The sequence below is a fragment of the Rhodococcus sp. 05-339-2 genome, assembly GCF_002258965.1.
Classification (GTDB): domain Bacteria; phylum Actinomycetota; class Actinomycetes; order Mycobacteriales; family Mycobacteriaceae; genus Rhodococcoides.
Genome location: NZ_NOYW01000014.1, coordinates 57672 through 173014, shown reverse-complemented (window position 1 = coordinate 173014; position 115343 = coordinate 57672). Strand labels below are relative to the sequence as shown.

Annotated in this window: 110 protein-coding genes and 1 pseudogene (1 of these 111 only partly in view); 56 read left to right on the top strand and 55 right to left on the bottom strand. The window is 62.1% G+C overall.

The window, feature by feature from the left end; translation table 11 throughout:
* Window positions 1-136 precede the first annotated feature (136 nt).
* The 11 genes from CH273_RS11645 (at window position 137) to CH273_RS11595 (ending at window position 9696) form a co-directional block, all read left to right on the top strand.
* The gene (locus CH273_RS11645; RefSeq protein WP_032395677.1) at window positions 137-718 is read left to right on the top strand and encodes an amino acid synthesis family protein; all 582 of its coding nucleotides are present in this window, start codon (window positions 137-139) and stop codon (window positions 716-718) included.
* Window positions 718-1917 carry an amidohydrolase family protein gene (locus tag CH273_RS11640; RefSeq protein ID WP_032395676.1) on the top strand — a complete coding sequence of 400 codons (1200 nt, stop codon included), beginning with the start codon at window positions 718-720 and terminating at the stop codon, window positions 1915-1917. The genes CH273_RS11645 and CH273_RS11640 overlap by 1 nt, the downstream gene beginning before the upstream one ends.
* Before the next feature lie 160 nt (window positions 1918-2077).
* On the top strand, window positions 2078-3271 hold the full coding sequence (locus CH273_RS11635) for an NAD(P)/FAD-dependent oxidoreductase (RefSeq protein WP_179275459.1): 1194 nt from the start codon (window positions 2078-2080) through the stop codon (window positions 3269-3271).
* A 51-nt stretch (window positions 3272-3322) separates the two neighbouring features.
* Window positions 3323-4474, top strand: coding sequence for an alpha/beta hydrolase family protein (locus CH273_RS11630; RefSeq protein ID WP_052049590.1), 1152 nt, complete (start codon window positions 3323-3325; stop codon window positions 4472-4474).
* A 119-nt stretch (window positions 4475-4593) separates the two neighbouring features.
* Complete coding sequence (locus tag CH273_RS11625; protein WP_032395675.1) at window positions 4594-4848, top strand: hypothetical protein; 255 nt, start codon at window positions 4594-4596, stop codon at window positions 4846-4848.
* Window positions 4845-5684: a DODA-type extradiol aromatic ring-opening family dioxygenase gene (locus tag CH273_RS11620; protein ID WP_052049588.1), complete on the top strand. Its 840-nt coding sequence runs from the start codon at window positions 4845-4847 to the stop codon at window positions 5682-5684. The genes CH273_RS11625 and CH273_RS11620 overlap by 4 nt, the downstream gene beginning before the upstream one ends.
* A 50-nt stretch (window positions 5685-5734) precedes the next feature.
* Complete coding sequence (locus CH273_RS11615) at window positions 5735-6778, top strand: dihydrodipicolinate synthase family protein (RefSeq protein WP_032395674.1); 1044 nt, start codon at window positions 5735-5737, stop codon at window positions 6776-6778.
* Between the two features lie 4 nt (window positions 6779-6782).
* Window positions 6783-8096 (top strand): aromatic ring-hydroxylating dioxygenase subunit alpha, encoded by a 1314-nt coding sequence (locus tag CH273_RS11610; RefSeq protein WP_094637998.1) that lies wholly within the window; start codon window positions 6783-6785, stop codon window positions 8094-8096.
* A gap of 2 nt (window positions 8097-8098) precedes the next feature.
* Window positions 8099-8620: a 3-phenylpropionate/cinnamic acid dioxygenase subunit beta gene (locus CH273_RS11605; protein WP_032395673.1), complete on the top strand. Its 522-nt coding sequence runs from the start codon at window positions 8099-8101 to the stop codon at window positions 8618-8620.
* 15 nt (window positions 8621-8635) lie between these two features.
* Entirely contained in the window at window positions 8636-8914 is a 279-nt protein-coding gene (locus tag CH273_RS11600) for a hypothetical protein (protein ID WP_052049584.1), read from the top strand.
* Entirely contained in the window at window positions 8911-9696 is a 786-nt protein-coding gene (locus CH273_RS11595; protein ID WP_032395672.1) for an SDR family oxidoreductase, read from the top strand. The genes CH273_RS11600 and CH273_RS11595 overlap by 4 nt, the downstream gene beginning before the upstream one ends.
* A gap of 28 nt (window positions 9697-9724) precedes the next feature.
* On the opposite strand, the gene CH273_RS11590 is transcribed toward CH273_RS11595, so the two are convergent.
* A complete protein-coding gene (locus CH273_RS11590) occupies window positions 9725-10852 on the bottom strand; it encodes a LuxR C-terminal-related transcriptional regulator (protein ID WP_032395671.1) in 1128 nt (375 codons plus the stop codon).
* A 572-nt stretch (window positions 10853-11424) separates the two neighbouring features.
* Window positions 11425-12726, bottom strand: a complete 1302-nt coding sequence (locus CH273_RS11585) for an MFS transporter (protein WP_179275458.1) — start codon at window positions 12724-12726, stop codon at window positions 11425-11427.
* Window positions 12727-13316: 590 nt separating this feature from the next.
* Here CH273_RS11585 and CH273_RS11580 point away from each other — a divergent pair.
* The 5 genes from CH273_RS11580 (at window position 13317) to CH273_RS11560 (ending at window position 19588) form a co-directional block, all read left to right on the top strand.
* Window positions 13317-13724, top strand: coding sequence for a carboxymuconolactone decarboxylase family protein (locus tag CH273_RS11580; RefSeq protein WP_179275469.1), 408 nt, complete (start codon window positions 13317-13319; stop codon window positions 13722-13724).
* Between the two features lie 188 nt (window positions 13725-13912).
* Window positions 13913-16219, top strand: a complete 2307-nt coding sequence (locus CH273_RS11575; RefSeq protein WP_082322501.1) for an ATP-binding protein — start codon at window positions 13913-13915, stop codon at window positions 16217-16219.
* Window positions 16220-16374: 155 nt separating this feature from the next.
* The gene (locus CH273_RS11570) at window positions 16375-17835 is read left to right on the top strand and encodes an aldehyde dehydrogenase family protein (RefSeq protein ID WP_032395668.1); all 1461 of its coding nucleotides are present in this window, start codon (window positions 16375-16377) and stop codon (window positions 17833-17835) included.
* Window positions 17836-17933: 98 nt separating this feature from the next.
* A complete protein-coding gene (locus tag CH273_RS11565; protein ID WP_052049582.1) occupies window positions 17934-18302 on the top strand; it encodes a cupin domain-containing protein in 369 nt (122 codons plus the stop codon).
* Window positions 18299-19588: a flavin monoamine oxidase family protein gene (locus CH273_RS11560; RefSeq protein WP_032395667.1), complete on the top strand. Its 1290-nt coding sequence runs from the start codon at window positions 18299-18301 to the stop codon at window positions 19586-19588. Before CH273_RS11565 ends, CH273_RS11560 begins: the two co-directional genes overlap by 4 nt.
* A gap of 134 nt (window positions 19589-19722) precedes the next feature.
* Here the strand turns inward: CH273_RS11560 and CH273_RS28160 are convergent, their stop codons facing one another.
* Window positions 19723-20052: a hypothetical protein gene (locus CH273_RS28160; RefSeq protein ID WP_230596883.1), complete on the bottom strand. Its 330-nt coding sequence runs from the start codon at window positions 20050-20052 to the stop codon at window positions 19723-19725.
* Here CH273_RS28160 and CH273_RS11555 point away from each other — a divergent pair.
* Window positions 19987-20844 (top strand): LuxR C-terminal-related transcriptional regulator, encoded by an 858-nt coding sequence (locus CH273_RS11555; protein WP_230596867.1) that lies wholly within the window; start codon window positions 19987-19989, stop codon window positions 20842-20844. The genes CH273_RS28160 and CH273_RS11555 overlap by 66 nt on opposite strands.
* Window positions 20845-20972: 128 nt before the next feature.
* Here the strand turns inward: CH273_RS11555 and CH273_RS11550 are convergent, their stop codons facing one another.
* The 5 genes from CH273_RS11550 to CH273_RS27660 all read right to left on the bottom strand — a co-directional run bounded on the left by CH273_RS11550 (window position 20973) and on the right by CH273_RS27660 (window position 24643).
* On the bottom strand, window positions 20973-21206 hold the full coding sequence (locus CH273_RS11550) for a hypothetical protein (RefSeq protein WP_032395665.1): 234 nt from the start codon (window positions 21204-21206) through the stop codon (window positions 20973-20975).
* Window positions 21207-21217: 11 nt separating this feature from the next.
* Entirely contained in the window at window positions 21218-21751 is a 534-nt protein-coding gene (locus tag CH273_RS11545; protein WP_052049580.1) for an aromatic-ring-hydroxylating dioxygenase subunit beta, read from the bottom strand.
* A 39-nt stretch (window positions 21752-21790) separates the two neighbouring features.
* Complete coding sequence (locus CH273_RS11540) at window positions 21791-23101, bottom strand: aromatic ring-hydroxylating oxygenase subunit alpha (protein ID WP_052049578.1); 1311 nt, start codon at window positions 23099-23101, stop codon at window positions 21791-21793.
* 293 nt (window positions 23102-23394) lie between these two features.
* Entirely contained in the window at window positions 23395-23598 is a 204-nt protein-coding gene (locus CH273_RS27665; RefSeq protein ID WP_032395664.1) for a ferredoxin, read from the bottom strand.
* A gap of 247 nt (window positions 23599-23845) precedes the next feature.
* Window positions 23846-24643, bottom strand: coding sequence for a hypothetical protein (locus CH273_RS27660; RefSeq protein ID WP_032395663.1), 798 nt, complete (start codon window positions 24641-24643; stop codon window positions 23846-23848).
* A 258-nt stretch (window positions 24644-24901) separates the two neighbouring features.
* Between CH273_RS27660 and CH273_RS11525 the strand changes: the two genes are divergently transcribed.
* Entirely contained in the window at window positions 24902-26524 is a 1623-nt protein-coding gene (locus CH273_RS11525; protein WP_143546207.1) for an APC family permease, read from the top strand.
* Between the two features lie 85 nt (window positions 26525-26609).
* Here the strand turns inward: CH273_RS11525 and CH273_RS27655 are convergent, their stop codons facing one another.
* Window positions 26610-27254, bottom strand: a complete 645-nt coding sequence (locus CH273_RS27655; RefSeq protein WP_218829573.1) for a TetR/AcrR family transcriptional regulator — start codon at window positions 27252-27254, stop codon at window positions 26610-26612.
* Between the two features lie 173 nt (window positions 27255-27427).
* Between CH273_RS27655 and CH273_RS11515 the strand changes: the two genes are divergently transcribed.
* Both CH273_RS11515 and CH273_RS11510 read left to right on the top strand, forming a co-directional pair.
* Window positions 27428-28231: an NADPH-dependent F420 reductase gene (locus tag CH273_RS11515; protein WP_052049573.1), complete on the top strand. Its 804-nt coding sequence runs from the start codon at window positions 27428-27430 to the stop codon at window positions 28229-28231.
* 372 nt (window positions 28232-28603) lie between these two features.
* On the top strand, window positions 28604-30076 hold the full coding sequence (locus CH273_RS11510; protein WP_032395662.1) for an NAD-dependent succinate-semialdehyde dehydrogenase: 1473 nt from the start codon (window positions 28604-28606) through the stop codon (window positions 30074-30076).
* A 65-nt stretch (window positions 30077-30141) separates the two neighbouring features.
* On the opposite strand, the gene CH273_RS11505 is transcribed toward CH273_RS11510, so the two are convergent.
* The 6 genes from CH273_RS11505 to CH273_RS11480 are packed head-to-tail and all read right to left on the bottom strand — an operon-like array spanning window position 30142 to window position 36946.
* Window positions 30142-31368, bottom strand: coding sequence for an allantoate amidohydrolase (locus CH273_RS11505; RefSeq protein ID WP_032395661.1), 1227 nt, complete (start codon window positions 31366-31368; stop codon window positions 30142-30144).
* 37 nt (window positions 31369-31405) lie between these two features.
* Complete coding sequence (locus CH273_RS11500; protein WP_032395660.1) at window positions 31406-32722, bottom strand: FMN-binding glutamate synthase family protein; 1317 nt, start codon at window positions 32720-32722, stop codon at window positions 31406-31408.
* A 10-nt stretch (window positions 32723-32732) separates the two neighbouring features.
* Window positions 32733-33458: a GltB/FmdC/FwdC-like GXGXG domain-containing protein gene (locus CH273_RS11495; RefSeq protein WP_032395659.1), complete on the bottom strand. Its 726-nt coding sequence runs from the start codon at window positions 33456-33458 to the stop codon at window positions 32733-32735.
* Window positions 33443-34342, bottom strand: coding sequence for a class II glutamine amidotransferase (locus tag CH273_RS11490; protein ID WP_032395658.1), 900 nt, complete (start codon window positions 34340-34342; stop codon window positions 33443-33445). Before CH273_RS11490 ends, CH273_RS11495 begins: the two co-directional genes overlap by 16 nt.
* Window positions 34343-34370: 28 nt before the next feature.
* Complete coding sequence (gene glnT / locus CH273_RS11485) at window positions 34371-35720, bottom strand: type III glutamate--ammonia ligase (protein WP_032396207.1); 1350 nt, start codon at window positions 35718-35720, stop codon at window positions 34371-34373.
* 35 nt (window positions 35721-35755) lie between these two features.
* A complete protein-coding gene (locus tag CH273_RS11480) occupies window positions 35756-36946 on the bottom strand; it encodes an NAD(P)/FAD-dependent oxidoreductase (protein WP_032395657.1) in 1191 nt (396 codons plus the stop codon).
* Window positions 36947-37267: 321 nt separating this feature from the next.
* Here CH273_RS11480 and CH273_RS11475 point away from each other — a divergent pair, with 321 nt between their 5' ends.
* The 4 genes from CH273_RS11475 to CH273_RS11460 are packed head-to-tail and all read left to right on the top strand — an operon-like array spanning window position 37268 to window position 40180.
* Window positions 37268-37648 (top strand): cupin domain-containing protein, encoded by a 381-nt coding sequence (locus CH273_RS11475; protein ID WP_032395656.1) that lies wholly within the window; start codon window positions 37268-37270, stop codon window positions 37646-37648.
* A gap of 18 nt (window positions 37649-37666) precedes the next feature.
* Window positions 37667-38197: a dimethylamine monooxygenase subunit DmmA family protein gene (locus CH273_RS11470; protein ID WP_143546206.1), complete on the top strand. Its 531-nt coding sequence runs from the start codon at window positions 37667-37669 to the stop codon at window positions 38195-38197.
* A complete protein-coding gene (locus CH273_RS11465; RefSeq protein ID WP_032395654.1) occupies window positions 38194-39171 on the top strand; it encodes a PDR/VanB family oxidoreductase in 978 nt (325 codons plus the stop codon). The genes CH273_RS11470 and CH273_RS11465 overlap by 4 nt, the downstream gene beginning before the upstream one ends.
* A 1-nt stretch (window position 39172) precedes the next feature.
* The gene (locus tag CH273_RS11460; protein WP_032395653.1) at window positions 39173-40180 is read left to right on the top strand and encodes a heme-dependent oxidative N-demethylase family protein; all 1008 of its coding nucleotides are present in this window, start codon (window positions 39173-39175) and stop codon (window positions 40178-40180) included.
* Here CH273_RS11460 and CH273_RS11455 read toward each other — a convergent pair.
* The gene (locus tag CH273_RS11455) at window positions 40159-40734 is read right to left on the bottom strand and encodes a HutD/Ves family protein (RefSeq protein ID WP_052049571.1); all 576 of its coding nucleotides are present in this window, start codon (window positions 40732-40734) and stop codon (window positions 40159-40161) included. The two genes, CH273_RS11460 and CH273_RS11455, sit on opposite strands and share 22 nt — an antisense overlap.
* Window positions 40735-40912: 178 nt before the next feature.
* Here CH273_RS11455 and CH273_RS11450 point away from each other — a divergent pair, with 178 nt between their 5' ends.
* Window positions 40913-42268 (top strand): ammonium transporter, encoded by a 1356-nt coding sequence (locus tag CH273_RS11450; RefSeq protein WP_032396205.1) that lies wholly within the window; start codon window positions 40913-40915, stop codon window positions 42266-42268.
* A 33-nt stretch (window positions 42269-42301) separates the two neighbouring features.
* On the opposite strand, the gene CH273_RS11445 is transcribed toward CH273_RS11450, so the two are convergent.
* A complete protein-coding gene (locus CH273_RS11445) occupies window positions 42302-42967 on the bottom strand; it encodes a helix-turn-helix domain-containing protein (protein WP_032395652.1) in 666 nt (221 codons plus the stop codon).
* A gap of 168 nt (window positions 42968-43135) precedes the next feature.
* Here CH273_RS11445 and CH273_RS28155 point away from each other — a divergent pair, with 168 nt between their 5' ends.
* Window positions 43136-43264: a hypothetical protein gene (locus tag CH273_RS28155; protein ID WP_256991304.1), complete on the top strand. Its 129-nt coding sequence runs from the start codon at window positions 43136-43138 to the stop codon at window positions 43262-43264.
* Entirely contained in the window at window positions 43255-43686 is a 432-nt protein-coding gene (locus CH273_RS28150; protein ID WP_306436891.1) for a nitroreductase/quinone reductase family protein, read from the top strand. Before CH273_RS28155 ends, CH273_RS28150 begins: the two co-directional genes overlap by 10 nt.
* On the opposite strand, the gene CH273_RS11435 is transcribed toward CH273_RS28150, so the two are convergent.
* The 3 genes from CH273_RS11435 to CH273_RS11425 form a co-directional block, all read right to left on the bottom strand.
* Window positions 43616-45013, bottom strand: a complete 1398-nt coding sequence (locus CH273_RS11435) for an amidohydrolase family protein (protein ID WP_179275456.1) — start codon at window positions 45011-45013, stop codon at window positions 43616-43618. The two genes, CH273_RS28150 and CH273_RS11435, sit on opposite strands and share 71 nt — an antisense overlap.
* Before the next feature lie 320 nt (window positions 45014-45333).
* On the bottom strand, window positions 45334-46512 hold the full coding sequence (locus CH273_RS11430) for an Nramp family divalent metal transporter (protein ID WP_032396203.1): 1179 nt from the start codon (window positions 46510-46512) through the stop codon (window positions 45334-45336).
* Window positions 46513-46867: 355 nt separating this feature from the next.
* Entirely contained in the window at window positions 46868-47809 is a 942-nt protein-coding gene (locus CH273_RS11425; protein ID WP_027495540.1) for a dihydrodipicolinate synthase family protein, read from the bottom strand.
* Window positions 47810-48053: 244 nt separating this feature from the next.
* Between CH273_RS11425 and CH273_RS11420 the strand changes: the two genes are divergently transcribed.
* The 4 genes from CH273_RS11420 (at window position 48054) to CH273_RS11400 (ending at window position 52455) form a co-directional block, all read left to right on the top strand.
* Entirely contained in the window at window positions 48054-49088 is a 1035-nt protein-coding gene (locus tag CH273_RS11420; RefSeq protein ID WP_032395651.1) for a LacI family DNA-binding transcriptional regulator, read from the top strand.
* Between the two features lie 504 nt (window positions 49089-49592).
* Entirely contained in the window at window positions 49593-50216 is a 624-nt protein-coding gene (locus CH273_RS11410; protein ID WP_094637996.1) for a superoxide dismutase, read from the top strand.
* A gap of 173 nt (window positions 50217-50389) precedes the next feature.
* A complete protein-coding gene (locus tag CH273_RS11405; protein ID WP_032394902.1) occupies window positions 50390-51889 on the top strand; it encodes an MFS transporter in 1500 nt (499 codons plus the stop codon).
* Window positions 51890-51912: 23 nt separating this feature from the next.
* Window positions 51913-52455, top strand: coding sequence for a TetR/AcrR family transcriptional regulator (locus CH273_RS11400; protein ID WP_032394901.1), 543 nt, complete (start codon window positions 51913-51915; stop codon window positions 52453-52455).
* Window positions 52456-52523: 68 nt separating this feature from the next.
* On the opposite strand, the gene CH273_RS11395 is transcribed toward CH273_RS11400, so the two are convergent.
* Window positions 52524-53090, bottom strand: a complete 567-nt coding sequence (locus CH273_RS11395) for a TetR/AcrR family transcriptional regulator (RefSeq protein WP_230596713.1) — start codon at window positions 53088-53090, stop codon at window positions 52524-52526.
* Window positions 53091-53240: 150 nt separating this feature from the next.
* Between CH273_RS11395 and CH273_RS11390 the strand changes: the two genes are divergently transcribed.
* Entirely contained in the window at window positions 53241-53894 is a 654-nt protein-coding gene (locus CH273_RS11390; protein ID WP_094637995.1) for an adenine nucleotide alpha hydrolase family protein, read from the top strand.
* A 577-nt stretch (window positions 53895-54471) separates the two neighbouring features.
* On the opposite strand, the gene CH273_RS11385 is transcribed toward CH273_RS11390, so the two are convergent.
* From CH273_RS11385 to CH273_RS11370, 4 genes are all read right to left on the bottom strand, one after another.
* Window positions 54472-55563: a hypothetical protein gene (locus CH273_RS11385; protein ID WP_032394899.1), complete on the bottom strand. Its 1092-nt coding sequence runs from the start codon at window positions 55561-55563 to the stop codon at window positions 54472-54474.
* Between the two features lie 149 nt (window positions 55564-55712).
* Complete coding sequence (locus tag CH273_RS27360) at window positions 55713-55952, bottom strand: thioesterase family protein (RefSeq protein WP_218829572.1); 240 nt, start codon at window positions 55950-55952, stop codon at window positions 55713-55715.
* 334 nt (window positions 55953-56286) lie between these two features.
* Window positions 56287-57144 (bottom strand): alpha/beta fold hydrolase, encoded by an 858-nt coding sequence (locus CH273_RS11375; protein ID WP_032394898.1) that lies wholly within the window; start codon window positions 57142-57144, stop codon window positions 56287-56289.
* Window positions 57141-58160, bottom strand: coding sequence for an NADP-dependent oxidoreductase (locus CH273_RS11370; RefSeq protein WP_032394897.1), 1020 nt, complete (start codon window positions 58158-58160; stop codon window positions 57141-57143). The genes CH273_RS11375 and CH273_RS11370 overlap by 4 nt, the downstream gene beginning before the upstream one ends.
* A gap of 153 nt (window positions 58161-58313) precedes the next feature.
* On the opposite strand from CH273_RS11370, the gene CH273_RS11365 reads away from it, so the two are divergent.
* Entirely contained in the window at window positions 58314-58916 is a 603-nt protein-coding gene (locus tag CH273_RS11365) for a TetR/AcrR family transcriptional regulator (protein ID WP_032394896.1), read from the top strand.
* A gap of 122 nt (window positions 58917-59038) precedes the next feature.
* The gene (locus tag CH273_RS11360; RefSeq protein ID WP_371828363.1) at window positions 59039-59335 is read left to right on the top strand and encodes a putative quinol monooxygenase; all 297 of its coding nucleotides are present in this window, start codon (window positions 59039-59041) and stop codon (window positions 59333-59335) included.
* A gap of 355 nt (window positions 59336-59690) precedes the next feature.
* Here the strand turns inward: CH273_RS11360 and CH273_RS11355 are convergent, their stop codons facing one another.
* From CH273_RS11355 to CH273_RS11345, 3 genes are all read right to left on the bottom strand, one after another.
* Complete coding sequence (locus CH273_RS11355) at window positions 59691-60731, bottom strand: ABC transporter substrate-binding protein (protein WP_052049395.1); 1041 nt, start codon at window positions 60729-60731, stop codon at window positions 59691-59693.
* A 32-nt stretch (window positions 60732-60763) separates the two neighbouring features.
* Window positions 60764-61654 (bottom strand): siderophore-interacting protein, encoded by an 891-nt coding sequence (locus CH273_RS11350; protein WP_230596710.1) that lies wholly within the window; start codon window positions 61652-61654, stop codon window positions 60764-60766.
* A gap of 376 nt (window positions 61655-62030) precedes the next feature.
* On the bottom strand, window positions 62031-63608 hold the full coding sequence (locus CH273_RS11345) for an MFS transporter (protein ID WP_032394894.1): 1578 nt from the start codon (window positions 63606-63608) through the stop codon (window positions 62031-62033).
* A gap of 78 nt (window positions 63609-63686) precedes the next feature.
* Between CH273_RS11345 and CH273_RS11340 the strand changes: the two genes are divergently transcribed.
* The 3 genes from CH273_RS11340 to CH273_RS11330 all read left to right on the top strand — a co-directional run bounded on the left by CH273_RS11340 (window position 63687) and on the right by CH273_RS11330 (window position 65623).
* Window positions 63687-64403: a TetR/AcrR family transcriptional regulator gene (locus CH273_RS11340; RefSeq protein ID WP_082322425.1), complete on the top strand. Its 717-nt coding sequence runs from the start codon at window positions 63687-63689 to the stop codon at window positions 64401-64403.
* Window positions 64404-64522: 119 nt separating this feature from the next.
* Window positions 64523-65026 (top strand): PaaI family thioesterase, encoded by a 504-nt coding sequence (locus CH273_RS11335; RefSeq protein ID WP_032394893.1) that lies wholly within the window; start codon window positions 64523-64525, stop codon window positions 65024-65026.
* A 27-nt stretch (window positions 65027-65053) separates the two neighbouring features.
* Entirely contained in the window at window positions 65054-65623 is a 570-nt protein-coding gene (locus CH273_RS11330) for a winged helix-turn-helix transcriptional regulator (protein WP_052049393.1), read from the top strand.
* Window positions 65624-65647: 24 nt separating this feature from the next.
* On the opposite strand, the gene CH273_RS11325 is transcribed toward CH273_RS11330, so the two are convergent.
* The 3 genes from CH273_RS11325 to CH273_RS11315 all read right to left on the bottom strand — a co-directional run bounded on the left by CH273_RS11325 (window position 65648) and on the right by CH273_RS11315 (window position 67112).
* Window positions 65648-66154 (bottom strand): TetR/AcrR family transcriptional regulator, encoded by a 507-nt coding sequence (locus CH273_RS11325; RefSeq protein WP_179275454.1) that lies wholly within the window; start codon window positions 66152-66154, stop codon window positions 65648-65650.
* A 23-nt stretch (window positions 66155-66177) separates the two neighbouring features.
* The gene (locus CH273_RS11320; protein ID WP_032394892.1) at window positions 66178-66378 is read right to left on the bottom strand and encodes a hypothetical protein; all 201 of its coding nucleotides are present in this window, start codon (window positions 66376-66378) and stop codon (window positions 66178-66180) included.
* A 245-nt stretch (window positions 66379-66623) separates the two neighbouring features.
* On the bottom strand, window positions 66624-67112 hold the full coding sequence (locus CH273_RS11315) for a hypothetical protein (RefSeq protein ID WP_032394891.1): 489 nt from the start codon (window positions 67110-67112) through the stop codon (window positions 66624-66626).
* Between the two features lie 1030 nt (window positions 67113-68142).
* Here CH273_RS11315 and CH273_RS11310 point away from each other — a divergent pair.
* Genes CH273_RS11310 through CH273_RS11300 form a run of 3 tightly spaced genes read left to right on the top strand, consistent with a single transcriptional unit; the run spans window position 68143 to window position 70938 of the window.
* Window positions 68143-68985, top strand: a complete 843-nt coding sequence (locus CH273_RS11310) for an HpcH/HpaI aldolase/citrate lyase family protein (RefSeq protein WP_032394890.1) — start codon at window positions 68143-68145, stop codon at window positions 68983-68985.
* 30 nt (window positions 68986-69015) lie between these two features.
* Window positions 69016-70134, top strand: a complete 1119-nt coding sequence (locus tag CH273_RS11305; protein WP_032394889.1) for a tartrate dehydrogenase — start codon at window positions 69016-69018, stop codon at window positions 70132-70134.
* A gap of 3 nt (window positions 70135-70137) precedes the next feature.
* Window positions 70138-70938 (top strand): fumarylacetoacetate hydrolase family protein, encoded by an 801-nt coding sequence (locus CH273_RS11300; RefSeq protein WP_032394888.1) that lies wholly within the window; start codon window positions 70138-70140, stop codon window positions 70936-70938.
* A 240-nt stretch (window positions 70939-71178) separates the two neighbouring features.
* Here CH273_RS11300 and CH273_RS11295 read toward each other — a convergent pair.
* The 4 genes and pseudogenes from CH273_RS11295 to CH273_RS11280 all read right to left on the bottom strand — a co-directional run.
* Window positions 71179-71448: pseudogene (locus tag CH273_RS11295) on the bottom strand (WhiB family transcriptional regulator); the annotation flags it as partial.
* A 30-nt stretch (window positions 71449-71478) separates the two neighbouring features.
* Entirely contained in the window at window positions 71479-72450 is a 972-nt protein-coding gene (locus CH273_RS11290; protein ID WP_032394887.1) for a phosphoglycerate dehydrogenase, read from the bottom strand.
* A 122-nt stretch (window positions 72451-72572) separates the two neighbouring features.
* Entirely contained in the window at window positions 72573-73967 is a 1395-nt protein-coding gene (locus CH273_RS11285; RefSeq protein ID WP_082322424.1) for a cation:dicarboxylate symporter family transporter, read from the bottom strand.
* 184 nt (window positions 73968-74151) lie between these two features.
* Window positions 74152-75315, bottom strand: coding sequence for a mandelate racemase/muconate lactonizing enzyme family protein (locus CH273_RS11280; RefSeq protein ID WP_032394886.1), 1164 nt, complete (start codon window positions 75313-75315; stop codon window positions 74152-74154).
* Window positions 75316-75519: 204 nt separating this feature from the next.
* On the opposite strand from CH273_RS11280, the gene CH273_RS11275 reads away from it, so the two are divergent.
* Window positions 75520-76215 carry a GntR family transcriptional regulator gene (locus tag CH273_RS11275; RefSeq protein ID WP_032394885.1) on the top strand — a complete coding sequence of 232 codons (696 nt, stop codon included), beginning with the start codon at window positions 75520-75522 and terminating at the stop codon, window positions 76213-76215.
* Window positions 76216-76647: 432 nt separating this feature from the next.
* On the opposite strand, the gene CH273_RS11270 is transcribed toward CH273_RS11275, so the two are convergent.
* Window positions 76648-78237, bottom strand: a complete 1590-nt coding sequence (locus tag CH273_RS11270) for an alpha/beta hydrolase (protein ID WP_052049391.1) — start codon at window positions 78235-78237, stop codon at window positions 76648-76650.
* A 22-nt stretch (window positions 78238-78259) separates the two neighbouring features.
* On the bottom strand, window positions 78260-78901 hold the full coding sequence (locus tag CH273_RS11265) for a hypothetical protein (protein ID WP_032394884.1): 642 nt from the start codon (window positions 78899-78901) through the stop codon (window positions 78260-78262).
* Window positions 78902-79292: 391 nt separating this feature from the next.
* On the opposite strand from CH273_RS11265, the gene CH273_RS11260 reads away from it, so the two are divergent.
* On the top strand, window positions 79293-79934 hold the full coding sequence (locus CH273_RS11260; RefSeq protein WP_218829571.1) for a TetR/AcrR family transcriptional regulator: 642 nt from the start codon (window positions 79293-79295) through the stop codon (window positions 79932-79934).
* A 43-nt stretch (window positions 79935-79977) separates the two neighbouring features.
* On the opposite strand, the gene CH273_RS11255 is transcribed toward CH273_RS11260, so the two are convergent.
* The 6 genes from CH273_RS11255 to CH273_RS11230 form a co-directional block, all read right to left on the bottom strand.
* Complete coding sequence (locus CH273_RS11255) at window positions 79978-81864, bottom strand: S9 family peptidase (RefSeq protein ID WP_052049390.1); 1887 nt, start codon at window positions 81862-81864, stop codon at window positions 79978-79980.
* Between the two features lie 22 nt (window positions 81865-81886).
* Window positions 81887-83461 carry an alpha/beta hydrolase gene (locus tag CH273_RS11250; protein WP_032394882.1) on the bottom strand — a complete coding sequence of 525 codons (1575 nt, stop codon included), beginning with the start codon at window positions 83459-83461 and terminating at the stop codon, window positions 81887-81889.
* A gap of 39 nt (window positions 83462-83500) precedes the next feature.
* Entirely contained in the window at window positions 83501-84217 is a 717-nt protein-coding gene (locus CH273_RS11245; RefSeq protein WP_032394881.1) for a MerR family transcriptional regulator, read from the bottom strand.
* Between the two features lie 86 nt (window positions 84218-84303).
* Complete coding sequence (locus tag CH273_RS11240) at window positions 84304-84990, bottom strand: DUF3159 domain-containing protein (RefSeq protein ID WP_230596708.1); 687 nt, start codon at window positions 84988-84990, stop codon at window positions 84304-84306.
* A 752-nt stretch (window positions 84991-85742) separates the two neighbouring features.
* Window positions 85743-86924 (bottom strand): lipase family protein, encoded by a 1182-nt coding sequence (locus CH273_RS11235; protein ID WP_032394880.1) that lies wholly within the window; start codon window positions 86922-86924, stop codon window positions 85743-85745.
* 242 nt (window positions 86925-87166) lie between these two features.
* Window positions 87167-88024 carry an alpha/beta fold hydrolase gene (locus CH273_RS11230; RefSeq protein WP_032394879.1) on the bottom strand — a complete coding sequence of 286 codons (858 nt, stop codon included), beginning with the start codon at window positions 88022-88024 and terminating at the stop codon, window positions 87167-87169.
* 296 nt (window positions 88025-88320) lie between these two features.
* On the opposite strand from CH273_RS11230, the gene CH273_RS11225 reads away from it, so the two are divergent.
* Entirely contained in the window at window positions 88321-89814 is a 1494-nt protein-coding gene (locus CH273_RS11225) for an MFS transporter (protein ID WP_082322422.1), read from the top strand.
* 33 nt (window positions 89815-89847) lie between these two features.
* Here CH273_RS11225 and CH273_RS11220 read toward each other — a convergent pair whose 3' ends face one another.
* The 3 genes from CH273_RS11220 to CH273_RS11210 all read right to left on the bottom strand — a co-directional run bounded on the left by CH273_RS11220 (window position 89848) and on the right by CH273_RS11210 (window position 92459).
* Window positions 89848-91032, bottom strand: coding sequence for a PrsW family intramembrane metalloprotease (locus CH273_RS11220; protein WP_032394878.1), 1185 nt, complete (start codon window positions 91030-91032; stop codon window positions 89848-89850).
* On the bottom strand, window positions 91029-91655 hold the full coding sequence (locus tag CH273_RS11215; protein WP_143545343.1) for a hypothetical protein: 627 nt from the start codon (window positions 91653-91655) through the stop codon (window positions 91029-91031). The genes CH273_RS11220 and CH273_RS11215 overlap by 4 nt, the downstream gene beginning before the upstream one ends.
* A 525-nt stretch (window positions 91656-92180) precedes the next feature.
* Window positions 92181-92459: a hypothetical protein gene (locus CH273_RS11210; protein WP_032394877.1), complete on the bottom strand. Its 279-nt coding sequence runs from the start codon at window positions 92457-92459 to the stop codon at window positions 92181-92183.
* Between the two features lie 161 nt (window positions 92460-92620).
* Between CH273_RS11210 and uvrA the strand changes: the two genes are divergently transcribed.
* From uvrA to CH273_RS11195, 3 genes are all read left to right on the top strand, one after another.
* On the top strand, window positions 92621-95053 hold the full coding sequence (gene uvrA, locus CH273_RS11205; protein WP_032394876.1) for an excinuclease ABC subunit UvrA: 2433 nt from the start codon (window positions 92621-92623) through the stop codon (window positions 95051-95053).
* A 305-nt stretch (window positions 95054-95358) separates the two neighbouring features.
* Window positions 95359-95694: a hypothetical protein gene (locus CH273_RS11200; protein WP_143546205.1), complete on the top strand. Its 336-nt coding sequence runs from the start codon at window positions 95359-95361 to the stop codon at window positions 95692-95694.
* Window positions 95695-95921: 227 nt separating this feature from the next.
* A complete protein-coding gene (locus CH273_RS11195; protein ID WP_032394874.1) occupies window positions 95922-96773 on the top strand; it encodes a MerR family transcriptional regulator in 852 nt (283 codons plus the stop codon).
* A 56-nt stretch (window positions 96774-96829) separates the two neighbouring features.
* On the opposite strand, the gene CH273_RS11190 is transcribed toward CH273_RS11195, so the two are convergent.
* Window positions 96830-98002, bottom strand: a complete 1173-nt coding sequence (locus tag CH273_RS11190) for an epoxide hydrolase family protein (protein ID WP_032394918.1) — start codon at window positions 98000-98002, stop codon at window positions 96830-96832.
* Window positions 98003-98179: 177 nt separating this feature from the next.
* Window positions 98180-99490, bottom strand: a complete 1311-nt coding sequence (locus tag CH273_RS11185) for a DUF1214 domain-containing protein (protein ID WP_052049386.1) — start codon at window positions 99488-99490, stop codon at window positions 98180-98182.
* A 158-nt stretch (window positions 99491-99648) separates the two neighbouring features.
* On the opposite strand from CH273_RS11185, the gene CH273_RS11180 reads away from it, so the two are divergent.
* Complete coding sequence (locus CH273_RS11180) at window positions 99649-99978, top strand: YidH family protein (protein WP_230596704.1); 330 nt, start codon at window positions 99649-99651, stop codon at window positions 99976-99978.
* A complete protein-coding gene (locus tag CH273_RS11175) occupies window positions 99978-100349 on the top strand; it encodes a DUF202 domain-containing protein (protein WP_082322420.1) in 372 nt (123 codons plus the stop codon). Before CH273_RS11180 ends, CH273_RS11175 begins: the two co-directional genes overlap by 1 nt.
* 71 nt (window positions 100350-100420) lie before the next feature.
* Here the strand turns inward: CH273_RS11175 and CH273_RS11170 are convergent, their stop codons facing one another.
* Window positions 100421-101467: an ABC transporter substrate-binding protein gene (locus CH273_RS11170; RefSeq protein WP_032394871.1), complete on the bottom strand. Its 1047-nt coding sequence runs from the start codon at window positions 101465-101467 to the stop codon at window positions 100421-100423.
* Between the two features lie 165 nt (window positions 101468-101632).
* Between CH273_RS11170 and CH273_RS11165 the strand changes: the two genes are divergently transcribed.
* A complete protein-coding gene (locus CH273_RS11165; RefSeq protein ID WP_032394870.1) occupies window positions 101633-102997 on the top strand; it encodes a DUF1254 domain-containing protein in 1365 nt (454 codons plus the stop codon).
* Between the two features lie 30 nt (window positions 102998-103027).
* Here CH273_RS11165 and CH273_RS11160 read toward each other — a convergent pair whose 3' ends face one another.
* From CH273_RS11160 to CH273_RS11135, 6 genes are read right to left on the bottom strand one after another with little or no spacing between them, the layout of a single operon-like run.
* Window positions 103028-104047, bottom strand: coding sequence for an MDR family NADP-dependent oxidoreductase (locus CH273_RS11160; RefSeq protein WP_032394869.1), 1020 nt, complete (start codon window positions 104045-104047; stop codon window positions 103028-103030).
* Window positions 104048-104079: 32 nt separating this feature from the next.
* Entirely contained in the window at window positions 104080-105096 is a 1017-nt protein-coding gene (locus tag CH273_RS11155) for an ABC transporter substrate-binding protein (protein WP_032394868.1), read from the bottom strand.
* Window positions 105097-105136: 40 nt separating this feature from the next.
* Complete coding sequence (locus CH273_RS11150; RefSeq protein ID WP_032394916.1) at window positions 105137-107329, bottom strand: 3-hydroxyacyl-CoA dehydrogenase NAD-binding domain-containing protein; 2193 nt, start codon at window positions 107327-107329, stop codon at window positions 105137-105139.
* Between the two features lie 36 nt (window positions 107330-107365).
* Entirely contained in the window at window positions 107366-108577 is a 1212-nt protein-coding gene (locus tag CH273_RS11145; protein WP_032394867.1) for an acetyl-CoA C-acetyltransferase, read from the bottom strand.
* A gap of 39 nt (window positions 108578-108616) precedes the next feature.
* A complete protein-coding gene (locus CH273_RS11140) occupies window positions 108617-108994 on the bottom strand; it encodes a hypothetical protein (protein ID WP_032394866.1) in 378 nt (125 codons plus the stop codon).
* The gene (locus CH273_RS11135) at window positions 108991-109362 is read right to left on the bottom strand and encodes a nuclear transport factor 2 family protein (RefSeq protein WP_032394865.1); all 372 of its coding nucleotides are present in this window, start codon (window positions 109360-109362) and stop codon (window positions 108991-108993) included. Before CH273_RS11135 ends, CH273_RS11140 begins: the two co-directional genes overlap by 4 nt.
* Window positions 109363-109453: 91 nt before the next feature.
* On the opposite strand from CH273_RS11135, the gene CH273_RS11130 reads away from it, so the two are divergent.
* From CH273_RS11130 to CH273_RS11100, 7 genes are all read left to right on the top strand, one after another.
* Window positions 109454-110587, top strand: coding sequence for an acyl-CoA dehydrogenase family protein (locus tag CH273_RS11130; RefSeq protein ID WP_032394864.1), 1134 nt, complete (start codon window positions 109454-109456; stop codon window positions 110585-110587).
* 102 nt (window positions 110588-110689) lie between these two features.
* Window positions 110690-111478 (top strand): enoyl-CoA hydratase/isomerase family protein, encoded by a 789-nt coding sequence (locus CH273_RS11125; protein WP_032394863.1) that lies wholly within the window; start codon window positions 110690-110692, stop codon window positions 111476-111478.
* Window positions 111479-111526: 48 nt separating this feature from the next.
* Window positions 111527-111916: a Zn-ribbon domain-containing OB-fold protein gene (locus tag CH273_RS11120; RefSeq protein WP_032394862.1), complete on the top strand. Its 390-nt coding sequence runs from the start codon at window positions 111527-111529 to the stop codon at window positions 111914-111916.
* Complete coding sequence (locus CH273_RS11115) at window positions 111913-113064, top strand: thiolase family protein (RefSeq protein ID WP_032394861.1); 1152 nt, start codon at window positions 111913-111915, stop codon at window positions 113062-113064. Before CH273_RS11120 ends, CH273_RS11115 begins: the two co-directional genes overlap by 4 nt.
* A 25-nt stretch (window positions 113065-113089) precedes the next feature.
* Window positions 113090-114298 (top strand): acyl-CoA dehydrogenase family protein, encoded by a 1209-nt coding sequence (locus CH273_RS11110; protein WP_230596702.1) that lies wholly within the window; start codon window positions 113090-113092, stop codon window positions 114296-114298.
* Window positions 114295-115254: a phosphotransferase family protein gene (locus CH273_RS11105; protein WP_032394860.1), complete on the top strand. Its 960-nt coding sequence runs from the start codon at window positions 114295-114297 to the stop codon at window positions 115252-115254. Before CH273_RS11110 ends, CH273_RS11105 begins: the two co-directional genes overlap by 4 nt.
* A 30-nt stretch (window positions 115255-115284) precedes the next feature.
* Window positions 115285-115343 carry the 5' end (the start) of an acyl-CoA dehydrogenase family protein gene (locus tag CH273_RS11100; RefSeq protein ID WP_032394859.1) on the top strand. It continues 1144 nt past the right edge of the window, so the window shows 59 of its 1203 coding nt (coding positions 1-59); it begins with the start codon at window positions 115285-115287; the stop codon falls past the right edge of the window.

Below are 115343 nucleotides of genomic sequence, written 5' to 3'. Positions count from 1 at the left end.
ACTCGCGCGCTCGCCTTCGTAGGAGGCCTCGAAAGTTGACCCGTTCGGGTGATGCGCAGTGATGGCCGCCACGCTTAGCGTCGTCGGTAACGCCGGTCATGGTGCTTCGAGAGTGCAGCAGAGTCGAGGAGTTGAAGTGAGTTCCCTTGCTATACGGAAGATTGTTTCTCATATCGAGGAAATCCGGTCGGTCGCTGGACGTTCGGACAGCGACGGCCCGATTCGCAAGGTGGCAGTCTGTGCGGTCGTCAACAATCCTTACGCAGGCCTGGGCTACGTCGAGGATCTGAGCGAGATCACCGACGCCTCGGCCGACATTGCGACCGAGATCGGCAAGCATGCCCTCGAGCTGCTCGGCAGCGAGCCCCAAAGCTATGGAAAAGCCGGACTCGTCGGATCGGCCGGTGAGCAGGAGCACATCAACGCTGCAGTGACGTCGATTTTCGGCAATGCGCTTCGTGCAGCTATCGGCGGCGGCGATGCATGGATCACATCCGTCACCAAGCCGTCAGGTGTGGACGCCGTAATCGACGTCCCATTGGCCTTCAAGGATGAGATCTGGGTTCGAAGCCACTACGACGCGGTCACCGTCCACGTTCCGGACGCGCCTCACGGGGACGAGCTCGTCATCATCGCGGCGGTCGCCAACCGTGGTCGGATCAACGCTCGCGTCGGCGGTATGACACGGGCCGAGGCTCTGAACAGGAGGGACGCGTGATGACTGATCTTGCGATCGTCAATATCGGAACGGTGATTTCCGGAGACTACGAGAACCCGTTGGTCGCCGACGCAGACACCATTCTCGCGTCGGACGGGGTCATCACTGCAGTCGGACGTCGCCAAGACCTCGAAGCGCAGGTCAACGCCGCGGCAGTCACCGTCGACGCAGTGGGTACCACTGTCGCCCCGGGTTTGATCGATTCTCACTGCCACGTCGTCCTCGGGGATTACACGCCCCGGCAGAAGACGGTGGACTTTCTCGCGAGCTACGTCCACGGTGGCATCACGAGTGTCGTCTCGCCGGGTGAAATCCATGCGCAAGGCCGCCCGCACGACGCGGTCGGAGTGAAAGCGCTGGCCATCGCCGCGATGTCGTGCTTCCGGAACTTCCACCCCGGGGGAATGACGGTTCACGCCGGTGCGGTCGTGCTCGAACCGTCGCTGACCGAACAGGATTTCGCCGACTTGCAGTCGGCCGGTGTGAGGTTGGCCAAGTTCGGGTTCGGACTGTACGAAGATCCAGCCGATGGTTATGACCAAGTTCGTTGGGCGAAGGAACACGGCATCAAGGTCATGTGCCATTCGGGTGGGGCCAGCATCCCCGGCAGCAAGCCGATCACGCCCGACCACCTGCTCTACTTGGCTCCGCACGTCTGCGGGCACATCAACGGCGGTCCTACTTCGCTCGACGCTGCAGGTGTGGACAGGATCATCGACGAGACCGAGATGGCGTTGCAGTTGGTGCAGGCCGGAAATCTTCAATCCTCACTGCGGATTCTGCACAAGGCTCACGACGACGGAAAATTCGGCCGAATCGTCATCGGGTCCGATACACCGACGGGGACCGGCGTCATGCCGCTCGGCGTTATCAAGACAGTTGCCGAGTTGTCTTCATTCTCCGGGATCGATCCGGCAATGATCTGGGCAGCAGCAACGGGAAACAATGCTCGCACATGGGATTTGCCGGCAGGATTCGTACGTGAGGGCGCTGCGGCCGATCTGGTGGTCATCGACGCACCATGGGGATCGACCCGCGACGATGCACTGGGTGCATTGAGTATCGGTGATATTCCCGGTATCACGGCGGTCATCACCGGCGGAGTCATCCGTAATCTGACCAGCCGCAACACCCCTCGCGCCGCGCGGTTGCCCGTCATCAGCCCGGAGATGCCGCATCTCGCCTCGGCCGGACACTGACTCGATCGCACCAATCCATTCCAGAAAGGAAGCGTGACATGGGCTTTCGGGTTCAATACAACATGGCCGATAGTCAGGACGGCAGCAGCAGTTCGACGGCGACACCGAGTTCATGGGCCTGCCACGAGCAGGTTCCCCACGCATTCGACGACGTGTCATCGTGAAGAACATTGCGATCGTAGGTGCGTCGTTGGCTGGAGTCAGCGCTATCGAGGCGCTCCGCGATCTCGATTACAGCGGGGCGATTCACCTGATCGGTGCAGAGCCCGAGCTGCCGTACACGCGCCCTCCGTTGTCCAAGGAAGCACTTGCCGACGGTGAGCTCGCCGTGGAAACACTCGCTCTACGGGAACCGGGCTGGTACGCCGAGAAAGGTGTCGATCTACACCTGGGCACCCACATCGCCTCGCTCGACACGTCCGAACGCCTGCTGCACGACGAGCACGGAGCGTCTCACTCGTATGACGGCCTCGTCATCGCAACCGGCAGCGGTGCAAGGCAATTACCGGCCTCGATGATCTCTCCACAGGCACAAGACGATGTCTTCACGTTGCGTACCCTTGCCGACGCTCGACGCATCAACGAGCGACTGGACCGAGGCCGTCGATTGACAGTCATCGGCGGCGGCTTCGTGGGGATGGAGGTCGCGGCGACCGCGGCCAAACTCGGCGTGATAGTCACCGTGGTCGACGTCGCAGCGATGCCGATGAGCAGAGTTTTCGGTCCCACCATCGGAAAGTGGTTCAACGCCATGCACCGCCGGAACGGAGTTGACGTCCGGTGCTCGACCAGCGTCGAACGCATCGAGAAGTCCGGAAGTGACGTCGTTGTCGTGTTGGTCGGTGGCGAACGGCTCACTACGGACACCGTGCTCGTCGGCATCGGCGGTGTGCCGGCCGTCGATTGGCTGGCCGGTTCCGGTGTGGCGGTCGGCAACGGAGTGGAATGCACTCCGGATCTGCAGACGTCGGTTCCTGGTGTCGTCGCCGCGGGCGACGTCGCATCCTGGCGTAACGACACTTTCGGCGAGGTCATGCGAGTCGAGCATTGGACCAATGCCGTCGAACAGGGTCGACACGTTGCCGGCCGACTCCTCGGCGACACCTCGAATTTCGCGTCGGTGCCCTACTTCTGGACCGATCAATTCGACGCAAAACTGCGTTTCTGCGGTCGCGCCAGCGCAGACGACGACATCTTCATCGAATCCCAGAACGAGAAGTCACTGGTTGCGTTGTTCGGTCGAGTCGGCGTCTTACGGGGAGTGGTATGCATCAACGCCCCCCGGAAGCTCGCCCAATACCGAACTGCCATAGGCGATTCGCAGATCTGGAACGACGTAGCGCGCAGCGCTTAGCTTTCTCCATTTTCCCGTCAGTACACCCCTACGAAAGAACGGAAATTGCACATGAGCAATGTCAGTACCGCGACGAATACCGATGCCCTCACGGTCATCGAGCTCTTCCCGCAGGACGAGGACTGGTCGCTGCAGACCATGCGTCTACTTGCCCAGGTTGCTGTCGGCGGCGCAGATCTCTTCGAGTGTGCCCGCACCGCAGCCCGCATCGGCAAGACCACCCAGGACAACGAGATCTGGCAGCGTGAGTGGAACCGGACGGCCGAAGAGGTCGCAGCCCTCGGGCGAGCGGCCCTCGAAGCCGGCGACAAGGTAACCGCACGACGTGCGCTGTTCAGGTCGTGCAGCTACTACCGCCACTCGGAATTCTTCCTGAGTTCCGACGACCCGCGGCGTGAAGAGGCATACCGCGCGGGTACGAGCAACTGGGCACAGGCAGCCGAACTCTCCGACGGACTCATCGAGCGCATCAGCGTTCCGTTCGAGGGCACCACGATGGACGGCTACTTCATCCGGCCGGACAACACTGGCAAAGCCCGCGCCACTGTGCTCTTCCTGGGCGGTGCCGATTCCTGGGCAGAGGAGCTGTACTTCCTCGGCGGTACCGAATTCCCGGCACGCGACATGAACGTCGTTGTCATCGACACTCCCGGCCGCGGCAGCTCGCTTCGCTTCAAGAAGCTCTACAGCCGGCCGGACTACGAAGTTCCCGTATCGGCGATCTTCGACGTACTCGAGAAGCGTGACGACGTCGATGCCGATCGTTTCGGCTTGGCCGGCGTCAGCTTCGGTGGCTACTACGCTCCTCGGGCTGCGGCCTTCGAGCCAAGGGTCAAGGCCGTCGCTGCATGGTGTGGAACCTGGAGCATCCTCACCGACTTCTACGAGTGGTACCCGCCACTCCAAGAGCAGCTGCAGTGGCTGTCGGGCTCGAAGGACGACGCCGAGGCACGCGAGAAGCTTGCCGAGTTCACCTTCGACGGCATCGCCGAGAAGCTTCAGATTCCCGTTTACGTCATGCACGGCACGGACGACATCATCATGGACATCAAGGGAGCTCACCGATTCGTGGACGCTCTGACGAGCAACGACGTCACCTTCGATGTCTACGACGCTGCTGGCTCGCTCCACTGCAGCTACGACTACCTTGCCGTTGCAGCAGCGCGCCTGACGGACTGGTTCGTGCACAAGCTCGGCGTCTAGTCGGAAACCACCCGGGCGGGTGACGGACACCGACTTCTCGCCGATCTACGGTGGAGTCAGTCGGAACGGCTTTCATCGGTCCTCACCTTTTCTCGTAAAACCAACCGACGAGGAGACTTATGTACGGCGTTCACAAATTGCTTTGGGATATTCGCCGAGACGGTGCCATCAAAAACCTCTATACCGATGATCCGGACGCTGCCCTGGACAGTTACGGAATCGAGGGGCCCTTTCGGAAATTGATGGCAGATTTCGATATCAAGGGCCTTTACGAGGCGGGAGTAAACCCGTACCTGCTGTACTTCGGTGCCATTCAGCTCGAGGTCGACAGGGCCGACTACTACGCGAGGATACGAGGGGAGACGACACCATGACCAACGGCCGAATAGTCGGGGCGTTCACGGCTTCGCATTCACCCGGCATCACTGGCTGGCCGGAACGCGCGGACCCAGAAAAGCGCCGTACAGTCGAAAGCGGTTACGGCGAAGCGCGGCAGCGGATTGAGGCGTTGCGGCCCGATGCCGTCATCGCAGTGTCCGTAGAACACTTCACCAATTTCAATCTCGGCAATCTGCCGGCATTTGCGGTTGCGACCGGTGACTCGTATTTGGGTCCGGTGACCGCCGAGATGGCGAAATTTGTCAAGGTCGAGCAGCACCAGTACCCCGGAGCCGCCGATCTGGGCAGGCACATTTACGATTTCGCGCTGCAATCCGAATTCGACCCATCGCTGGTCGAAGGCGGAATGACGTTCGATGAGAACTTCTGTGTCCCGCTGAAGCATCTCGATCCGAAGAGCGAGTTGCCACTCGTTCCGATCATCGTCAATGGGGTGAACCCACCATGGCCTTCGCCGAAACGTTGCTATGACTTCGGCAAGATGTTGGCAAGAGCGGTGGGCGCACAGGAGCAGTACGAGCGAGTCGTCGTGATCGGGACCGGGGGGTTGTCCCACTGGGTCGGCCTGCCGGAGTCCGGCACGGTCAACGAAACTTTCGACCGCGATTTTCTGCAGCGTTTCGACGATGGCGACCCTGAGCGCTTGACGGCGTACACCCAGGAAGACATCGATGCGGCAGGCAATGGTGCGCACGAAATTCGTACCTGGCTCGTCGCCGCCGGTGCGGTCGAGGTCGGGTTCGACATCTTGGCGTACGAACCGGTTCCCGAGTGGCTCACCGGTACAGCAGTTGCCGCAGCCCGAATCTGAACTATCTCCACAAAGTTTCAACCAACTCAACCAAGCAGGAGTAAATCGACATGAGTAAGTTGCCCAAGGTAAGCGGTAAGGACATGCGCGGCGTGATGGCGTATCCCCCCACCCCGGCATTGCCCGGTGCCGAGCGAGTCGATGCGACCAACACGGTCGACCTCGTGGAAACCGAGCGCATGATCCGTTCCTTGATCAGTGACGGTGTAGACGCCATCGCTCTGAACGGAACACTCGGCGAAATGGCCACTCTGACCCTCGAGGAGTGGAAGGCATTCGCAACCTGTGCTGCCGAGACCGCACAGTCGATCGACCCCGATTTCCCGCTGTTCATCGGTGCAACCACCCTGAACACCCGAGACACGATCTCGCGCATGCGCTTCCTCTCGGACCTCGGCGTCACGGGCACCCTGCTGGGTCGTCCGATGTGGGGCGAGATGGTGGTTTCGGTGATGGACAAGTTCTACCGTGACGTTGCCAATGCAGTTCCCGAGATGGCAATCGTGGTGTACGACAACACGGCAGCGTTCCGTGGCATCATTCCTCGCAGCGTGTACAAGACTCTGATCGAGCTGCCGCAGGTGGTGGCCGTCAAGTACGCCGGTGGCGCATCTGTGGGCTTCCGCTACCACAACGACATGGCGCACACGGGTACCAGCTTCCCCCTCATGTCCATCGAGACCGACTGGTTCCCGGCCTGGGAGATGTACGGCGAAGAGCTCGTCGGAATGGCCTGGTCGTCTACGACCGCCATGGGCCCCGGGCCCGTTCTGGAATTGCGCGATGCGCTCCAGCAAGGACGTTACGACGACGCGAAGTGGCTGACCGAGCGTCTGCGTTGGGCACACGAGCCCTTCCTCGTCGGCCAGGACTTCATGGAGTTCGCCAAGTACAACATCCCGCTCGAGAAGATGCGCGTCAACGAAGCCGGCTACATCAACGTCGGCAAGAGCCGCGTGCCGTACACCGAGGATCTGGTTCCCGAGGTGCACGCGCAGACCACGTCGGAGCACGTGAAGCGCTACATGCAGATCCGCACCGAGATCGAAGCCCGTTTCGGCGTTCGCGCATCCAAATTGGCCGACAAGGTCTAATTCGATGACGACTGCTGAACCCTCTGATCTCGCGGATTGGGTACAGCGGACCAGGCAGGGAATCGCCGAAGGGCGATTCCCTGCCAGGGCCTTCAACGACCAGTCCGTCTATGACCTCGAACAGAAGCACCTCTTCTCGCGTGCCTGGTGCTTCCTGGCTCATGAATCCGAAATCCCCTCCGCAGGTGACTATGTCACCCGCTTCATCGGAAACAACAGCATCATCGTCGCCCGCGGCGAGGATGGAACCGTTCACGCCAATTTGAACATGTGCCGGCATCGCGGCAACGTCATGTGCAAGTCCGAGATGGGGAACTCTTCGCACTTCCGATGCTCGTTTCATGGTTGGACGTACAAGAACACCGGCCAATTGATCGGTGTTCCGTACATGAAAGAGGGCTACGAAGGTCGTCTGAGGCGTAAGGACTGGGCCATGGTCCCGGTTCGCATCGACAGTTACGAAGGATTGATCTTCGGCACACTCGATCCCGAATCGGAGTCCTTGGGTGAATTCCTCGGCGACTTCCGCTTCTACCTGGACCTGTACCTGAAGCACGGTGAACAGGGATGTGAAATCCACGGTCCGCCCGACCATTGGTTGGCGAACACCGATTGGAAGATCTGTGCCGAGAATTTTGCGGGCGACGGATACCACACGCCGGTTGCGCATCAGTGGGGCTTCCATCTGGGATACTTTCCGTCATCCGGGTCGACGCACAGTCAAGGTTGGGCAGCCAGTGTTCCCGGGCGCGGCCATGGCGTCGGACTGGGCCACAGCCCCAACTTCCCTCCATTCGGGGGTTTTCCTCCGGAACTCGCGGAAGAGATGAAATCGGTTTTCAGCGCAGAACAGACCGAGGTGTTCTCGAAGGTACGTACCGCCGTCGGAACGGTTTTCCCGAATCTGTCGTTCCTGATGCAGCCCTTCAGCCTGGTGCCGGGTGAGCCGGGCGTGCGCTTTGTGACCATGCGTTTGTATCACCCCGTCGGGCCGGGGCGGATGGAAATGTACTCGTGGTGTCTCGTCCCGAAGGGTGCGTCCAAGGAATACAAGGACGCCGCATACCGGGCTTACACACTCGCTTTCGGTCAAGCCGGCACATTCGAGCAGGACGACTTCGAGAACTGGGCCAAGGTGACAAGGTCGGCAGCATCCACCATGGTTGCCGACGTCGACTTCCCGTACTCCATGGGAATGGACAGCGATCCGGACCCGGACTTTGCCGGTCCCGGTCACGTGGTTACCCCGTACGTGAATGACACGAACTTCCGCAACCTGTGGTCCCGGTGGGGCGACTACCTGGCAGACGAGGTGTGACAATGATGCCTCAGACGAGGTCGATATCGCGCGAGATCCAGTGGGATATACAAGAATTCCTGTACCGCGAGGCTTTGGCGCTCGACGAGCGTCGCTTCCGGGATTGGTTGGCATACCTGAGCGAGGACATTCGGTATGAAGTTCCGGTCCGCGTGACGCGGGAAGCCCTGGCGGAGTGGGAGCTATCTCCTACCTCGCGAATCTTCGACGATGACATGGAGACGTTGGAAGTCCGCGTCCAACGGCTCGAAACGGACTTTGCCTGGGCCGAGCAACCGCCCTCCCGGACACGCCATTACGTCACCAACATTCTCGTCGATCACACCGAGGTGCCGGACGAATACCTCGTCTCGTCCAATTGCTTCATCTATCGCAGCCGCGGAGACGATCCGAACCCGAGTCTGTATTCGATGTTCCGCAAGGACACGGTTCGATGGACCGAGGACGGTTGGCGTCTGGCACGCCGGTGGGCAGCGTTCGATCAGGCGCTGATCAACGCACACAATCTCTCGATTTTCATCTGAAGCGGAGGGTTTCACGTGAACGACGACGCAGCTGAGCCGGTATTCGAAAACCCCGAGATCGGGGAGGTATCGAATTACCCGACCGATGGCGGGAACGACGGACCGATCGTCATCGCAAATGAGTTTGCGGACGTCGTCGTTCGCAAGATATCGACGAGAAATGGTGTTCGACTGGATATTTGGTCGCCTCGCCGGGGGTCCAGAGTGATGTTGGATGCAGTCGCTCTCGATTGTCTGAGCTTTCAGGAGCCGGAGCTCATCACCGAACTACTCTCCCGGAGGCCTGCGCCATGACGAAGGACACCCGTCTGGAGGGGCTGAACATCCTCGTCCTCGGAGGTGGCTCGGGCATTGGACGAGGGGCTGCGTTGGCGTATCGCGACGCGGGTGCTCGGGTGGTCGTGGTCGAACGGTCCGCTGTGAACGCCGAATCGTTGGCCGCCGAACCCGGTATCGAGGTCGTGACCGGTGATGCCACCGATTCGGAGGTGATCTCGGAATCGATAGGCACGGCAACAGAGGGTGGCGTCCGGCTGTCGAACGTGACGTGCTGCGTAGGAGTCTTCGATCACTACGCGTCTTTGCGAACCCTCGAGGCGGACGAATTCGATGCAGCGGCACAAGAAATGTGGCGGTTGAACGTCCTGAGTGCGCTGTCGGCGGCGAGACTGGCGTGGCCGGCCCTACTGGATGCTCGGGGGTCACTGACCCTCACATTGTCCGAGTCCGCATTTCACCCAGTAGGGGGCGGAGTGCTCTACGGCAGCTCGAAGTGGGCGTTGCGTGGCGTAATTGCCCATCTCGCTGCCGATTTTGCCCCGCAGGTCAGGGTCAATGGTGTCGCGCCGGGTGGAACGTCTGGAACGTCGTTCTCCGGCCTCGTGGCTCTGTCTCAGGACACGCTGTCGGTCGAAACCTCGGTAGGGCGTGACGAGCGGATTGCCAAGGGCACCTTGTTGGGAACGACTCCGACGCCGCAAGATCACGGAAGCGCCTACGTGTACCTTGCCGACCCCGTCGGTGCCCGGATCATCACCGGCACCGTCATAAATTCGGATGGTGGGCGCGCTCGCTGAAAAGCCGCGCTCACCATCCGCTCCATCCTCAACTCACGGTGGCTTCGGGCGCTTGGCGGTCCGCAGCCCAGATCAATTGGACCAGCTCCGCTCGTGAGCCGACACCCGTCTTCGCATAGACGCGTTTGAGGTGTTGTTTGACGGTGTTCTCGCTGATGAACGCCCTGTCCGCAATGAGCCGTGTCGAGAGCCCCTGACTGGCGAATTCTGCGATTTGTTGCTCACGGCGGGTGAGAACAGACCACACCGGTAGGTCTCTGGTGGCGCGAGAACGAGCGTGCAACGTGGTCAGAACTGCTTTCGTCCTGTCGGGGAGGCGCACCGTCCGGGCGACGAACGACCGACCGGCCGACTCGATGTCCTGTACGACGACGCGTTTCCTGTCACTTCTGATCGATTCACAAGCCTGACGGACAGCCTCCGCGATGTGCAGATTCATGGAATCGGTTCCCTCCGACTCTCTTTCGGCCGCTTCGAGTTCATCGTTGGCAGTTCGGTTACGGTACTGCACTCGGCCGTCGGTATCCGTCAGGACAACACGGTCCGAGATGCGGTCCATGGCCGACTCGAACATGGACATCCGCTGGGCCAGCTGTTGAAGGTGTTGTGCGCGACGAAGCGCAAGTGCGAGGTGGTCGGCGACGATCGACGCCACCTCGAGATCGGCCGCGTCGAACGGACTCAAGTCGGCCGATCTGGCGAAATTAATCGTGCCCGTGACAGCGCCCGCGACGACGATAGGTGCCTCCAGCGAGTGCTCGAAGCCGCTGGCCTCGAGCACGGTGTGCGCGCCCGATCCATGCCAGCGCGACGCGCATATCTGTGAAGAATCGAACGGTCGACGATGCTCGAGGACGTGTGCGAGAACTGGATCGTCACTGCGCCCTCTGTCTTCGTATTCATGTAGCAGGCTGTCGTCCACTGCCGCATGTACGTCGAGGACGCGACCGGACTCGACGTGAAGTTGATACAGGCCGATACCGTCGGCGTCGATGATGTCGTGCACGGCCGTGAGAAAGACGGAGGCGACATCGTGGAGCGAGATGGCCGATTGCATGGCCAGCGCGAAAGAGTGCGTTCGTAGGGCCGGGTGGTTGCGTCTGTCCATCTCGGTGTCCTGTCGCTGATGATGTTCACCGGTGGATGAGTTGTACATTTCCGCGCGGATCCTCTGACCTCGGTGATCGTTCGGCTACCGACGATGACATGGATCACAGTGAGCGCGCATCCGTAAATTTACCCAAGTCTGCTCGGGGTGTCGGTTCGTAGACGGCACCCGCAGCCTCCGATGGGGGGGCACTCGACCCCGGGTGAGTGGTCCCGGGGTCGAGTCATGCGTCGAGGACGGTTTCGTCCTCAGAACCGGCTACCGCCGGTGCGAGGAGGGATCTTCCTGCCAGCGTCTGTGGCGGCCACCCGGTCGGCAGCTGCTACTGCATCGTCGAAGTCTGTTTTGGAAATTCCGAAGCGAACAAAGATTTCTTCCTCGGGGACTCCGCCGAAAGGCCTCCACTGTCGGGCCAACTCGAGGTACTCACCGAGCCTGCTTGTCGACAGTTCAGAATCCGATACCGTGCGAGATGCTTTCGTGCGGCCGAGCGGATCGGCTTTCCGCCTCTGCGAATCCAACATCTTTTCCCCTTCGCAACGAATGATCTGTCCGAGAAAAGAACCTATTGACACCGCGGGTGGGTACGACATCCCCGAACGGGTGTTTTCGTGAATGTCTTAGGGCTTCGGTTCGGCGGCGGCGACATTGTCCAGGGGTGCAGCGGAGGGTGAAGCCTGCAGGCGAGGAGGCGAATGCCGCCTGACGGCGATCAGCAAACCACCCGCAGCGAGGCCAGCTACGGCGAGCATGACGAACAATGCTCCGCTACTGATTGCGAGAAGGGCCGCGCCGGCAAAGGAGGCGGTGATGGCACCGAACCGTCCGACCGAAGCGCTCATGCCGATTCCTGTGGACCTCACGTTGGCGGGATATACGAACGCAGCCAGTGTGTACAACGTGCCTTGCAGTCCGGCGAAGAATGCGCCGAGGAGAATGAGCTGAACTATCAACACGAGGGACGACGATGCTGGATTGGGGCCTTGAAAGGCGAGCCACGCTGCCGTTGTGCCTCCGCCATAAGCGAGAACGGTCAAGACTCTGCGCGTTCCGAAACGGGAGATTGCGGCGGCCGCGGCAATGGTCATGACAATGCCGCCGAAGTTGTAGACGGAAATGGAGCGGCTGGCGAATGCAGCGTCGAACCCCGCGTCTGCGAACAGTGTGGGACCCCAGCTGACGAAGGAATAGAAGCCGAGCATGCTGAGGAAGAACAGTCCCCAGAGTGCCAGCGAGTCCCGTCTGATAGCAGGCCGGAGCAAGGCAGCGACCGATGCTCTTTCGACGGTGGTGTTTTCGCGTGCATGCACGGTCGTGCTTTCATCGAGGTGGTGGCCGAACTCTGCCATCCGTTCCCGTACCTTCGCCAAATCGGAGCTGCGTCCTCGGTCAGCAAGGATGAACACCGATTCGCGGAGAAACAGCCCCACGATCACGGTGAACAGCAGCGGGACCGCTCCGCCGACGAGAAAAAGGAAGCGCCATCCTTGATTCGGGAGGATCTCTGCGGCAACGAGTCCTCCAGCGAGGCTACCGATCGGTACACAGACCATACTGACGGCGACCGCAAGACTGCGATACTTCAATGGTGAGGTCTCGGCAACCAGTGCGGTTACCAGCGGAAAGACCATGCCGACCCCCAGGCCGGAGATGGCGCGCAACACGCCGATTGTCATGATGTTCTGGGCTGTGGCCAGCAGACAGGTCGTACCAGCGAAAATGACGATTGCCAGGATAATGCTCGGTTTTCGGCCGATTCGGTCTCCCAACCATCCACCGAAGCCTGCACCGATTGCCAGTCCCAGGAAGCCGATTGCAAAGATCCATGAGAATGAACCGCGTGAGATATTCAATTCTTCGGAAATCTGAGCCAACGACAGTGCCAGCAGTTGATTGTCGAAGCCGTCCAGCACCACGACCATAGCCGCTATCGCGATCGTGGACAGGTTTCTGCCTGATAGTGGTGCCTTGTCGACTGCGGACGTGAGATCGAAAGCTTCGGGTCCAGCTGTTTCCGGCGGGTCCGACTTGTGCATAGTTTCTCCTGTGTCGTCGAATTCTCGAGATTCCGGTCGGTGGTCACCTGCGTCTGCCGAACACCGGCTCAGTTGGTTTCGGTAGTCAACCAAGACATTTGCACCACGGTGTTGGAACGACGTCACCCGAACGGGTGGATTCGCTCCGGCGCAGTCGATTTGCGCGGAGAGGCAGCTTTCGGAGCGGACTCTTCGTCGTGTAAGAGGTGGTGTCCCGTCCGCTGAAACCGGTAATGAAAAGCGCTGCCCGCGACTGTGTTCGACCGTGTTATCGCGTGTGACTCGTTGCAGTTGGCGGGATCGACGACGGCGAAATTACCCGATTGGGTGTTGCCCACGGCGCCCACTCGCTGCAAGGTTGACGAACATCGGACGTGCGCATAGATCGGGTATCCCGAATACGTCCCATTCCGGTCGTCGTATGCCGAATCACGGCCTGTTCGAGGAGCTTGCAATTGAGTGCTGACGTAGACGACCTGCCCGGGGCCGCTGATGAGGCGCGTCAGCGGATATTCGACGCGGGCTTGGCCATTCGCAGACAAGTGTTAGGGGCAGGCTACGTCGACAACGCGCTAGGGCGTAGCCACGGGACTGATTCCGAGGATATGCAGCGGTATGTGACTGAGATGGTGTGGGGCTCGGTCTGGACGCGTCCGGGCCTCGACCGGCGCAGTCGAAGCTTGGTCAACTTGGGCATGCTCGTCGCACTGGGACAGCTGCACGAGCTCGGTCTCCATGTCCGTGGAAGTGTGCGTAACGGGCTGAGCCGCGAAGAAATCGTCGAGGCAATCCTCCACGCGACGGCCTACTGTGGTGCTCCGGCCGGATTGGCGGCCATGCGAATTGCCCAGGAGACGTTGACCGATGAGCTGGGGGACCGGTAGCCGGCACGGGACTCTCACTGACCCGTCACTCCGCGCGACGGTAGCTGTCGGATTCGCCCGGCCACTACGGCAAGTAATTGTGTCGATCGACTGACCATGTCGTGCGAACATGGGGTCGGTGTTGTCCAATGGGGCCAAACTAGGATCAGCCAGTTCCTCCTGCCGACTGAAGATGCAGAGGCTCCCCTATGACCGAAAGAACGTACTCCCGAATGCCTCGGCATTCGACAACTTTCGTCGGCCGAGCTCACGAGCAGGACGCCTTGGGCGCAGCACTGGCCACGAATCGGTTGACGCTGGTGGTCGGTCCTGGCGGGGTAGGTAAGACCCGGCTGGTCACGTCGGTGTTGGTCGAGGGACACGATGCGTTCGGCGGGGCGGCCGGCTCCACGTACTTCGCCGACGTTCGTCAGATCAGCGGTCTGAACGACTTCTGCGCGCGGATCGCCGAAGCGCTGGGGATGCGTGACGGTTCCGCCGCTGATCCCGTACTGGTGAACGATTTTGCCAGGAGTCAGGACGGGATCCTGGTACTGGACAGCTGCGAGAGTATCGATTCCGAGTGTCAAGTGTTCCTACAGGATCTGGCACTGACCGCGTCGAACCTGACGTTGGTGGCCACGAGTCGCAGGGTGCTACGCGTGGAGGGCGCTCACTTGATGACGCTCAGCCCGCTCCCTGTTCCGTCGACGGACGTCGACGTCACAGCGGCGGATATCCGCAGCTTCGACGCTGTCGACCTGTTCGTCGACCGGGCTCGCCTATTGAGCTCGACATTCACTGTCACCGATTCGAATGCGGCAGTATTGGTTCGTCTTCTCCACGGTCTCGACGGGTTGCCGCTCGCTATCGAACTCGCGGCGGGGTGGGTCCGCGCGCTGTCGCTGCAACAGATCATCGACAGGATGAACGCCCGCCCGGATTTCCCGAGGGGAGACAGCACCAGCCTCCACCCGAGGCACAGGACGTTGCAAACGCTGACCGAAGGAAGCTTCCAGTTATCAACGGAAGCAGAGCAATTGCTGTGGTGCCGGCTCACCGTCTTCTCCGGAGCCTTCGACCTCGCGGCCGTCGAGGCCGTATGCAGTAGCTCTCCGTTGCGAGAGGTCGATCTACTCGATCACATGGCTTCCTTGGTAGACCAGTCGATAGTGATCGTCGACAACCGTGGATCGCTAGCGCGTTATCGTCTGCCGCGTCTGGTCCGCGATTACGGGGACCAGCACCTCGACGAACGCGATGACCGTGCTCAACTTCGTAGGAACCATTTTGCTCACTACGCCGAGCGCGTTCAGTTCGCGGCTCACTCATGGCTACACGAGGGCACCGCGCAGCTACTCGTCGACTACGCCAACATCGTGGTCGCGATCGACTACGGGCTCACCGATTCCAGCCTTCATGGTGTCAGCGCTCGAATGGCTACCGACCTATGGCATTTCTGGTTTGCGACAGGGCAACTGAGTCGGGGTATCGATGTGCTCGAGCGCGTACTCGCGGCCACCGCGGAACCGACGGCGTACCGAGAACTCGCCTTCTGCGTAGCGGCTTACCTCTATCTGCTCCAGGACAATCTCCGGTACGCGGAGAGGCTCGTGGAGCATGCAGCGGAGATACAGGCAGTCAGTCGAGACCCCCTCAACCGGGCTTTCGCCCTGCAACTCGCGGGCATGATCGCGATGGGATACGGCCGGACGGCCGAGGCAACGCCTCTGATCGATGAGTCCGCCGCGATGTATCGGTCACTCGAAGGTTCTTTGGCCAGAGAGTTGTACCTCGATACGATCGGAGTCGCGGTCATGTGCGCCGTACTGACCGGCGACACGGACCGCGCGACTTCCCTTGCCGAACACGGTCTGGCCGTCTGCGAGGAGTCGAAGGACTACTACTGGCGTGGGTACATCGAGCTTGTTCTCGGAATAGCGAGTTGGGTGTCCGGGGATCACGAGGGCGGGCGGCGTTCCGCGGTCCGGGCCATGGGACATACAACAGATCAGCTGCTCACCACCCACTGTCTGGAGCTGCTGGCGTGGTGCGCTCAGTCTGCACGGTCGTCTGTTCGCGCCGCCCGGCTGTTCGGGGGAGCCGATCGTATGTGGCAGTTCCTGGGCGGCAGCTTCTCCGGTTTCCGTATGGTCGCCGCATACCGCGACGACAGCATCCGAAGGACTCGTGAACAAGCGGGCGAGCGACCGTTCCAGACCGCCTACGAACTCGGCAGGCGTATGACGCTGGATGAGCTGGTCGCGTATGCAGTCGAGACGGAGACAGAGACGGAACTGGACGACAGCGGGTTGACTGTGTTGACCCGTCGCGAGCTCGAGGTGGCGAGGCTGGTTGCAGCCGGTCTGAGCAACCGAGACATCGCATCCGATCTGATTATTTCCCAGCGAACCGTCGAAACCCACGTCGAACACATCCTGTCGAAATTGGCCCTGGAGAACCGCACCAAGGTGGCAGCGTGGATTCACGCGCGCAGCCGCGAATCCTCGGCATGAGCGATCTGACCGAGCAGTCCCGACGGCATACTGAACTCGAAGTTACGTAGCGATGTCCGTATTCCTACGGACGCCCCGCGCCTGTGATGCATGTCATTCTCGCCAGACGTCATGGACGGGACCACTCATGGTCCCCGGAGCGAGCGAAGGCATACATGGACATCACACAGCTGGCCAAGCAGTACATCGGTGGAGTTTGGCGCGACGGTGCGGGAGACAAAATCCTGGTCGACGCCAATCCGTACAACAACGAGACAGTGGCGGAGTTCCCGGTCGCCGACCGCGCCGACGTCGATGAGGCCTACAAGTCCGCCGCGCAGGTCCAGGTCGAGTGGAACAAAGTCAACGCCTACGCGAAGCGAACCGTCTTCGAGAACGCAGCACGAATCGTCGGGGAACGAGCTCAGGAAATTACCGAGCTGTTGGCTGCCGAGGTCGGAGGCACAGCCGTCAAGGCAGGTTTCGAAATCGGCGTCGCGATCGACATGCTCAAGGAAGCTGCGACGCTGCCTCTGCGCATCGAGGGGAGCATCCTTCCGTCGCCGGTTGCAGACACCGAGAACTTCGTCTACCGCGAACCGGTCGGTGTAGTCGGCGTCATCAGCCCGTTCAACTTCCCGTTCTTTCTCTCACTCAAGTCGGTTGCGCCCGCATTGGCCACCGGAAACGGCGTTGTCATCAAGCCCCACGAGGAGACGCCCATCACGGGCGGAACACTCATTGCCTCGATCTTCGAGGAAGCGGGACTTCCGGCCGGTCTTCTGAATGTCACGGTTACGGAAATTCCTGTCATCGGCGACTATTTCCTCGAGCACCCGATCCCACGCGTGCTCGCCTTCACCGGCTCGACGGGAGTGGGTCGTCACGTAGGTGAGGTTGCGGCACGGCACTTCAAGAAGCCGATTCTCGAGCTCGGCGGTAACAGCGCGTTCATCGTCTGCGACGACGCCGATTTGGACTACGCGGTGGACGCCGCAGTGTTCAGTCGCTTCACCCATCAGGGCCAGATCTGCATGTCCGCGAACCGCATTCTGGTGCATTCCACCATCGCCGCCGAGTTCCGTGACCGTTTCAGTGCCAAAGTTGCGGCCCTTCCCATGGGCGACCCTTCGGACCCGAGCACGATCATCGGGCCGTTGATCAACGCCCGGCAGCTCACGGCCCTCGACGAGAAGATCGACGGTGCCATCGCTGCGGGTGCCACTGCAGTTCTTCGGGGCGAAGCAGCCGGAAACGTGCTTCCACCGGTGATTCTGGAAAATGTGACGGCGGGCTCCGCGATCGCCCACGACGAACTGTTCGGCCCTGTCGTCGTACTGATCGAGTTCGATACGGACGAACAAGCAGTCGCAATCGCCAACGACACCGAATTCGGACTCAGCGGTGCCGTGCACTCCGGTGACCTCAGCCGCGGGGTGCGGATTGCCAAGCAGATTCACACCGGAATGATCCATGTCAACGACGCCACCATTGCCGACGAACCGATCGTTCCCTTCGGCGGCGAGAAGAGTTCCGGAATCGGTCGACTGAACGGCCAGGCGAGCATCGACGAACTGACGACTCAGAAGTGGATCTCGGTCAACCACGGACGCCGGATCTACCCGTACCAGCAGTAGTTCGACGTCCTGACCTGCGTGCGATCTTGCTAAGCCACGTAATCCATTGTTCCGCAACAACTTCAGTGAACACCACCATCGAGAGGATTTCCTCAATCATGACTGCCGACTACGCAGTATCGACTTCCGGTCAACTGACCGACAACTACGAGCCTTTCATCGTCGAAGGCAACCCCACGGGCCAGTTCTCGCAGCTGCACGGCCGCACCGGTGGCGCGGTCCGTGTCGGACTCTTTCGGGTCCTCGAAGGTGAATACCCGGACCGCGAACCGACCCCGTACTACTTCGAGATGGACGAATACATCTGGATCGTCGAAGGCGAGGTACACATCGACACGGCCGCCGGCGAGACTCACGTTCTGCGCGAGGGCGATTGTGCCTATTTCCGTCAGGGCACGCATTCCACGTGGACGTTCCATGCACCTTTCCGCAAGTTCTCCGTCGAAATCAAGCAGGTGAACCAATGACCGAACATATCTACGATGTCGCTGTCATCGGCGGCGGATTTGCGGGTCTGACCGCGGCACGAGAGGCTTCGCAGCTCGGAAAATCGGTCGTGGTGATCGAGGCAACGAATCGCCTCGGTGGGCGCACCTGGACCGAGGATCGTCTCGGAACGCGCATCGAACTCGGTGGAACGGATGTGCACTGGTTGCAGCCGCATGTCTGGTCCGAGGTGTCACGCTACAACCTTGCAATCGAGGAGTTCACTCCTCCGACGGAGCTTCTGTACATCAGCGACGGGCAGGTTCAGCAGGGCACGGACGAATTCGTATTCGGCCTCATGGACAAGGGGATGAGCGCTCTTGCCGAGGTAGCGCGGACTGCATACGAACGCCCGCACGATCCGCACTTCTCCAACGCTGCTTTCGACTTCGACAAGCTCACTGTCGGCGAGTTTCTCGACGGTGTCGACATGACTCAGCTGGAACGCGACATGACCTCGTCGTTCTGGGCAGCGGCCTGCCAAGCGCCGCTCGAAAAGGCCGGTATCTCCATCGCTCTGCGATGGCTCGCCCTTGCGGGCTGGGACTGGCAAGTGATGCTCGACGTCATTTCGAGGTACAAAATCGTAGGCGGAACGGGCCTGCTGATCGACGGAATCGTCTCGGATACCAAGGCCGAGTTCATCATGGACGCCAAGGTGACGGCACTGACGGAATCCGACAACACTGTCGGTATCGCTCTCGCCGACGGCCGCACGGTGACATCGCGGACTGTGGTCTGCGCTGTGCCCGTCAATGTGTTGTCCGACATCACCATCGAACCGGAGCAACCGCACATCGAACGGATTGCCGCAGCCGGCCAGATCTCCGGTGGTCAGAAGGTGGTGGTCCGGATCAAGGGCGACCGGGCCCCGTACATGGCATTCGCGCCCGAGGGCCATCCGCTCGTACTCCTGCAGTACGACCGTGCCATCGACGGCGACCACATCGCTGTCGCCTTCGGCTCCGACGCGTCGGCCGTGAACGGTTCCTCGCGTGAAGAGGTCGAAGCCGTTCTGCGCACGTGGATGCCGGATCTCGAAGTCGTCGATGTTGCAACACACAACTGGACCGCCGACGGCCTTTACCGAGGTACGTGGGCAGTACCCGCCCCCGGACAGCTGCGAGACCAACTCGAGGCAGTGCAGGCACGCAACAGCCGCATATTGCTTGCGGGTGCTGACTTGGCGAGTGGCTCCTTCGGCCTCATCGATGGGGCAATTTTCACCGGAATCCGCGCCGGCCGCGACGCAGCGCGGATGTCCTGATTAGAATAGGAATTCGCCACGCGTTAAGGCAGTAGACACTGAAGTCGGGGTCATTCACGGCATAACCGCCGAGCGCGCCGTGGATGACCCCGGCTTTTTGTGCATAGTCCCTAGCCGCAACAGACAGTCAGGTGCTACTGATGATTCAGCCCCCGACCCTCGATCAACGCACGCACTTGTTCGCCAAAGCGATGCAATCGGCACTCACCCGAGCGGAAGTGGCCACGGCCTTTCTGGGTACTGCTCGCGACGTCATCGACGCCGGTGCAATCGGTCTTTTCCATATCAATGCCGAGTCTGGGCACGTGGAGGAAATGCACGGCGCAATCGGAGTGCACCACATCAACACCGGCACCGGATCCGAGGTCGCGATACCTGCCGATATCCCGGACACGTTCGTGGACGAGTACGAGACCTTCGGCCGTCCCGACGATCCTGTGCTCGAGCACGTCATTCAGGCGCACGCGCCGATCGACTCGTCGCGACTCGGCAGGGGTACCTGGGAGAGGTCGGGGGCCCGCGCAGCTCTGCGAGTCGGGGGGTTCGAGCATTCGATGGAGGCCCCGATCGTGGTGCGCGGGAAGCTTTTCGGCACAATAAATTTTGCGCGCTCCAAGCATCAAGCACCGTTCGCTACCAGTGATCTGGCAGCGGCCGGCACTATTGCCGAGCATCTCGGATTGGCAATCGAGCGGGCCAGGCGATTCGACGAATATTCGACCAAAACGGATGTCTACGAGAACGCTCTGGATCGGTTGCCGCAGGGGATGGTCATCGCGGACCTGGACGGGCGCATCGTGTACCGCAATCGCGCGGCCCTTCGCGACTGTATCCGGCCAACGATCGATGGCGGAACCGCCTCAATAGACCGTGTCGATCAGGCTATCTCAGTTGCGTCGACCCAGTTTCGATCCGACGGCAAGCGTGTTTCGGTCCAGAAAATCGACGACGGTCGCAATCGACTCCTGCTGAAGACTTTTCGGTTGGCAGATCGTACCGACTCGACGGTTACGCTGATCTTCAGCCTCAGTGAGCAGACCGATCACCGTCTGCCGAACCTGAGTATTCTCACCGAACGTGAACAAGAAATCGCTCAACTCGTCAGTGAGGGTTTGACCACCAAGCAGATCGCGTCTCGCGCGTTCATCAGTGATAACACGGTCAAACAACACCTGAAGCGAATATTCACCAAGACCGACGTCAGCAACCGGGCAGAACTGGTTCAGTTGATCTGGCGATCGACTCCCCAGGAATAAGCCCATTTTCTGAGACGCATCGGGTGCCGGTATCGGCGCGCCGGGAAGTATGTTTGGTTCCGTGTCTGGTGTAGATGGCCCCGGCGGCTCGCCATCGTCGATCCGTCGTGATGGCGAGCCGCCGTATCTCAGCTCGGCAGGTCGTTTCCAGGTACGCCCGCGACCAATATGGCGGTCAAGGCGGCAAGATCCAAAGCTGTCAGAGCCTCCAAGATGACCGGGTCGAGCAAAATCGACTGCCCTGTTCTGGGCGAGACGATCTCCAATCGCTGGCCGTTGCCATGTACTTTCCGCTCGACATACACATCGGCGAACTCATTGGCCAGTCGCAGGCGCTCGTTCGATTCTGCACTTGTTGTCATGGTGACGCTCCTCAGAAGAACATCGACAGATTATGAGCCGACAACGTGCTCTGATCGAGCGCCGTCCAGCGGCGTGCGATACGCCAACCGTCCGGTGTCATTCGTAGCGTGTCCTTTCGCTGGGCCGATAGGAGATCGATGTTCGTCGAGTTTCCGCGACTCCGATAGATCAGCTCATTGGCGAGCACGGTGACTTCGTTGGGCATCGCGCTCTGGCCTACCTCGATATTCGAGATGTAGTGGCGTACGCGTGAGGGCGGCTGCTCGGCCCACGCGTACTCGCAGTTGAGTCTGTTCACACGGATCTCCAACGTCTGCTTCGTGTCGTCGAATGCCTTGGAACGAGACTCCCAGTCAGCTCCGTCTTCACGGTTGAGGCGAACTGGGACGATGTATCGAGCGTCATCTGTGAAGAGTTCGACCCAGGAATCGAAGTGACGGTTGTCGAGCAACCGCGATTCCGCGTAGAGAAACTGCACCACCGAGTGGTAGGTATCCGCGTCTACGTGGTCGAGGGTCGATGGTGTGGAAGTGTCGATGCTCATCGCGGGCTCTCTTGTAGTTTCGGTACTCATCGCGGACACTCAGTCCTTGTCTGTCAAGTACTTGGCCCAGGTGGACCATAGATTCCGAAAGTTGGAGTCATTCATGTAGGGCTGGAGGGCGACACCCGGCCCGGGGTAGTTCGCAACAGGTTCTTGCTTCAGCCCACTGACGTATGGAAAGTCCATCTCGCGTACGACGGAGCCCTTCAACTGCTGGGTGATGTTGTTCCAATTTTCCATGTCGTCCTGCTCGAACATTCCGCCCGGACCGAATGCCAACGTGTAGGCGTTGTAGGCCGCCTCTCGATACTCCTCAGACACACCCTTGGGTACCAGGCACCACGAGGACATCTGCATCGTGCCGGCCGATAGGGCCCGAACCTGGCGCATGGTCACGAACCGGATGCCGGGCTCACCCGGAATAGGGCTGAACGGCTGGCTGAGGAACGACAGGTTGGGGAAAGCCATGCCGACCGCAGTGCGAACAGGTTCGAATACTGCCAACTGTTCAGGAGTCAAGCGCTCTTTCAGAACGTCGACGATTTCGGGAGGGTAGCCGAGGAACGGATCCATGCCTGGAGTTTCACCCAGACCGATTCCGTGCCCCTTGTCCGGGAAGTGAACGCTGTGACCGATGCTGTGAGTGGCTCCGGAGGAAGCGAAATAGCCGAGATGGAAGCCGAACTGGTGTGTGACAGGTGTGTGGTAACCGTCGCCGGAACCGTTCTCGGCGTACAGCTTCCAATCGCAACGCGATTCCCAGATGTCGGGCGGGCCATACACCTCGACGCCTTCGTGGCCGGTCTTGAGGTAGTAGTCCAGGTAGAACTGGAATCCGCCCAGGAAGTCTTCCAGCGGTTCGACGTCAGGGTCCAGAGATCCGAATATCAGGCCCTCGTACATTGCCGTTTTGACCGGGACAAGACCCCACTGCTTCTTGTCGAGTTCGTCGCCGAATGCTTGCTTGTGGTACGGAACAGCGACCAGTTCTCCGCTGTTCTTGTATACCCATCCGTGATACGAGCATCTGAAGTGTGATGCGTTGCCCAGGTCTGCTTTGCACATCTGGTTGCCGCGGTGACGGCACATATTCAGGTGTACCTGGATTTCGCCGGCTTCGTCACGTGCCACGAGAATCGAGTTGTTGGCGATATTTCGGACAACGTAGTCACCGGCCTTCGGAACTTCGCTCTCGTGCGCCAGAAAGTTCCATGCCTTGCTGAACAGGCGCTCGACTTCGAGGTCGTAGACCGCCGGGTCGTTGAAAATCTTTGCCGGCACCATGCCGTGCGTAGCCACATCGCGTAGGCGCTCAACCAGAGATTGTGCAGCCGTGTCGGGGACAGTCATTTACGATCCTCTCATCGTCGATCAGGGCTCTACGAATCGTCGATGCCCACAACAAGAGTGACGCAGGTTACGTGATCGCACATGACCCGATTGGGTACCATCTCCTCGCTCGAGACCAATCCGGAGCTCGGTGGACCGCAAACGAATTCGACACGGAACGAGCGACGCTCAGACATTCGGCCGGGTTCGGCCGAAAAGACCTCCGGCCCGTCGACGTCGAACTGAGCAGATACTCCAGTTCGACGAAAACGGGCCGAAGGCGAGCGTATTCGTCTGGGTGCGTGGGGGTCGATTCAGCCTTCGAGCATCGAAATGGCCCGGGCGGGGCAACATCTCACCGACGCCTCCGCGACCGAGCGGAGATCCTCGCCGGGGTGGCCATCTTTGAGTGTTGCGATATCGTTCTCCTCGTCGAAGTCCCAGATCTGTGGTGCCTCGATGAGGCAGTTCGCGTATCCCTGGCACTTGCCGGTATCGAGAAGCAGTTGGTAGGCCATGGTGAACTCCTGTGTAGTCGAGGTAGGCAGAATCGCCCGCGGAACTCGCGGCTCGCGACGAAGTGGTGACTTGACGCCACCATCGATCAGGCTGGATCGGTCGTGATCAGCTCCGCGTCCTGGTGGCCCGACGTGTTCCGTCGTGGCTACCGCGGTGGCCTCAATGCTAGGTATCGACACCAAGCGATACGTCCCCCGAAAGGGTGGTATCGAGTGACGGTGATCATAGGAGACGCAAGCGCGAGGCTTACAAGCGCGCGAGAAGATCGTCCATCGACAACGGCCGGTATTGTTGCACCACAACATCGCCGACTCTGGCGTCGCTGAGCCTCGAGCGCACCTCGCTTGGAACTTCGTCGGTTCGGGCCTTGACCACCGCAAGCCACCTTCGTAGGTCACTCGCCGAACTCGGGCCGATGTCGAGTGCTTCGACGAGCTCGCGGTCCGTCAATTTCGAGTACTGGTCGTACGTCGTCTCAGGTGTGAGCGCCCACTGCGACATTCGCGTCAGTTCTTCTGCGCTCGTACTTATTTCGACACTGGACCGAGCTATCGTGCCGTTGGTCCCGTACTCCCACACGCTTTTGATTCTTTCGCGAGCAACGGCCACGTCCGACCATGCGCTGAATCCCGAACCGATGTAGTCCGTTGCGTGTGGGTCTGTTTCCGGAATGAGTAGTCGGGTTATCGCTCGATCATTGACAGCATCGAGCAGATCCAGTGGTGAGTCGTTCACGGTGACTTCCCGACGAGGTGGCCAGACGTCGAAAGCGCTGTGGTCGCCGTACTTTCCGCCGACGTGAAACGTGAAGATCTGAGGATATTGGGCCTTTTCGATGCTTCGCCGCTCAGGGCACACCTCGTAGTGGAGGAACGCGCACGTCTGCATCAGAAGGCTCGCCCCCAGCGAGCCGAAGGGTTCTCTGATGACCACGCCGAGGCGATCGTGTTCGTTCCAATCCGGAAGCAGAGTATGCGGACCGACCGAAGCCCCGTTCAGACGCCAGTCGAACATGCGATGTTCGATATCTGTTGCGACGTGCATTTTTTCCTCCTCGAAGCGGCGAGCGAACAGCTCGACCGGCTTGCACTGCGAATCGAACTCGGGAGCATGTCCCTTCGACCGTGAGCAAAGACTTGCAGGCGGCCGTGGCGTACGCATCGGGATAAATACGGATACGGAGGGCTGGCTCCGACGATGAGGCTGCCCTTGGCGTCCCGCTGAGCGGTGGACAAAGGGCAGGTAACACGTTTGCAAGGTACTCGGTTGTCATTTCCCTTTCTGTCGAATGTACCCCTTTGGGTGACATCAAAGCAGTCGAGACCTTGTCAGCATTTAGGTCACTCGCGCCAGTCGGTGTCGAGGATCACATCGGACACCGCGGTCCCATCAATCGGCCCATTCGTGGCAGCCCTCCGCCTCCATATCGAGGGCACGAATCGGCGACACCCACAGGCGCTTGCCAGTGCCCAATCAAGAGGATGGCTCATGACCGACCAGCAACTAGAAGGTCACACCTTCAGGAAAACACTTCGATGGTATGACGGGTTCATGATGGCGTTGCCCATCGGATCGGGCCTTTTTGTCAGTGTTGGCTACATGATGGGCACCATCGGAGTAATTCCGGCGACGATCGCGTGTGCACTGCTCTCGGTCGTCGCGATCTTGCAGAACAAGCTGTTTTCCGAGATGGCAGCGATGTTCCCCACCAAGGCAGGAGGTGTTGCGTTGTTCGCTGCCGAAGCGTGGAAAAGATATTTTTCGCCGATCGCTCCTATTGCTGCCTTCGGATACTGGTGCGGATGGGGGTTGTCGCTTGCTCTGACCGGTATCACCATGGGATCGCTCGTGGGGGCGCAATGGTTTCCGGAGGCGACGGATGCATATTTCACCGTTGCAGGTGTCGGCTTCGGGCTTGCGCAGGCCATCGGGGTCGTAACCGTTGTGCTGTGCAGCGTGCTCAACATTGCGGGGATTCGGGTGGCTGTTCGAGTGAATCAAGTCATCGGGGCAGTGTTCATCGTTATTCTGGCGCTCTTGCTCGTCCTTCCACTCGCCAGCTCGTCGTGGTCGACCGAAAACCTGACCTCGGGTCCGACCACTGATTGGAAGACCTTCGCGGTCTGGCTCTTCGTGGTTGCCTGGGCAATCTATGGGACCGAGCTGTGCGCGATCTTCGCTCCTGAGTACGTCGATACGTCGAAGGACACCTCGCGTGCCCTGACCTCAGTAGGCCTGTTCATGTTGATGGTCTACACCGTCATTCCCATCGCCACAGGCGGTCAGCTCGGCTCCGAAACCATCGCAGCCAACCCCATCACTTATGGGGTGGCCAGTATTGCTGAATTCTCACCGTTCCTGTCCGAGATCACGACTGCAGTGCTCTGCGGCGCGATCTTTTTGATCATGATCTCGGCATCGGCTGATGCCGGCCGCGCGCTGTACGGGATCTCCAACGAGGGCATGTCATTGCGTCAACTCGACCTACTCAACAGTCGGGGTGTTCCCAGTCGCGCGATCTGGGTCACCATGGTGATCAACCTGCTGATGATTGTCTTCGTCGGGAATCCCGTCGCAATCCTCATCGCCAGCAACATCGGCTACATATTGGCAGTGACACTGGCCGTCTTCGGCTTTCTGCTACTGCGCAAGGACAGGCCCGGGCTGGTGCGCCCCATTCGACTGGGCAAGCCATGGCTGGTCGTCGCCGGCGTAGTGGGAGCGTTCGACGCTTTCATCCTCGCCATGGGGGCGTTCAACCCGGACTTGAGTCACGCGGGAGGAACCAAAGAAGTCCTCGTCGGAATCGGCATCTTGCTGATCGGATTCGTTCTGTTCGTGGTCCGACGAGTACTACAGGACCGCCAGCCCTTCACGCTCCGCGAACGCGACGAGGACGTGTCTGCTGAGGTCACCAACGTCTGAAATCTCCTCTGCTGCACCGACTGCGGTTATCGCTTCGGTGCAGCAGAGCCGTTTCGTCGCGTCGGTGCGCATAGATGCACCCTTGTCACGGGATCAGCGCGGGAAGTACGAGATCGTCCACAATTCGTTCGATATCGACCTCGGATATATCGCTGCCTCGGATGATCTGCCAGTGGAGGATGAGGGCAATGGCCGCCTCGATCTGTATGGGAGGACTGCCATCTCGGTGTAGTGGGTTCTCGAGATCGCCGCGCTGTTCAGCGCGGTGCAGGACCGTCATTGCCGAGTCGAACAGATTGGACAAGTACCGCTGCTGAATTGCTGCGGTGACGTCAGGATGCACACGGGTGGTTTCCAACATGGCGGCCACCAGTCGATTGTGCGGTCGCGGCGAGCCGCAGGCCGCCGTCGCGACGAGGGTGCCGACCAATTCCTCGCGCAGCCGACCGGGACCGATCGTGACGACTGCGCGCTCGTTGATGATCCCGGAGTGCTCGAACGCCTCGGCTGCCAATTCCGCAGGTGACGCCCACCGTCGATAGACCGTGGCTTTTCCTACTCCCGCTCGCAGGGCGACGCGTTCCATTGTCAGGTTGGCATAACCTCCCTCGGCCAGCAGCTCGATCGCCGAATCGAGCAGACGGGTGTCACGCTGTGGGTCCTGACGTGGGCCGGAGCGGCCGGGAGGCCGTCGTCGCGTGGGACCTGTGGTCGTGGAGGTCGGAGTCACTTCAACAGATTTACCAGGTCTGAGCCGTCTGTGGGGAAGCCGTGACTTTTCAGAGCTCGACCGATGCTCTGGCTCTGTAACTAGGACGTATTGGTATCGTGTTGCTGGACGCGGACTCGAGTGAGTCGAGTTCGATGACATCCGCACAGAACAACGATCGAAGGGCGTAATACGTGAGCTACATCGGGATCCTCGGAGCCGGCTACGTGGGAGAGACATTGGCTCGACGGCTTGGTTCGCTGGGGCACACGGTTCGACTCGCGAATTCTCGGGGGCCGGAAACGCTGGGTCGTCTGACCACGGTGGAGAATGTCCAGCCGGTGTGGGCCTCGCAGGTCACGGAGGGTGCCGATATCGTCATCTCGGCCGTGAACGAGACGTTGGTCGCCAACATGGACCCTGACTTCACCGGGTCACTCGCTCAGGTGCCGATCGTCATCGACGCCGCGAACTACAACAGCCGGCGGGACGGCGTCGTACCCGATCTCCTGGCGGGTAAGCCTGTGGGGCAATGGTTGTCCGAGCAGCTCGGGCGGCCGTTGTTCAGAGTGTTCAACAACATCGAAGCTCACGTTCTTGCTTCCGGTGGTCGACGGGCCGGAGATTTCGACCGCATTGCATTGCCCATCTCGGGTCCCAACGGCGCCCATCTTGCTCGGGTGCATACTCTGGTGGACGAGTTGGGGTTCGACCCGGTGTACAACGGTGAGCTCACCGAATCGTGGCGTCACCAGCTGGGGACCAAGAGTTACTGCACCGATCTGCGAGCATCGCAGCTGCGCATCGAACTGGCCGAGGCGAGCCAGGAGCAAACTCTGGAAGAAAACCAGATCGCGTATTTTCTCGGTGAGGAGGTCCGCACCTCCCAATCGCTCGGGGCCGACATCATGCGCAATCAGACGTTACGACTACAGGAATACTTCGGTCCCGAATTCGGGGATCCGCGGGTCAATGCAGAGCGACTCGGCAGCAACTGACCGGATGGCGTAGTGCGGGTGATCGAGACCGACATTCCACACGGCAGCTTCGGATGTGCAACGATTCACTGATTGACCCTTTAGGGTCATTTCAGAGATTCGGTCCGATGCCTCGAGTCCGGGCACGGCCGGAGAGGTATTGTTCAACGCGGCGCGAAGAATGGATTCATTGCTCGTACGGTGAAATCGATTGTGTCGCTTCTTGGACCGCCAGCTTATTCGTGCAGCGAGAATTCAACTCATCGCCATCGAACTCGTCGGTTGTCCGGCCGATCGGTGCAGCAATTGCGTCTCTCTGATCGATCGATGAGTCGGCGTTCTTCTCGTCGATCCCTATGCCTCGAACGTCGCCTCGAACCCGAAGGAATTGGTATGACCGATCGCGAGAAGAAGCTCCTCGATTCCGTTCCGAACGAACTCTTCATCGGGGGGCGGTGGCGGGCGGCGTCGGCGAACGGCACTCTGGCGGTGCATGATCCGGCAACGGGGGACGTCGTTCGTGACATCGCCGACGCGACTCCGGAGGATGGGATGGCTGCACTCGATGCGGCTGTCGCGGCTGCAGATTCGTGGGCGTCGACGCCTGCGCGTGAGCGGGCGGAGATTTTGCGTCGTGCCTTCGATCTGCTGCAGGAGCGTAAGGAGGACTTCGCGCTGCTGATGACGATCGAGATGGGCAAACCGTTGGCCGAGGCCAGGGGAGAGGTGGCGTACGGAGGCGAGTTCCTGCGGTGGTTCAGCGAGGAGGCCACGCACGTCCAGGGCCGGTACGGGTCGAATCCGGAGAACACCGGGCGCATGTTCGTCACCCAGCATCCGGTGGGTCCGTGCTTTCTCATCACTCCGTGGAACTTCCCCCTGGCCATGGCAACTCGTAAGATCGCCCCTGCTCTGGCGGCGGGCTGCACCGTGGTGGTCAAACCGGCCGCACTGACTCCGTTGACCACTCTGCTCCTGGCGAAGATCCTGGAGGAAGCAGGACTGCCCGACGGCGTGGTCAACGTCGTCACCACCACGGCCACGTCGGCAGTGGCGGGGCCGATCATCGCTGATCCGAGACTGCGGAAGCTCTCGTTCACCGGCTCTACGCCGGTGGGGCAGGCTCTGCTGCGTCAGGCTGCCACAGGGGTTTTGCGTACGTCGATGGAGCTCGGCGGTAACGCCCCGTTCGTGGTGTTCGGTGACGCGGATCTGGACAAGGCCGTCGACGGAGCCATTGCGGCGAAGTTTCGCAACATCGGTCAGGCGTGCACGGCGGCGAACCGGTTCATCGTGCACAATTCGATAGCAACCGAGTTCGCGCGACGGGTTACCGAACGAGTCGAAGCTTTCGGTATCGGACGCGGCACCGAGGATGGGGTGACGATCGGTCCACTGATCGATCGCAAGGCCGTGGCCAAGGCCGAGGAGTTGGTCACCGACGCCGTGAAGCGTGGAGCAACGGTCACTACCGGTGGCGCAGCGATCGACCGGCCCGGGACCTTCTTCGCCCCGACGGTTCTGACCGATGTGGTGCCGGGCAGCGACATTCTTCGAGAGGAGATATTCGGCCCGGTGCTGGCGATCGCGACCTTCGATACCGATGACGAGGCGGTGTCGTTGGCCAACGACACCGAGTACGGTTTGGTGTCGTACGTGTATACCGAGGACTTCCGTCGTGGTCAGCGCATGATCGAGCGCCTGCAGACCGGAATGATGGGCCTGAACGTGGGTGTGGTGTCGAATGCTGCTGCGCCGTTCGGTGGCTGGAAAATGTCCGGTCTCGGACGTGAAGGTGGAGCGGAAGGTATCCACGAGTACTTGCAGACCAAGTACACGCTGACGCCTTCGCCCTTCGTCGGTTAGGAGTACTTCGGGCGGTCTGTACGGACGGATCGTGGATGTGATTCGGACCATGGTGACCGTCGCTGTCAGCCCGCAACCCAGTCGGTCATGACGTCGGCGAGTGCCTGTGCTCCGATGTTGCAGTCGTCGGCTTCGGCGAATTCGTCGGGTGAGTGGGACACGCCGGTTGGGTTGCGCACGAACAACATTGCTGTCGGAACCTTGGCGGAGAGAATGCCGGCGTCGTGGCCGGCAGCGGTGGGAATGACCGGAACGTCCCCGAGATGAGCCAATGCGCGTCGGAGCTTCTCTCTCGGCCCCGTCGGGAATTCGACGATGGGAGTGATGGACTCGGCGAACACGTTCAACTCGATTCGGTCGGTCGACGAGTGGGCTTGCGCTTCGGCCTCGATGGCAGCGACGAGAGTGCTCAGTGTCTCTTCGTCCGCGGCACGGGCGTCGAGCCATGCCTTGATCTGCGACGGTATGGCGTTGGCCCCGTTGGGAAGGACGTGTACCTTCCCGAACGTGGCGACCGCCTCGTGCTCAGTGGCAGCCGCCCTGGCGCTGTGCACCGACGATGCGAACGCGAGCATGGGATCGCGGCGGTCCACCAGTCGTGTGGCACCGGCGTGATTGGCTTCGCCGGTGAAGGTGAACTCCCACCGGCCATGTGGCCAGATCGATGATGCGACGGCTATGGGCTTGTCCACCAGATCCAGCGCCCGACCCTGCTCGACGTGCAGCTCTACGTAGACCCCCACACGGTCGACGAGCGAGGGATCGGCGCCGATGTGCTGGGGCGTGCGACCGGCCTTGGCCATCGCCTCGGCGAGGGTGATGCCATCGACGTCCCTCAGGCCGAGCGCGCGATCGGGTGTCAGTGCGCCGGTGGTCAACTGACTGCCGACGCACGCCACGCCGAATCGCGCGCCTTCCTCGTCCGAGAATGCGGTGACGGCAATCGGAATGTGGGGCTCGATGCCGCGTTCGCGCAGCATGTCGACTGCGGCGAACGCCGAGACGACGCCGAGGGGTCCGTCGAACGCACCTCCGTCGGGGACGGAGTCGAGGTGGGAACCTGTGACGAACGCTCCTGTCGGTTCGCCGACCCAACCTGTGGGCAGCCACCACGCCCACAGGTTGCCGTTGCGGTCCTCCTCGACGTCCATGCTCCGTGACGTCGCTTCGCCCCGGAACCATTCGCGCAGTGTCAGATCAGCCTCACCCCAGGCGAAGCGGCGGTAACCGCGCGTCGAATGATGCTGTCCGACATCGAGTATGGATTTCCAGAGGCTGTCGAAGGCGGTCATGGTGCGATGTTGTCCTCTCGGGTAACGAAGGGGGGAGTCAGTAGCGGCCGGGGATCCAGTTGGTTCCGGCGAGTGGAACGCGCGCCATCGCGGACGCCTCGACGGTGAGTGCGACGAGGTCCTCGGGTTCGAGGTTGCGCAGATGCGATTTCCCGCAGGCGCGAGCCAGTGTCTGCGCTTCCATCGTCAGGACGCGGAGATAGTTGGCCAGGCGTCGTCCGCCCTCGACGGGATCGAGGTTCTTCGACAACTCCGGATCCTGGGTGGTGATACCCGCTGGGTCGCGTCCGGCTTGGAAGTCGTCGTAGAAGCCGGCGGAGGTGCCCAGTGCCTCGTACTGCTTCTGGTAGCGGGGGCTGTTGTCGCCGAGTGCGATCAGTGCCGCGGTGCCGATGGCGACCGCGTCCGCTCCGAGGGCCATGGCCTTGGCGACGTCGGCGCCGGAGCGGATTCCGCCGGACACGATCAGCTGCACCTTGCGGTGCACACCCATCTCCTGCAATGCCTGCACGGCCTGCGGGATCGCAGCGAGGGTCGGAATGCCGACGTGCTCGATGAACACGTCCTGGGTGGCGGCCGTGCCGCCCTGCATGCCGTCGACGACGACCACATCGGCCCCTGCCTTCACCGCGAGCTTGACGTCGTAATAGGTGCGGGTGGCACCGACCTTGATGTAGATCGGCTTCTCCCAATTGGTGATCTCACGGAGTTCGATGATCTTGATCGCGAGATCATCGGGCCCGGTCCAGTCGGGGTGGCGGCACGCCGAGCGCTGGTCGACGCCCATCGGGAGGGTACGCATACCGGCGACGCGTTCGGTGATCTTCTGGCCGAGCAGCATGCCGCCGCCACCTGGCTTGGCACCCTGGCCGAGGACGATCTCGATGGCGTCGGCTTTGCGGAGATCGTCCGGGTTCATTCCGTACCGCGACGGAAGATACTGATAAACAAGGTTTTTGGACTGACCGCGCTCTTCCGGCGTCATTCCGCCGTCGCCCGTGGTGGTGGAGGTGCCGACCTCGCTCGCCCCGCGGCCGAGCGCTTCCTTGGCCTGTCCGGACAAGGCTCCGAAGCTCATGCCCGCGATCGTGATCGGAATATCCAGGTGCAGCGGGAACTTCGCGTGAGTGTCGCCGAGTACGACGTCGGTGTCACACTTTTCGCGGTACCCCTCGAGAGGGTAGCGGGACATCGACGCACCGAGGAACAGCAGGTCGTCGAAGTGCGGGAGTTTACGTTTGGCACCCCAGCCGCGAATATCGTAGATTCCGGTGTCGGCGGCGCGCTGGATCTCGGCGATGACACCGCGGTCGAAGGTGGCCGACTCGCGCGGTTGGGTGTTCGGTGTGGTCATCTCGAGTCTCCTAGTACGCGCTGGCGTTGTCGACGTGGAAGTTGTAAAGCTGGCGGGCAGAGCCGTAACGGGTGAATTCGGTTGGGCTGTAATCGATTTCAGCGGTAGTGAGTAGTTCTTGCAACTCCGCCAGGTGTTCGTCGCGCATCTCCTTCTTGATGCAATCCGCACCGAGGGATGCGACGGTTCCGCGGACGTAGATGCGCGCTTCGTAGATCGAATCACCCAGTGCTTCACCGGCATTGCCACAGACGACAAGACGCCCGGCCTGTCCCATGAATGCACTCATGTGACCGATGTTGCCGCCGACGACGATGTCGACACCTTTCATCGAAATTCCGCATCGCGCGGCAGCATTGCCGTCGATGACGAGTAACCCACCGTGAGCGGTGGCACCGGCGGATTGGGAGGCGTCGCCCTTGATGTGCACACGGCCGGACATCATGTTCTCGGCGACGCCGACTCCTGCGTTGCCGGTGACAGTGACGGTAGCTTTCTGGTTCATTCCGGCGCAGTAGTAGCCAACGTGTCCTTCGATGGTGACGTCGAGGTCGGCGTCGAGACCGCAAGCCAAGGCATGCGCACCCTGCGGTGTGGTGACAGTCAGCGACTTCGGTGCGTCCGGGGAGCTGAGGAGTTCGTTGACCTCGCGTGTGCTCGAGGTCTGCAGGTCGATGGTCGTCGCCTCGGCCGGTGCAGCGGCCTCGATCTGTTCTGTGGTCACTGACGGTGCCATACGTACACCTCTTCCGGTTCGGGCTCGAAGATTCGGGCGTTCTCGATGCCTGGCAGGTGTGCCAGGGCGCGGTATTCGGAGGCCATGGCCACCCAGCGGTCGGTCTCGGCGATGATCGCCGGCTTGCACGAGATGGCGTCGCGGACAACGGCGAACGAATCACTGTTGGAGACGAGCAGGGTGTAGAAGCCGTCGAAGGTTTCGTTGAGCATCAGCAATGCCTTTTCGAGGTCGACACCTTCGGCGAGTTGCTTGGCTACGAATCGTGCACCGACCTCGGTGTCGTTCTCGCTGTCGAAGCTCACGCCCTCGCGTTCGAGGTCGTGCTTGATCGACATGTGGTTCGAGAACGAACCGTTGTGCACCAGGCACTGGTCGGGCCCTACTGCGAACGGGTGCGAACCCTCCGCTGTGACAGCCGATTCCGTGGCCATACGGGTGTGCGCGACGCCTTGCCAGCCGCTGGCCTGGGGGAGACCGAATCGGTGGGCGAGTTCGGTGGGGTTGCCCATGCCTTTGAGGACGGTGAGGTCGTCGCCGAAACCGATGATGCGCGCCTCGGGTACGACAGTGCGCACAGCGTCGGTGATGTCATCGGCAGCCGCGGGCGCGTGCAGAACGATGGTCGGTTGGAGCTCGAGTCCGGTGACGGTGACACCGAGAATCGCTCCGACCTTGTCGGCGAGTTCGCCGGCGGCAAGGGGCGAATCGAGAAGCGACACGGTTGCGTCACCCTCCGGTGACCAGGTGGGGTCGCCGTAGACGGCCATGCCGGCAGAGTCGGGGCCGCGATCGCACATCGCGTCGAGCATGTCGGTCAGTAGTGCACCGAGTTGGGGGTAGAGCGTGGCGTCACGTAAGTGAAGCCCGACGATTCCACACATGGTGGTCCCTTTCGTGTATCGAAGAACGTCAGAATGCGGTGAGGTAGTGGTCGATCTCCCATGCCGAGACCGTGTTGTGCCAGGCGAAGAACTCCTCGCGTTTGGTCTTGGCGAAGTACTGCGCAACGCCGGGGCCGGCTGCGTTTAGAGCATCGGTCAACACCGGATCGGCCTCGAAGGCATCCATCGCGTGCAGCAATGTCATCGGCAACATGTCGCTGGGCGATTCGCTGGAACCTGCTTCGCCGGGATGCAATCCGCGACGGACACCGTCGAGCCCGGCTGCGATGGCACCTGCAGCCGCGAGGTACGGGTTGGCGGATCCGTCTCCGCCGCGAAGCTCGACTCGGTTCTTGTCGGGAATGCGCAGGTAATGCGTGCGGTCGTTGCCCCCGTACGTGGCGAAGCGCGGTGACCACGTTGCCCCGCTCGCAGTGGCAGTTGCGCCGGTTCGTTTGTAGGAGTTGACCGTCGGTGCGATGAGACCCTGCAGAGCACAGGCGTGTTCGAGAATTCCTGCGACGAAGGCGTAGGCGGTGGGGGAGATCCCCAGGCCCTGCTCGTCGGTTGCGTCCGGGAACACCGGTCCGGCGTCGTTCCAGAGCGAGAGATGCATGTGCAGTCCGCTGCCCGTGCGTGTGGTGAACGGCTTGGGCATGAATGTCGCTTGCATGCCGCGCTTCTCGGCGATGACCGACAGCAGGTACCGCAGGGTGATGACGCGGTCCGCGGTGGTCATGGCGTCGGCATAGTCGAAGTTCTGCTCGAACTGGCCGTTGCCGTCCTCGTGATCGTTGGCGTAGTTACCCCATCCGAGGGTGTTCATGGCGTCGGCGACTTCGGTGAGGTGGTCGTACATGCGGGTGACGTCTCGGGCGTCGTAACAGGGGTTCTTGCTGGTGTCGCCGCGGTCGGCGGTGACCAGTTCGCCGTCCACGCGGTTGACCAGGAAGTATTCGATCTCCGCGCCGACGTTGACCGTCATACCCAGCTCGGCGGCCTTCCGCAATTGTTCTTTGAGAATGACGCGCGGCGCATACGGCCACGGCTTGCCTTCGACGTGGGGGTCGCAGTGAACGATCGCCAGACCCGGCTTGATGAACGGGATCGGGGTGAACGACGACACGTCCGGAATGGCAACGAGGTCGGAATCCTTGGGCTCCTGGCCCATGTTGCCTGCTGCGTAGCCGGCGAATCCAACTCCGTCGTCTTCCAGTTGCCCGACTGCCTGGATGGGGACGAGTTTGGCGCAGGGCTTTCCGGACAGGGTAACGAACAGCGCGAGGATGAACGTGGTCCCGCTGGCGTGGGCGACCTCTGTGAGGGTCGGGGCCCGGTGTTCGGTGGGGGGAGCGGCTTCGGCGGTGTCGACAGCCATGGTGGTGTCCTTTTCGGGTCGAGTGTCGGTGAGCGTCATCGCATTTCTCCTGCGCCCTCGTAGGGATTGAGGCTGAACAACAGGTCGCCCTCGGCGAATCGCGAGTACCGGAAGTCCCGCGGGTTCACGTTCGGCAAAGTGGTCTCGCCGTCGATCAAGAGGTCGGCAACGAGCTTGCCGACTGCGGGCGAGATCTTGAACCCGTGCCCGGAGAATCCGGTCGCGAGGAAGAGTCCGTCCACAGGGGAGGGGCCGATGATCGGGTTGTAGTCGGGGGTGACGTCGTAAGCGCCGACGTACGAGCTGGTGATTCGGGGGTCGGGCATGTCGGGCAGGCGGTGCCCCAACTTCATGATGTTCTTCTCGATCGCGGCATCGTCGGCGCGGTTGACGTACTTGTCCGGGTCGATGTATTCCGGAGCCTGGTGATCGGAGTTGCCCACCAGTAGCTCGCCGTTGGGTTCGCGGCAGATGTACTGAAGGCCTGCGAGGTCGGACAGGACCGGGACCTCGGAAGTCGGAACACCCTGGTCGATGAGGACAAGCTGCGCGCGCTGTGCTTTCACGTCCAGGTCCACACCGACGCCTGCTGCTAGAGCGGGTGCCCACGGACCTGTCGCCAGAATGACCTGATCGGCGTGTACTTCGGAACCGTCCTTCAGAACAACACCGTAGACAGCGCCGGAATTGTTCTGCAGCAGAGACACAACCGGTGTGCTCTGGCGAATCTTGACGCCCATTTTTCGGGCGGTCGCGGCGAATGCCATTCCCGCCATGTAGGCCTCGCCGCGGCCACCGAGTGGTTCGTAGGCGAACAGCGCGAAGTCGTCGAGGTGCAATCCCGGCCAGAGTTCGGCCATCTTGTCGTGGGCGATGAATTCCGTCGCGATGCCGAGTGATTGCATCATCGCGATGTTGGCCTCGAGCGGTTTGACGTTGTTCTCACCGACCCCGACAACGTATCCGCACTGGCGAAAGGCCATGTCGTCGTCGAAGAGTTCGGTTGCGCGGGTGAAGATGTCGACGCCATACCAACTCATGGCCGCGAGCGAGGGAGTGCCGTAGTGGCAGCGCACCACGCCGCTGGACTTACCGGTCATCCCGGAACACAAGGTGTCACGCTCGATGACGAGAACGTCGGTCTCCCCACGCTCAGCGAGTGAGTACGCGATGGCCAGTCCCTCGAGGCCACCACCGATGATCAAGAACTTGGCTGTATCTGTCACGTGACGCTTCCTTGGGTGATGAGTGGCGAGCACCGAGCGAACCGCTCGAGGAGGTATCTCTAGGTGAACAATGTCTTCCAATATGAAACTCTTGAAATGTGACCACCGTGTTTCATGGATGTCAGTTCGAGGTGACGGATGTGACCGAAAGTCCAGTGTTGCAATTGTGGAACTGCAAGAAAGAGGCTGGTCCGCGAGTGGGACGGTAATTGGTAACCTGGGCGTAATGAGATCTGTGGTTTCATCTTATTACTCAGCGTTTCACCTTGAGGTCGCTCAGTGGAACGCTCCACACCACCCTGATCAGTGAGGACATTCGTCATGGCTTCTACCGAGACAACCCCAACCCCGTTCAGCGTCACTTCGGGTTTCCAAGACACGTTGCCGCAGATGCCGCTCGACCAGTACTCAGGGACGCAGGGCTTCATCGCAGACGTATTCGCCAATCCGAACGGGTCGGAGATGTCGGCCGGATACTTCGAGTTGAAGCACACCGACGCGGTCCTCGACTACTACTACGAATACGACGAGATGAAGGTGGTGCTGGACGGCGAGTTCCGTCTGGAGAATCCCGATACCGGCCAGGTCATCGTGGCCAAGAAGCACGATGCAATATTTTTTCCCAAGGGGTCGCGAATCTTGTTCTCCACGCCGGACCGCGCGCTGGCGTATTTCGTCGGTCACCGGTCGTTTGCGCCGTAGGTCATCATGGCCGTCAGCATGAAAACGACCAGCGTTCCTCGATGGAGTACCAGCACATCGGAGGTCGAGTCGGTTCTCGCCGATCCACACGTTGCTCTCGTCCTCATCGTGGCGGACTGTAACGTCGCCGACGAGTTGGTCGAGGCGATGTGCCGAGGGTCCGTTGCGTCGACGAAAGTCGTCCGAACTGCAGGCTCGGTCTCGTCGGATTCCGAACTTGCCGCTGCGCTGACCGAGGCAAAGGTCGGTTGGCGATTCGTGGCCATCGGACCCGAAGTATCCGTGGGGCGCATCGTTTCCCAGCTGATGCGCGAGGGTGCCATCGCTACCGAGATATCGGTACTCACGACCGAGCAACCCGACATCACCGCTCAGCGTGAGCGCGACGTCTTCTGTGCGCACTGCCACGCCGTGTCGGTTGCCGATTCGACGGTGGACGGTGTCGTCGTCTGCTCGGGGTGCAACGCCGATCTGACCGTGTACTACCACTATTCGCTCCACCACGGTGCCTACCTGGGTTTCCGGGCGGATTCGGAGGACATCGAATGACCGAGCAGGTAGCCAGCCGCGGGGCCGACGGGTCGAGACGCTCACTGCGGCTTCGGGTGGACGCGATCGAGATTCTGTGTGAAGAAGTGCGACGAGTGGTGCTCATCGCGGACGACGGCTCCTCATTGCCATCGTTCGCGGCCGGCAGCCACGTATCCATCGAGTGGCAGCCGGGCCGACACAACTCGTACTCACTGACCGGACCCTCCATCGAACCCGACCATTACGCGATTTCGGTTCGGCTCGACGAGTTCGGCAGGGGTGGATCACGGTGGGTTCACTCATTGGCCGAGAACGATGTCGTCGAGGTGGGTCTCCCGCGAAGCGCATTCGCCCCGATTCTCAGTGCTCGCCATCACGTGCTGATCGCCGGTGGTATCGGTGTGACGCCGATCCTGTCGCATGTTCGAGACGCTCTGCAATGGAAGCGCTCGTTCGAGGTGCTGTATGTGCACCGCCCGGGACGCGGTGCACACGCTGCCGAACTCCAGGACCTCTGCGGAACTCGACTGACCACGTTCACATCCGCCGGCGAACTCCGCCGGGCTGTGTCGACAGTCGTGACTTCGAGTCCACTGGGGACCCACCTGTATTCCTGTGGACCGCAGTCGATGATCGACGCCGTGGCCGAAGCGGCCCGCGGTGCCGGTTGGCCGCGCGATCGCATCCATTCGGAAGCATTCGGCGCATCCACAGTCGTCGGCGGCCGCCCATTCGCCGCAAAGTTGGGTCGTTCCGGATTGCTGGTTCCGGTTCGATCAGAATCGTCACTGTTGGAAGCATTGTTGGACAAAGGAGTCGCGGTGCCGAACCTGTGCAGGCAGGGGGTGTGCGGTGAATGTAGGTTGACCGTGCGAGGTGGTCAGGTCGAGCACCGCGATCTGTTCCTCACCGACACGGAGAAGGCGGCGGGTGACTCCATGATGCCGTGTGTTTCGAGAGCTACAGGCGATTTACTGGAACTGGAGTTGTGACATGACCGTTCGACCTGATGCAAGCCGAGATCTACTCGGCGTCAGCCGATTTCCGTTCCCGTTTCCGCGTGACCAATATCGTTACAGCACGAACGTGGAACCGTCGGGCACACCCATTGCCACCGCCGCCGGGAGCTGGGGCGACAAGCGCGTGGTTGTGGACGACCACTATCGAAACGAGTTGAACGAAAGACGGCTCGTACTCGACAGAGACCCATCTCGATATCAGTGTCTGGAACACATGGAACCCGCTGCCTGGGATTGCATGATGACGGTCATGCGAGATCTTGCGGTCGAGTACCCGGAGGTCATGTCTCTCACCCGCGAAGGCGACGGCTGGCGCTGGTGCAACGAGATGCTCGGAATCGATCAGTTCTTCGTCTACGCGGATCGATCGACACTGCCTGCCGATCCGTTGTTGTTCCTGTGCAGCCAGATTCAGGAAGATGTTGTCCTGCTGGATCAGCGGGAAGGGCAATTGTGGGGTGACGCAGGTGTGGTGACATTCGCGGCAGATTGGTCATTCGGATTCGACGTGGGCATGAGCTTTCTGCAGATTCACGGCCCGGTCCCTCGCATACACAGCGAGAACGTCGCCACCCGTGCACACGAATTTCTGCTGAGGTTGCAGCCGGGCCAGAGTTACAGACGAACCAACTGGACGTTGACGGTGGACGGGAAGTTGGATACATCCACCGAGGTGTATCCGGAATGGGGCAGAGACCGCAGAACGCTCGCAGATGGCCCCTTGGCCGAGGTCGGAGATCGCCTGTTCCTTCGCACCGAAGTGCAGCATCTGGTGCGGCTGCCGAACTCCAACGCGATCATGTTTCTCATTCGCACCTATCTGCTGTCTTTTCGCGATCTCGCAACCGTCCCGGAGTGGGCGCAGCGAACCCACGCGGTGTTGGAAGACCTCCCTCTGGACATGGCCGAATACAAGGGGATCACACGGACACGGGGACCGGGTATGAGCTGGCTGCGTTCCTACGGTGGGGTCTCGCTCTGACCTGCAGGAAATTTGATCTCGGCCATGAGGACTTCGGCTGGGCCCTCGAGTTCGATTGCTGCGCAGTCGATTATCAATGAGTCTCCACTCCTGGCCAATCTGTCGCGGCCTTCGACTGTGCCGCGTACGACGTAGACGACCGTGATCGTATCGGGCTCGGTGACCGCCCCGGCCTCGTTGATGGTTCTGCGTCGCACCTCGGCACAGGCAACTCGGCTGTCGGCCATCACATTGAAGGCTTCGGTCTCACCCTCGGCGACGCACCGGGGGGAATGCGAGCCGTCGAACGGGAATGGGCGCAAAGGCTCGACATCGGTTGTCAAGCCATCCAATTCGAGGCGAACGCCCTGTGCCCCGACGATTGTGAACACTCGATGCGTGTTCTGGAATGCCGAGAACTCGCTCAGCCCGGCGGGAATCTGGGCGACGCTCAGCCGCCACAGGAGAGTGGGCCCGGTGCAGGCTGCAATTTCGGAGGTCACGCCGCCGCCGTTGTGCCACGGTACTCGGTGCAGATCGGCGCGGCGGACGAGTCTGACGTTCGAGGTCTGCATCGAATCTCTCCTGAATGATGTTGTTGTCGCGCTGGACTCGGGTGACCCGAGGTTTACAAACAATTCACGCAAGGCTCCGTTCCCGAAACATCAATGCCGTTCACTATCAGTGTACTTGAAGTATCGAGAGTGGATCAGCTTGGTGCCCTCCTCGATCGCGACTGAAAAGGTGGTTCACATGAACGAAGCCATTGCTGCTGCCGATACGGCGTGGATACTGGCAGCATTCACCGCTGTGTCGTTGATGGTGCCGGGGCTGGCGCTGTTCTACGGCGGAATGGTCAGTGTCCGTAGCACTTTGAATATGGCGATGATGACCTTCGGCGCATTCGCCGTGGTCGGTATCCTCTGGATCGTGTTCGGGTACTCAGCGGTGCTTGGTAACTCGCTCGGTGGTTTTGGATTGCTCGGCGACCCCCTCGAATTCCTGGGCTCGAGTGCGCTGCTCGATGCACCCGCCGAACCCGGACTGCCGGCCGCCTTGGTGTCGGGCTTCCAACTGTTGTTCGCAGGAATTACCGTCGCGCTGATTTCCGGTGCTGTCGCAGACCGTATGAAATTCGGTGCCTGGATGGTGTTCGCCGGACTGTGGGCAACGCTGGTCTACTTCCCGGTCGCGCACTGGGTGTTCGCATTCGATTCCGAAGACGGCACGGTCGTGGGTGGGTGGATCGCCAACAAGCTCGGCGCGATCGACTTCGCCGGCGGTACCGCCGTCCACATCAATGCAGGAATCGCGGCACTCGCTCTGGTGCTCGTCCTCGGCCGACGCACATCGTTCACCAACCCGCCTCGTCCGCACAGCCTTCCGCTGACCATGCTCGGCTCGGGAATCCTGCTGTTCGGCTGGTTCGGCTTCAACGGTGGATCCGCCCTCTCGGCCGGAAACAGTGCGTCGGTAGTCATTTTGAACACGGTCGCAGCAGCATGTGCGGGCATCGTCTCCTGGTTGGCGGTGGAAAAACTGCGGGAAGGGCACGCCACGTCCCTCGGCGGCTCGTCCGGTTTGATCGCAGCCCTCGTCGCCATCACGCCGGCGTGCGGAGCGGTGTCGCCGATCGGTGCCCTCGTTGTCGGTGCGGCCGCCGGTGGGGTGTGTTGTGTGGCAGTGTCACTGAAGTACCGGCTCGGGTTCGATGATGCCCTGGACGTGGTCGGGGTGCACATGGTCGGCGGTGTGCTGGGAACGTTGCTCGTCGGACTTCTGGCCGTTCCGGCAGCGCCCAATGCTGCGACCGGACTCCTCTCCGGCGGAGGGCTCGACCTGTTGTGGCGTCAGGCACTTGCAGTGCTCGTGGTGCTGACGTACAGCTTCGTCGTCACCTGGCTGATCGCGAAGGTCTTGTCGAAGACCGTCGGAATCCGCGTCGAACGCGACGTCGAACAGGCCGGCTTGGACGTGGCAGTACACGGTGAAACTGCATACGTCTTCGATGCACCCGGACCGACGAGTCGCGTTGTGAAGCCGATCAGTGCTGTTGCGGGCGCCGAAGCGATCGTGCAATCGACACCGTCCGAGCACGAACCGTCCTGACACCCGGCAAGTCGCAGCGCCCTGGGGTACCTGTCACTCCTCGTGGTGGTCGGGGTACGCAGTGATGGCAAGGAATTTGATCGGTAGGCGGACCAGGTCATGTGGTCCATGCAAACCCTCGCCATCGAGCAGCAGTGAATCCCCAGGGCGCAGAGTGTATTCAGATTCTCCGTGGCCGTAGACCATCACGCCTTCGAGCATGTAGAGAATCTCGGTTCCGGCGTGTTGGAAGAGTGGGAATACCTCGCTGGCATCGGTGAGCGTCACCAGAACGGGCTCGAGTCGCTTGTGTTGACCTCTCAACGCGCCCAGAAGCTCGTAGTGATGGCCTATCCGAGTGCCGCGTCCGACGATGACTGCACCGTGCCCGGCCTCGACGTACACCGCCTCGCGCGCTGAATCCGCTCCGCGAAACAGTGACGTCACCGGGACGTCCAGTCCGGCGGCCAATCGAGCGAGTGTATTGAGACTGCACGAAGTCTGGGCGTTTTCGATCTTCGACAACATTGCCTTGGAGATGCCGACGCGATCCGCCATGTCACCCAAGGACAGCCCAGTCGAACGACGCAGTGTACGAACTTGTTTGGCAATCACCCTTTCGAGATCAGGTCCGGTCGGGGTGTCCCCGGGTACCTCCCGTTCGACGGGCGCAGGGTCGCCGGTATCCCGGTGAGTGGTGATGGCATCGGAGGACGTCATGTACCGAGCGTATCCGAGTCGTTAACTGTCAGTGGACTGAGTGCCCGTACTTCGTGCGGGTCGACAATATCCATGGGTGTGCAGCGCAGGTGGCGGGAACCAAAGTCGACAACATTGGCAGTGAACGGGCTGCAGCAGTGGCGATCGCGAAAATGGCGTAATCAGGACATGACCGACTACAACGACATGATCATCGACGAATTTCGCACCAACGGCGGGCAAGTGTCCACAGCGGGCTTCGGTAGCTCGCTCGTGGTTCTGCACACGATTGGTACCAAAGTGGTGCAGTGCGGTTGAACCCGCTCGTGGCCGTAAGCGAGGACAACAGCTGGCTCGTGGTCGGCTCCGACGCTGGGTCCGCGAAGGATCCAGCGCGGGTACGCAATCTGCGTGCGCATCCGGCGATCGACATCGAGGTGTGCGGGGACGAGGGAGTCCAAACCTGTGCAGTGCACGCCACCGAGATTGCGGGGGGGCGAGTGGGACCGGCTGTGGCCGAAGCTTCTCGACGCCTCGAACAACTTTGCGCTGTACACCGACACGGCCGAAGGCAGGCTGTTCCCGATGTTTCGCCTGACCTCTATTGCACGGTAGTTAGGCCGCGCGGGAGCCAAAGCAACTCACCTTCCGAACCACCGCGTAGACGGCTCAATCGGACTGTGCGGCGGGGATGTTCGTGCCCCGCCGAACGGTCTGGAGGTCGGTGCCGTATTGCGTAAGCAGTTTCCCGCGGCTTTCGACGGCTCTGTCGACGAGGGTGTCGTAGTCGGTTCCGACCAACTTGCCGGACCACTTGCGGGCGACGCCGTCGACGAAGACGGTATCGACGTTCGACGGCCCGGCGAAGTTGACGACCGTTCCGAGGATCGAGCCGTAGGGCTTGGTGCTTACCTGGTCGAGATCGAGCACGACGATGTCGGCTTTCTTTCCCGGGGTCAGGGTTCCTATTCGGTCGGCCATGCCGGCGTTGATCGAGCCGCCGACGGTGGCAGCTCTCAATGCGTCGCGTGCGCCGTAGCGCGGTGGTACGTCTGTCTCGTCGTCGAATGCTGCCTGGAAGGACAGTCCTCGTTGAACGGTTTGCAGCACACGCATTTCGGTGAAGAGGTCGTAGCCGTAGTTCAGTTCGTTGTCGGAGCTGATGCCGACTTGAATTCCGCGCCGGTCGGCCTCGAGGATGGGGATGAAGCCACCGAATCCGTAGTGACTGTCGGAGCGGGGCACCATGTTTATCGCAGCGCCACTGTCCGAGATTCGGTCCCACTGGCCACTGCTCAGGTTCGAGCAATGGTTGTAAGTGTGCCCGGGACGCATCAGGCCGGTTGCTAGGAGTGCGTCGAGATCGGGAATCCAGTCGCCCATTTCGGCAACGACGTCGAAGTCGTTGTCAGCGGCGAACTTCCAGCTTTTTGGGGTTGGTGCAGTGTCGAACATGCGGAGTGTGAGCAGTTGATCCGTCGATGCGAAGTATCGGTCGCGCAAACGGAACAGGTCGTCGGGCAGCTGAGTGCCGCCGGGTCCGGCGGTGGGGGTGCCTGCTGCGTGTACGGCGCGGATTCCGGCCTGGTGCAGTGCAGTGATGGCGGCGTCGGAGTGTTCGGGCGACCGTGAATTGTGACTGTTGTCGATGATGGTGGTGACGCCGCCGTTGAGGGCTTGCGCCGCCGTGATGCGCTGACCTGCCGCGATATCGTCCGGTGTCATGAACGGGGCGATGCCGTTGTGTGTGATGGCCATGTATCGATCGAAGTCGGCATCGGGGGCGATGCCGCGCAGCGCGCCCTCCCATGCATGTACGTGGGAGTCGATCAGACCGGGTATGACGATCGCGCCTGCTACGTCGACGACAATGGTGTCCGGGCTGCACTTGTCCACGAGTCCGATCCCCACCTCGGCTATGCGGCCGCCGACGACGAGGACGTCGCCTCGGAATTCGCCGAGCTGGTCGTCCATGGTCACCACATGGCCGTTGCTGAGTAGCAGGTGGCGGCGGGGATCGGGTATGGACTGCTGCGCCGACGAGTCGCTTCGTTGTGTGACGGACAAGGAGTTCTCCTCCAATCGGTCTGGGTGGGGCACCGCCGCGTGATGGTCGGTTTCGAGGCTCCAGCCTAATCTGAACCAGAGGGCTGGGTCTCGTGCGACCGAGGCAAGTCGGCCCCTCCGAGGATGGACCGATCGTGAACGGCGAATCGCGAAAGCGATTGTTGCGTAACCCATTCTTTTGGATCAACCATTCGTAACCCCTGTCGAGATCGAAGCAGTCCTCTGCGCTCTTGTGCGGCAGGAGGGCAGCCCGGCAGCGCGAACCCGACGGGCACAGCGACGATCCCGGGCCGAGTTGCGGCCCGGGATCTTGGGTCGAGCTAACGCGTCGCGAGTTCGTAGATCAGTAGTCCGGAGAGCGAGAGGATGGAGAGGAAACCGAGACCTCCGATGATGTTCTTCCACCACGTGTTGCGGAGATCGCCCATCAGTTCGCGGTTGTTGCTCATGACGTATAGCAGGAAGCCGAGGAACGGCGCGATCAGCACGGTCAATGCTTGGGCGATAATGATCAACTGCACAGGCGATTTGGTGAATATCAACGTGATGGCCAGCCCCCAGGCGAGGATGCACGCGCTGGTGCGCTTCGCAGTCATTGTGCTCGGTGATGGGCCCTTGCCGAGTGCATCCGAGAGCATCGTGCCGCCGGCGGTGGCGTTGGCGACCATGGCCGAGAAGGCGGCACCGGATAGGCCGAGGGCAAAGATGGTCGATCCGACGGGTCCGGCGATGGGCTCGAAGATTTTGGCGAGGCCGACGAGAGTCTGCGCTTCTGCATTCTGTCGACCGAGCACGGCCGCGGCGACGATGATCACCAGAGACGTCATGATTCCGGGAGCGATGATTCCGGGGATGGTGTCTGCGATGGTCGTCTGCTTGTACTGCGCACGGGTGCGGCCGCGTTCGTGGGTGCCGTACGAGGTGAAGAAGGCGGCGTTGAGCGAGAAGTTGGTGCCCACCAAGGCCACGACGAGCAGCGCTCCACCGGGCGGGATGCTGGGAACGACACCGCTGACTGCTTCGTACCAATCGGGCTTGGAGATGACGGCACTGACGATGAACGTGGCGCCGAGGAGTCCGACGATGACCAACAGGACGCGCTCGACGGTACGATAGACGTTGCGGAACAACAAAATCAGGCCGACGAAGGCGGTACATACTGCCGACCAGATCAGTGGTGATCCGCCGAATACCATCGACAGTCCGAGGCCGGAGCCGACGGCGTTACCGACCGAGAAGCACAGCGTGATGATGAAGACGCCGAATCCCGCAGCGACGCCGACCTTCTGGCCGAGGACGTCTTTGACGGAGCCGATCATCGATTTCGGGGTGCGGATGCCGAGCCGGACGCTCATGTCTGCAAAGACCAGCATGAACACTGTCGAGAGCACGATGACCCAGATCAGGCTGTAGCTGTACTTGCTGCCGGCTTCGACGGCGCTGGCGAGGTTGCCGGGCCCGAATTGCCATGCACCGGCGATGAATGCGGGCCCGGCCATTGCGATGGTGCTCAGGAAGGCTTTCCACTTGCCTGAGCCGGGTGCGGGGGTTTGCGAAGTTCGCACGGCTGCGGACGGTACCACCGGTGTTGCGTGGTGCTGACTCATTGCGAGCCCTTTCTCGAAGCACTTTTCGAGCCGGCGACGTGGCGCACGTCTGCTGTCGGCCTGATGTGACATGGGGCGAATACGTGGGGTGGATCTGATGCAGAGCTCGGCAGTCCAACCGAACGGACTCGACCCGGTCCGCGTGTGCGGTGATGCATGCCGAAGAGAAGGTGGTGCTCGGTGCCCTTCCGGGCCGTAGCGGCTCCAACGGAAGGGCACCGAGGGTAGGGAGCGACCGTCGACCGGGTCAGACCAGCGCAGGTACTACCGAGCCGAGGTTCGCGGAATCGAGTGCCGCTGCGATCTCCTCGTGGGCACCGGCCGCGAGCGGGAGCAAGGGTGAACGCACGGTGGCGTGTTCGAGGATGCCGCGGTGCACGAGGCCTTCCTTGAGGGCGACGGTGCCTTCCATGTGGGATCCGCGGTGATAGACGTTCGCGGTGACGGGCAGCAGACGGTCGTGGATGGCGCGCGCTGCCGGGTAGTCCTTGGCCTTGCCTGCCGCGATGAGCTCGACGAGCGGCTCGGGTGCGAGGCCGCCGTAACCGACGAGCAGACCGTCGACGTCGAACATGGTGTGCAGCAGGTATTCGTCGTGGCAGCTGAGGATCTGCAGTTCGGGATTCTCCTTGCGCAGAACCGGGATCTCGCGGTCCCAACGACGCATGTTGCGAACGCCGTTCTTGGTGGCGAAAACGCCTTCCTGAGCGGCGATTTCGAGCTGGGTGTCGAGATTGTACGTCGCCTTGGTGACATCGGGGTACTGGAACAGGATCAGCGGCAGGCCCGAGCCTTCGTACAGCGCCTTGTAGCGGTCCTGCGGTGCGCCGTCCTGGTAGCCGAACCGGAGCCATCCGTGCGAGGGGTAGACCAGACCGGCGGATGCGCCGGCGTCGACTGCACGCTTGGCTTCCTCGACCGATACGGCGGTGCCTTCACCGGTGATGCCGGCGACGATCGGGAGCTTGCCGTCCACCGAATCCCGGAACGCACCGATGACCTTGGCCTGCTCGGCCTGAGTGAGGAACGTGCCCTCGCCTGCATGGCCGAGGACGACCAGGCTCTTGACCCCGTCGACACTTCCGAGCCAGGACCCGAGGCGCTGGATCGCGTCGTAGTCCACCTCGCCGTCACGAGTGAACGGCGTGATCGGTGCTGGGCTGAGTCCGCGGAGATCGAGTGAGTTCATGGTGTCGTCCTTGTCGAGCAGTTGGTTGGGAACGTTGTCGGGAACGTTTGCACAACGCTAAACCCAGTAGCTCGGATGTGTCAACCATCACTTTGTAGGACCTGAGTGGCGAGGCTCGCACAGTGGACACGAGCAGCGTGTAAGCCCTGATGCAAACGTTCCTGGGATGTTTGCATGTGCAATCAGCTGCTGGTCTGTAAGTTCGGTCCTGTCATGCGAGCAGACCGATAGCCAGGAGGTGTCGATGCGTCCCACCCGAACCGGGCTCTCGACGGAACGCCCAGACGTCGTCACGCTCCGTGACGTCGCCAAGGCGGCGGGCGTCAGTGTGTCGACGGTCAGTCGCGTGCTCGACGACCGCGTCGCCCCATCCCGGTCCGCGACGGCCGTCCGGGTGCGAGAGATTGCCGAGCAGCTGGGCTATCGGCGCAACACTTTCGCGTCCAACCTCAGACGCGGTGCCACGGCGACGATCGGGGTTTTGGTTCCGCGTCTGTCCGACACCGTCATGGCCCTGATGTTCGAGGCGATCGATCGGGCCGCGGGCAAGGACGGCTACCACTCCATCGTCGCGACCAGTGGCGACGATCCCACCGACGAGTGGAACGCCGCGCAGTCCCTACTCGAACGCAATGTCGACGGCGTCGTTCTCGCCACCAGCCGAACCGACGACCCTCTACCGAACCATTTGCGCGACAACGGCATTCCGCACGTTCTCGTCCTACGAACCGATGGCAAGAGTCCGTCGTCCATCGGCGACGACGAGATCGGCGGGTACCTGGCAGTACGACACCTCATCGACTTGGGCCACACCGACATCGCGGTTCTGACCGGCCCGCTGTTCACCTCCAGCGCCGTCGGACGGCTCACCGGTGCCCGACGGGCTCTCGACGAGGCAGGCGTGTCACCGAGGTCGGCGTGGACGGTGGAAACCGGGTACGGAATCGAAGCGGGCGCGCTCGCAGGACACGCATTGTTCGACGCCACAGACCGTCCCACCGCTGTCTTCGCGGCCAACGACAATTTGGCCCTCGGAGTGCTGTCCGCAGCTCACCGCCACAATTTGGCCGTCGGTGTGGACCTGTCACTCGTCGGATACAACGACATTCCACTCGCCCAGTTGCTGCCGGTGCCGTTGACGTCGGTGCGGACCGCGTTCGATCAGATCGCCGGCACCGCAATGGATCTGTTGATCAATGGAGCCGACGACTCGATGGCCGTGCACAAGGCGCTGCCCACCCTGATTCCCAGGCAATCGTCGAGCAGAGCAACCCGCTGAACCGTGGACTGGACGGTCTGAGCGTGGTCGACATCCTGGCCAGGAACCTGGCGTCCAGGTGCGTACGCAGTGCACCGGCGTAGTTCGATCGATTGCATTCATCGAATACGTGGCGGTGCCGGACGTGGCGCGCATCCCGTACCGGCGAGGGAGCGGCACTTCGTTCGAGAGACTGTGGAGCGCAACGACGACACGATCGTGCCCTTCGGACAGCATTTCGACTCGGTCGGTCCCCTTTCACACCCGCGAATTCGGGGCCCGTTCATCGTCGAAACCAATTCAGAGTTGCTCCTCAAACTGTGTCGTGATGTTCCACAGAATTCGCAGCCTCGGTATCCGACTGTCTTCTTCGCGCAGATTTATTCCGAGAAGAATATCTCGCTGACAACGTTTGCGTAAGCGGAGGTAGTTGAGATTTAGTTGGGTCCTACGAAAGATCCGCAGTGAGACGAACGTACGCGTCATCACTCGATGGCTACGTTCGTTGTAAGTGAAGGGAATTGCATGTCCGAGTACACCTTGCCCGACCTTGATTTCGATTACTCCGCCCTCGAGCCGCACATCTCGGGCGAGATCAACGAGCTTCACTATTCCAAGCACCACGCCACCTATGTCGCAGGCGCCAACACCGCGGTCGAAAAGCTCGCCGCAGCGCGTGACAACGACGATCATGCAGCCATTTTCCTGCTGGAGAAGAACCTCGCGTTCCACCTCGGTGGCCACGTCAACCACTCCATCTGGTGGAAGAACCTCTCGCCCAACGGTGGCGACAAGCCCGAGGGTGAGCTCGCTGCCGCGATCGACGACCAGTTCGGTTCGTTCGACAAGTTCCGCGCACAGTTCACCGCTGCCGCCAACGGCCTGCAGGGCTCCGGCTGGGCAGTTCTGGGCTACGACTCGCTCGGCAAGAAGCTGCTCACCTTCCAGCTCTACGATCAGCAGGCCAACGTGCCTCTGGGCATCATCCCGCTGCTTCAGGTCGACATGTGGGAGCACGCCTTCTACCTGCAGTACAAGAACGTCAAGGCCGATTACGTGAAGGCGTTCTGGAACGTCGTCAACTGGGCCGACGTCCAGGCTCGTTTCGAGGCCGCTACCTCCAAGACTCCCGGTCTGATCTTCCCGTAACCGGAAGAGATTGCCGGACGTCGCGCAATCGCAGACAGGGCCACCGCAACGGATGCGGTGGCCCTGTCTGGTTTCGAAGTCATGCCCCGTCGGCTGCAGGTATCGGCTGGATCGAGGTGCGGCCGTGGTCGGGCGAGTCGCAAACTATACCTTTCGAAAGGTATAGTTACGACATGCTGAAGACCGACGCGCGAAGGTGGGCCCTGCTGGCGGCAGTGTCTGCGGGCCTGTTGCTGATCACACTCGACAACTCGATCCTCTACACCGCGTTGCCAACCCTGACTGCGGATCTGGGTGCCTCCAGCTCCGAAAGCCTGTGGATCATCAACGCCTATCCGCTCGTCGTGGCGGGTCTACTGCTTGGATCCGGCACACTCGGTGATCGAATTGGTCATCGGCGAATGTTCCTGATCGGACTCGTCGTATTCGGAATAGCCTCCTCGGTGGCGGCTTTGTCGACGACGACGGAAGTATTGATCGGCGCGCGTGCTTTGCTCGGCGTCGGAGCGGCGACGATGATGCCTGCGACGCTGGCGTTGATTCGCGTCACCTTCGACGACGAACGTGAACGTAACTTCGCAATCGCTGTGTGGGGGAGCGTCGCCATCGTCGGCGGTGCCCTCGGGCCGATCCTTGGTGGACTGCTGCTCGAGTACTTTTGGTGGGGATCGGTATTTCTGGTCAATGTCCCGGTGGTAGTCGTTGCGCTGGTTGCGACGGTTGTCGTTGCGCCGCAGAATGATCCGAATCCGGCGGTAAGGTGGGACTTTCTGTCGTCAGTGTTCGCGCTGGTGGGGCTTTCGGGGCTGGTGTATACCATCAAGGAGGTAGCCGCTGTGGCACCGTCCTGGTCGGTTGTACTGGTGTTCGCGGTCGTGGCGGTCGGCGCGTTATCGCTGTTCGCCAGGCGACAGGGCAGGTTGACGCAACCATTGCTGGATTTTTCGATCTTTCGCAACTCGGCGTTCGCCGCCGGACTTCTTGCGGCTGCGATGTCGATGTTCGTCATAGCCGGAATCCAGCTCGTCACCAGCCAGCGTTACCAGCTGGTCGTCGGATTTTCGCCCTTCGAAGCCGGTCTACTCGTCGCGGCCATTGCCCTCGGATCATTCCCGACAGGGTTGATCGGTGGCGCGGTACTGCATCGCGTCGGGTTGCTACCGCTCGTGGTCGGTGGACTCGCGGTGGCACTTGCGGGTGTCGTCGTAGTGATCTTCGGTGTGAACATCGGCCTCTGGGCCATGATCACCGGGTTCGTCGTGATCGGGGCCGGTCTGGGATCGGCGATGTCTGTGGCTTCCACGGCCGTCATCGGGAACGTGCCGCCGAGGCGCGCCGGGATGGCTTCGTCAGTGGAAGAGGTGTCCTACGAGTTCGGCAGCCTCGCCGCCGTTGCGACGTTGGGAAGCATTGTGACCGCACTGTATTCGGCGTGGGTTCAGTTGCCGCCCGATACTCCTGCCGGAGCGGGCGACAGTATCGCTGCGGCGATCGATCTGGCAGGCGACCACAACCCGGCGTTGTTCGACGCCGCAGCGAACGCCTACGACAGCGCTTATGTCATGGTCATGGTCGTGATCGCCGGGGTACTGACGGTCGGTACGGTGGCGACGGGCATCCTGTTGCGCCGCTTCGGTCCCGGATCGTCGGCATCCATGTACCAGAATCACTGAAATTGATGTGACCAGGAGGCCAAGTGCGAGAGAGCAAGCGGACCGAGATTCTCGACGCGGCAGCGCGCGTCGTGCAGCGAGTCGGCGTCTCGTCGGTAACGTTCGATTCGGTCGCCGAGGAGTCCGGTCTCACCAAAGGTGGTCTGATGTACCACTTCCCGACGCGGGAGAGCCTGATCGCGGCCATTCATCAACATCTCGCGGGGCAATGGGAGGCCGAGATGATCGCGGTAGCGGGTAAGTCCGCGTCGGAGGCCACGGAGGCCGAACGACTGCGGGCCTACGTACGTCTCGGGACTCATAGTGCTCAACGGGCCGAACTGTTGTTCATGCTCGAGGGTGCGACGGACGAAAATTTGATGGCCCTGTGGAACGGGGTCTATCGCCGCTGGACCCCTCCCGTTCCCTCTGTATCGAGCACCGACCGGGAGGTTGCCGAGTTCGTAGCGCGATTGGCCTCGGATGGGCTGTGGATGTACGAATCGTTGACGGCAGAGACACTCGACCCCGCGCTTCGTCTTAGGGTCACGAAGTACATCGAGAACTCGGTACTTCCGGAAGCTTGATTCGGGCGAGTGTGTACATGATCCCCGGCGAGGCGAAACCGACGCTCGAGAATCCGTAGTCTGTCCAACTACAGAGGTCCGTCACCGAAGGTCATTCTGAGCAGAATCGCGGTGGTGTGCTCGACCTCATCGGTGGTGAGGCTGGCCTCGTCGCGTGCGGCTGCTGCCAGACCGTCGGCTGCCCGAGTCACGACGAGAATCCTGTCGAGATGGAGTCCATCTTCCTGGAACTGTTCGCGCCATCGTCTGGCGTCGGCGTCGAGTATGGCCCGCACTTCCGGCATCAACGACAAGATGCCCCACTGACTTTCAGTCATCGTGGTCGCCGATAAGTCACGCGCGTGGGTGCTGATCGTCCGCACATACGCGCGGAGCAATTTTCCAGGCGCGTTCTCCGACAAGTCGACGTTGCGGACTACGTCCTCCCGGAACTGTCGCAGGAAGTCTTCGGCCAGCGCCTTGATCAAAATCTCCTTGGTCGAAAAATGATGTAGCACTCCGCCTTTGGACACTCCGGATGCTTCGGCGATGGCCGCGATGGTGACTGCGGAACCATGTGCGAGCAAAGCCCGTGCAGCCCCCGTCAGAACGGCGTCCTTCGTACGTGCAGCGTTACGCGTCTGGGGTTCTTTCATCACGAACAACATTCTACGACACTTGCTGAACCAACCATTTAGCTTGTTGTAAGAACCGATAAGACTGTATTCTTGTTGAGCGCGCCGGAACGGCTAGATCGAGAGCGCTTATGCGCAGCGGAACAGTGCAGCTGAGCCCGAGGTGAAGTCATGAAGCAGAGAGAGTCGATCGTGGTCTGCGTGGTGTACGGGGAGCATGGTGTGCGTCTGTTCGATCGTGCAGCGGGCCTCGCGCAGAAGCTCGACGCAGTGCTGACCTTGGTCGTCCTCGACCCCCGGTCCGAGGACTTCGACGGTGATCGTCTGCTCGACATCCCCCTATTCGAAGAACTCGTCGAACGTGCGGGAGGAATCCTGCACCACGTCCGTCGACCGGTTGAAGAGCTCGTCCCGGTGCTCACCGAGATCGGCAGCCGAGTCAACGCAACCCAGATCGTCATGGCCCAACGCGCAGAGTCCATGTGGAGCATGATGTTCGAGTCGACGTTCGTCGAATCTTTGCTTCGCGCAGTCCCTTCGGCCGATCTGCATCTGGTCTCCGAGGCCAACGCCCGCGACGATGACGAATGGGACTACGAGCCCGCCGTTCATGCCTATCTGGCACCTCGCAATATGGACGACGCCGTCATTCGATTCGGCGACGCTCCGCCAGGCGCGCTCGAAGGATTGTTCTGCCGCCGGAGCGACACCGATTTCACTACCGGAATATTCGTGCTGCACCAAGAGGGGCAAGTGCACGGACTTCCCGTCCAGGGCGGCCACATCGACCTGGATACGATGCCTTTTCATTGGCCCTCGGCCTGACCGATATCCAGGGCCGCCGCAGTCGCACATAGCTCGTAGATCTCGGAGTCGGGCGGACGCCGATCAGTCAAATCTGACCGATATCCAAGACTCACTGACACGAGGCTGACACATCTAGATGCAAGTTTAGTCATGGGGTGAGCGTTGACACACAAACAGCCTGCGCACCAATGGATTGCGATGCCCGGGGAGGGTTGACAGCCAACGTTGTTGCTGAGACCTATCGCCGAATCGACAACCCGGCGAGGCGTGGGTTCAGTACTCGAATGTCCAGGCTTCACTGATCGAAATTTCGATGCTTCCAATCCAGGCACCGTCCTGGCGGACGTGGCAGATGAGCCAGCGACCGGCGACAACCCACGCGAACATTCGACAATTGCCGAGCTCGTGCATTCACATAGCCGGACACTCGAGTACCGTGAATCTGGCGGACGTGGCGCGCAACGGTTCATCCGTCCACCGGGGCTCTACCGGTGTCGCGCTCGCGGGCGCTGGTGGGTCGGGCGGACCTCGAATCGTTTGTGCGGATCTTCGTGGTCGTCAGCTGTAGTCGCCGATTGGACTGTCCTTACGCCTTTCAAGAGCGTTTCTGTGTCTGCTCGATGCGCTGTCGTTGCCGGATCCCGTAGGCGGCGTCGGTGACGGCGGTGTCGTCCTCGAGTCCCGAACCGAGTGCACCGCCGATGGTGGCGATCGATGCCAGTAGCCAGGCGAGCGTGAGGTAGTCGGAGAAGCTGACCGCATGTCCGAGCGTGCTGGACAGCAGCGGAGGGGGTAACGCGATCGATGCGGTGAGCAGAAGCAACCCGAACAAGGCGACGTGGAGAACGAGGACACCGATGACCAGGGTGACGACGGTGGCGGTGTTGTACAGCACGGACCGCTCGCGCGCGTCCGGCGACGTCGGCCGCTCCCACAACTGGTGATCGAGGACCAGCCACAGAACCATGGCCGTGATCGACAGCAACGTTGCTGCGCTCATGCGCCACGGGCCCATCGTGTCGGCGAACAGCCAGATCGTGTTCGTCGCCAAGGCGAACGCACCGGTGGCGAATGCGCCGACGAGAACTTTCGATAGCCCGGTGACCAGTCGCCACGGCCGGTTCGCACGCACCATCCCCGACAGCAACCGCAGCCGTCGCAGACCCCGGGGAGCGAAATATCGCGTACCGCTGTCGATCTGCTGGGAGGGAAATCGCCGCTGCGCACCGGCCGGCGCGAGTGTCGGTTCACCGAGGACGAACGCGATCGCGAGTTCGGCGACGGCACGCACCCGGTCCTCGATGCGAATCCCGCCGACGGCGGCGATGGAGACGAGCGCGAACAGATGTGCGGCGCTGACGTCGGCGACCACCGGCACGGTGTCGTCGCGCCGCGGTAGATCAGTGAGGTAGACGACGACATCGTCGTTCTCCGAGGACGGTTCGACTGCGTCGATGGCGTCTGCGAAGTTGGCCTGCTCATCGGAGAGGTACGGCTCGCTGCGCACGGACACAGTCCATCGGCGCTCGTTGCGGTCTCGGTGTCGCAGGCGTTCCGGCAGCTTTTTTGCGAGCTTGTGAGCGAGAGCAGTGGGTTTGCCGGGGTCGGCGATCAGCAGGACCGAGACCGCCTCTGCAATTTCAGGTGGTCCTGCTCGTGGCCCTTGATCGTGTTCGTTCGCCGACATCGTGTGAGCGTACGCGCGTCTACCGGCTGAGGGTGCGGAACTGCAGCAGGCGGCACACAGAGCCCGCGGGACACTGTCGTGTCCATGAATTCGATTGTTGCTGAAAGGGATTGGAGACGGTATCGGCGCATCCGGTATCGACTGGATATCTACGCGCAGCGCGGCTTACAGGTCATCTTGATGCCACACCACCGCCACAGACCCGTCCGCGTCAGATACGAGATGCGGGCGGCGTCGAGAATCGACAGGTACCGCCCATTCGTCGTGTGCATCAGCATGTCGAGGTCGCCCGGCAGAACCCGAAATGTCGCGTCGATCGAATCCAAGACGAGCGCCGGCTCGCGGGAGCGCGGCACCGGGATCATCGCCCGCACCCATCGCAGCGCCATCAGCACCTCGATCTCCCGTCGTCTTCGCTCACCCAGACTCTCGATGTCGTGTTCATCGCGGAGGACATGGACCGACGGCGACAGGGTCAACAAGGCGCGTGAGAGGTGCGACCGGTCTGCACGGCGCGCAAGTGCACTGGCGAGTCAGGGCATGCCGCGTTGGGCTCTGCGAGCGAGTCGAACGCAGACACCTTCCACTTCACTGTGTGCAACGCAGACCGCAACCTCGAACCAAGCCTTCTCGCACATTCGGTACTGGATTCAGGCAGGACTTTCTTTGCAGTGCGTAGGGACGGGATGGTGACGCGGCAAGACTTCGGTGCGTGAGAAACCTTCAGCGATTGAGGAATTCGACCACACGGGGTGCGAACTGCTCGTGGAACTGAAAGATGCCGCCGTGTCCGGAGTCGGGGTAGATGACGAGTTCGCTGCCGGCGATGCGTCGGTGCATGTCTTCGGACAGGACGCTGGGCACCATACGGTCGTTGTCTCCGTTGGCAATCAACGTCGGTTGGGTGATCTTGGACAGATCGGACGGTGCCGACCGACCGTATTTCTTGATCGCGGACAGTTGCGTGCGAAACGCCGAGATGCTGACGTCCTTGTCGCGGTTGTGGGTGCGCTCTTTCAAGCGTTCGACGAAAGCCTTGCCCGCGCGCTTGCCGGTTGCGTTGCGGTTGAAGAACAAGAACTCCTTCGGATCCGAACGGGACAGTGTTGCGCGCAGGATGTCCCAATAGGTGACGCCGGCGACCTTGTCGATGTGCTGTCCACCACGGGGTCCGGTTCCGGTGAGGACGAGTTTGCGGACGAGTTCGGGGTGCTTGACGGTGAGGTCCTGGGCGATCATTCCGCCGAGTGAGAAGGAGAAGATGTCGACGGTGTCGAATCCGAGTGCACGTATGAAGGTGTAGGCGTCGTCGGCGGCCTCCTCGATGGTGCTGGGGACCCTGCCGGAGGATGCACCGACGCCGGTGTTGTCGAAGGCTATGACGTGTCGATCCTGAGCGATGGGATCGACGATGCGCGGATCCCAGTTGTCGAGGTTCGCGGCGAGATGGACGAAGAACACGACGGGGATGCCGCCCGTCGGTCCGAGTTCTCGGTACGAGTAGGTGGTGCCGCCGGCGGTGACCGAACGGACAGGAGCGTGCGCGTAGGACCTGATGATCGAGGTGTTGTCGTTGCTCATTGGTCGTTGGCTTTCTGGTTGTGGGGGAGGGTGACGACGGTTTTGCCGCGGACGCCGCCCCGGCCGAGTGACTGCAGGGCCTCCTGCGTCTCCTCGAAGGGGTAGGTGGCTCCGACGACGGGGCGAATGGTTCCGTCGTCGACCAGTGCCGCGATACGGCGGAGCTGGTCACCATCGGAGTGCATGAACATGAACTCGTAGTCCACGCCCAGCTTTCGGGCCTCTCTGCGGATCTTCCGGCTCAGGGCTGCGATGGCAAGTCGGAGAACGGGATTGAGCGGAGCCTCGCGTGCGAAGGTCGGATCCGGAGGGCCGGTGATGCCGATGGCCTTGCCGCCGGGCTTCAATACGCGTAGAGACTTCTCGAGGTTTTCACCACCGAGACTGTCGATGACGAGGTCGAAGTCGGTGAGGAGGGTCTCGAAATCCTGGGTTCGGTAGTCGATCACGAGATCTGCACCGAGGTCCTGGAGGAAATCGGTATTCGCAGCGCTGGCGGTGGTGGCGACGGTTGCCCCCAGGTATTTCGCCAATTGGATCGCAATGGTGCCGACACCGCCGGCGCCTGCGTGGACGAGCACTTTGTGGCCGCTTCGCACGTTGCCCTTCTCGACGAGAGCCTGCCAGGCGGTGAGAGCAACGAGCGGGAGCGATGCGGCTTCGGCGGTGGTCACCGTCGTGGGGCGCAGCGCCACGTCGGTCTCCGCTACCGCGACGCGTTCGGCGAGGGTTCCGACGTGGTCGGTGCCGACCCGAGAATAGATCTCGTCGCCCGCGGCGACGCTGCGTACCTTCGCGCCGATCTTCAGGACGGTGCCGGCGACGTCGTAGCCGAGTGTGCGCGGAAGCGAATACGGCAGGATTTGCTTGAACTCGCCCATGCGGATCTTCTCGTCGAGTTGGTTGAGTCCGACGGCCTCGACGCGGACAAGGACCTCGTGATCGCCGAGGCTCGGTTCTGCGACGTCGCGCAATTCGAGGGGTTGCTTGTACTTGGTGAGAACGAACGCTTTCATGATCGACTTCCTGGTCCGATTCCGCCGTTCGCGCCGGTCACGAATACGACTGAGTTGGAGAGTGTTGGCATGCTGTGTGCGTGAGTGACTGCGCAACTATACTGACTATACTCATAACTGAGTGTAATCATAAATATTCCCGAAAGGTCGACGATGTCCAGTCCCCACCGCGAGCCCGTGAGCCGACGAGAGCGAAACAAGCAGGACAAGCTCGCCCGCATCACGGCGGCGGCGAGCGAACTGTTTCTCGAGCGCGGGGTCGACGAGGTGACCACGCAGCAGATCGCCGAGAAGGCGGACATCGGAACCGGGACGTTGTTCCTGTATGCGAAGACGAAGGGCGAACTACTGCTGCTCGTCCAGAACTCGACCTACGGTGAAGCTCTCGAGCGAGGCCGGGCGGCGGCGTCAGCCATCGAGGACACGCTCGATGCTGTGATGGCTATCGTGCGGCCCGTCGTCGAGTGCAATCGCAAGCAAGTCGACAATGGTCGAACATATCTGCGCGAGATCGTGTTCGGCGATCCGGAGGAGCCGCATCACGGTGTCGCGTTGGGGCTGATCGCGGAGACGGAGGGCGAGATCGCCTCGATTGTGACGCGAGACGGCACCGTCGATGCGCAACGCGCAGCACTGAGTGCGCACATAGTCTCTGCCATCATGTTTGTCGCGATGGCCACGACAGTCAACGCCGACAAGTCGGTCGAGGACGTGGTAGCCGAGATCGAGGCCCATGTCACTGTGCTCCTGACCTGAGCAACCCCGTCCGCGGAAATTTCGTCTGTATCGATGGACATTTAACATGTATTTACCGAGACCAGTCGCACAGCCCTGCGGACACGGCTGTGCAGGCCGCGATCCGGCGGTGACTTATCGGCGTGGATATTGTCCGTATCCACATGATCATCGTTGCCGGATACCTCACCGTGAACCCGACCGACCGCCAGCACTTTCTCGACGACTGCGCCGAGGTGGTCCGTCTCGCTCGCGCCGCCCCCGGGTGCATCGACTTCGCACTCGGGGCGGACCTCGTCGAACCAGCTCGAATCAACGTGTACGAACGCTGGACGACCGAGCAGCAGATGCACGACTTTCGCGGATCCGGTCCGGACCCCGAGCAGACCGCCGCGATCATCGCCGCCGACGTTCGCGAGTTCACGGTGCTCGACGCATAGCTCGCTCCAGCCGGCTTCGAGTCACTCGGCTACCGGACGATCCATGCTTCCGACGTCGAAGAATATGTAACTACGCCAACGCAACCAAACAACGAAAACTGCTGCAGCACATAAAATGCAGACGTCTACGTGACACTATCCGTCGTATCGGCAGTCTCCTTTAGTCGGTGGTGCGGTACTCGCCTGCAGGATTTGACGACGGTGCGGAAACTGAGGCTCGAATTGCCCGGATCTACCGTGTGGTTATCGATCATGCGGACCAATCGAGCACGTGGAGTCGGATGACCGACTCCTGGATGGCTGGGCCTTCCGAACCGCGAGGCCAGTCAGGCAGTGTCTGCTGAGTTGGGGCTTGTCAGAGGAGGATTCGTCGGAGGTCGTCGATGACGGCGTTGGCACCGGTCAGGTTGTAGCCGTCGAACCAGGGTGCTGAGTCGACTTTGTATGCCTGGTTGGCTTGTACGGCAGACAAGCTTGACCATAATGGGCTCGAGACGAGCGCCTGTTCGACTGCGGTGCCTGCATCTGCTTGGCCACCGGCACCGACGTAGTAGATGATGACGTCACCGTCGATGAGCGGAAGATTCTCTGCACTGACTGCGGTGTTGACTTTGCTGGGGTCGGCTCCGGGCACGGTGTTGGCTGTCGGGGTGATCCCTGCCCCGGAGAGAATGTCGGCGTACAGGAATGTCGTCGACGCGGTGAGGGTGTTGTACGAGCGGACGTCGCCCGATGTGTCCGACACCCGCACTACCGATAGGCGGAGTCCGTTTGGCCAGGTCTGCTCGATGTCGGATCGGAGGGCGGCGATGCGGTCGTCGAGGCCGGTGAAGTTCTGCGTGGCCTGCAGACCGAGACCGACGGAGTCGGCGACATCGATGTATTGGTCTCGCCAATAGCCGAAAGGGATGAGCACGGTGGGGGCGATGCTCGTCAGTTCGCTGTAGTTTTCCTCGCCGATCGGCTGGCGGCCGACGATCAGGTCCGGTGCAGCCAGTGCGATCGCTTCCAATTGCATGTCGCCGAGTGCGGTGACGCCGATGGACGGTAGCTCCTGCGATGCGATGCTGACGAGTGTGCGCAGGCCACCGCCCAGTGTTCCTGTCGCGACGACCGGGGCTCCGAGTTCGTCGAGTGTCTGCAATCCGACGTATGCGTCCAGGCTTACCACTCGCTTCGGGGTAGCCGGGATTTCCACTGGACCCATTGGCGTTTCGATTGTGCGAGTGAAGTTTTGTGTGTTGTCGCCGGAGTCGTCGTTCGGGGAGGAGCATCCGGCACCGAAGAGTGCGGCGATGGACAAACCAGCGGCGGCACCGAAGTGGCGGCGTGAGAGATCATCGGTGAGGACACCGTCGCCGGCGGCGTTGCGGTCGAGGATGCTCGAAGAGGTCATGCGGGTTCCTTACTTGGAGAATGAGGTCGGGTTCACAGGCCGGCTCGTTCGAGGGCGTTGTCGACGATCTGTGTGAGTTCGTGGCCGGATTTACCCTCGGCGACGGCCTGCTCGCGAATGGTGTCGATGCGATCCTGCACTTGCATGTAACGCTGCTGCCATCGTTCTTTGTCGCGTCGCCAGTACCCCTTGATCTCGAATCTAGTTGGATGCCAGCACAGTTCGCGGTGAAAGTACTTGCGGATGGATCTGGCGTCGGATGCTTCGGTGGCCGCCCAGACATATCCAGCTTCGGGGAAGAGGTCGAACGATCGCACCGCTTCGGGTAGCGACAACGCAGAGGCGTGATGTCCGCGCTCATGCCCTGTCCGGTCCGTGTGGAGCCACTGGTAGGAGACGTCGCCTTGCGTCTCTACGGTCTGCTCGTCTGCGTGATTGGGTACCGACGCTATGACGAAGGCGCGCGACCCGGTGGGAAGTTGCTCGACGGCTCGGGTCAATGCAGGAAGGCCGGTCATGTCGGCGACGAGGAGTTGCCATTCAGTGTCGGACGGAGGTTGGTACCAGCCGCGGGCCTCGGATATTCGGAGCTGATCTCCGGGCCTGGTGTTCAGGGCCCAGTCGGCTGCGATTCCGCCGGCGTGTACTACGAAGTCGACATCGAGAAGCCTCGTGGCGGACTGGAAAGCACGGACGGTGTAACTGCGCGCGACCTGTTCCGCACCGTCACCGAAGAGCAGCCGCAACCTCTCGTCCGGTACCCCCGTGCTCTCGAACCCTGCGAGTCCATCGCCGCCGAGACGAACCCTGATCATCGACGGAGTCACGAATCGCGCGGAGACCGTTACGGCATCGAATACTCGGGGCAATGCGGACTCGGTCATCGACATGAATTCACCCACTTCCTCCGTTTCGACCTCCAACTATGTTAGCTTAGCCTACCCTTGAACCCTCTCCTCGGGTTCGCGCGAAGACCCGGAACGACCGGCGGGACACCGACCGGTATCGACGTGGTTCCGAGGAACATCACGATCGATTCCTGTTTACGACCCCCTCGAGCTGCCATTCCGTTGTTCAGAGCACCGCAGGGGCAGGTGTCAAGCGAGACTCGACCTGGTTCACTACAGCATCGGCGCACTGCCTCACAATCGCGATGCCATCAACAGCTACTTCGAAGCGTTGGCTCTCGCGGCTCCCCAGATTCTGTAGTCGACACGGGACGGGCGGCGATCGGATGCGCAGGCATCCTGACGAGTAGCCGACGGGGAACGTTCGTGCCCCCTCAGGGGGCAGGAGATGTCACTGCAGCAACGAGGACTCGCTGTTTTCGTTGTCGGATGGCTGCTGGTTGGGGTGCGCCGGCAGGAATATCAGGATCAGTACTGCGGCGACTGCGGTGATCACGCCTGCTACGAGGCTTCCGGTGGTGAATCCGTCGACGAATGCGGTTCGGGCCAGGTCCGAGAGTTCGAGTGCGGCGCGCGTTCCTGCATCTCCGAAGGCGGTGGCGGCTTGCTGCGACGCGGCGAGTGCCGCGCCGACCGATTCCCGGGCGGGCTCCATCAGTACCGGCGGTAGTTGCGTGCCTTCGAGGCTGTCGCGGTACACCGACAGCGCAACCGAGCCGATGACGGCGACGCCGAGGGTCCCGCCGAGCTCCCGCGTGGCGTCGTTGACGGCAGATCCCATTCCTGCCTTGTCGGTTGGCACCACTCCCATGATGGCCTCGGTTGCGGGCGCACTGATCAGGCCGAGGCCTGCACCGAGGAGGACCATCTGCCCGGCTATCTGCCCGTATCCGGTGCTTGCGTCGATGGTCGAGATCCAGACGAACGCGGCGGTCAACGACGCGAGTCCACTTGCTACGACGAGTTTGCTGCCTATGGATACGGCCAGGCGAGGGCTGACGAGTGAGAACGCAGCAAGTGCTCCCGCGACCGGGAGCATGCGCACGCCTGTTTCCAGGGCTCCGAAACTGCGGACGGATTGGAAGTACTGGGTGACCAGGAAGATGAAACCGAACATGGCGAAGAAGGCGCTGGTGACCGCTCCGCTTGCCGCGGTGAATCGCATGTTCTTGAACAGTCGTACGTCGAGCATGGGGTGGCGGGCACGTGACTCCCGGTAGACGAAGACGGTCAACAGAACTGCTGCCAAGGCGAAAGCGAGCGTGGTCGCTCGTGAACCCCACCCGCGGTCGGGCGCTTCGATGATCGCGTGGACCAGTGATCCGAGTGCCATCGTGGACAGGATCAGTCCCGATTTGTCGAGCGGAGGCGTGGACGGATCGCGTGAGTCAGGAGTGGTTCGGATGGCCATCAGCAGTGTGAACAGTGCTGCGGCACCGTTGAATACGAGGATTGATCCCCACCAGAAGTGCTCGATGAGAGCGCCCCCGACGACGGGGCCGACGGCGACGGACACTCCGGTCGCTGCGCCCCATATTCCGATGGCTGCAACCCGCTCGGATCGTTCGGTGAACACGTTCGTCAGGATCGACAACGTCACCGGGTACACGATCGCTGCCGCGACGCCGGCCAGTGCGCGCCACGCGATGAGTTGTCCCGGATCGCTGCTCCATGCCCCGCCCAGCGATGCGATCGCGAACAAAGTCAGTCCGCCCAGAAGGAACAGGCGCCGTCCGAATCGGTCGCTGAGCGATCCGGCAGCGAGCACCAGTGCTGCGAACGCGAGATTGAAGGCGTCGACGATCCACAGGAGATCTCGGGTTGTTGCGCCGAGATCGCCTACGAGGGTGGGCAATGCGATGTTGACGATCGTGGTGGAGACGTTGACGACGAAGACCGCGAAACACAGCGTCACCAACGCAAGGGTCTTTCCGGAGCGAAGTGCAGGTACCGCGGATGCCAGGTGCATAACGAAGTTATAGCAGCGACGGCGAGCGACTGCAATGGTCTTGCCTGTGTGAACCTCGTTCTGTGACACCATCGTTTGATGGTCGGGTCCCCAGACGAGAAGTCGGCTCTGCAGCGAGGTTCCGTGCGTGAGCGACTGGTCGAAGCAGCTGTCGAGGTGCTGCGCGTTCATGGTCCGGGTGAGATGAAGGTGCGCCGAATCAGCGAGGAGGCCGGTGCTTCGACGATCGCTGTCTACCACCACTTCGGTGATCTGCAACATTTGCTGATCGAGGTGGTCAATCGCGGATTTTCGATGCTTCGTGCGGAACTTCTCGACGCTGCCGCCTCGAATGTCGAACCCGAGGTTCAGCTGTTTTCGATGGCCCTGTGTGTCCGGGGAATGGCTCGTGGCAACCCTCATCTGTACGACATGATGTTCGGTCTCTCGACCCGAGGGACGTACCGGGCGGCGGCGCCTGCGACCGTGACGCGAAAGCCGTTCTCGGATGCATACGAGGTGCTGGCTCGTGCATGCCAGGATCTTGCGTCCTCCGGTCGAATCGATGTGGAGGACGGCGAGCTGATAGCGGCCCAGTTGTGGAGCCTGGTTCACGGGTTCGTATCCCTGGAAGCGGCCGGACATTTCGATGATCACGGCGATGCTGTACTCGCTGTACTGGCTCCGATGGCTGTTACCCACATGGTCGGTTTCGGGGAAGATCGCACGTATGCCGCGCACTCCGCGAGTACCGCCTTGGAGTGGTGGAAGCATCGTGATCGAAAATTCGATCGCAATGGATCCGAAGAAATCTGACTGTCGAAATTTGGTATCGAAGTCCTGAACGTCGCTGTGCACTTGGGGGGACGCGGTGCCATACTGACTATCATCTTGATAGTTACTCAACTGCGCGTCGCCACTGCTGAAGGACGGATATGACAATCGGACAGGACCAGCGTTCACAGACTTTCACCTGGGTTACTCCGAAATCGGTGTTGCGAGAGGCATCGCAGATGAGTGGCCTCGAGGTGATGAGGGCTCTGGCGGCGGGCGAGTTGCCGCCACCACCGATCGCGGTGCTGATGCAGTTCGATCCCATCGAGGTCGAGGACGGCAAGGTGGTATTCGAGTGCACTCCGTCCGAGGCGCACTACAACCCGATCGGCACTGTGCACGGTGGTCTCGCGTGCACTCTGCTCGATACGGTGATCGCATGCGCGGCGCATACCACGCTGCCTGCCGGAACCGGGTACACATCGATAGATCTGAACGTCAGCTACCTTCGAGGAATCTTCGATTCGAGTGGGCCGTTGATCGCCACTGGAACCGTGGTCAAACGAGGTTCCCGGGTCATCTTCGCGGAAGGATCCATAGTCGACAAGAACGGTGACGTCGTGGCTACCGGAACGAGTTCTCTGCTCGTCATACCCCCGAGGTGATACGTGCCGAGCAGCAGTTTCGACAGCATGGGTTGCCCAATTGCCGGCGCGCTCGAACAGGTCGGTGAATGGTGGACACTGCTGATCCTGCGTGATGCACTCGATGGGTTCAGCCGCTTCGACGAATTCGAGCGCAATCTCGGTATCGCACCGAACATGTTGACACGCAGGCTCAAATCCTTGGTCGACGCCGGATTGTTGGAACGTCGGTCATACAGCAATCGTCCGCCTCGCTTCGAGTACGTGCCGACCGTTCGTGGGCGAGAACTCACCCCGGTCATCGTCGCGCTCTACGCCTGGGGCAACAAGCACATCGACCACGACGACCGTGCGGTCGTGCTGGTGGACGAGGCAGGGGAGACCATCGACCCGGTATTCGTGGACCGTCGGACAGGGCGCACCCTGGCAGAAAGCAAGGCGCAGTTCGTTTCCGGGCCGAAAGCATCCGAGTTCATGCGGGACCGACTCGACCCCGCGAACCGCGCACAACGTCGGTCCCGCAGTCGCGCCACGGCCGCCGCACTCGAACCTGCCGATCGGCTCGAATCAACACCGATGACACCGCCGACCTTCGGCCTGAAAGAGGCACAGTCATGACCACGTCCGATCTCGCGCCTACGCTCAGACGGCACCTTCGCCCAGTGTTGTTGCGAGGGAGTCTATGTAGGGCTCAAGCGTCCGCTCGACGAGCACGTGCCGTTCTGATCGAGGCAGCATCAGGCACTGCACGGTGAGCCCATCGATCAGCGCGAAGATCTGCGCGGCTTGAAGTTCGGAGAATTTCTGGCCGACGAACCATTGGCGAATCTCGCAGTCGAGCTTCGCTGAGGCTGCAGCCAATTGAGGGTCGACAGCCGAGATGGCTGCATACGCAAGCCAAACAAGCGCACGGCGTTCGCGCCGATCGTCGAGTGGGAGCCACTGCTTCACGAAGTCCGTCAGCGTGCCCGGCCCCGCGGCCTCCACGTCCGCAAGGAACTGCTCTCCTGCATAGTCGAAGCCGGCGCGCACCAACTCGTTCTTCGTCCGGTAGTAGTACTGCACCTGCGCGGGCGACACTCCCGCCGCGGCGGCGACACTACGAACGCTCAAGGCTCCGATGCCTTGTTCGGCCAGCACTGTCAGCACACCGTCGAGAAGTTGAGCTTCCTTCATCTGCCGTGCTGTCGTCTGGATCCGAGCAACGACCAACCGGTCACGGCGACCTCGATTGCGCCGAGCGCCGCGATTACGACACCGGCCTGACGAAGCCCAACGATGGGTGTCTCTATGTCACGGAAAGCGAAGAGCAGCAATAAACCTCCCATGATCATGACTGCTCCGACGGCTAGTGACGCAGTGTGCTTGCCCATGGTTTCCTCCTTCTCTGTACGAACGTATTGTACGAATGTACAGTCAGTTTAGGATGGCAGTCAACAGCTCGGCCGGACGCTGAGCCCAGAGTGAGTGGCGCACCTCGGCGTCGACGCCCCCCTGCGTGAGCGGAGGCGCTCGTGCGAGCGGATGAAATCGAACTCCCTTGTCGGACAACGCTTTCTAGCGCCTAGGTGTAGCCCTGCATATCAAAACTCGTCGTATTTCCCCGGGCATCGTGGCCTCAACAGGAGCTACCGAACTCCGATCGGGCAATCGGCTTCGCCGACGACACGAGAACGAATCCCTGCGGCAAGGCATCGACCTGATGGCGTGTTGCCGAGACTTGAGCAGCTTGCGTGCTCGTATCACCGTCTGTGGAGGCGATGACGATGAACAGCGAACGGGGATCGTCGGGTAGTCGAACCACGGGGTCGGCCGTCCAGGGAGATTCGGGCGCAGCCAGGGATATTTGAACGGACCCCGATTGCGGCTTCGATGCGTGCAGCTCACCGAGGGTTGTGTTCTGCTGGTCCTGGGCAAGTCCGTTTCGGCTTCCGTAGACGCCGACGTGATCGACACTGTCGGTACACACGTTGATCAAAATCACCACGGAGCCGTCCGCGCTACGAGTGAGCCCCGTTTTGCCGATGATTTCGGCGTCGATCAGGTTGCCGCAGCCAGCTACCACCACCGCGACGACGAGCGGGGTGGCCACTTTCATCAGACGCATCTCGTGAACGGTACGGGGCGCTTACCTCCCGCTGGCCGGCTACAGCTGAGCGGGCAACTTTCAGCTCCCTTGCTGGGGGTTCGGCTGGTGCGCTCGGACTTGCCTGAGCCGTAGGCATCGGCTCTGTCTTGCTTGGTCTGCGACCTGCGTGTGCGCAAGTGCGGCAACGATACGCAGTTCGGAGCCAATCGAAGCCGTCGAGGAAGTCTTGCCAATTGCTAGCACCTGAATCGAGCCATCCACCCTGACCATCGCCGTTCGTGCAGGGCCAGGAAAGTTCGCAGCTTCGAACATGTGTGAGGCTGGGTGTCACGAGAGTGTCACAAGTCGTTACGGTCGGTTCGGAAGGTTATGCACGAAAGCTGTTGTGCATGAACAAATATCGAGTCCAGAGACGTTCAGGTGAATCCACTTCCAGGGACTTGAAATTCGCACAGTGTCGGTTCGAGTCCGACTGGGGGCACCAGAGTCCATATGGATCCAGATTTCTGGACCGGGACAGTGCTTTTCGGGTGGTAGCGTGGACTTCGGTAGCTTCCCGCGGATCCAAGTGGACGACCGAGGCAGCGGATTTGAGATCCGCGCGGGAGCCTTCTTTATTCGGCACCGCATCTTGGCGTACGTGCAGTTCAGGGCTGGTTCTGTGTTCAACCGTCGTCTTCGCGTGAGGCTCGATGTCACGAGGCTGTCACAACTTGATTTGACTGACCTCGTCGACACCCGCGACATCTCGGGTCCGGTCATAGAAACGGTTGTGTTGAAACGGATTGCGCATGCATGTCGGCCTAAGCGGCCGAGAGGTACGCCCCGGCGAAGCGTTCTCAGAAGTCGCCTACGTACATTGCATTTCGCGCACCTTGTCGTTCGAAACGCCAGCTCAGCACGGTTCGATTTACGGCGATGTCCGCCTTGCGGACAAAGTTATAAGATGCAAGACTGACGTCGATATGGTGACTCAGATGAGCGGAGCGCAGGACCGGGTTAGGCCGGACCTCGCCGATCCGGCCTCGACAGGAAGTAGGTCACGACGATGCGGCAGCACAGTGGTGTGCAGTCACGGGTGAGCTCGGAGCGCTCGCGGTCGTGGATGCTGGTGAACGGCAACCGTCCCGATGCCTTCGATGACGCGGCGCGGGCGTCGGCCGATCAGATCATCCCCGACGTCGAAGACGCCGTGGACACTCGGTTCAAGTCGATTGCACGCACCCACGTTACGAACTGGCTCGGCCACAATTGCGCATGGGTTCGCATCAACGATCGGCTATCGGAGCACTGGTCGGATGACGTGGTGCAGCTTCGTAACTCGCCGGGATTGAGCGGAGTCGTACTGGCCAAGACCGAGGACCGCTCCCAGGTGACGGAGACCTTCGATCGCCTCGGTGGGCGTATCCCCGTGATTGCCCTCATCGAGTCCGCGCTAGGTGTCGAGGAGTCGACGGCCATCGCCTGCGCACGAGGCACCTTCCGGCTGGCCTTCGGCAGTGGTGACTACCGCCGAGATACCGGTGCAAGCGCACACGACAGCGCGATGTCGTATCCGAGGAACAAACTGGTCGTTGCCAGTCGAATCGGCAAACTACCGGGGCCGATCGACGGGCCGACGGTCTCGGTCGAATCGTCCGAGGTCGAGGAGCAGTCGCTTCTCGCCGTAGCGCTGGGTATGACGGGAAAGCTGTGCGTGAGTATCGATCACCTGTCGACGATCAACACGTCCATGAGCCCCGCCTCCGCGGATCTGACCTGGGCTGCGGAGTTCCTCGCCGAATTCGAGTCCCGCGGGTCGGTGATACGCGACGGAAGCGATCCGCCCCGTCTCGGGCGAGCGCGGGCCCTGATCGAACACGCACGTGCACTGGGCATTCAATCAGTCTGATCGAGCTTTTCCACGAACGGAGATCCCCTTATGGGCGCAACACATCGCATTGCTGTCATTCCCGGTGACGGCATCGGAAAAGAAGTAGTTCCGGAAGGGCTGAAGGTCCTTCGAACTGCTGCGTCGGCGTTCGAGTTCTCGCTCGACTTCGAGCATTTCGACTTCGCCAGCGCCGATTACTTTCTGCGGACCGGCCAGATGCTCCCTGACAACTGGTTCGACACGCTCGTGTCTTTCGACTCGATCTTCTTCGGTGCTGTCGGGTGGCCAGAAGTGGTTCCCGACCATGTGTCGCTGTGGGGGAGCCTGCTCCAGTTCCGCCGTCACTTCGACCAATACGTGAGCTTACGGCCGGTCAAACTTCTACCCGGAGTGCCGAGCCCGCTCGCTGGCCGTGAGCCCGGTGATATCGACTTCTACGTCGTACGTGAGAACACCGAGGGCGAGTATTCGTCTATCGGCGGTAAGATTTTCGACGGGACCGATCGCGAGATCGTCACCCAGGAAACGGTGATGACCCGCACGGGAGTCGACCGAATTCTCAAGTACGCGTTCGATCTTGCACAGACTCGCCCCAAGAAGCACCTGACGTCGGCGACGAAGAGCAACGGAATTTCCATCTCCATGCCGTACTGGGACGAGCGGGTCGAAGCTATGGCCACCGGATACCAGGACGTCCGCGTCGACAAGTATCACATCGATATCCTGGCGGCCAATTTCGTCATGCACCCGGATTGGTTCGACGTGGTCGTCGGAAGCAACTTGTTCGGTGACATTCTTTCCGATCTGGGTCCCGCATGCACCGGCACCATCGGGATTGCCCCGAGTGGCAACATCAACCCCGAGCGGACGTTCCCGAGTCTGTTCGAGCCAGTTCACGGGTCGGCACCGGACATCGCAGGACAGGGAATCGCAAATCCCATCGGGCAGATCTGGAGTGCGTCGATGATGCTCGATCATCTGGGAGAGACCGAGGCGGCAGCAGCGGTGATGAGCGCAATCGAAAGCGTGCTCGCCCACGGAGGAGACTCACTTACTCCCGATATGGGCGGATCTGCCACCACGAACACCCTCGGCGACAACATCACCCGAGAGTTCATCCGGCTGACGACCGGCTCGGTGACCCCAACGCATCCGATGAGCACCTGAGAAATGGCTTACGTTCGTTACGAATACAGCGGCGAGGTATCGGTCGGGTGGCATCGAGACACGGCGATCTTCCCCCTCGATGCAGGTTTGGTAGGCGATCTGCGTCGCGGCACTTCACACCCCGAATACAGCCGATCTGTGCCCACAGCCGATGTCAGGCTGCTTCCCCCGGTTACCGACACATCGAGGATCATCGGCGTGGGCATGAACTATTACGATGCCCTCCCCGTCGGCGGTGCAGCCCCCGCCTACCCGGTCTTCTTCACGAAATTCGTGTCCTGTCTGGTCGGCGCATACGATCCGATCGAGATGCCCTCGGAGTCGGTGGCGGTGGATGCCGAAGGCGAGTTGGCGATCGTGATCGGTCGCCGCGGTCGGCGCATCCCGGAATCGAGTGCGATAGATCATGTTCTCGGTTGCACGGTCACCAACGACGTGACCGTGCGTGACTTCCAAAGTTTGAGCGCACAGTGGTTTCAGGGCAAGGCCTGGGATCCCACCACTCCGTTGGGGCCGTGGATCGTTCCGTACGAGGACGTTTCGCCCGATGCACGGATCCGTACGATGATCGACGGCGTTCTGGTGCAGGACGGATGCATCGACCAGATGATTTTCTCGGTGCCGAAATTGATCTCACTCATCTCGACGTTCAAGACTCTCGAGGTCGGTGATGTGATTCTCACCGGAACGCCAGCCGGCAACGGCCACAACAGAACACCTCGCGAGTACCTGACCGAGGGCCAGACAATCGAAGTCAGTATCGATGGCGTCGGGTTCATTCGAAACGTCGTGACGTCCGGGTAGACCCACTGCCTGCATGAGCCCGTGTGCAGGGCCCCGCACACGATCGTGTGCGAGGCCTACTGGCGGCTGTCGGGCTCGGCGAGACGCAGTCGTGTCCGGGCGGATCCGTGTGGGTTTGAGGTAGGGCCGACGAGGCGCACCGAGTGTGCGTCCAAGGGGTTGGGGGCGCTGCGCGACCGCGGCGGGATCATCGGTGTCTGTCCCCGGCGGTTCGTTCACGCGCACTCGGTGATGTTCGGATGCCGACAACCCGCCCCGTACGCCGTAGGGCTCGCCGCTGGTGATTGCGTAGTCGAGGCATCGTCGGCGCACAGGACACCGGCTGCAGATGCGCTTGGCTCGGCGTTCGAGGAGTTCGAGTGCAGCACCACGCGTGCCGGTGGGTGGAAAGAACAGAGTCGCTTGTTCGTTGCGGCATTCGGCGTCGAGTTGCCATTCCCATTCGTCGGTGATCGGCAAAGGCAGAACAATGGGTTTGAAAGAATTGCGGATGACGGTTCCTCTCTGCACTCGGTGTCGTCGTCGCTCGCGTCGCGTCGATCAATCGCGGCTCATACCGCCGGTGTTCTGAGGAGCGTTCACCGCGCCGCGTGGGTGCCCGCCGTCCAGAACTGCAACGATGTCGCGGGCGGCAGCCAGGCTCGCTTCGGTACGTGCTTGACGGGTCTGCCCGGCCATGTGGGACAGCGACACGACGTTGGGCATGCTCAGGAGCGGGTTGTCCATATCGACTGGCTCGCGGGCGAATACATCGAGTCCGGCGCCGGCTATCTCACCGCGCCTCAGCGCGTCGACAAGTGCGGGTTCGTCCACGAGAGAACCACGTGCTGTGTTCACGAAGTAGGCGGAGGGCTTCATGGCGGCGAGCGCCGCGCGGTCGACTATCGGAGTGCCGTTGGGCTGCGCACGCGCGTGCAGGGTGACGAAGTCGGATCGAGAGAACAACTCTTCGGTATCGACATAGCTCACGTCGAGTTCGGAAGCGGGATGGCCGGTCGAGACCAGCACGGTCATACCGAAGGCGCGGCCCAACTCGGCTACCGCCCGCCCGCTGGGCCCGAGGCCGATGATTCCCAAGGTGGCACCATGCAGTTCGCCGGTATCGTGTCGGGGCCAGCGACCTGTCCTGACGCCGTCGACGGTTTCGACGATCCTTCGGGCGCACATCAGTAAAAGGGTGACCGTCATCTCGGCCACGGCGTTCTTGTTGGCACCGGGGGTGTTGCACACGACGACGCCGAGCGCAGTCGCTGCGTTCACATCGATGGAGTCGTATCCGACACCGCTGCGTGCGATGACGCGCAGGGATCGGGCCGGCCGCATCATTTCTGCGGTGACGGGTTCGCTGGCGATCAGCGCTGCGTCGCACCTGAGCAGGTGGTCGGCCATTTCACCGTCTGCGCGTCGACCGGTTGCAGGGCTGTGCACTGTTCGATGGCCGGCCGCATGGAAAAGCTGGTCTACCTCGTCGCCGGGCACGAGGTAGTCGGTGGTGATGAGGATCGTTCCCACTGGCGCGGTCCTTCCGTGGCATGTGTGGAGATCGGTTGTGGTGCAACGATATGGGACATACAGCCGAATGCCGCCGGCATTCGACGTCAAGCGTCGAATGCCGGCGGGTGGACCGACCGATGTCAGACTCGGGCGTCGGTCTTATCGGTCGACGTCTCGGCGACCGTGGAGTCGCCAATCCGGTCAGGGTCGTAATTGGGGTCGTAGTCGATCTCGCCATTGAGAACCGAGCGTGCCCGGGTGGTGTCGAAGTCGTTCTCCCATTTTCCGATCACGATGGTGGCCATGGCATTTCCGAGAACGTTGATGAAAACGCGGCCCTCGTTGAGGATTCGATCGATACCGACGATCAGCGCCAGTGCCGCGAGGGGGATGTGTCCGACGGCGGTGATGGTGCTGGCGAGGACGATGAATGCCCCGCCTGCGATGCCGGCTGTGCCCTTGCTGGTGAGCATCATGATTCCGACCATGATCAGCTGTTGCTGCCAACTGAGGTCGATTCCGCATGCTTGGGCGAGGAACAGCGACGCCATGGTGAGGTAGACGGCGGAGCCGTCGAGGTTGAAGGAGAACCCGGAAGGGATCACTATGCCGACGACCGGCTTTCCGACTCCGAGGTGCTCGAGCTTCTTGATCAATTGAGGGAGGATTGCCTCGCTCGAGCATGTGGAAAGCGCTACGAGCAGTTCGGCTTTGAGGAATTTCATCAGCGGCCAGAGCCGCAGTCCGCAGGCGCGGGCGATGCCGCCGAGGATGACGATGACGTACACCACACACGTCGCGGTGAACAACAAGATCAGGTAGCCGAGCTGCTGCAACGTCGACGCGCCGTAGTTGGCGACGACTGCAGCAAGTGCGCCGAAGGTTCCGATCGGGGCCAGTCGCATGACCCAGGAGACAATCTTGAACACGACGGTGGAGAGTGCGTTGATTCCTTTGGTTATGGGTGCCCCGGCTTCACCCGAAACATTGAGTGCTGCACCGAAGATGATGGACACGAGCAAGGCCGCGAGGATCGTGTGGCCCGTGAGTGCGCCGAAGAGTGATTCGGGGATGAGATTGTCGACGAATTCGATACCGGAGACCGAAGAGTTCTCGTCGACCGGCAGGGAGGAGGAATCGAGTGCTGAGGGGTCGATGTTCATTCCGTCGCCGGGGCGAAAGATATTGGCAACGAGGAGCCCGAACAGCATGGAGATCAGCGACAGGAATAGAAAGTAGCCGATTGCCTTGACACCGATCCGGCCGGCTTTGCGGAGGTTGTCCATCGAGGCGATGCTGAGCGAGACCACGCAGAAGACGACCGGGACGACGATCATCTTCACCAGTGCGATGAACCAATCGTTGAGCGGGCTCAGTGCCGATCCGACGTCGGGCAGGAAGATGCCGACGGCGATACCGGCGACCGCTCCGATGATGACCTGGAACCACAGTTCTCGTATCAACCGAGCGAGACGCGAGCGTTCGGGGGTTTTGTGGGGCGGGTGGTTCGGAGTGTCGAGGTGGGTGGTCGCCATGGGGTGCTCCTTTGAACAGCAGCAAGGGTGGGGGAGTGTGGTCCCGCTCGTGCAAGACCGTTTCGGAACTGCTGTCTACGAATGTTTTTCGTGCAGCACTGACAGAGCTACGCCGCGCAGCGGCTGGTGTAGCGGCGTAGCTCTGTCGTCGCGTGGAGCTTTGGTCGAAGCGGTCTGGCAGTGGTCAGTGCAATTCGCGCAGCACCTTGTAGAAGGCGGCTTTGCCCTCGAAGCCGATGCCGGGGGTCTCGGTGAGTCCGACGCGGCTGTTCTCGACCACCGCCCCGTCGGCGAATCCGCCGGTGGGCTGGAATTCGCCGGGGTAGGACTCGTTGCCGCCGAGCTTGAGCGCTGCTGCGATGTGCAGCGAGAACTGGTGTCCGCCATGAGGAATGCACTGGCGTGAAGACCAGCCGTGGTCTTTGAGCATCTTCTGGATTCGCAGGTATTCGGTGAGTCCGTAGCTCAGTGCGGGGTCGACCTGGATGATGTCGCGATCGGGTCGCATTCCGGCGTAGCGGACGAGGTTACGTGCATCCTGCAGCGAGAACAGGTTCTCACCGGTTGCGATGCGTCCCGAATAGGTTTCAGTCAGAACGGCATTGAGACGGTAGTCGAGGGGATCACCGACCTCCTCGTACCAGAAGAGGTTGTACTGCTCGATGGCTGCGCCGTATTCGAGGGCGGTGGCCAGATCGAACTTTCCGTTCACATCGACGGCGAGGCGCTGCCCGTCGCCGCCGAGGACTTCCAGCACTGCTTCGATGCGCTCGAGGTCTTCGGCGAGATCGGCACCGCCGATCTTCATCTTCACCACGTCGTAGCCCTGATCGAGGAAACCGCGCATCTCGTCCTGCAAATCGGCGAGGGTCTTGCCGGGCGCGTAGTAGCCACCGGCGGCGTAGACGAACACCGAGTCATCGGGCTGTCCGTCACCGTGCTTGTCCGAGAGCCACCGGTAGAGCGGCTTTTCGGCGATCTTGGAAGCCAGGTCGAACAGTGCCATGTCGACGACACCCACTGCGACGGAACGCTCTCCGTGTCCGCCGGGCTTCTCGTTGCTCATCATGAAGTCCCACGCGAGGGTGGGGTCCAGCTCGCCTTCGGCGTCGAGCAGGGCATCGGGTGCCGCGTCGAGCAGGCGGGGGATGACACGGCGGCGGAGGATCTCGCCGGCGCTGTAGCGCCCGTTCGAGTTGAAGCCGTAGCCAACTACCGGTTCGCCGTCGCGCATCACGTCGCTGACGACTGCCACGATCGAGCAGTCCATCTTGGAGAAGTCGATCCACGCGTTTCGGATCGAGGAGCTGATCGGGACGATGCCCTCGTGTACCGAGATGATCTTCATACTGCGCCTTTCTCATATCTTATAAGGTGTAAGTGACGGTAGTGCAGAGTGGTGGCGAACACAACAATTTCTTATAAGATTTCGGAAGTTGCATCGGGCATCTTATAAGAGCTTGGGGCCGCGGGTGTAGCATCGAGTGATCGAGATCCTGACCGAAGAGCGGCCGAGACGGGCTGTACTCACAGCGGAGAGGCAGGTCCAGCAGTGACCTCACCTACCAATGTCTTCTCCAGTAAAGGTGAAGTCGCCTACGCCGAGCTGCGCGCCATGATCCTGATGGGCACGCTCGACGCAGGATCGAAACTGGCGCAATACGAGCTCGCCGACCGGCTGCACATGAGCATCACCCCGATCCGCGAAGCAGTACGAAGGCTGAGCAGTGAGGGGCTCATCGAGCTCGACAATCACAAGAACGTGCGAATCGCGCCCATGAGCGCAGCGGAAGCGCGTCAGCTGTTCGAGGTTCGTCTGTCGCTGGATCCAACAGCGGTCGAGTTGGCTGCCGATCGGCGAACAGACCAAGACATCGCCGACATGCGTGCGGCCGCGGGACGGCTACTGCCGGTCACGCAGAAGTGGGGCGAGGACGCGTTGCGTGCGCACCGAGATTTTCACCGCGCGCTGTACCTGGCGTCGCACAATGACGTCCTGATCCGTCTGCTCGATGACCTGTGGGACAAATCCGACCGCTATCGACGGATCGGTCTCGAGCTGCCACCCGGTGCAGAGCCGCGCACCGTCGACCACCAGGAACACTTCCGAATACTCGAACTCGTTGTCGCACAGGACTCGCAGGGGGCTGCAGATCTCATGCGTCAGCACATCGTGAAGAGCCTGACGGCGGCCGCCATCGATGCACTGGAGGGCCGCGAGCACGAGCTACGTCAAACGTCGGCGTGATTATTGTGGACTGATGCGTTGTCTGGCAGCGCATTCGAGTATGCGAAGGGTGCCTGACATAAAGCGATTGCTCGAAGCGGCACACCGTCAAAATCTGCTGACAGTGCGGTAGTAGTCCTTTCGGCCCGATCGGTTCCCGTGGCCAAGCGCCGCTGCTGATCGGCAAGATCTCGAGCCGACATGATGATCCGCGCGGTCCTCGGAAGTCGCACACCCGGCTCGAGATTCCGAAGTCCCCTGTCGTCCAGTTCACTCATCGAAGAAGTTGCGACTGTTCCCGCCACGGTAAGCACGAACCCAGCGAGAATGATCCGTGACGCGCAGCCGAGGCGCGCGGCGTTCCATGCCGATGCGATTGCGGTAGCGCGTGATTGAGCGCCGGTACGGCTGAGCCATCGACCGGATCGGGGCCCGCTCGATGGCTCAGCAGGGTCAGATGGTGCAGCGTGCACCTTCATCCGGCAGTTCGAGGTCGATCAGGTAGTCGGCGATCGCTCCGTCGACGCAGGCGTTGGCGGAGATGATCGTCCCGTGCTGGTTGGCCTCGACCGTGAGCAACCGAGCCCCGAGGGTGTCGGCGAGGCTGATGCCTCCTTCGTGAGGCGTCACGGGGTCCCCGGTGGCCGAGACCACGAGCACCTCGGGAAGCCCGTCGATGCCGGTGGCGTAGGGGTATCCGAGCGTGGGCTCGGCCGGCCAGAACTCGCACCCGTCCTGAGCAGGGGGAGACGATCCGGGGTCGAGGAACGGCACTGCCTCGTTGAGATCGCGGCCGAGCTGGGTCATCTCTTCTTCGGTGAACCGTTCCTCGTCGAGGCAGTTGATGGCGAAGAGCGCTTCGAACGAATTGCTGTACTCCCCACTGTCGGACCGGCCGTAGTACCCGTCGCGAATCGCGAGGAGAGCGTCGGGTCGTCCGGCTTTCAGCTCCGTCAGCCCCGCGATGATGGCGGGCCAGCTGGCTTCGGAGTACAGGCCGGAGACAATTCCTTCGCCGGCGGCGAGGAAGCTGACCTCTCGTCCATCAGCGGCCACCAACGGCTCATCCGCGAGAGGCTGCAGGAGCTCCTGGGCTGCAGCTGTCGCCTGCGCCGGGTCGGTTCCGAGTGGGCACGCGGCCTGAGTCACGCAGAAGTCTGCGAAACGCTGGAACGAGGCCTGCAGTCCTTCACTGAGCTGGATCCTGCGATCCGCAGTGTCCATGAGCGGATCCACCGCGCCATCGAGAACGAGAGCACGGACATTGTCGGGGAACATCTCGGCGTACACCGAGCCGAGTCGAGTGCCGTAGCTGACTCCCGCATAAGTCAGTTTGTCGTCGCCGAGCGCGGAGCGGAGCACATCCATGTCGCGAGCGACATCCCGGGTCCCGAGATGTGCGAGTACCTCTGTTCTTCCGGAGCCGTCGGCGCATTTGTCGACGATGGCGCGCGCGGATTCTTCGGTCCACTCGCCGAGAGCCGACAGGGGTGCGTCGGCGTCGCGCTCCTCATCGGAGTAGCAGTCGATTGCCGGTGTGCTGAGACCGACTCCGCGCGGATCGAAGCCAACGATGTCGAAGCGTTCGGGGATGGGACCTCCCGTCCACAGGGCATCGACGAGTGGGGCGAGCGTAGTTCCCGCCGCTCCGGGACCGCCCGGGTTCAGTAGGACGGAGCCGATCGGGTTGTCGTCGGTGGCGGAAATGCGCGAGACGGCGATCTCGATGGTCGTGCCGTCGAGGTTCTCGTAATCCATCGGCACCGTGAGCATCGCGCATTCCGTCTTTTTTGCCGCCTCGACGATCTCGGGAACGGGCGGCTGGGAGTCCACGATGCTGGCGTCGCACGCCCCGAACTCGAGTCTTTGCTCCATGAATTGTTCGAGGCTCACCTCGTTCGCGCTGTCGTCTTTGTTGGGTGCCACACCGGAGCATCCGGCGAGCAGGAGCATTGAGGCAGTGGCAGTGGCGGCGGCCGCAATCGCCGGCTTCGGCCATCGCCGTCGTTCGTCGTCCTTCGGTCGGATATCTGTGGGGGTCATGGTGGTGTTCCTTCGGTGGGGTTCAACTGGCGAGTTCGTCGATCCAGCTCGATCGCATCCGTAGAGCTCGTTCAGTGCTGCCGATGACAGCGGCGAATCCGATGAGCAGGTTGACGTGCAGCGGCAGTCGGATGGGTGAGGTGAATGTTCCGATCGAGTCGGCGATGGGGGGAATGAGAGAGATGGATGCGATGATCTGCGGCACCTCCACGCAGAGGCCGCCGATGACGAGCAGGATCGAGATGAGACCGATGACGCGACTCGGGCCGGGGTGCCGGTGGTGCAGTCGAGCGCGGCGTCCCTCTGCGGATGCGGGATCGGGAGACAGCTGCTGTTCGGTGCCGTCCTTACGCACGTAATGGCAGCGCTTGAGCCCGAATTCGGTGGCCGCGACCTCGATGCGTCCTCCGGGGACTGGGAAGCGGGTCGGCATCTTGGCGTACGACTGCAGTGCGCCGTCGACGTAGAGGCGAGCGCGCACCTCACCGTCCTTTGCGTCACCCATGTGCCGCACATCGACTGCGTAGACCGACGTCGTGCCGTCGGGTGCGGACAGCGTGATCGACCGGAGCGATCTGCCGAAAATCTGCCACCAGCGGTACCGGCGGAGCGGTTCACCCGATCCGGCGCGAATGCGGCGGTAGCGCCACTGCTTGATTCCCATCTGCTCGATCCTCGATCTCTACTAGTACAGCGTGATAGTCGCTGGTGACGCTAGCACACTGTGATAAATAATGGTCACGGAAAGCAGACACGAATGTTGAGTAGAAGCAACCAGGCGCGTGCCCGGATCTGCAGGGCCGCAGCGATGCTGGGTGCCAAGCGTCGTGTCGGTCGTGGCTCTACAGAACGCAACGCAAGTCGCCGTGGTCGACAATCGCGTAATCGAGCGGTACTTCGAGCGTTGTTCATTCGACCCTGTCGTCGGCCATGCCAGTGACAGCAGGGTCGCACGAAGAGAAGTCGAGCGGTTGTTGTTCGTTCCCTCTTCCGTGGCGCGACTAGTACGGCGTGATAGTGGGCTCGAGGTATCACGCTGTATTAGGGTCGGGAAGGTGTCGGACAATGTGGAGACTCGAAAAAGCGAACCCAGCACCAAGGACCGGATTCTGATCGCAGCCGCGACGATGGTGTCCGAGGATCCGGGTACCCGGATCAGCGTCCGAGCGGTCGCCGCGCGAGCAGGGGTCAGTACAGGATCACTACGTCATTTCTTTCCCACGCAGCGAGCGTTGATGGACGAAGTCGCCGCGGGAATCACCGGACTGGTGGCGAACCAAAATGTCATCGAAGACGCCACTGTGCCTGCAGAGGAGCGACTGTTTGCGTGTATGCAGCAGGTGTTGTCGGGCACCGGGACCGGTGAGCAAGCCCGAGATACGTGGCGACGGACGTTCGGCACCTACCTCAGCGCGGAGCTCAACGCCGATGCCATCGACACGTATCTCGCTTTCAGCGCGGCCGGACTCCGGCACATAGAACACTGGCTGGACGTCCTCGACAAGGAAGGTGCCCTGCCGCCGGGTGACAACACCCAGCGCGCCGCCTACCTCAACGTGGTACTGGACGGGCTCTCCGTAGCACGAGCCCTCCCGACCGACGCTACTCGACTTCGCTCGGAAAAAGACGTTCTGCACCAAGCCATTTCGATGCTTTTTCACACCGCTGCACTCATGCCGAAGGTCGACTCGGACTGACTTCGACGACGAGCTTCCGATCCACATCCACTGTGCTTCCGCATCATTGCTGACTGCGGCCGCCGAGGTGTTGGGCGAGAAATTTTTCCACCGCGCGGTAGTAGCGAATACTGTTCTCCGGGTTGACGAATCCGTGGCCCTCGTCGTCGAACACGAGGTAGTCGACGACGACGCCACGTGACCTCAGGCGCTCGACGACGTTGTCCGATTCTGCCTTGACGACCCGAGGATCGTTGGCACCCTGAGCAATCAGGAGTGGCGCGCGTATCGCGTCGAGCTTGGAGATGGGGGATCGTGCGAGCATGTCGGCCAGCTGATCGGGGTCGGCGGGGTCTCCGACGAAGCGGTGCCAGCTGTTGATGATTCCCGGGCCGATGAAGGCCGGTTGGGTGCGCATGAAGTTCGACAGGTCCGAGATGCCGACGCAGTCGATCGCCGCGGCAAACGTGTCGGGGGTGAACGATGCGCCCACCAGCGCCGCATAGCCGCCGTAGGAACCACCCATGATGGCCACTCGCTCGCGATCGGCGTATCCCGCCTCGACCGCCCAGTTCACTGCATCGATCAGATCGTCGTGCATCGCGCCCGCGAATTGGCCGACCCCGGCGTTCGTGTGCGCTGTGCCGTATCCGACGGACCCGCGAAAGTTGACCTGCAACACTGTATATCCGCGGTTCGCCAGCATTTGCGCGATGGGATCGAAGGTCCACGAATCCCGATACCAGGGGCCGCCGTGCACCAACAGAACCATTGGCAGACTCTCGGGTTCCACGCCTACCGGAAGCGTCAGATACGACGGCAGAGGCAGCCCGTCACGCGCCTGGACGTTCACCGGTGCCATCGGGGCCATGTCTCCGGGATCCAGGTGCGGGTAGGGGCGGAAGAGTCGGCGACTCGATCCGGTGTTGTGATCGTAGTAGTAGGTGACGGACGGATCGCGGTCGTGGACGAAGCTGACAATCCACTTCTGTCCGCTCTCGTCGGAGGACAGTGCTCCGATGTCACCGTCGAACAGTTGCTCCAGATTCTTCAGTATCTCTGCGAAACCCGGTTCCAATGCATGGATCACCTGGCGTTCTCCCAGATACCGAACACCGATGAGCTCTCCGGTTGCACTGTCGCAGATCAGCGGTGGCGAGGTCTGCTCGACGGCTCGTCGCGCACCGTCGAGTTCGAGTGTCGGGTGACTGTCGACGACGGTCTCCTCGCCGGTATCCAGGTCGAGTCGAATCAGATGGGCCAAGTCGCGCCCGCGGTTGGACCCCAGCCACATGCCGGTACCGTCCGCAGTGATCTGCATCGGGCTGATGCCCATCGGGTAATCGGTGCCATCGAACGAGGCCACCGTGGCTTCTGCACCGGACTCGTCCAACCGGGTGATGTCGATGGTGCCGTCGGCGGTCATCGCGAAGACGAACACCTTGCCGTCGGCACCGAGCATCGGATACCGGCCGACGCCCGGGCTCTGCCGGATCATCGTCAATTCACCTGTGGCGATCTCGATTTCGTACAGATCGAACTCGGCGATGCTTCTCGCATTGATCAGGACGGTATACACCCCGGCCCGACCCCGCACCGGTTCGATGGCCACTGCTCGGGAACCGGGAAACGGCGTCAGATCTACTGCCGCGGCATCGGAATCCTCCAGGTCGACGCGGAACACGTGACTGTTCTCGTCACCACCGGTGTCCTGCAGATACAGCAGCCAGCGGGGGTCGTCCGTCCACCGGAAGTCGTGCACACTGCGAGTCTCGTCGGCTGTGACGCAGCGTGGTTCGCTTCCGGGCAAGAGGTCCTCGATCCACACGTTCAGACGGTTCTTCCACGGCGCGAGAAACGCCATCCTGGTGCCGTCCGGTGACAGCGTGGCACCGGAGCGAACGGGTGGGCCGAAGAAGTCCTCGACCGCGATCAGTGGGGGTGCAGTCATGATTCGTCCTTTCGTTCGGCTGCTACAGAGCGCAGCGAGCCTCTGCTGGTGGGGATTGGAGATCGACGAGGTAGTTCTCGACGATGTCGTTGACGCAGGTGCTCGTTGCGCCGAACGCCACGGTGTGTTGGTCGCCGTCGACGGTGAGAAGCGAGCCGCCCAGTGTGTTCGCCAAGTTGACGCCTCCCTCGTACGGTGTGGACGGGTCGCCGGTCACGGAGATGGTCAGTGTGTCGGGGAGTCCCTCGATGTCGGTGGCGTAGGGGATGCCGAGAGTCGGCTCAGCAGGCCAGAATTCGCAGGGGTCTCGTGCGCCGTCCGGTCCGAGGCCTGCGTCGGTGAACGGTGCTATCTCCTGGATCTGCCGCTTGAGATCGACTTCTTGTTCCGCGGTGTTGCGCTGTTCATCCATGCAGTTGATCGCGTACAGCGCTTCGGAGAAGTTCGGGACGGTGCCGTCGGCGTCACGTCCGCCGAAGATGTCGTTGATTTTGAGAAGGGTATCGGCCTGTCCTGCTTGGAGTTCGGCGATGCCCTTGGTGATGACCGGCCATGCCGAGGAGTCGTAGAGCCCCGCGATGACGGCCCCGTAGGCGGCGTCGAAGTCCATGATGCGGCCATCGCCGGTGACTATCGGATTGTCGATCAACGGTCTGACGATCTGTTGAAAGTTGTCGACGGCCTTGCTCGGGTCGGTGCCCAGCGGGCAGTCCGGTGCGCTTGCGCATGCGGCGGCCATGTCGTCGAAAGCTTTCTGGAAGTTGGCGTATTGGTAGATCCTGCGCTCTGCGGTGCCCTGGCCCGGATCGATTCCGCCGTCCAGAACCATCGCGCGCACGTTCTCCGGGAACATCTCGGCGTAGACCGCACCGAGTCGCGTTCCGTAGCTCTGGCCGAAGTAGCTCAGGGTGTCGTCGCCGAGCACGGCCCGGAGAATGTCCATGTCGCGGGCAGCATCTCGGGTGCCGATGTGTTCGAGGACGTCGTCGCCGCCGGATCGTTCGGAGCATTGGCTCACCAGCTGTCGTGCACTGTCCTCGGTGAGGGTTCTCGAGCCGGTGAGGACCGTGGTGTAGGCCTGTCCTGCCTCGTGTTCCTCGTCGGTGAAGCAGTCGATGGCCGGTGTGGACGCACCGACGCCGCGGGGATCGAATCCAATGAGGTCGAATCGTTCGGTGAGAGGGCTCTGCGCCCAGGTGGACGTCGCACCTGATGCCGCCATGCTCATTCCCGGCCCACCTGGTCCACCAGAGTTGAGCAGGAGCGAGCCCACTTTCTCACCTCGGGCGGGTGCTTTCAGCAGCGCGATCTGCGCCCTGCGCCCGTCCGGATCGTTGTAGTCCAGTGGCACGTCCACGCGGGCGCACTCGAATCTGGGGTCACTGGCGAACAGTTGTTCGTCGGTCGTGGTCGTGCCGTAGCCTTCACACGGCTCGAATGCCACGCTCTGGTCGTAGAACTGCTGCAACTGCGCTGACGGCTCGGGCTCTGTGCCCGGCTCCGGTTCCGGAGGCGATTGGCTGCAGGCACCGAGCAGCAGTATCGACGCCGAAGCTGCAGCGAGACATCTCGCTCTCCTGTTGTCGAATAAGGGCATGGTCGGTCGACTCCTATCTGATTGCACTGTGCTGATGGCCTATTCGGAATCGGTGGCGTTGAGTGCCGCAACCTGTCGCAGTACGTCGCGTTGGGCGGGGTTGTACAGGTCTTCCACGGCGACTGCGAGTGCGCGAGTCACCCGTCGTCTGTCGCCGTCGGTGTCGGAGAACAAGGCCGGGAAACGAAGCGCCAGCTGACGAACATGCGGGGCCATCCGTTCCGCCAGATTGCGGGTGGTGGCGCTGCCGGCGTCGGCCGGCAGGTCGTCGAACTCTGGGTCTGTGGGTAGCCGCGGAGTGGACCGCAGTAGGGCGCAGTAGGCGTCGAGGGCTGTCGGGCCCAGTACCGTGCTGGCGAAGGTGACGAACTGCCGGTCTGCTGTCGTCAGATGTGCTGCAGCAGATCCGAGTTCGGGCGGCAGATCGGTCGGAAGGGAGTCGTGGAGAAGCATCGCGATCTCCAACCGTGCTCGCTGTAGGCGCTCGATCGTCGCGCCGAGTTCTGCATCCAGCGTGCGCAGTGCCTGTTCGGGATGGTCGCGCCCGTCACCCTGAGCGGCTATGTCGGCCAACGAAAATCCCAGTGCGGACAGGCGTTTGATCTGCAGCAGCCGTACGAGATGCGTGACGCTGTACTGTTTGTAGCCGTTCGAGGCACGCTCGGGCTCATCGAGTAGTCCGACATCGTGGTAGTGCCGCACCGACTTCAGGGTGGTGCCGGCGAGATCGGCGATCTGCCGAGTGCTCCAGCCCATGTCGCTCTCCTCCGGTTCGATCAGGTCGCAATCAGTGTCGACTGTGACCTAACGGCATAGTCAAGGGACAACTCGTCCTGCAGGGGCTACGCAGGGTTCGAGTGAACCAACTGCGCTGTGGAGCGACGGAAGGCCCAGACGGTCACGAGCACTGCTGCTGCAAGTAATGGGGTGCCCATTGCGATCCGAGCAAACGCGAGCCACCCGGTGGCATCGGTGTCGTACAACCAGTCCTGAACGACGTAGCGGGCACCGAACAAAACGGCGAATGTCGATGTCGCGATGTAATGGGCGCGGGCGACCGAGTGATTGGACCGCCACGTGTACTCGTTGCCGTGCAGCGCATTCCATAGCAGTCCGGTCAACGGTCGTCGTGCCAGTATCGAGGCCAGCATCAGCGCTGCGCCGGCCAGGCTCAGCCAGATTCCGATGAGGAAGTAGCCGCCTGCCGAACCTGTCCAGGCGGCGATACCGCCTGCGACGACGACACCCAGCAATCCGCCACTGGCCTGCGCGAACGGCTCGCCTCGTCGGACGCGAAGAACAGTGATCACCAACGCGATGGCGATCGCGACGCCAACGGCGATCGGAAGGGACACCAGAGCGTTGGCGGTGACGAAGGCCACGACCGGAATCGCGGTGTAGATCATTCCGTTGGTTCCGCCGAGGCCGTCGAGCAGAAGCTCTGTGGCATTGACCCTTTCAGTGGTCTTGCGACCGGGAACTATCTGCGAATCGTTGTTGTCGTCCGATGTCGATTCCGGCCAGTTCATGGTGCCCTCCTCGTCGATGCTTCGGTTCGATCTGTGCATCCCCTACTGTCGTTTCGACGACCGGCACACAACAGTGCCCACAAGCATCGGATCTGGTGACAGCATCATCGGCGGGACATGACAGATGTCATGTCCTGGCAGCGTGACCACTAGGTCGGTGGCCCGAGAACATCGTCGACTGCGCCATAGAGCGTTGTGGTTTTTGCTGAATCGCCTGAGGCACTACAGGCGTACCGCGGCTCTGACGGCTCCGCAACTGCAAGACAGATCAAGCAGGCGGCCGGGTAGCGAAACCCGGCCGTACAAGGGCAGCGACGACACCTGCCCGTTCGACGCTGAAGTGCGCTGATGCAAAGTCGTCGCGGTGGAGCCCGCAGTTGCACGGTCGTACTGACTCTGGGGCGATTTGGGTTCGTAACGAATGAGCCCCGTTGTCACGAGTCCGCACGGAGCGTCGATCTCCAGGACGCTCTGCGTCCACCCGACGCCGTGGGTGTCCGACACCGATCAGGACTGTCCGGTGTAGGAGGATCGGCGGCAGTTCGGTGTCACGAGAGTGTCACAAGTCGGTACGTTCGGACATGGATTGATCCGGACGGTGATGTACGAAAAGCGTTGCGAATAAACAAATACGAGTCCATTTTAATTCATGCGAATCCACTTGAAGGGACTTGAAATCCGCACAGTGTCGGTTCGAGTCCGACGGGGGCATGATATTTCTTCTGTTCACAGCGCTATGTCGCTTCGGCGAGCTAACCCGAACCGTTGATCGCGAATTGTTTGGCGGTCCAACGCAACACGAACGGCAGTCCAGTCATGGCGCCGATGAAGTGGTCGCCTGCCACGGGCTCGTAGTGCACGTTGGCACCCTTGCTGCGCCACTGCTCGATCAGGGCAATCACGCCGGCCTCGGGGATGAAGCGATCACCGATCCACTTGCTCGCGGAACCGTGGAAGAACGCGACCGGCACCGACGGTGCGTCGGTGCCCGGACGGTTCGCGGCGATCACCCGCCGCGCGATGTCGGAGTCGAACGGGTCGGGCTCGGACGCCAAGTCCTCGATTCGCATGCGTGCCAACCCGCCCAAGGCCAGGGGGCGGACGGACATGTCCTTCACCCAGGACGCCAACAGCAGCGCCTTCGGGCCGAACAACTCCACCATCTCGGGGTGCTCACGCGCGAGACCCATGCTCGCCGCGCCCAGCAGGCCGGCCGCGACGGTGCCGTTCATGGTGTCCAGCAGCATCGAGAAGTCGGTGGGCGTTCCACCGGCGACGGCACCCGCCAACCTCACGTCCGGCGCGTACCTCGGGTGCAGTTGCGCCGTCCACGTGGTGGCGATCGCGCCGCCGCTGTAGCCGTAGGCCACCACTGGGCTGTCGGCGAGCTCTGGGGCGACGACCGACATCCCGCGTAGCGAGTCCAGGACGGCATGCCCGGCCATCGTGCCTTCGGAGTACGACATCCGCGGGCCTTGGTGATCGGCGACGAGGACGGCGTATCCGCGGGCGAGCCAGAGCGGCATCACCGGCGGGAGGTCGGCACCGACACCGTGCACGAGCCGATACGACGGCGTGCTCTTGGCTCCGAGGGAATCGATGGCCACGTTGTGGGCGACGACCGGCCGCGGTCCGCGCCCGGTCCACGGCCGTTTCGGGATCAGCAGCGAGGCGGTGACGCCGGCGGGGAGACCCCGTGCGTCGGTCGATCGAACCATGAACTGATGCAGGGCGGTTCGCGGCCGCGGCACCAGACCGCGGGTCGTGCGCTGCCGGATCACCGCACCGGGTGCGAGGTCCTCGATGCCGGGAGGGGTGAGGAAGAAGGCGTCGTTGTCGATCGGGGTCGGAAGGATCGCGGCATGGGGATCGTCCGGAGGCTCCAGGGGCAGTCGTCGAGTCAATACGCGATCGAGCACACCAAACAGAGTCATGATCCCCCCGACATTCTTCTCGAACCTTACCCATCCCCGCGGTCACCGTACCGTGCTAGGCGGTCGGGGAACGCAAAATGGAGACATGCCCGCGGGCCACTTGCTCCCTTAAATCCGCACAGTGTCGGTTCGAGTCCGACTGGGACACCGGAGTTCGTCTATCCAGCGTTGTGAACGAGAACAGTTGGTCCCGCCCTCTCTCGCTCCTTCGGATACAGCTCGCGGCAATCAGACGATAGGCGTCAGCCCAGGGCGCTCAGCAGCACGGCATCGAGTTCCTCGGCCGGCAGCATCGGCAACATGTGGTGGCTGCAGCCGGTCAGGACGACGGTATGTGCGTTCGGGAGAGCCTTTCCGGCACCGTCGGCAGCGCGAGAACTGTTGTGCACCTTACTGTCACCGGCAAAGACGATGGTGACGTCCGCGGACAGCGTCGCCCATCGATTGCCCTTGGGGCGGCGCGGAACCACTGGTTTCACCGACGGGAAGTCGGCACCTCGCTCGGTGAGATCGAGCCAGTCGGCGTCGAGCGGTGCTTCCTGCGTTTCCCACCGGATCAGAGAACGCATCCGTTCGCGAGTCGGTCGCACCAGAAGTGGCACGGCGTGCAGAAGGTACGCCAGGCGCATGCCGGCGAAACACGAGGGGGGATCCAGCAGGACGAGTGCGCCGACGCGCTCCGGTCGGTGCAGCGCGTACGCGAGCGCCACCGTTGCCCCGTACCCATGTCCGACCACCGAAGTTCGCGGGGCATCGAGGGTTTCGAGAACTTGATCGAGCCAGGACATCAGGTCATCGACCGTGCGGATCGGTGTCTCACCGACCACGCTTCGTCCGGGATCACCCATCGGGTCGATTGCGAAGACCCGGTTCTCTCGGGCCAGGGCCGCGATGTTGGCGAACCAGACGGTCGAGGTTGCTCCGCCACCGGGCAGCAGCACCACCGGAGGTCCGTCGACGGGTCCGGAGGCGTTGACTCGGGTTGTGCCGTAGTCGGATTCGACGTCGATGGCGTCGATGGGCAGCGGCCATTTCGCCAGAACACGGTCGTAAGTCGAAAAGAATCCCTCGGCTGCGGGGCTATCACTGAACCGACTCACTGAACCTCCCAAATGCCTCGACAATCGAGATATTAGATCATCGTAATAAATTGGACAACACTCCTCCGGGGGTCTGTAATTCGGAAGAGTTTGCGGTGTAGATGATTTCGCTGATCGAACCGCAATGGCGAGTAGGCGCGGCACTCGCCGCCGATCAGCAGTCCAGCAACGAAGTCGGGTTCCCCTTGCCTGTTGCTGGCTGTTAGAGTCGGATCACCGGAAGTAAAAGCGAGGGCTTCAGCCCCGTTCATACGCCGCTCACCGAGCTGCCACTTCTCCCTTGGATGGAGACGTGTATGCGCCTGAAAAATGAGCGACCAGCCAACACAGACGAGGCGCAGCCCTCGTCGACGCGGCACCGTCCGCAGACGCCGAAAGCCGCCGCGGTGGCACTGGCCGGCCTTTCTGCAGTGTTTCTTTTCGAGATGCTCGACAACTCGATCCTCAACGTTGCCCTACCAACCATCGGGCGTGAACTCGGTGCATCGACCACCGCGTTGCAGTGGGTCTCCGGTGTGTACGCGGTCGTTTTCGGGGGACTGATGCTGCTGTTCAGCGCCATCGCAGACCGATTCGGGCGACGTCGAATGATGTTGAGCGGCCTGACATTACTGGCGCTCGCCAGCGCGGCTACCTCTCTCGTCGAGACACCCGAGCAGCTCATCGCAGTCCGCGCCGCGATGGGCGTCGCCGCGGCCATGACCACCCCCGGCTCCATGGCGCTCGCGTTCCGGCTCTTCGATGAGGAGTCCTTACGCGTTCGAGCCCTCACCCTGATATCGACGGTCGGCCTGGTCGGGTTGGCGATCGGACCGACCGCAGGGGGCTTCGTTCTCGCTTTCGCGCCCTGGCAGGTCCTGCTCCTGATCAACGTACCCATCGCGATTCTCGCGTTCATCGGAATCCGCATGGGCGTCGCGAAAGACCTGCGCGAGGAGTTGCACCGCGACCCCCTCGATGTCACTGGGGCGTTGCTCGGCACGGCCACCATCGTCCTGGCACTCCTCGCGCCGACCCTGTTCGTCGAGGTGGGTCCCGATTCGTGGACGCCGTGGGCAGCAACTGCCGGAACCCTTTCTGCGGCAGCAATGTTCGTCGTCCGCGCTCGCACAGCGAGATACCCGCTCCTTGACCTGAAACTCGTTGCACTTCCCCTCGTGTCCAGCGGTCTTGCCTACAAAGCCGCGTCCGGGCTCGCGGTCGCCGGCCTCGGGTACATGGTCACACTGCAGCTGCAGTTCGCATGGGGATGGTCGCCTGCCCTCGCATCGATAGGGATGCTCCCTCAGGTCGTCGTGCTGCTCTTCAGTGGACGCCTCGTCGCGCCGTTCCTGCGACGAGTGGGGATGAACCACGCCGCCTGGATGAGCGCGGCGGCGGTGGTGCTGGGGCTGGCCGTGTTCGCCCTGGGTAGCCGATTCGGGTATGTCTGGGTCGCTCTTGCCCTCGTCCTCGTCGCGGTAGGTATGCGCGTAGTCGGTGTCGTCGCAGGTACCAACGTCATGACCGGACTCCCGGAGAGCCGCACCACCATCGGGGCCGCCATGGTCGACACGTCGAGTCAGGTCGCCACCGGCGTCGGGATCACCGTCACCGGCACCATCATCGCCGCGCTCTTCACGGGCAACATCACGAGTACCACGTGGAGCGCCGAGCAAGCGGCCTCGTTCCAAACCGGAGTCACCGTCGCGGGGTTCGCCATCACCACGGCGGCCGCGGCGCTGGTCTTGCTGGGGACGGTCCGGGCGCGGGCAAGTCGTGGCGGACCTCCAGGCCTGGAGGCACAGTGACGACCTGCAGGGCGTGCTTTCGGTCGGCGGTGATCAGCCGGCCTTGACGCGCAACCGCTCGACTTCCGAGCGAGAGTGGCGCACGGCCTCGGTGTCCGATCCCTTGTCATGGGCCAAGTCATGCGCGAGGTCGAGAATTGCCCGACGTAGGTGCTTGCGTGCTCGACGGGACTTGTGGTGGGGCGCGGACTTGATGAACGCCTTGCGTGCTTTCTTGTCCAGGATGCCGTCGACCTCGGCGTCGGTCACGGTTCCTGCTTCGACTTCGGGGGCGAGGATGTCGCGAACGAACTGGTACTCGCGCGGTGCTGCTCGCCGGAACGCGATCGTCAAGACGGTGAACCCGAGCACGATGGAGCCGAGCATGACGGGGAAGGTCAGGATGCCACCTCGGCCGAGACCGCCGGCGTCGTCCCAGGTGAAGTGCAGAAACATTCCGACCAATACGAATGCCACACCGCGGCCGATCCGGCGTGGCTGGGCCGCTGTGCCGAGGATGTAGATGACACCGGTGCAGACGAGGGCGCTGAACAGCGGGTGGGAAACGAAGCTGACCGCTATGCGCGTGAACGACATCTGTACGGCGTGGTCGACCGGATCGGTACCGAACGCCTGAGCTGTGGAGTTGGCGGCGTAGAGGAAGTCCTCGAAGATCGCGAATCCGAGCCCGATGAACGCGCCGACTATCAGACCGTCGTTCGCGGTCCGAATCAACCGCGGGGCAAGGCTCATGAGGAGTATGAATCCGCACAGCTTCGCGGCCTCTTCGGTGATCGGTGCGGTGGCTCCGGCTGCCCAGTTGGCACTCCACACTTGACCGAAAAGCTTGTTGTAAATGCTGATCATTGCGTTGTTCGCGGTGAGGGCGAATGCAAAGGTGGCCGGAATTGCGCCCCACAGGAGCGCGGCGAGGATGAGTCGGCCCGGTTGGCGTTCCCATCGGTCGATATGACGGAACCAAGCGAACCACGCCAGCCCGCACAATCCGCACAGCACTGCCGAGATCGCAAAGGCGTCGGCGTACAACCCGGTTTTGGGTGCGAAGTACGCCCACACCTGGAACGCGCCGATGCCGGTCAGCACGACGAACACCCAGAAACACAGATTGTGGGTTTGCACGAAGTGGAAGCGCTCACCCCAGCCGGAGATCTCCATTGCTCTGGCCTGCCGTTGGCGGGCCTCGGAGCTGCGTGTGGTGTCGGTGCCGGTCTCGCTCATGAGTTGTTCCTGTCGACGGTCCGGATGCTGGCGATCATGGTCTGGATGTTGTCGACGGCCGCGGTCATCTGAGCGGGAGGCCCGTAGGCGGTGATCTTCAGCCCCCTGCCGGCGATGACGAATGCCGCGACCACACCGTCCCCGGTCACGCTGCTGTATGGCTGTGCGACACCGCTCTCGCCTGACGTCGTGGTGAGAGTGGTCCTGTCGCCGTCGACTCTGAAGGTCGGGTCGTCGGTGCGGGAGGTGACTTTCTCCACTTGGTCCAGCAATTCATCCGGTGTGCCCTCGAACGTGTCCGACGAGACCTGGAAGGTGACGCCCTTCCCGGCGACGGTGGCGTCACCGGAACGACGGCTTTCGTCGTCGACACGAAAGCCGGCCTCGACATCCCAGCCGGTGGTCGGTGTGAAGACGATGGAGTCCGTCAGCGCGAGTTGCTCACCGGCGAGAACCGGGTCGTCCCAGCCGATGGCCGCGTCGACACGGGGAAGGATCACGGTCAAGACGACGAAGATCGCGACGACGAAGAGTGCCGGTGGAAAAGTCCGACGGTCGAGACCGAGCACACGGTGCTCGGCCGGGACCCGATGTCGTTGTCTCGCAGCAAGAATTTGTGTCACAGTTACTCCTCGGCCCTCGGTGTCGATCACGGCGTGACGCGTACCTCGGGGCGGAGCAATTCGAAAAACAGTTCGTCGAGCAAAGCAAGGCCGTAGAGGTGCGATGGCTTGTTTCGGTTGCGCGGCAGCCTGATAAGCCCAACACGTATTACTTCTGGGTCGATGATATTCGGAGTTGGCCTGTCTTCTTACCGTGAATCAGCTAAAAAGACCGAAACCGGATTCTCGGCGATCAAACCGGAAGATTTCTCGATCACGGCGCGAATTCGGGATGGGGAGTCGGCATTGTCTCTTGCAAAGCTGTTCCGAGACCGTCTGATCCGAAATTCGTTGCGCGGTTGTGGAGTCCGGCGGCACTGGGCACCGAATTCACATCGATGGTGACGAATGTTGATGCGGTTCGTCGATGGACGCTCCAGTGCCTCGACTCTTCGGTCCGGCGTGATCGGCATGCTGATACGAGGTCGGTGGCCAGGCCGGCAAGCAACGAATCTGTTCGTGGCACTACTCGCCTTCCGTCACCGTTCACACGACGGTGGCAGCGTATGCCACGAACACCACGAACATGGCCGCGCCGCCGAGAGCTGCGCCGATCATTGCCTCGCGGCCGTTGGTCGCCATGCCCTTCTCGTCCCGGCTCACCCCGACCCACCCGCACACGACGGCGGCGACACCTGTTGGGACAGCGACGAAGTCGCCGATGAAAGGTACGAACGCGCAGACCAGGGCCACGATGCCCAGGATCATCGCGGCACTGCCGGCACCGTTGCGAAACAGCGGCCGTGTGCTGTATTCCTCGGCCATGCCGCCTCCCTCTGTGCGGTCTTCGTACTTGTCGCATACGGCGCGACGAGCAGACCTACCGAAAAGATACCCTCGACATACGCTGAGGCACGATGGCACCGATGCACTGCATCTCGTCGCTTCTGTGCTCTCGGGCCGAGCGAGCCAGCTAGGCTCGTTCGGTGACGGACTCAACGTGGGACGGGTACGTCCGTGTGCGCGGCGCTACCGAGCACAACCTGGCAGCTGTCGATGTCGACATACCCCGCAATGCCTTCGTCGCGTTCACGGGGGTGTCGGGGTCAGGAAAGTCGTCACTGGCCTTCAGCACCCTGTACGCCGAAGCGCAGCGACGCTATTTCGAGTCGGTGGCCCCCTACGCCCGCCGCCTGCTTCAGCAAGTGGGCGCACCTCATGTCGCGTCCATCACCGGCCTTCCCCCGGCCGTTGCGCTACAGCAACGCCGGGGGTCGCCGAGCTCGCGCTCCAGCGTCGGCACCATCACCACGATGTCGAACCTGCTGCGCATGCTCTACTCCCGGGCCGGTACCTATCCCGACGGTGCGCCCATGCTCCCGGCGGAAGCGTTCTCACCCAACACCGTCGCCGGTGCCTGCCCGCGATGCGGCGGTTTGGGCGAGTTCCATGATGTGACAACGAAATTGCTGGTTCCCGACCCGTCGCTGAGTATTCGTGAGGGCGCGATCGCGGCGTGGCCGGGTGCCTGGCAGGGGGCGAACCTGCGCAGCATCGTCGCCGGCATGGGGATCGACATCGACGTGCCGTGGCGCACGCTGAAGAAGAAGGACCGGGAGTGGCTCCTGTTCACCGACGAGCACCCCAAGGTGTGGATCGAACCGGAGGAGGGACGAGTCGACCACAGTTACGAAGGCAAGTTCTGGAGCGCCCGCAGCCATGTCATGCACGTTCTGACCGACTCGAACAGCGAGCGCATGCGAGAACGCGCTCTGCAATTCACCGAGACCGTTCGCTGCCCGATGTGCTCCGGCAGCGGACTGCGCGCCGACGCGCTGGCCGTCACCATTGCCGGCCGGTCGATCGCCGAGATCAATGCGCTCTCGCTGACAGAACTTGCCGCATTACTACGCCCCATTGCCGAACAGTCGGGGGAGACCACGGAGGTGGCGGTACGCATCACCGCAGACCTGTTGGCCAGGATCGACGTGTTGCTCGATTTGGGCTTGGGATATCTCGCGCTCGGGCGTAGCTCGACGACTCTGTCGCCCGGCGAGACGCAGCGGTTGCGAATTGCCACTCAGCTCCGTTCGGGTCTGTTCGGGGTGGTGTACGTGTTGGACGAACCCTCCGGAGGACTGCATCCCGCCGATGCCGAGCCACTGCTCGACGTCCTGGACCAGCTGAAGGCGTCGGGAAACTCCTTGTTCGTCGTCGAACACGACATGGACGTGGTGCGCCGCGCCGACTGGGTGGTCGACATCGGACCCGCAGCGGGTGAGGGCGGCGGACGGGTGCTGTACAGCGGTCCCGTCGCGGGTTTGGAGGAGATCGAGGAGTCGGTCACCAGTAGGCACCTCTTCGGTCGAGCGGAATCCGTGCAGCGGGAGGCGCGCCCCACCCAGGGCTGGCTCACTCTGGCCGGGGTCACCCGGCACAATCTGCGGGAGTTGACGGCGGCGTTCCCGCACGCGGTCCTGACGGCAGTAACGGGTGTGTCGGGCTCCGGCAAGTCGACACTCGTCAGCCAGGTCCTGTTCGAGGTGGCGCGCCACCGACTCGAGACCGCGGCAGACGAGGACGACGGCATGCAGATCGAGGTCGACGTGGCCGAGGTCTCCGGAATCGAGACGTTCACCCGCCTGGTCCGGGTGGATCAACGGCCCATCGGCCGAACCCCCCGATCGACGCTGGCCACCTACGTCGGAATGTTCGACATCGTCCGCAAACTGTTTGCCGCCACCGATGAGGCGAAGGCCCGCGGATGGGCACCTGGACGGTTCTCCTTCAATGTCGCGGACGGACGATGCCCCACCTGCCAGGGCGACGGTTTCGTCGAGGTGGAGCTGCTGTTCCTCCCCGGCACCTATGGTCCCTGCCCCACCTGCCACGGTGACCGGTACAAACCGGAGACTCTCGAAATAACGTGGCGTGACAGGACAATTGCCGAGGTACTGCACATGTCGGTGGACGAGGCTGCGATGTTCTTCGCCGATATCGCGGGAGTGTCCCGCAGTCTGGAGACGTTGCACGACATCGGGCTCGGCTACCTTCGACTCGGTCAACCCGCCACCGAGCTGAGCGGCGGCGAGGCGCAGCGCATCAAGATCGCGACCGAATTGCAGCGCACCCGACGCGGTACTGCCCTCTATCTACTGGACGAACCGACCGCAGGGCTCCATCCCGCCGACGTCGCCCTGCTCATGCGCCAGCTGCACTTGCTTGTCGATGCAGGCAACACCGTGGTGATGGTGGAACACGACCTGGATGCCATAGCCTCCGCCGACTGGGTCATCGATCTCGGTCCCGGCGGCGGCGACAACGGGGGCACTGTCGTTGCTACCGGAACGCCCGCCGAAGTCGCGTCGTCCCCGGACAGCATCACGGGACCGTATCTGGCCCGACGGCTCCGATCCTGAACTGGTGCTCCATATTACTGCCCCGAGCGTCATCGTCACAGTCGATTCTGGACCGTACCTGTCCGCGATGGGTCTGATGATGACGTCGTAACAATCACTGAGCCTCCCGTCCCATTCGTGGTCCACGTCCCGCAATCCGTCCTCGACGACTTGGCCCGTCGTATTCGCGATGTGCGTCTACCCGAACCCCTCGGTGCCGATGATCGGACCACCGGAGTCCCGATCTCCGTCCTGCGGTCGAGGGGCACGGGCGGTCGTCGCGCGCGGACTCCACTCCCGTGCTGCTGTGTCACGGTTGGCCGGGGTTGTACCTCGAAGTCCTCGACCTCGTTCCACTACTCACCGATCAGGACGACGCCGACCTCCGAGCCTTCGACGTGATCGTGCCATCCGTCCCCGGATTCGACTTCTGCACATCGCCGTCGGGCGAGGGGTGGAGTACCGATCGCGTCGCGCAGGCGTTCGTCGAGTTGATGAGCATCGGCGGTTCGTTGCCGCATATCGACCGCAACACTTCCCGGGAGATGTACGACGGGACACCGGCCGCAGCCGACGCTGCTTTCTTCGCAGCAAATCGCAACGGCCGCAACCGCATCGCGCTGGCTCGCCCACATATCGCGGAGAGTTCGAATCGAGGGTAGTAGGTCGAGCGCACGAGTCACGGCCTGCGCGGGGAGGTGACCAGACCGAATGAAATGTGCAGCATTGCTCGAGATGCGACGGTCAGGTTCGTCACCCGGGGGTGCGTTCCTTCGAATGTCTTTCGAACCTGTTGCCCGATGAGACGTTGTGTCAGTAGAGGAGTTGCTCCTTCCGTAGCGTCATGTGGTCCAGTGGACGTATCCCGCCCACCGAGGAAGGCCAGCCCATGTTCTCGTCATTCACCCCACCGCGCCGAGTCACGATCGGGGGAGCTGCCGCGTTCGTCGGCACCACGCCGCGAGCGATCCGTCATTACCACCAGATCGGTCTGCTCCCGGAGCCCGAGCGGGGTAATGACGACCGCCGCCGCTACGGCTACGACGAGATTATCCAGCTGCTGTGGATCCGCCGGCTGGCCGACGCCGGCATTGCCCTCGACGACATCCGCGACGCCTTCGCGTCCGGTACCGCCGACAGCGACGTCGCGCGCATTCTGGACCGGCTGGAGGGATCCCTTGTCGCCCGGCAGGCCGAACTCGAGCAGCAGCGGATCGCCGTGCAGCGTATGCGGGCGCAGGGGAGCAGGTTGGGCCTGCTCTCCGACGTCGTGAGCGACCGCCTCGCAGAACTGCCCGAGGGAGCCCTGCGGCAGGACGACCTCGACACCCTTCTCGTGACCGAGCGGATCTTCGGCGCGCTCGGTGCGTCCGTCCAGGCGTCGCGTTTCATCGCCCTGGCCACCCACCCGGACCTGCGGGCGTGTTCCGACCGGGTAGCCGCCGCGGAGGAGGCGCTCGACGACACGGTTGCCGTCGACGACCCTCGCGTTGCGGAGGTGGCGGCCGAACGGCACGCATTCGAGACCGCCCTCCACGCGGTCATCGAGAGCTCCGGTCTGGCGCAGGCCGACGACGCCCGGTTCGATGCCTGGGACGAGTTGCACCCCGCTACCGCCGACACCGGTACGGCATGCGGGTCGACGAGCCTTACCGAGGCCGTCCGAATGTTGCCCTACGACTTCTCCCCCGCACGCCTGCTGTGTATGGAACTGGCCCTGGAACTCGACGAGCCTCGGTAGTGCTTCGCGAAATGGGGTGCTGAGACGCAGAGAAATGCCGGTGTATTGCGATCGCTCTACGTGAGGGCCGCACGATACGGCCGGAAGAAGTCGCGCAGTTCCTGCGCGTACAGATCGGGTTCCACGAACGGCGCGAAGTGCCCACCTCGCGGAAGCTCGGACACATGAACGACGTTCGCGACGCGGTCGAGCCACGAGCGCGGCGGACGGATCAGGTCACCTGCGAAGAGTGAGAACCCTGACGGCACCTCGACCCGACGGGCGTGCTGCTCCAACGGAATGGAACCGTTTGCGTTGTACATTCGCATCGACGACCCGATGGATTCGGTGAGCCAGTAGAGGGTGACATTCGTGAGGATCTCGTCCTTGCTGAAGCTGCGTTCAATGTCCCCGTCGTAGTCGGTCCACCCTCGGAGTTTCTCGACAATCCATGCGGCCAGTCCGGCCGGCGAATCGGTCAACCCGACGGCCGCGGTCTGCGGTTTCGTGCGGTGCATCGCAGCGTAAGCGCCCTCCGCAGTACCCCACGCGGCGGCCTTGTCGAGAAACTCCCGCTCTTGCTGTGAGAGATCTGCGGGGTCGCCGGTGAAGACGGGCAGTCCAGCATCCATTCGGTGGACGGCCACCACGGAATCAGGGTGGTCCAAAGCCAGGTAGCGACTGACGCCGCTGCCGATGTCACCTCCGGCGGCCCCGAAACGGGAATACCCGAGAATGTGCATCAGCTCGGCCCAAAGTCCAGCCACTACAATCGAATTCAAAGGGGGTCCTGTCGGCGGATCCGAATATCCGTAGCCCGGCATGTCGGGCACGATGATATCGAACGCATCGGTGGGGTCAGCGCCGTGCGCACCCGGATCGGTCAGCAGCGATACAACTTTCGAGTAGCGCCAGAACGAGTCCGGCCACCCATGGCTGAGGACCAGAGGAAGAACCGGACCCACGGGTGACACTGCCCGTGCGTGCACGAAGTGAATGCCCAGATCACCGACGTCGACCCGGAATCGGGGATGTCTCGACAGGGCCGACTGCTGTGCCGTCCAGTCGAATTCGTCGGCCCAGTACTCGACGAGTTCACGCAGGTAGCCGACGTCGACACCGAGCGACCACCCGGCATCGGCGAGATCGTCCGGCCACCGTGTTGCGCGAAGTCGCGTTCTCAAGTCCTCAAGCGCCGCAGTAGAAGTCGACGAAACAAATGGTTCGGGACGAGGTGCAGGACACGACATGAAACGGAGTTTACGCGTGGATCCACCGACGGACATGATTGCGCCGGTGTCCTCACCGGGATGTCGATGACGATGGGGAAACCAGGTCCGCGGCTGGGTGTCGGTCGGCAACAAGGGCCGCAGAATGACCCGATCCGAAGAGCGCATCGCCAGGGTTGCGTTCGAGGTACGGGTCGATCACATCAGTCGTACCACGGGCGGGGGACACCAGCGGGAATTCGGTGTCGGTCCGTACAGCCTGAGCATCAGCCGGAAGTCGCCGGGTGGGCACGGCAGCCAGTTGGTCGCGGTTCCGATCGTCGGGCAGCTGGTTCGAACCAGGACGGTGAGGGACCCGTCCTTGTCGTGTTTCAAGTCCTGTGTACGGTCAGTGATGGCGTACCTGTCGAGTTCGTTCGCGTAAAGAAGTCCCTGCGCGTGGTAGACGGTCATCGACCAGAAATAGTCTGCAGGCGGAAAATGGCCGACCCGAAAGGTGATTGCGTAGTTGTTCGAGCCGTTGAGCTGACGGCCTTCCTCGTCTTGTTCGCACACGGGGTAGGACGCCTCGACTGCCGGGTTGATGTAGATCTGGGAGTAGGCAACGGCGGCTCGTAGAAGCTGATCTGCTCCGAAGTCTGCACCTGCGTCGTTCACAGCCCAGCCGTTGACGAGACGGCCGATCGATTTCACCTGCGCAGCAATGTCTTCGAGACCCGTCCGTAGTCCGTCCGCGATGTCGCGCTCGGCGGTACGACGCTCGACGGTGTTCTCGAGTGCATCGACGAGACGGCGGTGCGTGCGCCTGACCCAGCTCGGTACGTCCGAATCGGCGAGGTTGACCGTGGCGTGATCGAGGGCAGCGAGAAATTCGACGGGCCTCCGCAGTTCGTCGGAACGGTCGACGGTGCTCAGGGCGAGATCGGCACGCGCAGTCGGGGGTGTAGGCGGGCCGGACAGAATGATGTGGCTCTGTAAGCCGTTGACCGTGTTCATGTCTCCGACCCGGGATGGATCGACGAGAATACGGATGGCAATCATCACGAATCTCGACCGACACGCGATCCATCCGTCCACAACCTCGGCCGGCGCGAGTGTCTGCCGGAACAGGGTGATCGGAGGGATGCGAGACCCGTGAGTCCTCTGGCCGACAACCGTATTCGTGGTCGAGTCTGCTTCACCGATCTGCACGCTGTAGTAACGGCTTCCGAAGTCCGGTAGCCGCAGCTCGAAGGTGCCGGAGTCCAGGTCGACGAAGGCCAACGAGTACAGCGTGTCGACATTCGGGGCGACACCCGCGGTCAGCGTGGGATTAGACAATTCTCGTTGGTGTCCCAGGATGTTCAGAGGCGCGCCGGCCGACGCAGGAGGTCGCTCCGCGTGCGGATTCGCCGGATCGGTGAACCGGAGCCGGAGGCGTTGGGCAAAGATCACCGGGAATCCCCAGATCTGGAGTGCACGTGAATCGTCGCGTAGGTCGACACGTTCTGGGTCGGCGTGGTTCGTCATAGCACCCCTTAACATGAATTGAATTCACGTTGACTGTATCCTGGAATGCGGTTCGTCGGACGTGATACGCGAACGTCCGGACACGGCGATGCTGCGATTGCAGTGGAGTTCGAGAGGTCGATGTGACAAACGACAGGCCTGGAAGGTTTCCCCGTTCGGTGTATTCCGTTGGAGCCGAGCCCGATCCGCGCTTCAGTCTCGCGAACGAGAGAACCTACCTGGCGTGGATTCGAACGTCCCTGGCATTGATGGCAGCGGGGGTGGCTCTGCAGGTGTTCGATATCGGTGGCGGGTCCGTACCGAGTGTGGTGGCCTCGGTGATGCTGATCGCGTCGTCGATCGGAGTTCCGTTGCACGCATGGTGGGGCTGGGCGCGCACCGAGAAGAGTATGCGGAAATCCGAGGCCCTTCCTTCTCCTCGTATTGCCCTGCCGTTGGCTTTCGTCCTCGCGGCGGTCGGGGTTCTGGTGCTGTGGTCCGTCCTGTGATGACCTGTCGACGTCGGGGCGAGCCCCCAACTTCACGGCCGGGCGGGGATCTGGGAGACGGAGGGCTCCAAGTAGAGAGAACCCAGTTGGCCTGGGTCCGTACGGAATCGGCCGTGGCCGTCTGTGCAGTGATCGGCATTCGGCTGAGCGCGCACACCCGCCAGCCTGCGTTGATAGCGCTGGCTGTCCTCGTCGGATTCGGTGCGGCGGCATTGCTGGCCTCGGGTTGGATTGCGCGGGTGAGGGCCGGACGTACTGCGGAGGACACCAGGGTGGTGTTTCCCTGGCGTGCCCACGCCATCGCGGTGTTGATTCCGACTCTCGGGATGTTCGCACTGAGCTTCGTCATCTGGTCCGCCTCATCGTCGTGATGGAAAAGCGCAGGCCGTGACGGTTCGGATCCCGTCACGGCCTGCGCTCGGTTCTGCTCCGCTGCAGGGCGCTAGCTCACGAACTGCTGTTCCCACTCCGCAGACTGTTGGTCGACATACTGCTTGGTCAATTGTTCGGGGTCGGGAGCGTGGACGTCGTGTGCGTCAGCCGTCGCCCCGGCGATGCCGGGCAGTGCCGTCGCCACTCCGATGGCCTGCGCGGTCTGTCCCTCCGTGCTGACCAGGAAGTCGGCCAGGACCTGCGCTGCATTCGGATGTGGCGCGACCGAGGTGACGTGCCCGTAGAAAGGGGTGCCCCACGATGGGGTCGGTAGAGCCCAATTCACCGGCGCACCGGTCGCTACCTCTTGAACCAATGGTTGCACCATCGGTGCCACGACTACCTCACCGGACGTCAAAGCCTGGGCAATTCCGAGGGCGCTCGGATAGATTCTCGGTTCTTGTGCGGCGAGACGTTCCTGGAAATCGTCGCCGAAATTCTGGCGGTAGAAGCTGTAGAGGTCGACGTAGGAGGCAATGCCCACAGGGCTGACAACGCCCACGCGCCCTTTGTATTCGGGATCGAGAACATCACGAGGATCGGTAAGGCCGTTCGGGGCCGCATCGGTGTTCCAGCCCATTCCGAAGGTGGCAGCGACGTTCAGGAACAGGCGGTTGTTCTTGATGCTGGAGTCCCGGTCGTAATCGGGGTTGTCGAAACTCGGGCCGCGTAATTCTTGGGAGTAACTTCCCGACTCCGAAGCGGAGGCGATCCACGCGGTATCGGTCACGACATGGACGTCGGCAATCCCCTTCTTGGTCTTGTTCTCGACCTCTACGCGTGGGTTGAGATCCGCGTCGGTACCCCGCACGTATTCGAGAGCAATGTTGGGATACTTCGCATTCCACGCGGCTTTCACGCTGTCGAGGATGGTGGTGTTCTGGCTCGAATAAAGCGTCACCGAGCCTTCCTCTTCGGCTGCCGACACTACGTCTTCCCAGTTTCCTTCCACCGATGCAGTGTCCCCGCCCGACGATCCGCATGCGCTGAGCGCAACGGTCGATGTGGCGACGAGCATCGCGATGATGACGTGTTTTGTCCGGACCGGATATCGCATTTGAGCCCTCCTGTTTGAACTGACCTCAGTTCAGCAGCTATGCTGCGTGATGTCAATCACTTTTCAGTGGTCGTTCACGGCTTCGACGCGCCGCGAGGCCGCAAACAAGGAACGCGACGGACGTTCGAATCAACGACAGCGTCTGCGAGAAGGGACTTTTCACCGATGCGAACGTACGACCCGAGTTCGGCCGATCAGATCGCTTCGACCGATGCGGCGGATGTACACCCGTCGGACGCACAGGACCGGCAGCACTGGGCACAATCACTGGCGATGCACGCTGTGGTCTACGGCCTGCCATCGGTGTACCAGTACGCCGGCATGTGTGACGCGTGTGCCCCGGCTGCAGACGGCGAACGTTGGGCGACCAATTCGCTGGTCCACAAACGGATGATTGCCGGTGCGGAGTTCCAGGCCTTCCGGGTCCCCAATGTCGACACGCTGTATTCCAATGCCTGGCTCGACCTATCGGATGGGCCGATCGTCGTCGTTCTTCCCGATTTCGGTAGTCGGTACTACACGCTGAATTTCCTGGACGCCTACAGCAACGCCAGCAATGTCAGTCGTCGTACGCACCCCGAACAGCCGCGCGCGTTGTTCCTGGCGTGTTCGGACTGGACCGGTTCGGTTCCTGAAGGTATCGAGGTGTTCAGAGTCGCCACACCGATCATGTGGCTGTTGATGCGGATACAGGCGTTCGGAGACACGGACCTGCCGGCCGTGCACAGGCTGCAGGACGCGGTCACGATCGATGCACCGATCGCGTCGGTGCGGGCGTGGCCGGTGGTCGAACCTCGTGCGGTCGAAGTCTCGTCGGCAGCGTTCTTCACGGCCCTCGATGCGTCGCTGGCGGTGAACGGAGTACCGTTCACCGATGTAGCCCACGTGCACCAATTTCGACAGCTCGGTGTGGGTACTGGCACTTTTTCTGTGAACGACCTCGATGAGGCCACACGGAAAGGCATGGAACAGGGCTTCGAGGCCGCGATGACGATGTTGTCCCGGTCTCGATCACTGCTGGGGCGTCGCACCGAATCCGGTTGGACTCGGGTGCTCGGCAAGGGTGCCCACGGGCACAATTTTTTTGCACGTGCGGTCATGAACTTCGTCGGTCTCGGCGCGAACGTCGTCGAGGAGAACTGCTCGTACAACACCTATGTCGACGAAGATGGACAACGTCTGTCGGGCGAAGCCGGCGAGCAGTACGCGATCGAGTTCGTCACCACCCCACCAGCGCAGGCATTTTGGAGTATCACCTTGTACGACGCAGAAACCGGCTGGTTGTACGACGCGCCCGGGAGGAAGCACTCGGTGGGATCGGCGGTCAACGGAGCCGACGGAGCAACGGGACCGTCGACGATAACCGTGAGCGCATCACCCCCCACGACCGACAGTCCCGACCACGACTGGCTTCCGGCACCCCAGCATCCGTTCTTCTTGGTCCTGAGGATCTATCAACCGACCGAGGATGCCCTGAACGGGCAATGGACGCCGCCGCGCGTCGTGCGGTCGAACGCAGGACCGCTCTGAACCGATGCGTCAGCGGTACGTAACCGGGGTTTACAACCTGCACAGCGTCTTTCCGCTCGTTCGTCCGTTGAGTAGGTCGACCAGTGCGGCGGAAGACTGCTCGAGGCCGTCGTAGACGGACTCCTCGTAAATCATGGTTCCGTCGACGAGTCGGCTTCCGACGGTGGATCGCATCGTGTCGTAGAGATGGCCGAACGAGCCGGCTCGAAATCCTCGTACCGACAGGCTCTTGGCCGTGATCTGAAACAGGTTCGACGGCAGCGTGTTCGATGTTTCGTAGGTGGAAATTGCTCCGCACATCGCCACTCGTCCTTCGGGCCGAAGTGCGTCAAGGGCGGCGGTGAAGTGAGAGCCGCCGACGTTGTCGAAGTATGCGTCGATCCCGTCCGGGGCTGCCAGTGCGAGCAGGGTGTCGACGTCGCCGTCGTGGTAGTCGAACGATCGGGAGGCTCCGAGGGCATCGACCAGGTGATCGGCCTTGCGCCGGCTGCCTGCGGACGCAATCACCGTGCATCCGTGGTGGGTTGCGAGTTGGGTAGCGATACTGCCGACTGCTCCTGCGGCAGCCGAGATCCAGACGGTATCGGACGGTCGAATGTCCATGACCTCGAAGAGACCGACGTAGGCCGTGAGGCCGGAACTTCCCAGCGGACCGAGAAACCACCGCTGTGGCCAGTCGTGGGCGTCGATTCTGGTGAGGGTGCCCGCGCCGCCCAATCCGCCGGCCGCGGCGGAGACCACGGCGAAGTCGCGGTAGCCGTACATGTGCGACACCAGATCTCCTGGCCGAAAGTTCTCGTACCGTGACTCGACGACGATGCCGAGAGCCAACCCCACCAACGCATCTCCGATACGGAGCGGTGGTAGGTACCCGGACGGTGCCGCATCACCGAGGCGTAGTCGAATCGACGGGTCGATCGAGAGCCACGTATTTCGTACCAGTACGTCGCCATCGAGCAGTGGGGCGAGCGGGATGTCCGTCAGCTCCAGATGTTCGGTCCTGAGTCTTCCGCTCGGATATGAGGTGAGGCAGACGGTTCGGCTGTTCATGGTCGCGCTGGGCTTCCTTCGAGTGCGAGATTTCAGTTGAACTTGCTTTCCCACTCCTGCTGGAACTGCGAGACCTTCTCGGGCGTCAGCGAATCCGAATCGGGCAGCGAAATGCCCTGAGCCGACCCCACGGAGTTCTCGACATCGGGCAGCGCGCTGCCGTACCCCTTCGACAGGGCGCGTTGCCCCTCGGTCGACACCATGAAGTCGGCCAGCACCTGCGCGGCGTTGGGATGCGGAGCCGAGGACAGCACGTGGGAGTAGTACGGCGCACCCCACGCCGGATCGGGAAGTGTCCACTCGACGGGTGCGCCGGCATCCTTTTCCCGGACCAGTGGGGGAACCATCGGCGATGCAGCGATCTCGCCGGAGCTCAATGCCTGTGCCACGGCAAGCGCACCCGGGTACACCCGAGGTTCCTGCGCGGCGAGCTTGTCCAGGAATCCGCCACCGGTCCAGTTCTCGTCGAAGAAGCGATACTCGTCGACGACGGCGGCGAACCCCGCAGGATTCACGACGCCCAGCCTGCCTTTCAACTTCGGATCCAACAGATCCTGCGGGGACGACAGCCCGGCAGGAACGGCATCGGTGTTCCACCCGAGTGCGAATATCGCTGCGCTCGTAAGGAAGAACGTGTCGTTCAGCATGCTCGTCGACCGAGCGTACGCCGGGTCGTCGAAGTCCGGCCCGACCACCGGCGTCGAGTAGGTACCCGATTCGGACGCATTCGTGATCCATGCGGAATCGGTCGACATGTGCACGTCGGCTGTTCCACGGCCGGTGCGGGCTTCGGTCTCCACGCGCGGGTTGAGTTCGACGTCGCTGCCGCGCGTGAACTCTAGATCGATGTCGGGATACTTCGACTCGAAAGCGGTCTCGAGTGTCGCGAGGTTCTCAGGATGCTGACTGGAGTACAGGTGCACGCTCCCTTCGCCGTTGGCCGCGGCCACGACGTCGTCCCACCTTCCCTCCACCGGTGCGGACCCGGCATCCTGGGACTGCCCGCATGCCACAGCAACGAGAGTCACCGCTGCGATCCCGACGGACATCACCGATCGAACTAGTGCGTTCACAGCATTCTCTCTTCGTTCAGGACACGAGTGTATGGACGCGCTCTCCGCGTAGTGCTCTGTTCACCAACGACTGCGGCGGCTCGAAGTGAGCCCCGTACTTCGATGCCAACTCGCGTGCTCGGTCGACGAAGCCGGACAGCCCGCCGTCGTATTGGTCGATGAACTGGATCACGCCCCCGGTCCACGGTGGGAAGCCGATGCCCAGCAAGGACCCGATGTTCGCGTCGGCCACGCTCGTCACCACACCTTCGTCGAGGCACTTGATCGCCTCGATCGCCTCGGCGAACAGCATCCTTTCCTGCATGTCGCGGAAAGGAATTCGAGTCGAACCCGAGTCGAAAGACGTACGCACGCCCGGCCAGATCCCGGTTCTCGTGCCCGATTCGTCGTAGTCGTAGAAGCCGCCGCCGGCGGCACGCCCGGGGCGGTGGAGTTCATCGACCATCCTGTCCATCACCGCATCCGAGCCGTGTCGGCGAGGCGGGCTGCCTTTGCTCGCCAGCGCGCGTTCGTTCTCCTTGCGGATCTTCTGCGACAGCGACAAGGTCACCTGGTCCATCAATTGCAGCGGTGGGACGGGGTAGCCGGCCTGCGCGCCTGCCTGTTCGACGAAGACCGGGTTGACGCCTTCACCGACCGCGGCCATTGCTTCGTCGAGGAACGCGCCGATCACTCGCGAGGTGAAGAAGCCCCGACTGTCGTTGACGACGATGGGGGTCTTACCGATCTGGAACACGAAGTCGACGACCTTCGCCACAGTCGAGTCGGAAGTCTTTCGGCCACGGACGATTTCGACCAGGGGCATCTTGTCGGCGGGGGAGAAGAAGTGGATTCCGATGAAATTCTCGGGTCGGCTCACGCCGTCTCCCAGGATCGAAATGGGAAGCTGGGAGGTATTGGAGCCGAGGACAACTTCGGCGGGAACGACACCGTCGAGTTCCGCGAATACCCGATTCTTGACGTCCACCGACTCGAATGCTGCTTCGATCACGAGATCGACGGCGGCGCAATCGGTCGCGTCCGCGGTCGGCCGGATCCGGTCGAGCAGTGCCGCCGACCTCTCGGCCGTCGTCGAGCTCCGCTCCAGAGCCTTCGCTTCCAGCTTCTCGGCGTACTGTTTTCCACGATCGGCTGCGTCCCGGTCGAGGTCCTTCAGCACGACGTCGATACCGGCCTTGGCGCACACGTATGCGATCGCGGCACCCATCATTCCGGCCCCGATGACCGCGACGGTACGGGCGGTGAACGTGTCGTGGCCGGCCGGGCGGGACGTGCCGCGCCGAATGGTCTGCATGTCGAAGAAGAACGCACGAATCATGTTCTGCGCCACTCGGTCGGTCATCAGCGAGACGAAGTAGCGGGTTTCGATGCGATCCGCAGTGTCGACGTCGACCGACGCGCATTCCGCCGCTGCGGCGAGGATCGCCCGCGGTGCCGGGGCGGGTGCGCCCTTGAGCTGCTTACGCAGTAGCGCCGTTGCGGCCAGTAGATTCTGGGCGACGGCAGGATCGGTCGGTCCGCCACCGGGTATCTCGAAACCCCTGACGTCCCACGGCTGCACAGCCGACGGGTTCTCGGCGATCCACGCCTTCGCAGCCGGAATCAGCTCGTCCACACCGGCAGCGGTGTCGTCGATCAGCCCGAGCTTTTTCGCATCGGCCACCGAGTGCTGCTGGCCCTTCGTCAACACCTTCGACAGGGCGGCATCGAGTCCCATCAATCGGACCGTTCTGACAATCCCGCCGCCACCGGGCAACAATCCGAGCGTTGCTTCGGGCAGACCGATTCGGTTGCCCGGCACATCCGCTGCGATGCGGTGGTGGGTGTGCAACGCAATCTCGAAGCCGCCGCCGAGGGCCGCGCCGTTGATCGCGGCCACCACTGGGCGGCCGAGGGTTTCGAGCCGTCGAAGAACACTCTTGATTCCGTCGATCCGCTCGGTCAAGGCGCGCGCAACGTCCCGCTCGTTGACAGCGCCCGGGTCCTTCGTCATGTCGTCGAGGTCGCCGCCGGCGAAGAACGACTTCTTGGCCGAGGTGATCACGACACCGGTGATGTCGTCCTTCTCGGCTTCGAGCCGCTCGACCGTGGCGGCCATCGACGCGATGTACGTATCGTTCATCGTGTTCGCGCTCTTGCCCGCGTCGTCCATCGTGAGTACGACGATGCCGTCGGCACCGCGTTCCCATCCGATCATGTTCTCGCTCATGTTCTCTCGCATTTCCATGTGTCGACGAAGGGCGGTTCAGAGGCGTTCGATGACGGTGGCGACGCCCATGCCGCCACCGATGCAGAGGGTGATCAGGCCGTAGCGGCCACCGGTTCGTTCCAGCTCGTCCAGTACGGTGCCCACCAACATCGCTCCGGTGGCCCCTAGCGGGTGGCCCATCGCGATTGCTCCGCCGTTGACGTTGGTCTTCTCGTGCGGGATGTCGAGGTCCTTCATCCACTTGAGCACGACGGAGGCGAATGCCTCGTTCAGCTCGAACACGTCGATGTCGTCCACGGTCAGGCCCGCTCGCTTCAACACTGCCACGGTGGCCGGGGTCGGACCGGTGAGCATGATCGTCGGTTCGCTGCCGACCTGAGCCGTGGCCACGATGCGGCCACGGGGAACCAGGCCTGCGCGTGCTCCGGCCGCGGCGCTACCGATGAGAACCAGGGCGGCACCGTCGACGATCCCCGAGGAATTGCCACCGGTGTGGACATGATCGATGCGTTCGACGTCGACGTACTTCTGCATCGCTACGTCGTCGAAACCCGCGGCCTTGCCCAGCGCGGCGAAGGCCGGCTTCAACGTGCCCAGGCTGTCCGTGGTGGTTCCCGGGCGCCGGTGCTCGTCGTGGTCGAGCAGGGTGACGCCGTTGAAGTCCTCGACCGGAACGACGGACTTCTTGAAGTAGCCCGCACTCCACGCTGCCTCGGCGCGTCGCTGAGACTCCGCCGCGTAGGTGTCGACGTCGTGACGGGAGAAGCCCTCGACCGTCGCGATCAGGTCGGCACCGATGCCCTGTGGAACGATGTAGAGGTCGTAAGCGGTGGCCGGGTCGGTGAACAAGGCACCACCATCGCTGCCCATCGGCACCCGGGACATGGACTCCACGCCGCCTGCGATCACCAGATCGTCCCAACCGGAAGCGATCTTCTGTGCAGCCAGGTTGGTCGCTTCGAGCCCGGACGCGCAGAAACGATTGATCTGGGTGCCGGGGACCGATTCCGGGAGACCCGCCACCAAAGCGGCTGCGCGGGAGATGACCGCGCCTTGTTCTCCGACCGGCGAGACGACGCCGAGGATGACGTCGTTTATGTCGGACGGATCCATATCGGGGAATCGAGCACGCAGTTCGGTGATCAACCCCGCAACGAGGTCCACCGGCTTGGTGCCGTGCAGCGATCCGTTGCGTCCCTTGCCTCTCGGGGTACGAATGGCCTCGAAAATCAGTGCATGCTCAGGCATCTCGCTCTTTTCTTCTCTGTTTCGCGAGCCGATCGGCTCCTAGTCGAACGCCAATTCCGGCGTGCGGGCGATGAGCAACCGTCGGACGTGCCCGTTGTCGTCGAGTTGGGCCGAGGCGTTGAACGACGCCTCGAAGGCTCCGTCGCGGGTGGTCCGTCCCAGCACCATCTCGGTGCCGTCGACGGATGCGCCGCGATCGAGATGATGAACCAGGGTGCTCTTCTCGCGTTGCTGCAGGTATGCGACGAGACCGTCGCGGTCACCCACGAACTCGGCTGCCTCGCCGTGTCCCTTGGAAAACTGCACGGACATACGGAAGTCCGTCGAGATCATGGTCAGGACCCGATCCGGGTCGTCCGAATCCATGTACTCGAACCAGCGCTGCAGAGTCGGCGTCGGGTGCATGTCCGAGTTCATCGGCGATCTCCTTCATCGGTATCGAGGAGGGCGAATTCGGCATCGAACGAGACCTGGTACCGGTCGATGAGGCCGTCCGAGCGAACGTGCATGACCCCGACGAAATAGCCCGTGGTCCGATCTCCTTCGGTCACCGCTCCGTGTACGAATTGCAGGTCGTGGTCGACGGACGATCGGAGGACTCGGTGTTTGCGGCCGACGGGAGGCCGACCCACCAGGTATTCGAGCATGGCGGCCCGTCCGGTCTTTCGATTTGCCCCGCCCGGCAGGATCATCGAGAAGGCGACGTCCTCGGCAAGCATCGCAACCGCCTCGTCCAGGTGCCCGGCGTCCAGGGCGGCGTAATACTCCACAATCTCCAGTGACATGAATTGAACTTAGTTCAGGCAAACCCTGTTTGTCGAGAGTTCGAGCGGTTATGGTTCGAGAAAGAACTGAATTCAACTCGAGTGGAGCGACATGACCTCATCTCACCGCGACGCGCAAGCCCCCTGGCCTCGCTCGGAGCCGTCGGCGTTGACGACCGGCAGCGAACAAGCCGAAATACGCGAGGCCATCCGCGGAGTCCTCACAAAGTACTCCGCGATCGAACAGGTGCGCGCCGCTGCGGACTCTGCCCCCGGCTACTCGGTCGACCTGTGGAAACGCCTGGTCACCGACATGTCGGTGACCACCCTTGCTGTTCCGGAGGAGGCCGGGGGGCTCGGTTACGGAATGGTCGAGCTGGGCATCATATTGGAGGAATGCGGTCGCGCGCTGGCTGTCGAACCTGTCTATCAGCATGCAGCCGTAGGGGTTCGCGCCATGATGGAGGCGGGCAACTCGAACCTGCTCGACGAAATCCTCGACGGCAGAACGGTCGTGGCGGTGAGCGCACTGACCGTCGAGTCCGACGACCTCGAGGCGCTGCGAACCGGCGACGGTTGGGCCGTGAGCGGACAGGCGCGCTTCGTCGTCGGAGGCGGCGGTGCCGATCTCGTCGTCGTCAGCGCCCGCGCTCCCGAAGGGACAGCACTCTTCGCGGTGCCGACGGAAAGTGCATCTGCTGTGCGTGATCGACGTGTCGTCGACTCCACCAGGCGTCAGGCAGACCTCTCGTTCGATGGTGTCGCGGCGACGCTCGTGGTGCCGGCTGAAAAAGCCGACGACGCGATCGCACGGATACAGGATGTGGCGACTCTGGCGCTCGCGTGCGAGAACACCGGTATCGCAGACGCCCTGCTTCAGATGACGCTCGATCACGTCAAGACGCGTCATCAGTTCGGCCGCCCGATCGGCTCGTTCCAGGCGATCAAACACCGCCTCGCCGACCTGTTGATCGAACTCGAGCGTGCCCGATCGGCCGCCCGATATGCCGCAGCGGTGCACGACGAGGATCCCGATGACGCTCGTCTGGCGATTGCCGTCGCGGGTGCTGTGTGTGGCGACGCTGCGGTACACGTGGCCCACGAGGCCGTGCAATTGCACGGGGGAGTGGGCTTCACGTGGGAGCACGCTGCGCACAGCTACTTCCGCCGAGTTCTCGGAAACGAAGCGCTGCAGGGGGATTCGCGTGCGCACCGGGCACGGATCGCCGATTTTCTGGCGGTGTAGACCGATTGCTGCCGTCGCGGCGGATCGGCTATTGACGCCATCGCCTCGATGATCAATACTGAAGTGAATCCAGTTCAATTTGCACTCTCGAAAGGCTGTCACATGATCGACACCGACCACATTCTGTTGGAGAAGGACGGCGACGTCGCTCGCGTCTGGCTCAACCGCCCGCACAAGAAGAACGCTGTCACGGTGGAGCTGTTGCATCGTCTGGACGAGATCATCGTCGAGGTGGACAACGACCCCAATCTGAAGGTTCTCGTCCTGCGCGGTGTGCAGAACCAGTTCTGCTCCGGCTTCGACCTCGACGAGTTGCTGTCGGACTTCGTCGGCACCACCAACGCCATGGATGTCGCCGTGCTGTCGGCAAAGGTGTGCGATCGCCTGTACTCCATGAACACTCCCTCCGTTGCGGTGCTCGAGGGCTACGTCACCGCCGGCGGGTTCGAGTTGATGATCTCGTGTGACTTCGCCGTCGCTGCGGAGTCCGCCAAGATCGGCGACTTCCACATTCGCCGTGCACTCTTCGGCGGCGCAGGCCCCATCTACCGCCTCCCGCGCATGATCGGCATCCGCAAGACGAAGGAACTGATGCTCACCGGCAAGCTCCTCAGTGGCCAGGAAGCCGTCGACTTCGACCTGATCAATGCCTGCGCACCGGAAGCCGAGCTGGACCAGCTGGTCGCAGACTTCGTGGCCCCGCTCGTCGACAAGAGCCCATTCATGATGAAGCTGACCAAGATGTGCATCGACCGCGGTCTGGATGCGGACATCCAGTCGCTCATGGTCATGGAGCATCTCGCAGTCGGTAATGCGCTCCAGTCCGAGGACGGCAAGGAGGGCGTCACCGCATTCCTCGAGAAGCGTGAGCCCAAGTGGGTCGGGCGCTGATCCGCACCACGTCCGCGTTCTGACCGAACAGCCCGAAAGGCAGCATCAATGGAGCAGGCAACGGCCGTCGCACTCGAGGGCAGCAGGTGCACTGTGTGCAGTACCGTGGCTTTCCCTGCGAGTGCGATGTGCAGCAGGTGCGCCACGCCCACTGCGGAGAATATCACGTTGAGTACGCGAGGCACACTGTGGGCCTTCACGATTCAGCGATTTGCGCCCAAGTCTCCTCCCTACGTGCCACCGGTCGGCGGGTTCGTTCCCTTCGCAGTGGGCTACGTGGAACTGCCCGAGGGCATCAAGATCGAAGCGATCATCGACTGTGAGAGCTTCGACGAACTGGATGGGGCACCGGTGCGTCTGACATCCACCGCGCCGGTGCCCCGATTCGCTGTCGACGCACTCGGCACGCAACCGGAATCGACAGGAATGACGCAGTGACACAGAAAGTTTCGATCATCGGTGCCGGTCTGTCCAAATTCGGACGTCAGCCAGGAGTGTCCGGTCGTCAGATGGCTGTGACGGCGATCGGCAACGCGTTACACGATGCAGGTCTGACCTGGCCGGACGTCCAGGTCGCGTTCGGTGGCAGTGACGGCTCGGGTCTCGCAGATACTCTCGTTGCCGAACTGGGCTTCACCGGAATCCCGTTCACCAATGTCAAGAACGGTTGCGCAACAGGCGGAAGCGCATTGTTCTCGGCCGTCAACGCCGTGCGCTCGGGCTCTGCGGACGTTGCGCTCGCAGTCGGTTTCGACAAACACCCGCGTGGTGCGTTCGACCCACGACCGGCGGAGTGGGGACTACCCGACGGCTACGGCGAGGCCGGTCTGATGGTCACCACCCAGTTCTTCGGTGCCAAGATCTCCCGCTACATGCGTCAGCACGACATCTCGAGTCGGACGCTGGCCCTGGTCGCCGAAAAGGCCTACCGCAACGGCGTTCTCAACCCCAACGCCTGGCGTCGCGAGGCCATGGATGCCACGACGATCGCCGAAGCCGACATGGTCAACGATCCACTCACGCGGTACATGTTCTGCTCACCGGGTGAGGGAGCAGCCGCGATCGTCGTGGCAGGCGAGGACTACGTCGCGCGAGCCGCCGGTCGGCCGATCGAGATCGCCGCTATCACCCACCGGACCCGCCGGTTCGGGTCCTTCGAGGTCTTCAGCCCCTCCGTTCAGGGCGACGGCGAACCCACCAGTGTGAGTGCCGACGCAGCACGTGCGGCCTTCGAGCAGGCCGGCATCGGTCCGGGCGACGTCGACGTCGCGCAGCTGCAGGACACCGAGAGCGGTGCCGAGATCATGCACATGGCCGAATGCGGGTTCTGTGAGCCCGGCGAGCAGGAAGCCCTGGTCGCGGCTGGGGAAACCGACATCGGCGGGTGCCTGCCGATCAACACCGACGGTGGCTGCATCGCGAACGGTGAACCCATCGGAGCCTCCGGTCTTCGCCAGGTGCACGAGATCGTGACTCAGCTCCGTGGCGAAGCCGGCGAGCGTCAAGTGCCGGGCGTTCCGCGTGTCGGCTTCACCCATGTGTACGGCGCGCCGGGCATCAGTGCCTGCACCGTGCTGACGGTCTGATCCAAGACGAACCAGAGGTAATGCAGTGACACAACGAACGATTCCGGACATCCTCGAATTCGCCGAGCAGGCAACAGCGTGGCTGAAATCCGTTGCCGCGCCGCGCACCGACTCCGCGTGGGGAGACGGGCCGGACACGGTCGCGGTCTTCGAGAATTGGACCGCAGAGCAAGAGCAGGCGCACACGGACGAGATTGCCGCGTACGAGCAGGCGAAATTCGACGCGGGGTGGGGCGCGTTGAACTCACCGGTCGAGTACGGTGGCCGCGATCTGCCACTATCGTACGTACTTGCCTTCCGTCGCGTCGAGGACATGTTCGACGTGCCCAAGAGGACCGAGATGTTCTCTGTCACGCAACAGTTGGTCGCACCCACCGTCGCGCAGTGGGGAACCGAGGAGCAACGGGACAGGTTCGTTCGTGCCATGCTTCGGGCCGACGTCATCGCATGTCAGTTGTTCTCCGAGACCGAGGCCGGGTCGGACCTGGCTGCGGTTCGGACACGAGCAACCCAGGCAGTGGACGGCTCGTGGACGATCGACGGGCACAAGGTGTGGACGTCGGGTGCGCGGGTAGCCGACTACGGAGTGGCCTTGTGCCGAACCGATTCCACCGTCGCCAAGCACGCCGGTCTCACCATGTTCCTGATCCCGATGGACGCCTCGGGGGTCGACGTACGTCCCATTCGGCAGATGACCGGGGGCAGCTCCTTCAACGAGGTGTACCTCGACGGGGTGCACCTGAGCGACGACCTTCGGCTCGGCCCGGTCGGGAAGGGCTGGCAGGTTGCCCTGACAGTGCTTGCGGCCGAACGCCTGGACGGCGGTAACCTCGGTTTGGCGAACGCGGATCGTGCTGTGGCCCTTGCTCAGAACCTCGGCCGCGAGCTGACCGAGATCGAGCGTGACGCCGTGGCCGATCTGGTGACGCGTAGTTTCGTGCAGCGAATCGGCAACATGAGAGTGGCCGGTGCTGTCATCGCCGGCAACGATCCAGGTCCGGAAGCGTCACTGGGAAAGCTCCTGGCCACCGACACCATGGCGAGGACCTCCGAGGTCGCACGTCTGCTTCTCGGTCGTGAACTGACGTCCGACTCGGGAAGGTGGGGCACGTTCGCGTGGTCCGAGCATCTACTCGGGGCCCCGGGCTATCGCATCGCAGGCGGTACCGACGAGATTCAGCACAACATCATCGCCGAGCGTGTGCTCGGTCTGCCGAGAGAGCCGCGACCATGACCGAATCCTCCCTGCGCACACGGGTGACTGCCGCGCTCGACGCCGAGCTCGGCGTCACCGTCAGCACGTTCGAGCCGCTCCTCGGTGGACACTCGGGACTGACGTATCGAGTGGGGACGCCCGGCGGTGACTTCGTCGTCAAAGCAGTCCCGGAAGGGCAGCGCTCGGTCGGGCGGCACGACATTCTCCGGCAGGCCTCGATTCTGCGTGCCCTGGCCGACACCGAGGTGCCGGTACCGGCGATCGTTGCGGTCGACCAGCAGGAACCGGCGTGGTTCGCCATGGAGCTCGTCGTCGGTGAGTCGCTCGAACCGGTACTCGACGACCCCGAGGTAGAACCGAGTATCGCGGCCGCGCGAATGCGTCGAGCCGCGGAGGTGCTGCCGGCGTTGCATGCCGTGCCGCTCGCGGACATCCCCGATGTGGGCGACATCCTCTCGCCGGCAGATGAATTGGATCGGTGGTCCAAAACGCTTGCTGCGGTTCCGGTCGAACTCGTCGAGGGTGCCGACGAGTTGGTTCGACTGCTCCGCCGAGACATTCCGGCGGCGATCACACCCACGCTGGTCCACGGGGACTACCGGTTGGGAAACATCATTTCCGACGGTCTCGAGCCGGCAGCTCTGATCGACTGGGAGATCTGGAGCGCAGGTGATCCACGCGTCGAATTGGGATGGTTTCTCGTATTCGCGGACGGATCGAACTTTCCCGGTGTCGGCCGCGACGTGCCCGGTCTGCCCAGTACCGACGAACTGATCTCCTGCTACACCGGGAGCGGCCCGGCGCTCCCGGACATGACGTGGTTCGACGCCCTGGGACGGTTGAAGATGGCAGCGATCATGGGCCACAACCTGCGTCGGCATCGCGAGGGTCGCCACATCGACCCGGATCAGGAAAAGCTGCCCGCAACCATCCGCAGGTTGATCGACACCGGCACGGCACTGCTCGCGCGCTGACGCCCCATCACTCGACAGGAGCACACGGAAGTGGACTTTTCCTACTCACAACGAACGGCCGAATTGTCGGCCACTCTCGAAAGATTCAT

Bases quoted from the DNA above. Each gene is read 5' to 3' on its own strand.
- CH273_RS11640 (WP_032395676.1), top strand. From the start codon at position 718: ATGACTGATCTTGCGATCGTCAATATCGGAACGGTGATTTCCGGAGAC.
- CH273_RS11630 (WP_052049590.1), top strand. From the start codon at position 3,323: ATGAGCAATGTCAGTACCGCGACGAATACCGATGCCCTCACGGTCATC.
- CH273_RS11625 (WP_032395675.1), top strand. From the start codon at position 4,594: ATGTACGGCGTTCACAAATTGCTTTGGGATATTCGCCGAGACGGTGCC.
- CH273_RS11620 (WP_052049588.1), top strand. From the start codon at position 4,845: ATGACCAACGGCCGAATAGTCGGGGCGTTCACGGCTTCGCATTCACCC.
- CH273_RS11615 (WP_032395674.1), top strand. From the start codon at position 5,735: ATGAGTAAGTTGCCCAAGGTAAGCGGTAAGGACATGCGCGGCGTGATG.
- CH273_RS11610 (WP_094637998.1), top strand. From the start codon at position 6,783: ATGACGACTGCTGAACCCTCTGATCTCGCGGATTGGGTACAGCGGACC.
- CH273_RS11605 (WP_032395673.1), top strand. From the start codon at position 8,099: ATGATGCCTCAGACGAGGTCGATATCGCGCGAGATCCAGTGGGATATA.
- CH273_RS11595 (WP_032395672.1), top strand. From the start codon at position 8,911: ATGACGAAGGACACCCGTCTGGAGGGGCTGAACATCCTCGTCCTCGGA.
- CH273_RS11590 (WP_032395671.1), bottom strand. From the start codon at position 10,852: ATGTACAACTCATCCACCGGTGAACATCATCAGCGACAGGACACCGAG.
- CH273_RS11585 (WP_179275458.1), bottom strand. From the start codon at position 12,726: ATGGTCGTGGTGCTGGACGGCTTCGACAATCAACTGCTGGCACTGTCG.
- CH273_RS11575 (WP_082322501.1), top strand. From the start codon at position 13,913: ATGACCGAAAGAACGTACTCCCGAATGCCTCGGCATTCGACAACTTTC.
- CH273_RS11570 (WP_032395668.1), top strand. From the start codon at position 16,375: ATGGACATCACACAGCTGGCCAAGCAGTACATCGGTGGAGTTTGGCGC.
- CH273_RS11565 (WP_052049582.1), top strand. From the start codon at position 17,934: ATGACTGCCGACTACGCAGTATCGACTTCCGGTCAACTGACCGACAAC.
- CH273_RS11560 (WP_032395667.1), top strand. From the start codon at position 18,299: ATGACCGAACATATCTACGATGTCGCTGTCATCGGCGGCGGATTTGCG.
- CH273_RS11550 (WP_032395665.1), bottom strand. From the start codon at position 21,206: ATGACAACAAGTGCAGAATCGAACGAGCGCCTGCGACTGGCCAATGAG.
- CH273_RS11545 (WP_052049580.1), bottom strand. From the start codon at position 21,751: ATGAGCATCGACACTTCCACACCATCGACCCTCGACCACGTAGACGCG.
- CH273_RS11540 (WP_052049578.1), bottom strand. From the start codon at position 23,101: ATGACTGTCCCCGACACGGCTGCACAATCTCTGGTTGAGCGCCTACGC.
- CH273_RS27665 (WP_032395664.1), bottom strand. From the start codon at position 23,598: ATGGCCTACCAACTGCTTCTCGATACCGGCAAGTGCCAGGGATACGCG.
- CH273_RS27660 (WP_032395663.1), bottom strand. From the start codon at position 24,643: ATGCACGTCGCAACAGATATCGAACATCGCATGTTCGACTGGCGTCTG.
- CH273_RS11510 (WP_032395662.1), top strand. From the start codon at position 28,604: ATGACCGATCGCGAGAAGAAGCTCCTCGATTCCGTTCCGAACGAACTC.
- CH273_RS11505 (WP_032395661.1), bottom strand. From the start codon at position 31,368: ATGACCGCCTTCGACAGCCTCTGGAAATCCATACTCGATGTCGGACAG.
- CH273_RS11500 (WP_032395660.1), bottom strand. From the start codon at position 32,722: ATGACCACACCGAACACCCAACCGCGCGAGTCGGCCACCTTCGACCGC.
- CH273_RS11495 (WP_032395659.1), bottom strand. From the start codon at position 33,458: ATGGCACCGTCAGTGACCACAGAACAGATCGAGGCCGCTGCACCGGCC.
- CH273_RS11490 (WP_032395658.1), bottom strand. From the start codon at position 34,342: ATGTGTGGAATCGTCGGGCTTCACTTACGTGACGCCACGCTCTACCCC.
- glnT (WP_032396207.1), bottom strand. From the start codon at position 35,720: ATGGCTGTCGACACCGCCGAAGCCGCTCCCCCCACCGAACACCGGGCC.
- CH273_RS11475 (WP_032395656.1), top strand. From the start codon at position 37,268: ATGGCTTCTACCGAGACAACCCCAACCCCGTTCAGCGTCACTTCGGGT.
- CH273_RS11470 (WP_143546206.1), top strand. From the start codon at position 37,667: ATGAAAACGACCAGCGTTCCTCGATGGAGTACCAGCACATCGGAGGTC.
- CH273_RS11465 (WP_032395654.1), top strand. From the start codon at position 38,194: ATGACCGAGCAGGTAGCCAGCCGCGGGGCCGACGGGTCGAGACGCTCA.
- CH273_RS11460 (WP_032395653.1), top strand. From the start codon at position 39,173: ATGACCGTTCGACCTGATGCAAGCCGAGATCTACTCGGCGTCAGCCGA.
- CH273_RS11455 (WP_052049571.1), bottom strand. From the start codon at position 40,734: ATGCAGACCTCGAACGTCAGACTCGTCCGCCGCGCCGATCTGCACCGA.
- CH273_RS11450 (WP_032396205.1), top strand. From the start codon at position 40,913: ATGAACGAAGCCATTGCTGCTGCCGATACGGCGTGGATACTGGCAGCA.
- CH273_RS11445 (WP_032395652.1), bottom strand. From the start codon at position 42,967: ATGACGTCCTCCGATGCCATCACCACTCACCGGGATACCGGCGACCCT.
- CH273_RS28155 (WP_256991304.1), top strand. From the start codon at position 43,136: ATGACCGACTACAACGACATGATCATCGACGAATTTCGCACCAACGGC.
- CH273_RS11430 (WP_032396203.1), bottom strand. From the start codon at position 46,512: ATGGCCGGGCCCGCATTCATCGCCGGTGCATGGCAATTCGGGCCCGGC.
- CH273_RS11425 (WP_027495540.1), bottom strand. From the start codon at position 47,809: ATGAACTCACTCGATCTCCGCGGACTCAGCCCAGCACCGATCACGCCG.
- CH273_RS11420 (WP_032395651.1), top strand. From the start codon at position 48,054: ATGCGTCCCACCCGAACCGGGCTCTCGACGGAACGCCCAGACGTCGTC.
- CH273_RS11410 (WP_094637996.1), top strand. From the start codon at position 49,593: ATGTCCGAGTACACCTTGCCCGACCTTGATTTCGATTACTCCGCCCTC.
- CH273_RS11405 (WP_032394902.1), top strand. From the start codon at position 50,390: ATGCTGAAGACCGACGCGCGAAGGTGGGCCCTGCTGGCGGCAGTGTCT.
- CH273_RS11395 (WP_230596713.1), bottom strand. From the start codon at position 53,090: ATGAAAGAACCCCAGACGCGTAACGCTGCACGTACGAAGGACGCCGTT.
- CH273_RS11390 (WP_094637995.1), top strand. From the start codon at position 53,241: ATGAAGCAGAGAGAGTCGATCGTGGTCTGCGTGGTGTACGGGGAGCAT.
- CH273_RS11385 (WP_032394899.1), bottom strand. From the start codon at position 55,563: ATGTCGGCGAACGAACACGATCAAGGGCCACGAGCAGGACCACCTGAA.
- CH273_RS27360 (WP_218829572.1), bottom strand. From the start codon at position 55,952: ATGGCGCTGCGATGGGTGCGGGCGATGATCCCGGTGCCGCGCTCCCGC.
- CH273_RS11375 (WP_032394898.1), bottom strand. From the start codon at position 57,144: ATGAGCAACGACAACACCTCGATCATCAGGTCCTACGCGCACGCTCCT.
- CH273_RS11370 (WP_032394897.1), bottom strand. From the start codon at position 58,160: ATGAAAGCGTTCGTTCTCACCAAGTACAAGCAACCCCTCGAATTGCGC.
- CH273_RS11365 (WP_032394896.1), top strand. From the start codon at position 58,314: ATGTCCAGTCCCCACCGCGAGCCCGTGAGCCGACGAGAGCGAAACAAG.
- CH273_RS11355 (WP_052049395.1), bottom strand. From the start codon at position 60,731: ATGACCTCTTCGAGCATCCTCGACCGCAACGCCGCCGGCGACGGTGTC.
- CH273_RS11345 (WP_032394894.1), bottom strand. From the start codon at position 63,608: ATGCACCTGGCATCCGCGGTACCTGCACTTCGCTCCGGAAAGACCCTT.
- CH273_RS11340 (WP_082322425.1), top strand. From the start codon at position 63,687: ATGGTCGGGTCCCCAGACGAGAAGTCGGCTCTGCAGCGAGGTTCCGTG.
- CH273_RS11335 (WP_032394893.1), top strand. From the start codon at position 64,523: ATGACAATCGGACAGGACCAGCGTTCACAGACTTTCACCTGGGTTACT.
- CH273_RS11330 (WP_052049393.1), top strand. From the start codon at position 65,054: ATGGGTTGCCCAATTGCCGGCGCGCTCGAACAGGTCGGTGAATGGTGG.
- CH273_RS11320 (WP_032394892.1), bottom strand. From the start codon at position 66,378: ATGGGCAAGCACACTGCGTCACTAGCCGTCGGAGCAGTCATGATCATG.
- CH273_RS11315 (WP_032394891.1), bottom strand. From the start codon at position 67,112: ATGCGTCTGATGAAAGTGGCCACCCCGCTCGTCGTCGCGGTGGTGGTA.
- CH273_RS11310 (WP_032394890.1), top strand. From the start codon at position 68,143: ATGCGGCAGCACAGTGGTGTGCAGTCACGGGTGAGCTCGGAGCGCTCG.
- CH273_RS11305 (WP_032394889.1), top strand. From the start codon at position 69,016: ATGGGCGCAACACATCGCATTGCTGTCATTCCCGGTGACGGCATCGGA.
- CH273_RS11300 (WP_032394888.1), top strand. From the start codon at position 70,138: ATGGCTTACGTTCGTTACGAATACAGCGGCGAGGTATCGGTCGGGTGG.
- CH273_RS11285 (WP_082322424.1), bottom strand. From the start codon at position 73,967: ATGGCGACCACCCACCTCGACACTCCGAACCACCCGCCCCACAAAACC.
- CH273_RS11280 (WP_032394886.1), bottom strand. From the start codon at position 75,315: ATGAAGATCATCTCGGTACACGAGGGCATCGTCCCGATCAGCTCCTCG.
- CH273_RS11270 (WP_052049391.1), bottom strand. From the start codon at position 78,237: ATGACCCCCACAGATATCCGACCGAAGGACGACGAACGACGGCGATGG.
- CH273_RS11265 (WP_032394884.1), bottom strand. From the start codon at position 78,901: ATGGGAATCAAGCAGTGGCGCTACCGCCGCATTCGCGCCGGATCGGGT.
- CH273_RS11255 (WP_052049390.1), bottom strand. From the start codon at position 81,864: ATGACTGCACCCCCACTGATCGCGGTCGAGGACTTCTTCGGCCCACCC.
- CH273_RS11250 (WP_032394882.1), bottom strand. From the start codon at position 83,461: ATGCCCTTATTCGACAACAGGAGAGCGAGATGTCTCGCTGCAGCTTCG.
- CH273_RS11245 (WP_032394881.1), bottom strand. From the start codon at position 84,217: ATGGGCTGGAGCACTCGGCAGATCGCCGATCTCGCCGGCACCACCCTG.
- CH273_RS11240 (WP_230596708.1), bottom strand. From the start codon at position 84,990: ATGAACTGGCCGGAATCGACATCGGACGACAACAACGATTCGCAGATA.
- CH273_RS11235 (WP_032394880.1), bottom strand. From the start codon at position 86,924: ATGACTCTGTTTGGTGTGCTCGATCGCGTATTGACTCGACGACTGCCC.
- CH273_RS11225 (WP_082322422.1), top strand. From the start codon at position 88,321: ATGCGCCTGAAAAATGAGCGACCAGCCAACACAGACGAGGCGCAGCCC.
- CH273_RS11220 (WP_032394878.1), bottom strand. From the start codon at position 91,032: ATGAGCGAGACCGGCACCGACACCACACGCAGCTCCGAGGCCCGCCAA.
- CH273_RS11210 (WP_032394877.1), bottom strand. From the start codon at position 92,459: ATGGCCGAGGAATACAGCACACGGCCGCTGTTTCGCAACGGTGCCGGC.
- CH273_RS11195 (WP_032394874.1), top strand. From the start codon at position 95,922: ATGTTCTCGTCATTCACCCCACCGCGCCGAGTCACGATCGGGGGAGCT.
- CH273_RS11190 (WP_032394918.1), bottom strand. From the start codon at position 98,002: ATGTCGTGTCCTGCACCTCGTCCCGAACCATTTGTTTCGTCGACTTCT.
- CH273_RS11185 (WP_052049386.1), bottom strand. From the start codon at position 99,490: ATGACGAACCACGCCGACCCAGAACGTGTCGACCTACGCGACGATTCA.
- CH273_RS11175 (WP_082322420.1), top strand. From the start codon at position 99,978: ATGACCTGTCGACGTCGGGGCGAGCCCCCAACTTCACGGCCGGGCGGG.
- CH273_RS11170 (WP_032394871.1), bottom strand. From the start codon at position 101,467: ATGCGATATCCGGTCCGGACAAAACACGTCATCATCGCGATGCTCGTC.
- CH273_RS11165 (WP_032394870.1), top strand. From the start codon at position 101,633: ATGCGAACGTACGACCCGAGTTCGGCCGATCAGATCGCTTCGACCGAT.
- CH273_RS11160 (WP_032394869.1), bottom strand. From the start codon at position 104,047: ATGAACAGCCGAACCGTCTGCCTCACCTCATATCCGAGCGGAAGACTC.
- CH273_RS11155 (WP_032394868.1), bottom strand. From the start codon at position 105,096: ATGTCCGTCGGGATCGCAGCGGTGACTCTCGTTGCTGTGGCATGCGGG.
- CH273_RS11150 (WP_032394916.1), bottom strand. From the start codon at position 107,329: ATGAGCGAGAACATGATCGGATGGGAACGCGGTGCCGACGGCATCGTC.
- CH273_RS11145 (WP_032394867.1), bottom strand. From the start codon at position 108,577: ATGCCTGAGCATGCACTGATTTTCGAGGCCATTCGTACCCCGAGAGGC.
- CH273_RS11140 (WP_032394866.1), bottom strand. From the start codon at position 108,994: ATGAACTCGGACATGCACCCGACGCCGACTCTGCAGCGCTGGTTCGAG.
- CH273_RS11135 (WP_032394865.1), bottom strand. From the start codon at position 109,362: ATGTCACTGGAGATTGTGGAGTATTACGCCGCCCTGGACGCCGGGCAC.
- CH273_RS11130 (WP_032394864.1), top strand. From the start codon at position 109,454: ATGACCTCATCTCACCGCGACGCGCAAGCCCCCTGGCCTCGCTCGGAG.
- CH273_RS11125 (WP_032394863.1), top strand. From the start codon at position 110,690: ATGATCGACACCGACCACATTCTGTTGGAGAAGGACGGCGACGTCGCT.
- CH273_RS11120 (WP_032394862.1), top strand. From the start codon at position 111,527: ATGGAGCAGGCAACGGCCGTCGCACTCGAGGGCAGCAGGTGCACTGTG.
- CH273_RS11105 (WP_032394860.1), top strand. From the start codon at position 114,295: ATGACCGAATCCTCCCTGCGCACACGGGTGACTGCCGCGCTCGACGCC.